The sequence below is a fragment of the Shimia litoralis genome (assembly GCF_005518135.1).
GTDB classification, from domain to species: domain Bacteria; phylum Pseudomonadota; class Alphaproteobacteria; order Rhodobacterales; family Rhodobacteraceae; genus Shimia_E; species Shimia_E litoralis.
Genome location: NZ_SULI01000004.1, coordinates 1 through 114,916, shown reverse-complemented (window position 1 = coordinate 114,916; position 114,916 = coordinate 1). Strand labels below are relative to the sequence as shown.

Sequence of the window (114,916 nt, the reverse complement as noted above, 5' to 3'; positions counted from 1 at the left end):
CGGCCCGGCGGTGTCGATTGCGTACCCGTCTTGGGCAAGATCACTTAGGATCGCGTCGGACGACGCCAACGCATCAAGCCCGACCGCATGCGCCATCTGCCATGTTTTTCCGGGATAGGTCGACAATACCAGAACGGGGCGTTTGTCACAGCTAGGTATCTGGGCAAGAGCCACCCAACCACACACATGATCGACAATCGCACGGATGCGGTCGGGATGCGGCGTATGGGCCAGTCGGGTGAACTGTAAATCAGTATCCGCTGTGCCTGCTTCTTTGAAAGAGGCCACGCCCGCAAACAAGCGCCCGTCGACTTCGGGCAATACAACGTGCATGGCCAGATCCGCGGGGGAGAGCCCGCGTTCTGCCGTCTGCCATGCGTTTGTGTCCGAGGTCGCAAGGGCCACCTGAAAGACAGGGGCGTCTGTGGCGTCAAGCGGCGAGGAGCCATCCTTGCCTTTGCCTGAAAACGATGTCGCATTCACAATCGCGGCAGGGCGCAGGTGTTCCAGCTGGGTTTTGATGAATTTGCGCGCACTCGGGGCCTTGAGCGATGGCCCAAACAGACCAATCACGTCAAATCCACGTGCACGAAACGCTGCAAACAGGGCTTCGATTGGGGCCATGTCAGCGGCAGTTAAATAGGCGCGGTAAAACGTGATCGCAATCAGCGTCAGGTCTGTGTTGCGCACCGCATCGGGATCACACACGCCGGTTTCCGGCGTCCAGCCGCCTTGATCGGGCAAGGTTTTGGCACCCGCAACCGGACTGGCATATAGACCTGCGGCCAACGACAGTTGCGCCAAAGCAGCTTGTGCGGCGATGGCCCCGCCGGTGTCACACAGATGCGATAACCGATGCAGCGTGCTGGCCGGAAGTGTCGAAACCTCATCCAATCGCGGATCAGGCCGCCCGTCAGCAGGCAAGACCGCCAGCGCGATCCCACGATCCCGACACAGCCGTTCCACCTGCTGAATGCCATAGGACCAATAGGAAATTCCGCCAATCAGGCGGATCAAAATGGCTTTGGCACCTTCAAGCGTTTGCTCGATATAAGTGTCCACCGAGAGCGGGTGTTTGAGCTGGGTCAGATTGGCAAGGCGCAACGTGGCCAATTTGCCTGTCGCGCCAGAGTTCGCCCGATGCCATCCTGCCGCGAAAGCCCCAAGATCACTGTCGGAAAACGACAACACCACAAGATCCGCTGGGCTTTGGCCCAGATCGGTCGGTGTTTCGGTCTCTTCGAGGCCATGACTTTCGCGAAAGATGACATGCATGGGGTTTAATCAACCAATGCCTTGCGGATCGCTTCTTCGTTTACGTCGTGATGCTCTGCAATCACGACCACGCGGCCCTGACGTGCCTCATCCGGCGCCCAAGGGCGGTCAAACTGGTGGCGCACGCGTGCGCCAACGGCCTGTACCAACAGGCGCATGGGTTTGCCTTGAACTGCTGCGTACCCTTTGAGACGCAAGATGTTTTGTGTTTTGGCAAGGGTTTCGATTTTGGCCGCCAGTGTCGCGGCATCCACTTGCTCGGGCAGATCAATAACGACGCTTTCGAAATCATCGTGTTCGTGATCGTCTGCACCATCATGGTGTGACGGACGGTTGTCGATATCGTCTTCGGCGGCTGCATTCAGGCCCAAGATAATGCGCGGATCGACGACACCCTCGGCGACTTCGACTACGGGGAGAGGGCGGGGGGCTTCGGCCGCAACAACGGCTTTGGCTTTGGCAACACCGTCTGGGCCAGCCAGATCAGGTTTGGTCAACAGTACAATATCGGCACAGCTGATCTGGTCTTCAAAGACTTCCGACAACGGGGTCTCGTGATCCAGACTATCGTCGGCAAGGCGCTGGGCATCCACCGCCGCTACGTTTGGCGCGAAGCGGCCATCGGCCACGGCTTCGGCATCGGCCAGCGCAATCACGCCATCGACGGTGATTTTCGAGCGAATATCAGGCCAGTCAAACGCCTTGAGCAATGGCTTGGGCAGGGCCAGACCAGAGGTTTCGATCAGAATGTGTTCGGGGCGCGGATCCAGCGCCATCAAAGCCTCGATGGTGGGAATAAAGTCGTCCGCCACGGTGCAGCAGATACAGCCATTGGCCAGCTCGAGAATGTTTTCCGCAGGGCAATCGGGGATTGCACAAGATTTCAAAATCTCGCCATCCACACCGACATCGCCGAATTCGTTCACGATCACCGCCAGACGTTTGCCCTGGGGGTTTTGCATAAGCTGACGGATCAGCGTCGTTTTGCCGGATCCCAAAAAGCCGGTGATCACGGTGACAGGGAGTTTAGACAGATCAGACATTTGGAATCTCCAGCGGCGGAATGCGCGCAATACAGTTTTTACGGAAGTGAACCGAGCGTTCGCGCCAAGGCACAAGCCCGTCATGGGTTGCGGCATATTTGGTGATGCCGTCATGAATCAATGCGGTGTCTTCAGGGCCGGTGAAATTGCCATAGACATATGTCCAGCGATCCGTGCCGCCACGTACAACAATCGAACAGCCACTGTCACAGTTTGAGAGGCATTCGACGGCTTTGACAGTTACGTTTTCAGGCCAATCTTGAGCCTGCAGCGCATTTTCAAGCAGTGTCCCCGGGCGTGGGCCCTCAATATCTGTGGATTGCCCCGCCCGACAGGTGGTACAGACCAAGAGTTCTACGGGCACAGTATTGTCGGCCATTTCATCTTCCCATATCGGGAACGGGGAAGATGACGGGGCGCAAGATGGCGCTGACCCGACACCGGAGTCACCCCGTCCGGTTTACGTCTTTTGGCGCTGGCAGGTCTCCCGGCTTGCGGATTTAGGCACAGTTGTCTGTCCCTGTGGCGACCCCGCCTTCCCGGATGAAACCAGTGGCAATGGGCAACCTCTCCGGTCACGGTCGCGGGGGCGGCTGCGCTTAAGGATACATCTGATCCCCATCGCATTCCCTATTCACCTATCATAGGATAGGCACCAGCGCGCTCAAGTGAGCCAGAGCACCATAGTTTGTCAAGCAGGAGAGGCCACGTTGGCACGCAATACAGCCGGTTTCGACCAGGTTTGGCCCAATAGCGGCATTTGGGGTGCATCTTTTCGCGTTATGTTTGCCCTTGCTGCCCTGTGGTCTGCGGTCTGTGTGGCGCTTTGGCGGTGGGGCGTGGTCGTCTGGCCGAATCTTGACCTGTCGCTCCAGTGGCACATTCACGAGATGACTTTTGGTTTCGGGGGCGCGGCAGTGGCAGGGTATTTGCTGACCGCTTGCAGCAGCTGGACCGGGCGGGCACCCGTGTCGGGATGGCCGTTGTGGGGGCTTGTGGCTTTGTGGCTGGCGACGCGTCTTGGGCTTGTGATCCCTCAGGTGCCGCCTTGGTGGGCACCGATGACCTCGCTGGGATACTTTTGGTGGATGGCGGCCTTGCTGTGCGTCGAAGCGCACAGGGGCGGCAAAAGCTGGCGTCCGGTATTCATCGTGTTTTGCCTGATGGCGGGTGTGGGCTCTGCTGTTTGGATTCTGCGGGTGACCTCTAATGTAGGCGTGCCGAGCATGGCGCCCATTCTGATGTTTGCGTTACTTGCCAGTGTTGTTGGCCTGCGCATGGTGCCCGCATTCTTGCAACAGGCGGCTGTCCGTATGGGGCACAGGGTGCGTGCCCAATCCCGATCTGAATATTTGTTTGTTATTCTGCTCATAGTGATCTCGGGGGGGCTTCTGGTCGTTGGGTACACAACTGTTGCGGGGGTGGTGTTCTTCGCATCGGGTATCGGAATGCTTCGCCAGCTAGGGTCCTGGTCCCTGCGCCCCTCTCTGAGCGATAGCCTTTTGTTCATGCTGGTGCTGGGGGTGCTGTGGTTGGCAACAGGTGCCTTGATGCTTGGTGGTTTTCTGATGGTGGGCCGCTTTTCGGGGTCCGTGGTGGCGCATGCCCTGATGATGGGGGCTATGGGCGGGCTCATTATGGGGGTGTCTGCGCGGGCCTTTGCGCGGCGTACCGATCAGGGGTTAAAGGCGCGGTATGGCACCCTCATAGCCTTTAGCCTTGTTACGGCCGCAACAGTGGCACGGCTCGCGCAGGCTCTGGATTTGGCGGCTGGCCTTTGGTGTGCAGGGTGGGGGCTGTATCTGATTGTGATCTTGCCACATCTCTTTGGGCCTGTGCCGCGTCCGGTGTTTAGCGGCGCACGCGAGACCTGAGATGTCGCAGGATGGCTTGTGCTTGGGCGAGGCCTGTGGTTTCGTGCCGAAAATTTTGCGCGAACCCGTCAGAGGCCCATCATGAGCGACAGCATCGACCAAAACACCCGTCACACTGAAAAGATGAAAAAAATCAAGGCCGCACGTGATCGTCTGATGGCGACAAAAACCGAGAAAAAGGGCCTGATCATGGTCCACACCGGGCCGGGCAAAGGCAAATCCAGCTCCGGGTTTGGGATGATTATGCGCTGTATTGCCCACGGAATGCCTGTGGCGGTTGTGCAATTCATCAAAGGCGCGATGGCCACCGGGGAACGGGCGTTTCTTGAGCAGCATTTCCAGAACGAGGTGAAATTTCACGTCTCTGGAGAAGGATTCACATGGGAGACCCAAGACCGTGCGCGTGACATTGCCAAAGCCCAAGCAGGTTGGGAGTTGGCCAAAGAATTGATCCGCGATCCCGCCAATCAGTTTGTATTTTTGGATGAGATCAATATCGCCCTGCGTAACGACTATTTGGATATTGACGAGGTCGTCGAGTTCTTGCTGACGGAGAAACCCGACATGACCCACGTTCTTTTGACGGGCCGGAATGCCAAGCCGGAACTGATCGAAGCCGCAGACCTCGTGACCGAAATGACGTTGGTCAAACATCCGTTTCGTGATGGGATCAAGGCACAGGCTGGTATTGAATTCTAGGGCCGATCAACATCTACATAATTGATTTTCAATGAAAATCGGTTCTGCAACACGCGGGTAAAAACGGGTGTCCCTGACATCCCGGCCCAACAGGAGCACGCATGTCCAAGGCAATTATGATCCAAGGCACGGGTTCGAACGTCGGCAAGTCCATGCTGGTTGCTGGATTGTGTCGTGCTGCCTTGAAACGGGGACTTTCCGTGGCACCTTTCAAGCCACAAAATATGTCGAACAATGCGGCTGTGACCTCGGACGGGGGGGAAATTGGCCGCGCCCAAGCCTTGCAGGCGCTGGCCTGCCGACTGCCAAGCGTGGTTGACATGAACCCGGTCTTGTTGAAGCCAGAGACCGATGTCGGCTCGCAGGTGATCGTGCAGGGCAAGCGCCTTTGTACGGTTAAGGCGCGCGAATATGCGGCCCTGAAACCCCAGCTTATGGCGCATGTCCTAACCAGCTTTGAGCGCTTGAAAACAGCGCATGACCTCGTGATTGTCGAAGGCGCCGGATCGCCCGCCGAAGTGAACCTGCGGCAAGGTGATATTGCCAATATGGGCTTTGCCGAGGCTGCGAATGTGCCGGTGATCCTTGCGGGGGACATCGATCGTGGTGGGGTGATCGCGCAACTTGTGGGCACCCAAGCGGTGATTTCACCCGAAGACGAAGACCGTATTGTCGGTTTCATGGTGAACAAGTTTCGTGGTGACCCAACATTGTTTGACGACGGCTATGCGTTGATTGAACAGCGAACGGGATGGCGCGGGTTTGGAGTGCTGCCGTATTTTGCCGAAGCATGGAAATTGCCAGCCGAAGATGCACTGGATATCAAGGATGCACGATCCGGCAACGGTTTGAACATTGTGTGCCTTGGATTGTCGCGCATCGCGAATTTTGACGACCTTGATCCATTGGCCCAAGAAGACAATGTGAACCTGACCATGTTGCGCGCAGGCCAGCCGATCCCCGGCAACACCGATGTGGTGATTATCCCCGGCAGCAAATCTACGCGCGGCGATCTGGCGTTTCTCAAGACACAAGGCTGGGATATTGATCTTGCGGCCCACGTGCGGCGCGGGGGGCATGTGTTGGGGATTTGCGGCGGCTATCAAATGCTTGGTGCGCGTGTATGCGATCCACAAGGTATCGAAGGCCCAGCCGGAGATACAGCTGGCCTTGGGTTGTTGGATCTCGAGACGGTGATGACCGCTGATAAAAGACTGACCGAGACCTCGGCCACGCATGTCGCCAGCGGACAGACCTTTGGCGGATACGAAATCCATATCGGGCGGACCGAAGGCCCAGATCGGGCGCGGCCCTTTGCAACCGTGGCTCATGCGGATGAAGGGGCCACAAGCCCGAATGGCCGCATTTCGGGAAGCTATCTGCATGGCATGTTTCGCGATGACGGGTTTCGCAGGGCTTGGTTGGCACAGTTCGGGGCGGTGTCTGGGTCACAGGGATACGATGAAGCAGTGGAACGCGTTCTGGACCAACTGGCAGATCACATGGAAACGCATATGGACGTCGCGGGGCTGTTGGGGTTGGCACGCTGACTTTGCGGTTGCGGCGCTGCGCGCTGCGCGCAATAGTTCGCACATGAATGTCCTGCGACAACTTTTGGGGGTGGTTTTCGGAGTGGCGGTTGGGCTTGCAAGCGCGCCGTCTCTTGCGGGGGAGGTGACCGTGTTCGCCGCCTCGAGCTTGAAAACCGCCTTGGACGAAATCGCGGTACAATGGCAAACTTCCAGCGGGCATACCATGCGCGTGTCTTATGCAGGAAGTTCGGCACTTGCGCGCCAAATTCAACAAGGGGCGCCTGCGGACATCTTTGTCTCGGCCAATGTGGATTGGATGGATGTGCTGGACCAGCAAGGCCTGCTTCGGGATAATTCACGTCGCGATCTGTTGGGCAACCGGTTGGTCTTGATCGGAACAGATCCTACACCTGCCGCCTTGGTCTCGGATGATATTCTCGACCGCCTTGATGGGGGACCGCTGGCCATGGCGATGGTGTCTGCTGTGCCCGCAGGGATATACGGTGTTCAGGCGTGGACAGCGTTGCACATATGGGATGATCTAAAGCCACATGTGGCCCAGACAGACAACGTGCGGTCTGCGCTGGCGCTGGTCGCTTTGGGCGAAGCCAATCTGGGGGTTGTATATGCCAGTGATGTGGTCGCCAGCTCGGATATTCACGTCGTGGCGTCGTTCCCTCAAACGCTGCATGATCCGATCATCTATCCTGTAGCGCGGGTCAGCGAAAATCCCCTGAACATCTCTGCGATGACGTTTCTCGCGGGGGCAGCGGCCACAGAGATTTTCCGCAAAAACGGGTTCACCGTTCTGGGGGGGCAATGAGCTGGCTGGGGCCTGATGGATGGACAGCGGTGTTGCTGTCTCTCAAGGTGTCGTTCTGGGCGGTGTTTCTAAGCTTGCCCTTTAGTATTGCCATCGCATGGATTTTGGCACGCAAAGACTTTGTCGGAAAACAGGTGGTGAACGGTCTCGTGCACCTGCCGTTGATTTTGCCACCGGTTGTGACGGGATATATCCTGTTGATGATACTGGGGCGCAATGCGCCCGTCGGGGCGTTTCTAGAGCAGTACTTGGGCATCGTGGTCGCTTTTCGCTGGACGGGCGCTGCGGTGGCGGCGGCGGTAATGGCCTTTCCCCTAACTGTGCGGGCAATTCGATTGGCAATCGAGGCTGTTAATCCCGGTCTGGAGGATGCCGCAAGCACGCTTGGGGCATCGCGTGTGCGTGTGTTCTTTACGATTACCTTGCCGCTGATTGTGCCGGGGATCATCGCAGGTGTTGTGATGGGCTTTGCCAAGGCTATGGGGGAATTTGGCGCGACCATCACGTTTGTCTCGGCGATTCCGGGGCGCACACAAACCTTGCCGTCTGCGATCTATGGACAGCTTCAGGTGCCGGGCGGCGAGGATTTGGCCCTGCGGTTGGTTCTTGTGTCTGTCGTCGTGGCGATGGCGGCTTTGGTTGTGTCCGAGGTGGTGTCGCGCCGCGTGGCACGCAGGATCGCAGGACAATGAGTTTTTCGGTTTCCATACGCCACCGAATGGGTGGGTTTTCGCTGGATGTTGCCTTTGATGCGCCAAAAGGTGTGACGGCCTTGTTTGGTCGATCCGGCACCGGCAAAACAACGGTGGTCAATGCCGTCGCAGGATTGCTCAAGCCTGATGCGGGATATGCGCGCATTGATGACGTCACATTGTTTGACCAAGCCGCAGGTATATGGTTGCCAGTGCACAAGCGCCGTTTGGGGTATGTGTTCCAAGACGCGCGATTATTTCCGCATATGACGGTAGAAGAAAACCTTGCCTATGGGGCCAAGGCGCAACGCCGTGACATGAGCAAGGCGCAAAAAGACCGTGTCATTGATTTGTTAGGGATTGGGGATTTGCTGGCGCGCAGACCCGCGCGTCTGTCAGGGGGCGAAAAACAGCGGGTGGCGATTGGGCGTGCCCTTTTGGCTGATCCCAAACTGCTTTTGCTGGATGAACCATTGGCCGCTTTGGATGAAGCGCGCAAAGCCGAGATTTTGCCATTCCTTGAGCGCCTTAGAGACGACGCGCAGATTCCGATCCTATACGTGAGCCATTCGATTGCCGAAGTGGCGCGTTTGGCGACCACCGTTGTGGTGCTTGAAGGCGGCCGTGTCGCGCGCGCCGGGGCGATGGCCGATGTGCTGTCTGATCCTGATGCGGTGTCGGCGCTGGGCGTGCGGGATGCTGGGGCCGTTCTTGCGGCCAAGCTGGTCGCACATCACGCCGACGGCCTGAGCGAGCTGACCACATGTGGCGGGGCGCTCTTGCTGCCGGGGGTTCAAGCCGAAATCGGAATCCACATGCGGGTGCGCATTCGGGCGCAAGATGTGATTCTGTCGCGATCTGCCCCCCAAGGCCTGTCCGCGTTGAATGTGCTCAAGGGCAAAATTGTATCTATGCGTCAGGGGGCGGGGCCGGGGGTGATGGTGCGTATTGCCTGCGCAGACGAACACATTCTGGCGCGGATCACGCGACGCTCGGCGGTGGCGATGGGGCTGCAAAATGGCGACGAGATTTTCGCAATTATCAAATCGGTCTCGGTCGCTCAGGGGGATGTTGGCGGCTAGGGTGCGCCAAAGTTTCGCTCTGGTGGTGCTGCGCTGCGCACAGACCTGACAGAATTTCCATGTATCCGGCGAAACGCGCGGGAAAAGCTGGTTTGTGACGAAAACCCAGTCGCAAGCGCGATCTCTTGCACGGGCATGTCGGTATCTGTCGCAAGACGCAACGCTTCGTTCAGGCGCACCCGCAGATAATAAGCATGCGGTGACATATCCAAGTGATTTGAAAATCGTTGTTCAAGGCTACGCACTGACAGGCTTACTTGGCGTGCGATTTCGCCAATCGACAGAGGCACGTCGATGGTTTGACTCATAATGTTCAAAGCCCGTGCAATTTGCGGATTGCGGCGTATCGGATCAGCCGGGGCGCTTGGGCGCTGGGGTCCTGCGGCCAGCGGGTCGTACAGAAAGGCACTGGCAACCCGATCTGCAAGGGGGCGACCAAAACGTTCGGCGATCAAAAATAGCATCATATCAAGGCCGGGGGCCGCGCCACCTGACGTTGCAAACGGGGGGCTGATGACAAATCTGTCCTTGCGGGTGTCAATTTGCGGAAACCGCGTCGCAAAAGCATCCAAATCTTCCCAATGTGTCGTCGCCACATGACCATCCAGCAATCCGGCTTGGGCAAGAAGCCACGGCGCGCCATCAATCGCTGCGATGACGGCACCTGACTTGCAAAGCCTGCGCAAGCTGGACAGCAATCGGGGGGTTGCGTGATCTTCCAATCCGAATCCGGCCACCAACAGCAAGAGATCGCACCGCGCGAGCGAGGCGATGGGGGGACCTTGAATAAGAGGACCGCTGGTAAGTTGGGCAGGGTCGCCTGACGCCGTGTAAAACGTCCAGTCAAACAATGTGCTCCCCGAACGTCGGTTGGCCGCGCGCATCGGATCGACTGCTGCCGCAAAGCTCAGCGTGTTGCACTGGTCAAAAACAAGCACCGCAGTCTCCAACGGGGTCGACTTTGGAAAAAAGCTCATTTTTGCGGTTTCTGACATATATCATTCGTAAAAGGTAAAGTTGAGTATTTCAAGAACGGGAATACTTGGGTCAACAAGAAACGAGGAATCACCCCATGCCTTTGCAAATGTCCCAAGACGTGTTCATCACCTGTGCTGTGACCGGATCTGGCAGCACCCAAGACCGCAGCCCCCATGTGCCCCGATCCCCAGAGCAAATTGCCGACAGCGCCATTGCGGCCGCCAAAGCTGGTGCCGCGATTGTGCATTGCCACGTCAGAGACCCTGAAACTGGCGTGCCAAGCCGAGATTTGGGGTTATACCGCGAGGTGACCGATCGCATACGGGCATCTGATACGGATGTGGTTCTGAACCTCACAGCGGGAATGGGGGGCGACATCGTGTTTGGGGATGTCGAACAGCCGCTTCCGGTCAAGCAAGGCACGGATATGGTGGGGGCCAGCGAACGAATGGCGCATATTGCCGAGTGCCGGCCCGAGATTTGCACGTTGGACTGTGGCACCATGAACTTTGCCGAGGCCGATTATGTCATGACCAATACGCCCGGGATGTTGCGCGCAATGGGCCAGATGATGACGGACCTTGGTGTGAAACCTGAAATCGAAGCCTTTGACACGGGGCATCTCTGGTTTGCGACGCAATTGGTCAAAGAAGGCGTTCTAACATCGCCCGCACTGGTTCAGCTGTGCATGGGCGTGCCGTGGGGCGCGCCGAACGATTTGAATACATTCATGGCCATGGTGAACAATGTGCCAAGCGACTGGGATTGGTCGGCATTTTCGCTTGGGCGGGATCAAATGGCCTATGTGGCGGCGTCGGTTCTGGCGGGTGGCAATGTGCGCGTTGGGTTGGAAGACAACTTGTGGCTGGGCAAAGGCGAGTTGGCCGAGAACTATCAATTGGTTGCGCGTGCCAGAACCATCATCGAAGCCATGGGCGCAAAGGTGATGGGGCCGGAACAGGTGCGCGAGAAACTTGGTCTGACCAAGCAATCGCCTGTCACGATGTAAGGTGATCTGACGGGCGATCCCCCGAGGCAATTTCAGTGGCCAGAGGCCGACCTCTGATCCAACCAACAAGCGAGACACGACTATGAGCAACACAGCAGCAATCATTGGCGGCGGCGTTATTGGCGGTGGATGGGCCGCGCGGTTCCTTTTGAACGGATGGGATGTGCGGGTGTTTGACCCTGATCCCGAAGCCCAGCGAAAAATCGGTGAGGTGTTGGACAACGCCCGCCGGTCCATGCCGGGGCTCAGTGACACCGCACTGCCGCAGGAAGGACGCCTCAGCTTTCACGACACGATGTCCGAAGCGGTTCAGGGCGCGGAATGGATTCAAGAGAGCGTGCCCGAGCGCCTTGAGCTGAAACATAAAGTGTATCAAACGCTTCAGGCCGATTGTTCGGAAACTGCGGTGATCGGATCATCCACATCGGGGTTCAAGCCCAGTGAATTGCAAGATTGTGCCACGCGACCCGAACAAATCGTGGTCACACACCCGTTTAATCCTGTGTATCTTTTACCGCTGATCGAGCTTGTCCCGACAGAAAAAAATAGTGCCGATCTGATCGCGCGCGCCAAAGCGACTCTCACCGCGTTGGGCATGTATCCTCTGCATGTAAAAAAGGAAATCGACGCACATATTGCGGATCGCTTTCTCGAGGCGGTCTGGCGCGAGGCGCTGTGGTTGGTCAAAGACGGAATCGCCACCACCGAAGAAATTGACGAAGCCATCCGGATGGGCTTTGGCATTCGCTGGGCGCAAATGGGGTTGTTCGAAACCTACCGCGTGGCAGGCGGCGAGGCGGGCATGAAGCACTTCATGGCCCAATTCGGCCCGTGTTTGAAATGGCCTTGGACCAAGTTGATGGATGTCCCCGAGTTTACCGACGAGTTGGTCGACCTGATCGCGGGTCAGTCAGACGCGCAATCGGGCCAGCATTCTATTCGCGAGCTCGAGCGTATTCGCGACAACAACCTTGTGTCCATGATGCGTGCCCTCAAGGCGCAAAATTGGGGCGCGGGTGCTGTGATGAATGCACATGATGTCCGGCTCTCTGCCGAGGCAGGTATGGTGCGCCATGCTTCTGACATCACAGACGCAACCCAGCCGATCACCACCGTCCGTCGCGCGGTGCCGGTGGATTGGCTTGATTACAATGGTCACATGACCGAAAGCCGCTATTTGCATGCATTTGCCGATGCGTCGGACCGGTTGATGGAAATTATCGGATGTGATCAGGACTATATCGCGACGGGGGGCAGCTTTTTTACCGCCGAAACCCATATTCGCCACATAGACGAGACACATCTGGGCGCGCGTATCGAAGTGCACACACGTGTCTTGATGGCCGAAGGTAAAAAAATGCACCTTTGGCACGAAATGTACGCGGGGGATACCTTGCTGGCCACAGCCGAACATATCTTGATCCACGTCAGCCTTGAAACCCGCCGCCCTGCGCCGTTTAGCCCAGAAATTGCGGCCAATTTGGAGATGATTTGCAAGGCGCAATCCGGCCTTGAGGCCCCCGAAGGCGTTGGGCGTTATGTTGGAGCACCTCGGTGATGCCGCGGGTTTTAATTACCGCGGGTGGCGCGGGCATCGGGCGCGCCATGGGGCACGCATTTGACGCTGCAGGTTATGATGTCTGGGTCAGTGATCTGAACGCGCAGGCCCTGTCGCAAGTTCCTTCGCATTGGCGCACCAGCCACGTGGACGTGATCAACGAAGATCAGATGGCAGCCCTGTTTGAGGACATCTCGAATGACTGGGGCGGACTTGATGTGCTTTGTGCAAATGCGGGCGTGGCAGGCCCTACAGCCGCTGTCGAAGACATCCAGCTTGAGGAGTGGCAGGCGTGTGTCAGCGTCAATCTGGATGGGGCATTTCTGGCCGTCAAATACGGGGTGCCGATGATGAAGGCGGCCAAATCCGGCGCCATTGTCATGACGTCGTCGACCGCTGGTCAGTATGGGTATCCCAATCGAGCACCTTATTGTGCGGCGAAATGGGCGGTCATCGGATTGGCCAAGACCTTGGCGATGGAATTGGGCACCTTTGATGTGCGGTGCAATGTGATCTGCCCCGGGTCTGTGATTGGCGATCGTATGGAAGGGGTGTTGCAACGCGAGGCTCAAGCCAAAGGCATGACGCGCGATCAGGTATACCAAGGCTATGCCTCGGGCACATCTTTGGGACGCTTTGTCGAGGCGTCCGAAGTCGCGGACATGGCGGTTTTCCTAAGTGGGCCAGCCTCTGGGGCTATATCCGGTCAGGTGATCGCCGTTGACGGTCATACGGTCAACCCCGATCCCAAGGCGGATTGATTTGATGGGCTGTGCCCTAAAGCACGTCCCGTAACGTGTCTACGTGGTTGGGAATTTCGCGCGCAGAAACGCTTGCTTGGCGCACCAGAGTGTCGAAATGTGTGCTAAAGCTTTGCACCCGCTCTGTGTCGCGAAAGGCCAAGTAGTTGCGGCCGGAATATAGCACCGCGAGCAGCGGACCAAAAACGGTGACAGGTGCGGAAAACAGCTGTCGTGCATCAAACAGATACACGCGCATGCGTGGATATAGCTGGGTTGTCAGGGTGCTGAGGTGATCAAGCTGTCGGCGTCGTAAGTCTTTGGGCAATCCCTCATAATACCCTGACCCCGATGCAAAGCTCTGGAGTTCGTGCAGCGGAAGCGCAATTTCATAGTCCGACTGGCTGGCGCGCATCCAGTTCAGACGATCTTCGGATGCGCCAATCGCTTGATCCGTGGTGCGCCCAAGGTGGGGGGTGTATTCCCACTCGAGGATTTCTTTGGTCTTCAGCATGTCGGGCATGCCGGCAGGGACGTGGCGAATTTTGTATCCGGCGGCTTCTAGATGCCAACCGAAAATATGTTCGTCGACCAAGGCACGCGGTGCTTCGGTTAATGTGAGGGAGTTGGCCAGAATGTCGGCGGCATTTTCGGGCCTGTCGGTCAAAGACAACAACCAGTCTGCTGAGACGCCCAAGGCCGACGCGCATTCCCCGACAACCTGTGCGTTGGGCAGGCGCGCGCCTGTGTCTTTCAAAAGCTGGGAAATCGTAGACCGATCCACCCCGATTGTCCGCGCGAGGGCACTTTGGGACATGGCGCGGTCTTGCAGCGCGACACCAAGCCTTTGGCGAAACCGATCAGCCCGCACACGTTTGTCGACTATTTTGCTCATATGGTGACAAATATCACAGATGATTGATTTTGTGAATTATTCTCTGAATTCCGAAAAAGGGAATATGCAGATAAGAAAGAAGGCGAACCTCCCATATTGCAAGGTGCAAACATTAATGGAAACGCGTCGGCGATCGCTTCTTAAGGCATTGATATGGAATGCAATTGGTTTGGCAACCATGGGGGCCGTCGGATTTATCGCGACCGGGTCGCTTGCCGTCGGGGGACAGATGGCGCTGATAAATACCGCCGTGGGGCTTTCGCTGTATCTGGTGTACGAACGCATTTGGGCCAACATCGGCTGGGGACGCAAGACCCCCTGAGGTTTTGCACGGCTGGTCCTGGTTTATGACTGACAGGGCGTAACGGGCTGGTGTTCTGAACCTGCGGTGGGCATTACAGACGTCATGGAACTCTGGATACTGGCCTCGTTTGCCGCCGCGCTGTTTCAATCAGTGCGCTTCATGTTGCAAAAACATCTGTTTCAAGGGGCATTGTCAGCGTCTGGGGCGACATTCGCGCGCTTTGTGTATTCGGCGCCCTTGGCGGTGCTGTGTCTTGGTGTGTACGGGGGGCTGACGGGCCACTTACCCTCTTTTCCCAATCTGACCTTTTGGAGCTATGGTTTTATAGGTGGTGCGGCGCAGATATTGGGGACTGTATGTACCGTGACACTCTTGGGGCGACGCAACTTTGCTGTTGGGCTGACGTTCATCAAAACCGAGGTTCTGCTGACGGTTGTCATCGGCTTTATCGTTTTGGGAGAAACCCTGTCGACAATGGGCGCGGTTGCGATCCTGTTGGGGGTGGCGGGGCTTTTGGTTCTGTCTGGGCCCGTTGAGCGTGGGCATGGTCCCATCTGGCGTCGCCTCCTAAGCCCGTCTGCGGGGCTGGGCCTCTTGGCGGGGGGGCTGTTCGGCGTTGCGGGGGTCTGTGCCCGCGCGGCATCTCTTGAAGTGGCCAGCGATCTTGCAGGGGTGCGGGCTTTGATCACGTTATCGGCCATCACCACGATGCAGATGACTGGCATGGCGATTTGGATGCAGATCCGTGACCCTCAAGAGATCAAACGCGTGTTCTGTGCATGGCGCACGGCGCTTTGGATCGGTTTGACCAGCATGGCGGGCACCTTTTGTTGGTTTACGGCATTCACGTTGCAAAAGGCCGCTTACGTCAAAGCCGTCGGACAGGTCGAGATCGTGTTCGGGATTTTGGCGACCGTGTTGATTTTCCGAGAAACAATCAGGCCGCGTGAATGGCTGGGCATTGGGCTGGTGAGCCTCAGCGTCTTGGCGTTGGTGCTGTGGGGATAAGCGAACCCCCACAGTTTTGCGAAATCTAGGACGGCACGCTAGTCTTCGCGATAATCTGGCGTGCGTCCGCGAAGCTTCAAAAACAGGCCTTCTTCGTCATCGTTGCGAAAGAATGGCACGTTCTCTGGTGGGGCAGGGTCTTCAAGACGCGCTTCCACTTCGGCCAGGACCACCTCGGTGATAAAGGGCAGATTGTATTCCCGTGCTTTTTGCAACGGAATCCACTGAAGATGAGAAAGCTCGTCACAAGCTGATGTGAAATCATCAAGGTTGCTTGCAAGCTCTGCGGCATCCAACAGGAAAAACCGTGCATCAAATCGTCTTGGTCGCCCCGGAGGGGTGATTGCACGAAACACGAACTGGAGCCCATGTGCCGAGGGCAAATGCCCCGTGGCCGCAAAGGTGGTCCAATCTGCGGGCGGTGGCGATTGCCATTCTCCGCGGGTTCCAAGGATTTGCCCGGTTTCTTCCCACAATTCGCGGACTGCAGCGACGCCCAGCGGATGCACCAACGCAGGGTCAGATTGATCAGTGAGCCGGTCGCGGCAAAGCTGGGGCATTTGGTTGGCAAGAGCGATATCTGCATCTGCGGCATCTACTGCTCCGCCCGGGAACACGAACTTGTTCGGCATAAAGGCCGCCTTGGCACCGCGTTGACCCATCAAAATATGCGGATCGGTTAACCGGTCGCGCAATACAATGACGGTCGCTGCGTTACGAATAGCTGTCTTGTCTATTGTCATGTTGTCCTCTTGCCGTTGCGGATGAACGATTATGAATCGTCAAACCCATTCATGCGCCGTGCCCATTGAAAAGCAACCACCACACCTTTTAGTCTAGGCAATAGGTATAGAGACAACGCCACACATCCAACCGAGAAAATCGTAAACAAGATCAACGGTTCTGGGCGCCAAGCCACAAACACGATGTGCAAAAGAGGCGCCATCAAGTGGCCGACAATCAAGATTGTCAAATATGCGGGGCCGTCATCGGCGCGCTGGGGCGTGAGATCTTCGCGGCACACCGGGCAGCTGTCGCGCACCTTAAGGTAACCTTTTAGCATCGGGCCATTGCCGCAATTCGGGCATTTTCGCCGCCAGCCTTTGAAAAGGGCCGGCCGCAACGGGCGGTCTTCGACCATCGCTGTTGTATCTGTCATATTGTCCTCGCAATCCACGTGCCAAGATGTGGGCATTGTCGCCATATTTGAAGGGGCAATAGCGCCTTGCGTCCCGATGTCGCAAACATGTCTTTTTGGAAAAAAACCAGGTGCGAAAGAAAAATGAAAAACTTGCGACGGAAACTCGGATATCTCGCGTTTTATACTTCGAAAGCAGATCAGAACACTGCTTTGATTGTTTGAAACAGGAGACGACACATGAAACGAGCACTCTTTATTTCTGGTATCGTGGCTGCGGCCTTGAGCGTTACAGCGGTTTCTGTTGCTGCAAAGGGCATGGGGCGCAACGGCCCAATGATGCCAAGCTTTCAGGAGTTGGATGCGGATCAGGACGGAAAGATCACCCCAGCTGAAATCGAGGCCTTTTCCAAGCTTCGCTTTGAAACTGCTGACACCAACAGCGATGGATTTCTCAGCGCGGACGAACTTGAAGCCCAAACATTGAAACGCATGCAAGAGCGGGCGAAAATGCGCAGCGCCAAAATGCTCGAGAAAAAAGACGCCAATGGTGATGGAAAGCTGAGCCTTGAGGAAATGAAGCATAACGGCAAGCGCCAAGCCAAAATGTTTGAACACATGGATGCCGATAATGATGGCGCCATCTCAGCCCAAGAATATCAAGCTGCCAAAGCCAATATGAAGCAGCGCCATAAAGGCAAGCATAAGGGTATGAAAATGGATGGGGCACCAGAGGCATCTGGCCAAAATTAAGCTCTAACGAGTATTAGGCCCGCCACGTGTTTTGGTGGCGGGTCAGATTGCCCCCCTTTGTAATACAGGCTAGGCCATCGGGAAATGACTATGCCCTATGACGCAAACGACGAGATTCCGGATGACGCCCTGTTGGTTCTATATGCCAACGGTGATCAGGCGGCTGCGCGTGTCTTGACGTTGCGATTGACGCCAAAGGTGTTTGGCCATGCGGTGCGCATGCTGGGAGATCGTGCTGAAGCCGAGGATGTGGCGCAAGAGGCGTTGATGCGCTTGTGGAAGATCGCACCGGACTGGCGTCAAGGCGAAGCCAAGGTGACCACTTGGTTGTATCGGGTCGTGGCGAATTTGTGCACTGACAGATTGAGAAAAACGCGCGGAGTGGCGCTTGATGCCATTCCCGAACCAGAAGATGACGCGATTTCAGCGCCAGAAATGCTGCAGAACCGTGCGCGCATGGATGCATTGCAATCGGCCTTGGGGGCATTGCCCACTCGGCAGCGTCAGGCAGTGATATTGCGCCACATCGAAGGGGTGTCAAACCCCGAGATCGCGGCGATCATGGAGATCGGCGTGGAAGCTGTTGAAAGTTTGACCGCGCGTGGAAAGCGTGCATTGGCCGCCGAACTGGGCAAAAGACGTAAGGAATTGGGGTACTCACATGACTAAGACCGACCGTGACATGGACATGCTTGATGATCTGTTCGATGGCGCTGTGTCTGATCCAGCGCTGGCCCCGTCACCTGATTTTATGGCACGTGTCCTAGCGGATGCTGAGACACATCAAGAAGTGATGCGCGCAGCGTCCGTGTCGCCCGACCCGACCCGCCGTTCCAAAGGCAAACTGTTCAGGCTTATGCACTCTTTGGGCGGCTGGCCGACGCTGGCTGGTTTGGCCACGGCAACCATAGCGGGCGTCTGGGTCGGCTTTAGCGCCACGTTCACCGTATTGCCCGACGCTTTGACCGACGTATTGGGAAGCACCGACGATTATTATCTGACTTATCTGGATTCCGGATACGTCTTTGGCGACGAAGAAGGGTAAGCTGATGACACCAGAAAATGTAACCCCCACCGATACTCCTGCGGGCATGCGGCCCAAGATGCGTTATCTGTTGATCGGGTCACTTGCGCTTAACCTTGTGGTCCTTGGGATGGTCGCAGGATCAATCGCGAGCCACAAACGCGGGGATTTCGGGCCACCATCCGGAACAGATTTTCGCGCGCCCCATGTGCAGGCATTGTCACACGCAGACAAACGCAAAATTGGCCGCGACATTCGAAAGTCACACAAGTCGTCAAGCCAAACGCGCAAACAGCAAGCGGCACTCTATAAACAGATGGCGGTTCTGATTGGTACGGTCCCGTTTGACAAACCCGCAGTGTTGGATTTGCGGCAGAAACTGGATGCAGTATCGCACAGCCAAAGGGCCGTGGCGTTTGACGCATGGTTAGATCGCGTCGCAGGTATGGATGACGAAGAACGTGCCGAGTATGCGGCGCGCATGCTCGAAATTTTGGCGGAAGACCGTCATCAAAAACGCAGAAAATAGCCGCGTCGCCCCACTAGATTTTGGCGTTTCGCAGCCCGTGGAACTCTGGTGGGACCGTCTGAAAAGCGGCCTGATTTCGGCCATCTGATTTTGCATCGTAGAGTGCTTTGTCAGCATATTCCAGCAGCTTGGCCGCCGCATCGTCCGAATGGACAGCACAATCATTGCCCATCACAACCCCGATGCTCACGGTCATCTGAACATGCGCTGCGGGTTCGGAAATATGAATGGGCGTGCGACTTACGTGCGCACATATTTCAGACGACACTTGGGCTGCAGCCGCTCTTGTACTTACTGGCATGACAATCAGAAACTCTTCGCCACCGATGCGTGCCAGCAGATCGACAGGGCGCAAACACTGTCTTAAACGTTTGGCCACCTCTGTCAGCACCCGATCGCCAGCCGCGTGGCCAAAGCGGTCATTCACAGACTTAAAGTGGTCGATATCAGCAATCATCACCGCGAAATCTTGACGTGTGCGTTGGGCATGCGCGGCAATTCGTGCCAGATGGGGAAGAGCATAGCGTCGGTTATAAAGGCCCGTGAGTGGATCCGTGACAGCGGCTTGCAGACCATCTTGCACATTCTGGCGCAGCCGATCAGCAAGACGTTTGCGTTGGACGATTGTGCTTAAACGCAATGCCGCTTCTTCGGGGTGAAAGCCGTCTGTCAAAACATCGTTTGCCCCGAGATCAAGGGCATCCACGATGTGGTCCTGCTGATCTTGGCCCAAAATGATAAGAACACCTGCTCGGCGTGTGGTGGCCCGCGCTCTGATCTCGGCCAATAGACGCAGTCCGCTCTCTGGTGATGCCGGATCTAAAGCAATTACAAAGGCATCAGGGGGCGGTGTCTTGGACATGCGCTGTAATGCATCGCCCAGCTTTAGATGATGCATTGCAAAGGGCACCAACGGTTTGAGCTTGGTACGCCACTGAAGACCGGTCGCCGCATCCGGAGTTGCGAAGAGGATTTGGGCCTGTTTTGCAAAGCTGTTCGATGTTTCGGCAAACCCAAAGACACGTTCGGTCTGGTCCCGTAGTCGAAGTTCTTCTGTAGCTTCTCGGTTGCGCATCAGACTGCGGATACGCGCCAAAAATATTGGATCGTTCACGGGTTTTGCGAGGGCATCATCGGCGCCCTCTGACAACGCACGCATACGCAATTCGCGCGTAAGCGCGCTACTGAGCATCATAATGGGGGTGGTTTCTGCGATGGTTGACTTGAGGCGTCTGCAAATCTCGAATCCCGCATCATCCGGCATTTCCGCGCTGAGAATGACCAGATCCGGGTTTTCTTGTTGGATCAGGGGAATGGCCTCTTGCAGAGAGGCCGCCTGAATGACCTTATAAAATGCGCTCGACAACTTCACCTTTAACACAATGCGATTGGTTGGAAGTGGATCGAGAATTAGAATAGTGCCGGGCATAGGGTAACCTGACTGCTTGCAAACGGGTTGATTCACTTTGTATTCGCATTGGTTAAGAAATTGTTTCGAAGGTAATGAAAAATGTCGATATCTCGGGAAGCATCCGAAACTCTTGGATTGCAGGCATTGACCTGGTTGGTGGGGAATGATGATCTTTTGCATGTCTTTTTGGGTGCATCAGGCGCATCGGTTGACGATCTCAAAACCCAAGCCGGAAACTCAGACTTCCTTGTGTCGGTCTTGGACTTTTTGACGATGGATGATGCGTGGGTCATGGCATTTTGCGATGAAACCGGCCGCGCGTACACCGACCCCATGATTGCGGCGCAGGTTCTTGGTGGCACCTCCAAGACACACTGGACGTAAACAAACAGAAAAGCCGACTTCGTAAAGTCTTGGCCTTGTATCGTGCACAGTTGCGCGTCACTGTGCCTTGGAAGCAGATAGGATCATACCATGCGCGTTGATGGCATTTTGTTCGATAAGGACGGAACTCTTTTTGATTTTGGCAGCTCATGGAATGTCTGGGCAGGGCGAATGATTGGTGAACTTGCCAAAGGTGACATCAAGGTTTTGCAAGCTGTCGCGCAAGAGTTGGAGTTTGATCTCGAACGTCAAGAATTTCTCCCGACAAGTTTTGTGATTGCAGGGACAAATCTTGAGGTGGCCCAAGCCATTGCCCGGGCTATTCCTGGCACGGATGTGGCCGAACTCGAAGACCTGCTGATGCGTTCTGCGGCGCAGGCACCGTTGATGCCAGTTGTCCCGCTGGGGCCGTTTCTTGATGATTTGGCAAATCGCGGTCTGCGGTTGGGGGTTATGACCAACGACACCGAGTTTTCTGCTCAGGCGCATCTTAAGAGTGCTGGCGTGGCAGAAAAATTTGATTTCATCGCAGGTTTTGACAGTGGATATGGTGCCAAGCCCGATCCAGACCCGTTGCTGGCTTTTTCAACAGCGATGGATGTACCCCCGGCCAGAGTGGCAATGGTGGGCGATAGTACGCACGATCTGATCGCTGGACGCGCTGCAGGGATGCAGACTGTCGCTGTCCTGACCGGCGTTGCGCGTGAAGAGGAACTTGCACCGTTTGCCGATGTCGTTCTGCCGGATATCGGGCATCTGGAGGTTTGGTTACAAGCCTAAAGCCATAATTCCTGACAGTGTAAATCGAGCAGTATCGGCTTGGCGGCTGATGGCAGGCGGAATGCCTGCTGAGGGAACGAGGTGCTGGGATTCGCACTACCAAGTCTTTGCAAAGGCTCTTACATTAAACGCACACATGATATCCGGAGGCACAGGATGACAAGCTCTGAAACCGAAGTGATGACGGGCCGTGCGGCAATGGCATTGATCGGCGCGCTGGCGGGGTTATCAATGTGGCTGTTGATCGACGTAATCCCGGATGTTGTGCACAATCAGACCCTTCTTGTGACTTTGACGGCTGCGGTGTGCGGGTTTTTCGGGGTGTTGCTGGCCATTTCTGGGCCCGTGCGCTTGGGGCTCGCAATGGCGGGGGCTGCGGCACTCGGTGGGTTTGCGTCTTTGATGTTGGGGCTGGCAAGCCTGCGGTTTGATACGGTCGAAAATTTGCTGGAAAATAGCTTCGCCATTCCGGCATGGGGTGTGATTTTGTTTGTCTCAACGCCCTTCGTGTCTGTCATGCTGCGGGATCGAACTGGGTGGCGCGACTATCCCAGGCTATTTGATTGCACGTGGTCTATCATCGTTCGGTATTCTGCAGCGTGGCTGTTTGTAGGGGTTTTCTGGCTGATTTTGATTCTGTCCAACGCGCTTTTGGAGATTGTTGGCATCGACATCATTGACCGGCTTATTGATGTCGATGCGGTGCCTCATATTTTTACCGGCTTGGCATTAGGGCTTGCTCTCAAGGTTGTGCATGAGATGCGGGATTATCTTTCGCCCTATATGGTTCTGCATCTTCTGCGGCTGATAGTTCCGGTGATGCTTGTTGTTGTCGCGGTTTTTGTCGGGGCCTTGCCGATGCGTGATCCCAATGAGCTCTTTGGGGGATTGTCTCCGGCGGGGACGTTGTTGTCGGTTGCGCTGGGCATGATTTTGTTGATCAGCGTAGCCATGGACAAAGATGATCAGGACGCGGTGAGCAGCAGATGGATGCGATTGGCAACAGAGGGGCTGGCGCTGTTATTGCCTGTGGTTTCTGGTGTGGCGGTCTATGCGATTTGGCTTCGCGTTGGACAATACGGCTGGAGCCCAAGTCGGCTAGCAGCGGCCACTGCTGCGGGCTTTGCTCTGTCATATGCGCTGTTGTACGCACTGGCGGTTGTGCGGCGAGGCGCGTGGATGGCAAGGTTACGCCAGTCCAATGTGTGGATGGCATTTGCCCTTGTCGTGATGGCTGTCATGTGGTTGTCGCCCATCTATAATGCTGAGAAAATTTCTACCAATAGCCAGGTTGGTCGATATTTGGATGGACGTGCGTCTGTCTCGGAAACTGCGATTTGGGAAATGACCCACGAATGGGGGAAACCCGGCATGCGTGGCGTAGCGATTTTGCGATCATTGACCGGCGAGACACATCTGGAAATGCGCGAGGCCCTAAGTGTGGCAGCATCAACCGACAGGAAATACGTGTTTGATCGTAAGATAAATGATGATGGGCGCAACGACGATCTGTCCCAGCTGGCGGCCTTGATCCGTCCGGTTTCGGGGCAGGACCCGATCACTGCCGATCAGCTTGCAGGTTTGCCGGATTACCGGATCGAGTATTGGGTTTCTGCTTGTGGGCGCTCTACAGACCACGCATGCGCCATTGTTTTCGAAGATTTCGATCCGCAAAGCGCTGGGCGGGAAGGGTTTATTTTTATCCCGTCTCGCGGCAATCAGTTTGAGGTGGTCAGCCTGCGGGTTCATGACGGCGCGTTTGTGGCCGGAAATGATCTGCGCGACCGCGAAAGTGGCGGCAACGTTTTGTTGTCTGCGGATCAAGTGCAAGGCATTCTTGATGGCGAATATCAGGTTGCCCCCAGCAGTCAAAAATCACTTTGGCTGGAAAACTTGGAGCTAATTCCAGACAATTGAACCTATTGGGGAATTTTTAAGACCTCAATCGGCATACTCGCGTCATATAGAACGGGAAAGTGCCATGCATGGTTTAATAAACAGGGCGATTCAGTGCTTTGTTCGGGATAGTTATGGTCGACAAAGATGGGTTGAGGTCACGCATCTGGCAGGCCTTGAATTCACGGATTTCGAGGCGATGTTGCATTACGATGATGACATTACCGACGCAGTACTCGATGCCACAGCTCGATCGCTTGGAGTGCCGCGGGATACGGTTCTCGAAGATATCGGGACCTATCTTGTCTCGCACCCGAACGTTGAGGCGTTGCGACGATTGCTTCGGTTCGGTGGTGTGAGTTTTGTCGAGTTTTTGCATTCTCTTGATGATCTGCCTGCGCGGGCACGTATGGCTGTAGATGACTTGAGATTGCCCGAGCTTGAGTTGTTTGAGCATGCGCAGAATACGTTTGAACTGACATGTCGCCATGATCGCAAAGGGTTCGGCCATGTAGTGATGGGAATGTTGCGGACAATGGCGGATGATTATGGGGCCCTCGTGTTTCTAGAGCACCAAGGAATGTATCAAGGAGCAGAAGTTATTGATATCACTTTGATTGAAAGTGCCTTTGCCGAGGGCCGTAGTTTTGAGTTAGGTGTGCGAACAGGGTGACGTGTGACGCAAGTGTTTGATTTTCTGGACGTGTTATGTCCGATGCATGCGGTTTTGGATCGCGATGGCGTAGTATGCCATTCCGGACCGACTTTGCAAAAAGTGTATGATAAAACTGATCTGATCGGGACAAAGTTTCTTGATCTATTCGACGTTCTGCGTCCCCGCACAATCAATGATATGGGGTCTTTGCTTGGTACAGCGGGCGCCAAGTTGCATTTGCGTAAATCCAATATGCCGCAAACAGCCCTAAAAGGTGTTTTGGTTCCATTGCCCGACACGGGTGGTGCGATTGTGAATTTGTCCTTTGGTATTTCGATTATGGAGGGCGTACGAGATTATGCGCTGACCGAGGCCGATTTTGCTGCGACGGATCTCACAATTGAGATGCTCTATTTGATCGAGGCCAAGTCGGCCGCGATGGAAGCGTCCCGCAAATTGAACCTGCGCTTGCAAGGGGCAATGATCGCAGCTGAAGAACAAGCATTTACCGATACCTTAACGGGTTTGAAAAACCGGCGGGCCGTTGACCATATTTTGCCGCGCTTGATAGAGCATGGTGCAAAGTTCTCTTGTTTCCAAATGGATTTGGATTTCTTTAAAGCTGTGAATGATACACACGGGCATCCTGCCGGTGATCACGTATTGCAACACGTCGCACGGGTGCTGGTGGAAGAAACGCGGAGCGACGATTGCGTGGCGCGTGTGGGTGGAGATGAATTTGTTCTCCTGTTCAGTGGTCCAAAATCTCGAATACAGATGTCGTCTATTGCGCGACGGATTATTGACCGCATAGAAACACCGGTCATCTTTAAAGGCGCAGAGTGTCGAATATCTGCGAGTATCGGCATTGCTGTGTCAGATGATGTTGATCCATTGTGCGCCGACGCTGTGTTGGCGGCTGCAGATTCGGCACTGTACCAGTGCAAAAATGCAGGCCGGGCGACCTATGCATTTTATGCACCTGACCATCGCTGTGATGAAATTGCTTAAGAGAAATGTGGATAGTTTCTGGTTTCGGCCCAGTCTCGTATGCGGCAAGGGGGACCATAGGTGAGCTGAAAATATGCGTGAGATAATGATCCAAATGTCGCATTTTTGTATGACGGGTCGCTGATACATCATTCATGATGACGGAGCCGATACGTGGCGCAGATACTTTTGCGAGATAACGACCATGGACACAAAACTACTTCTCATTATTCTTGATGGCGTGCCGTGGGCCAATTGGTCCCTATTTGGAAATCTTGAAGGGTGGGTGGACGCAGGCGATGCGCGCAAGTGGCGCATGCGTTCGGTGTTACCGTCTACATCAGCAAGTTGTTACGCGTCCATCCATACCGGGGTCGCGCCAGCGCGTCATGGGGTGACGGGCAATGATAACGTATTTAGGGTCGCGCAGCCTGACATTTTCGGACAGGTGCGCCAATCGGGGGGCACCACTGGCGCAGTTACGCATTCGTATTGGTCAGAATTTTTCAACCGATCGCCGTTCGATCCTGTCAGGGATCTCGAGTATGACGAGCCCAATAGCCAAACCATCAATCATGGCCGTTTTCACACGATGACGGGCTATGGATTAGACAACCAGATGACACCATCGGATGCAGACCTTTTTGCCACGCTTACGATGCTGACCGATCGGTTTGATCTTGATTATGGGATTTTGCACACGTGCACATTGGATTCTATGGGGCATCGTTTCCAACACGATTGTGCCGAAATGGACCGCGCGATTTTTCATCTGGATGAAAAGCTGGCACCTTTCATATCGCGTTGGCGCAATTCGGGGTACGAGGTCATTGTGACTGCGGATCACGGGCAAAATTCGCGTGGGCACCATGGTGGGCGTGGTCCGGACCAACAGGATTTTGCGGTCTACTATTTCGGGGCCGCGTCTGGCCCCGCCAGAAATGTGGTGCTCGACCAGAGGCAATTGGCCCCCACGATTTTGTCACGCCTCGGGGCTGACATTCCCAATACGATGCAATTGCCACCTTTTCTGACGGTGTCGGAATAGCCCCCATCACACCAAAATCGGCAATTGGGCCGTGGGTCTTGTATTCAAACGCTTGACCGCTCGTCGAAGATTTGTATTCATGCGCGGGCAATCAGAAAGGGCGCTGAGCGCGGCTCGAGCTACTCGGGCAACCGTGGCGCTGGCCCCTCGTGTTTGTTGATTGCCACATTGAGTAGGGGCCACATATTGGAGCCCCGAATGAAGACCATCTTTGAACCTTTTCGAATCAAGTCAGTTGAACCTATTCGTATGACGTCGAGAGACGAGCGCAGGCAACTGATCCAAGACTCACATTATAATCTGTTTGGCCTAAAATCTGACGATGTCATGATTGACCTGCTGACTGATAGCGGAACGGGCGCCATGAGCGCGGCTCAATGGGCGGCTGTCATGCTCGGTGACGAGAGCTATGCGGGCTCGCCATCCTATTATCGTTTTCGCGATGCAGTTCAGAATTTGATGCCGCTCAAGCACATCATCCCAACCCATCAGGGTCGTGCGGCAGAGGCCATTCTGTTCTCAATCTTTGGTGGCCCCGGGAAAAACATCCCGAACAATACGCATTTCGACACCACGCGCGGGAATATCGAGGCCAGCGGTGCCATGGGGCATGATCTGGTTATCGCGGAAGGAAAAGACACGTCATCCTTGCATCCGTTCAAGGGCAATATGGATATTGCCAAACTGGAAGCGTACCTTGAAAACCATGGCGACAGCGTGCCGTGTGTGATGCTGACGATCACCAATAATGCCGGGGGCGGACAGCCGGTCAGTCTTGAAAATATCCGCGCGGTTTCGGCCCTGGCCAAGGCACATGGTAAACCCTTTATTATTGATGGTTGCCGTTTTGCAGAAAACGCATGGTTCATCAAACAACGCGAGCCAGGTCAACAAGATCGCAGCATTCATGACATCGTGAATGACTGCTTTGCCTGTGCTGACGGGATGACCATGAGCGCCAAGAAAGATGCGTTTGGCAATATTGGCGGCTGGCTGGCGCTCAACGATGATGACCTTGCTGAAACCGCGCGGGCGTGCCTAATCCGAACCGAAGGTTTTCCGACATACGGCGGGCTTGCCGGACGGGATCTTGAGGCGCTGGCCCAAGGGCTGACGGAAATCATCGATGAAGATTACCTCCGCTATCGTATCCAAACCAATAGCTATATCTTGGACCGGCTCGATGCCTTGGGCATTCCCGTGGTCAAGCCCGCGGGCGGCCACGCCGTCTTTGTTGATGCGCGCAAGTGGCTGTCTCACATTGATCCCCTTTGCTATCCTGGACACGCGGTGGCGGTTGCCTTGTATGAACTTGGGGGCATCCGCAGTTGTGAAATCGGGACCGTGATGTTTGGTCGCCAACCTGACGGCACCGAAGTTCCTGCCGCAATGGATTTGGTGCGCCTTGCGATTCCGCGCCGTACGTACACACAGTCTCATGCGGACTATATGATCGAGGTATTTGAAGAACTTCATGCAATGAAAGACGAATTGCGCGGGTTCAAAATTGACTGGGAACCCAGCTTGATGCGGCATTTCACCTGCAAATTTTCACGTCTGTAACCACTCAGCGCAAGGGCCGCGAAAGCCCTTGCGCACCTCTGGGACAGGGAAGGCTGCACACCCGCTGTTATGCGCTTTTGACAGCGCACACGGCCAACGCACAGGAACGTCCAACATGACAAATACCGTCATGAACGGTCGATTCAGAGAAATTGTTTTGAAAAATCGGACCAGACTGCTAGCGTTGAAGTTCATTTCAGAGCTGCGACACGAAAGGAAACGTCTTGAAAATCAATAAATTTTCATTGGGTGTTTGTGTGCTGGCCATGTGTACGGCCATCGCGGCCCCGCAAATTGGGCGGGCCAATCAATCCTTGAATGCGGATCACTTACAGACCATCGAAACCGCAAGATCACTGTTGGGATACGGCGTAGAAAACCGAGACCCAGTGGCGCTCATTCAGGCGGTGCGTATGTTCAACTCTGTCGGGTTGGTCGAAGGCAAGCAAGCCAAACGGGTCGGAGGTACGGTGACGTCCTCAGAAGATTCAAAGACCAAAACCATGTCGGATGTCTTGGCAAATTCGAACCACAACTTGCTGCATCTCGCAGCAGAGTATGCTGGTGACAACCCAGAGCTTTTGGCGATGATCGCGGACGCCGAAGCCGAACAGTCACGCGGGGCAGGTGGATTGGTCTATCTGGAAACGGTGGCGGCTGGGGCAACGCAAGACTTCGTTGTCGAGTTCGATCCAAGCGAAACGGCAGCCATCTATGTCGAAAGCGACTTTGGAAGCGCCATGATGGTGTCGGTGAATGACGCCAGCGGCAACAAGGTTTGCGGCACTCCCATGGCGACGGAGTATTTTCGATGTGAATGGATGGCGGGCGATGCTGGCAGCTATACCGTGCAAATCCAGAATGCCGATGCCAAACCCCAAGAATACGTCTTTTTGACAAATTGATCGGAGCAAGCGTGATGACACATATCAAATCCCTGAAATCCAAGTTTTATCTGTTTGCTGCGGGTTGTTTGTCACTGGTGGTGGCCGCACCGCAGACGGCACAGTCCTTGGCTGTTGACGTTGATGACTCGGATGCGCGCGTGAAACAGCGTGCAAATGAACTCAAGGTCGCGTTTGCTGGAAAACATGGTGTGGTGCCAAAGGTGCTTCCCAAATCGCCTGTGCAAAAAGCGTACCATGGCGGCAAACACTGCTGTGCCGCAATGGGTGTGCGCGGATAGTCCTGCCAATTTACTGCAGGTGATTCATGCAACATGACACGCCAGAGATCGGGTTGGTGCGCTTGCCCGGTCGATTGCCAACGACCGTGGATGACATCGGTTTTTGGTATGACGATGATATGGCCACGCGGTTTTCAGTTGCGGCATGGGATGTCGCCGGAGCATGGTGGTCGGGCCTGTTTTCCCAGAACACCTTGGTGGCAATCCGATCCGTAAATGGTCGGCTGGACCACACGCGCCGCAGCTTGCGCCTTAAGGCGCAGGGGGTCGATGCAGGCGCCATGATGCGAGCCGCTGATCAGGCGTTGCAGAACCTCAAAAATCCCGCATTTTTTGACAGCGCCGAAACATATCTAGAGCAAATCGCTCATATTGAGGCGGGGTTTCAAATATTGAACACGCTTCAGGACAACGTGATTTTTGGCATCAACGGTGCGCGTGTGGCTGGGCTGAACTATGGAAGCTCGGTCGCTTTGGGTGCGTTTGCATCCGGTCAGACATTGCTGCAAAAGCTTGTCGAAAACGCGGTCGAACAGATGCCGCCACCGAATGAATTTCTGTTTCTCAAGATCAAGGACGAAGGCGAGCTTTTGTCGGCGCTGATGTTGACCGAAGTTGTGCGGCGGCGCTGGCCGAATTGTCAGATGTGTCTTGGGGATCATGGTCACGAGAATTACTCGCTGCATTCAGTGCTCAAAGAACAGGGGCGTGCCCATCCGTTGTTTGACATGTTTGACGACGTCGTCGTCGAACGTGGGGCCATTCCGGTGGTGCTTAAGTTGCGGTTTCCGGTGTGTGGCGCGGTGCCATCCAAAACGCTGGGCGATATCTATGCGCATGACTTCGAGATTTTTGCGCCGAAACGCATCCTTACCATGCGCCTAAGTGAAGGGCGGTGTTATTGGGCAAAATGCACCTATTGCACGCAAAATGCCAAATTCGGAAATGGGCGCGCACCGTCCAAGTCAGATCTGGTTCAGGCGCTGGACAGACTTTCTGGCTTTGCGCAGGCTGGCGTGTCGCATTTTCAATTCTCAGACGAAGCCTTGTCTCCGGCCTTGTTGCGTGAGTTCTCGCAGAAACTGGTGACGCTTGGGATCGATATCCATTGGGCCTGCCGCAGTAAGCTGGAGCCGGTATTTGGTAAGGTGTTGTTCGACCAATTGGCTTTGGCGGGATGTTACGAGGTGCTGTTTGGCTTGGAAACAACGGTTCCGCGCATTCAGATTGCGATGGACAAGTACGACCGCCGTTTGGACGAGCCCGCCGTCGCCGAGATATTAAATGCTGCGGATCAGGCCGGAATCGGCATTCATCTTAATCTGATCGCAGGCTTTCCGAGTGAAACCCTTGCCGAGCTTAATCAAACGGTGGATTTTCTGATTCAGGTGGGGCAGGGGAAATCGGGTTTTACCTTTTTGCTGAACGAATTTGTTCTGTTCCGTGATACACCAATGTTTGAGAATCCGCATGATTTTGGCATGGAACTGGTGCCGGTCGGCGGTGACATTTTCCCGAATGCACCGTTTGTGGTGCCGCACCCGATGCCGGATGCGGTCACGCCTGACGACGTGTTGCGCGAAATGCAGCGTGCGTTCGAGCGTCTGCACTGGGGGCGCCTTGGGGAATTTGCAGGCGGTGATCTTGCCGTGCATCTCTATTTCACCAGCGGGCATGGATCTGTGTTCAAATCTGGGTTTAACCCGTTTGATTGCGGCGACAGCCGCGCCGTGGCCTAGAGGAGGGGAACTGTGCGCGTATTGGTGACCGGAGCCAGCAGCAATTTGGGGACATTCGTTTTACCCGCTCTGTGCGAGGCGGGATATGACCCTGTTGCGGTGGTGCATTCTGGTGATGTCGATGATCGTTACGCCAGCATTCGATGCGATCTGTCGCGTCCGCTGCCCGAATCTGTGACAGCGCAAACCTGGGATGGGATTGTCCATTTGGCCAGTTCTGGTGCGCAAACGCATCAAGAGATATTAGATATCGATATCACAGCGATGCACCAGCTTTTGGCACAGTGGACACGGGGCCCGTTTGTCTATTGTTCCAGCCAAACCGTGTATGGCGTGCCGCAGGGGGTCTTGTCCGAAGAGCATCCGCTTGATCCCGTGACGCCCTATGACTGGGGCAAGGTTGCCAATGAATTTCGACTGTTGCAGCAAGCCAAGGAAACTGGGTGGCCGGCCAATGGGCTTCGGATTGGATTGTTATGTGGCCCCAACCAATCGGAGAAGACCCCACAGTATCTCGATATGATGACCGCGGCGCTCATGGAGCAACGCAGGTTTGTCTTTCCGAGTGACAAGGCCATGTATCTAGGCGGGACGTCCATTTTGGGTGGCCAAGATGCGGGGCGTGCGTTTGCAACCGCGCTTTCGCTGAAAGAGTCCGCGATGTGGAATGTTGCCGGGCCCTATTGTTGTTGGCGTGATATTCTGGATGGGATTGCCGCGCGGTTGGGTTTGGCGGTCGAAATGTGCGTGGCGGGATCCGACGCGCGTCACCAAGATGATTTTGTCCTGCCCGGATCCGTATCCAACGTCCCTGCAACCCAGTTCGCCACTGCAACGACGTGGTCATCACAAGAAACCCTTGAGACCATCTTGGATACCTATGTCGCGAGCTTGTACTAGGCCAGAACTGTCGACACCCGCCCCCCCCAACTAAGACCAAAGTCCAATATCCACATCGCACTTGCGCTCTTACGGTACCCCTCAGCACCGACTGATGGTCCCAAAACGAGGAGAGGGGCCGTTGAGGTCGATGCATTTCTTAACACTCTTTTAGGGGGGAGGAATGACATGAACATTCAATCTAAAACACAGCTCAGCAGTGCGCTGGACACATCGCATCTGGACGTCGCGTTCCCATTCAAAGCGCGCTATGGCAACTTTATCAATGGTGAATTCGTAGAGCCGCTCTCGGGGCAATATTTCGAAAACACCACACCGATCACCGGCGAAGTGATCTGTGAAATCGCGCGATCCAACGCGGATGACGTGAATCTGGCACTTGATGCGGCACATGCGGCTTTCCCGGCATGGGGCAAGACGTCGACCACCGAGCGCTCGAACGCGTTGCTGAAAATCGCCGATATCATGGAAGCCAACAGCCAAACATTGGCCGCAGCGGAAACGTTGGACAACGGCAAGCCGATCCGTGAATCTATTGCGGCGGACGTGGCGCTTTGTATCGACCATTGGAGATATTTTGCGGGCTGTATTCGCGCCGAAGAAGGCGGCATTTCTGAGATCGATGGCGATACTTATGCGTATCACATTCCCGAGCCTCTGGGCGTCGTGGGTCAGATTATCCCGTGGAACTTTCCACTATTGATGGCTGTTTGGAAACTTGCACCGGCTTTGGCGGCGGGCAACTGCGTTGTGATGAAACCTGCGGAACAAACACCAGCATCGATTTTGGTGTTGATGGAGTTGATCGCAGATGTTCTGCCTGCGGGGGTTTTGAATATTGTAAACGGGTTTGGCCTTGAGGCTGGCAAACCGCTGGCCAGCTCGAACCGGATTGCCAAAATTGCGTTTACAGGGGAAACCACGACGGGTCGCTTGATCATGCAATATGCGTCCCAGAACCTGATTCCTGTGACGCTTGAGCTTGGTGGGAAATCTCCTAACATCTTCTTTGAAGACATTATGTCGGCGGATGATGCGTATTTTGACAAATGTCTTGAAGGCTTCACCATGTTTGCCCTCAACCAAGGCGAAGTCTGTACTTGCCCAAGTCGAGCACTGATCCAAGAGTCGATTTATGACGACTTTATCGGGCGCGCAATCGAGCGGGTCAAAGCGGTCAAGCAAGGCAACCCATTGGCCATGGACACCATGATTGGCGCACAGGCCTCTGTTGAGCAAAAAGAAAAGATTGCGTCATATCTCCAGCTTGGGAAAGACGAAGGTGCCGAACTGTTGACTGGTGGCAATGTTTCCACGCTCAGCGGACTTGAAGGCGGCAACTATATCGAGCCGACGGTATTCAAGGGCGATAACAAGATGCGGATTTTCCAAGAGGAAATCTTTGGGCCAGTTCTTTCGGTGACCACCTTCAAGGACGAAGCAGAAGCGCTCGAGATTGCCAACGATACGCTGTATGGTCTTGGCGCGGGTGTTTGGACACGCGATGGCGCGCGCGCATTCCGCATGGGGCGCGAGATTCAGGCAGGCCGTGTGTGGACCAACTGTTATCACGCCTATCCTGCACACGCTGCGTTTGGTGGATACAAACAGTCGGGTATTGGCCGTGAAAACCACAAGATGATGCTGGACCACTATCGCCAAACCAAGAACCTTTTGGTGTCATATAGCCCGAACGCTCTGGGTTTCTTCTAACTACGTTTTCTGGCCCCGCCGTTTTGGTGGGGCCAGCTGTTTGATCGGGAGAGATGTGATGCAGGATGATGTGAAAATGCGCGTGACAGCGACCGATGATGCGCTGACATTGATCCAAACGCTCAAAGACAAATACGGATCTGAGCTGTTGTTTCATCAATCGGGCGGATGTTGTGACGGGTCGGCGCCAATGCTGTTTCAGCAGGATGACTATATTGTCGGCGATCAGGACGTTCTGATCGGAGAGATTGGCGCTGTGCCGTTCTATATGAACGCAGATCAATACGAGCGCTGGAAACACACCGATTTGGTGATTGATGCGATTGACGGAATAGGTGGCATGTTTTCGTTGGATAACGGGTCTGGGCGGCGTTTTTTGACACGGTCAGATGTGTGCATCCGCGAGAGCTAATCGAGTGTTTCCAAAAAAGCGCGGAGCAAGTTCGGATCAATCGGTTTGTACAGCAATGTCAAACGCTGATCGTCGCAGAGTGTCGCCAGTTCTGGCGTTCGATTGGCGGTAATCAGACATGCGCTGCAGTTCCCGTATCTGTCACGCAATTGAGAAATTGTTGTAGTGCCCAAAGCTCCGTCATCCAGTTGATAGTCAGCGATGATTGCGTCAGGCGTCATATCTATGGCTTCAAGCACGTCATTGGCCTCGTTGGGCCCAACGCATGGCAGCACATCGATGCCCCAGCCTTCAAGCGTCAAAGCGAGGGCCGCGCGCAACTCGGCATCATTCTCGATCAAGACAACGATTTTTTGCGACAAAGATGTAGCGGTTGTCTTGGCAGGGTGCTTGAATACGCTGCGTGAAACAGCTTTGGGGATCGCACGTGGGATTTCGACCGAAAAACACGTCCCTTGTCCTTCCCAAGATCGCAGATTCAGCGGGTGTTGCAGCAAATGACAGGCCCGTTCGACAATCGCCAAGCCAAGCCCCATACCATCGGACGGGCTCGCGGTGGTACTTAGGCGCTGAAACTCTTCGAAGACCTTGTCCTGCTGGCTTTCGGGGATGCCATGACCAGTATCCCAAATTTCGACACGTACGGATGTCTTGAAATGCCGTACACCGACAAGAACTTTGCCGTGATCCGTGTACCGGATGGCATTCGACGTGAGGTTCTGCAGGATGCGGCGCAGAAATGAAGCATCACTTTGGACGACGGCACCTGTGTCAACCAGACAAAACTCGAGGCCTTTTTGCACGGCCAAAGGCACCAGTTCGTCTTGCAGCTGGACCAAGATGTCTTGCAGGGAAATCGACGTGATGTCGACAGCAGCCTGACCAGAGTCCAGTTTGGAAATATCAAGCAACGCATCAAGAATGCGCTCTACGCTGACAAGGGCATTTCCAGCCTTATGCGCACGGTCCTTAATGTCTGTTTGGTTAAGATCGGCTTCCAATGATGCCACATACAGCTTGGCGGCAGACAGGGGTTGCAACAAGTCGTGGCTTGCGGCGGCGACAAATCGCGATTTTGACGCGTTGGCGCGCTCTGCTTCGGCGAGGGCGTCTTCCAATTCAAGTGTGCGCTCGGTCACGCGGCGTTCGAGCGTTTCGTTGACTTGGGAAATCGCATGGACTGCTGCGCGCTCAGCGGACACATCGGTAAAGCTGATCACAAAGCCCCGGTCAGGCATTTGTTGGGCAAACACAGCAAGAGTGCGATCATTTTCCAGACGGATTTCAAATGACAATGGCGCACGTTTGGATGTGCTTTCGACCCAGCGCGTGACCTGCTCGGTGTTCTGCAGGCTCATCGGCGCAAGCGCGCCGCGGATATGGTCGTGTAACGTCGAAAAATATGTGCCCAACCGAAATTTGTTGGCTTGAATGTCCAGCAACTCGCCTGTGCGACGGTTCCAATCAACCAATCTGTTTTGGGCATCGAAAATGCAAATTCCCTGATTGAGATGCTCAAGCGTGGCTTTGATGAGACGGGCCTGATCATCCAAGAGCCGGTCACGTTCTTGCCGCTCTAAACGCATCATGTCCGTGATGTCTGTTTGCAGGATGACCGTGCCGCGATCTGCTGTGCGGTGCTCGCTGACTTGTAACCAGCGGCTCCCGGCCATGCGCGCATTGAACACCGCGTGTTTGTCGCGGTGGCGCGCCATGCGATAGGCCGCCCATCCTTCGGGCGTTTCCCCGTCTGGCAAAGACAAAAACGGGCTGGTGCTGACCAGATGTACATACTCGTGAAAACGCAGGCCGGGTTTGAACAGGTGGTAGATGTCCAGCATATGTTTGCCAAACCTGCTGTTGCACATCACCAGTTCATCGTTCTGGTCAAAGAGGGCAAACCCCTCTTGCACAGTTTCGATGGCGTTCGCGAGATTGGCGCGTGCCGCTTCTGTTTCGGCATTGGCCAGTGCGAGCTTGGAATTCGAGGTATTCAGAAGATCCAACGCGCGCGCGAGTTCTTGTGTGCGCAGCCGCACCTCTTCCTCGAGCATGACAGCGCGTTGAAATTGCGCATAGGCAACGCCAGTGTCTTCTGTGCTTTGCTCCACGCGGCGCATCAGGGTCTCGGTGATCTTGAGAAGTTTTTCGTTCTGCCGTTCGAGACTGTCGTTGGGGTTGATAAGACTGTGTACCACGCGCCTAGTCTCCAACCGGAGGGTAAATCGCGACACCCGTCAGGGTTTGGTTCACGTGCATAGAGTTGATTTGTTCTCCATAGGTGGAAAACCCGACGGCTCTGTTTTCAACCATGATCTTGGAGAGGTGCGATGTGACCTGTTTCTGCTGGGCCTCTAGACGGCGCAAAATACAGTCGCACGCCAATATAACATCTGGCGCCTGATCTTGTGACAGAGCTTGCATCTCGCGCTCGAGATGGGTGACCATGTTCTCTGGGTCAGCTAGCGTCAGCACGACGCCTTCGTCGATGGCGGAAAAGAACACCAGATCCCCATTTTCAGCCACCTGCTGAATGGCACGCACATGATGCTGATCGCCAATCTGGACCACCACGGGATGGGCTGCAAAGGTAAATGGTGTCAATTGCTCGGGGTCTTTTCCTAGCAAACGGGCATATTCTCGGGCGGCGGGCTCGGCGTTGATTTCATGTACAATCCGCCGTGCAGGATCTGCCCCAGTAACCACCATGCGTGTTTGTGTTGGGATCAGGTGGTCGGTTTTGAAAACGCGAATGGGGCAATCTGTGCGCACTTGGATCAGCACAGCGGCATTCGAGTGGGCCGCGCCTCCATGCAGGACATATGTTTTGCCAAAATCCGTGCCATCGCCAGCGGACCCACCAAAAAAGGGCACCGGGCCCAGACCAATCGCCAGCGCCGAGGTTAGCGCGTCTTCTTGGGTTGATAACCCATCCACAAGCAGAAAGGTGAAATCCGACAGCCACTTTGGGTGCGTCCGCGCCATTTGTTCGCGGTTTTGGATCATACGTTCCACGAGCGCTTGGCGATCATAGTCGCCCAAATCATCAATCAGCACAGAGCGGCTGTCAAAATGCGCACTTGGGAAGCCAAGCGCGACGATGCCAGCTTCGCTATAGCCAAATTGGGAAATTTCACCTGCAGTGGTGCATCCGACAACTTTAGCAGGTGCAAAAACCTCTTGGGCTTTGGCAATCAGATGCGACACGTCGGTTTTGGGGGAAAGAAACAGCACGACAAGGGATAGGTCGCCAGGTTTCAAAGTGCTGGCCAGACGTGCGATGGCATCATCGCTTTGGCAATCCGCAAACCCCGTGCGAACGATCAGGGCCGATCCGGGTGGATCATGGGATTGGTTCATTCTGTTTCCTCTCCAATAGGCGCAGCCACCTTAGCCAGTGGGTCCGCCGTCTTGCAAGATATTTGCAAAGCTGGAGTTCTTCGCAATCAAAACGGCCTGGGTGCGGCTTTGAACGCCAAGTTTGCGCATGATTGCTGTGACATGTGCTTTGACGGTTGTCTCTGCAATTCCCAAATCAAATGCGATTTGTTTATTCAGTTTACCTTCGCAAATCAGCTCGAGAATACGGGCCTGTTGTGCGGTCAGCGATGCTAGGCGGTGCAGGGCGTCGTCACCGTCGCTTTGGTGTTGGGTCTCGATCAGCATATATCCAGCAGGAATGAACATCTGACCTTTCGCAATGGTGTGGATCGCCTGTTGGAAGACATCGCGCTGGCTGTGTTTGGGAATGAACCCTGCAGCACCCGCATGGATCACGGAACTGATGACGCGATTGTCTGCCATTGAAGAGACCACGACCACCGGACAGGAGACGGCGTTGCGCAATCTGAGCAATCCGTCCAGTCCGTTCACATCTGGCAAATTCAAATCCAAAACAACAAGGTCGATGTCAGCGCCACCCGCCAAAAGGTCCAGACCTTCGAGAAGGCAAGAGGCGGTGTGCATGGTGTTGATTGATGAAACGGCCTGAAGGGTCATGGACAATGCATCACAAAACAGCGGATGATCATCGATAATCAAAGCTGATTGCAGCAAGGTGTCCGAGGAATGATCAGGCATTGGCCGCATAAGACGTCCGTATAAAAGGTGGCCCATTCTAACAACGGGCGCGACATGATTGATATACGCCTAAAGTCGTAGACCGACAAACACCCCAAGAAAATGCACAATTCTTGCGAGGGTTGGTCTTGACCCTTCTGAGGGATTGAAATACTAGGTCATCTTGTTGAGCGGGCGTTGTGTAGTGGTAAGACCTTAGCCTTCCAAGCTAATGACGCGGGTTCGATTCCCGCCGCCCGCTCCAAAAAAATCCACATTTGTTTTTCCTTAAAAATATGCGGCGTCACAGCAGTTTACCTGTGGTTTCTGGGGTGTGGTTTGCGCCCTGCGTGCAGGGAAATTGGATTTTGCGACGTCTGGGCGCTTGACCCTTAGGCTTTGCAGGGCCAGTAACGTCAAAATACTGAACCAAAGAGACATCTCATGGCTAGAAAACCTGCGCAGCAACCCAACGAGATGGATCGTGAAAAGTCCAAACGTGTCGGCGCACTGCGCGGATTGGGACCTTTTCTTGCCCCGTATCGCCTGTTGGTCATTCTGGCGGGTTTGGCGCTGACGCTGACAGCGACAGTTTCGCTTGTGCTGCCGTTGGCCGTACGGCGCGTGGTCGATAATTTTGGGACAGAAAGCGATGCGTTGCTGGATCAGTACTTTCTGGCTGCGCTGGGGTTCGCAAGCCTCTTGGCGGTGGGCACTGCCTTGCGGTATTTATTGGTCACACGGTTGGGCGAGATGGTCGTCGCCGATATCCGCAAAGCGGTGTTTGATCGTGTAATTTCAATGAGTCCCTCGTTCTTTGAAAATATCCTGACGGGCGAAGTCCTGAGCCGGATCACCACTGATACAACCGTGATCCAATCGGTCATCGGATCATCCGTATCTGTCGCATTGCGCAACGTGCTCCTGTTTTTGGGTGGGCTGGTTTTGATGCTGTTCACATCCGCCAAGCTGACCGGGATGGTGTTGCTTATTGTGCCTGCTGTCATCATTCCCATTCTGGTGTTGGGGCGTCGGTTGCGTGGGCTGAGTCGTGAAAATCAGGACTGGATTGCAGAGAGTTCTGGCAACGCCTCAGAGGCCCTTAGCTCGGTGCAAACCGTTCAGGCGTTCACGCACGAATCTCAATCCCAAGCAGGCTTTGCAGACATCACGGATCTGGCTCTCAAGGCTGCCAAGCGGCGCATTGATACGCGGGCCGTGATGACGATGATAGTGATTTTCCTGATCTTCTCAGGAGTCGTTGGCGTTCTGTGGATCGGTGCGCGCGATGTCAGAGCGGGCGGCATGAGTGTCGGCGCGTTGGTTCAATTTGTGATTTATTCGGTGATGGTTGCCGGAGCTGTGGGGGCTTTGTCCGAAATATGGGGGGAACTCCAGCGGGCCGCTGGCGCAACAGAGCGCCTTGTCGAATTGCTTGAGGTCCAAGATAGCGTCAAAGATCCAGTTTCTCCGTCTGCGCTCACAGAGCCGGTGCGTGGGGAGATCACGTTTGAAAACGTTTCGTTTTCTTATCCGTCACGTAAATCAATTTCCGCGCTGTCGGGTGTCGACCTTACGATCAAACCGGGTGAAACCGTGGCTTTGGTTGGTCCGTCCGGGGCTGGAAAAACAACAATCATTCAGCTGATTCAACGATTTTATGATCCAGACAACGGGCAGATTTTGTTGGATGGGGTGCCGTTGACCGATTTAGCACGCTCAGATTTTCGTGCACATATGGCGTTGGTGCCTCAGGACCCCGTTATTTTTGCCGACACTGCGCGGGAAAATATTCGCTTTGGTCAACCGGATGCGACGGATGCACAAGTCGAAGCTGCCGCCAAGGCCGCTGCGGCGCATGACTTTATTTCGGCTTTGCCAGACGGGTACGATGCCTATGTCGGCGAGCGCGGCGTTATGCTGTCTGGCGGGCAAAAACAGCGGATTGCCATCGCGCGTGCGATCTTGCGCGACTCTCCGGTACTGCTTTTGGACGAAGCCACAAGTGCGCTTGACGCCGAAAGCGAACGTCTGGTGCAGCAGGCAGTGGATGAAATGGCGCGCACGCGGACGACCATTATTGTGGCGCACCGTTTGGCCACTGTGAAAAAGGCCGACCGCATCATCGTCATGGAAGACGGTCAAATCGCCGCCCAAGGCACACACGAAGACCTTGTGGCACAGGGCGGGCTCTATGCCAAACTGGCCAAGCTGCAGTTTACCGACGGGTCCAATACGCTCTGAATTCCCCCTATCTCTTGGCGTCAGTTCCACGCAAGGTATGTGCAACTGAAGTAAGGAGACTATGGCTATGGGTTTGTGGAATTTTTTGAAGGGCGCTGGGAAATCTCTCTCCGGAGGGGATGATACGCCAGATGCAGATGCTCTTAAGCAAGAGGTGTCTGACTTGGGGCTTGATACCGAGGGTCTCGATATCTCGGTTGAGGGCGATACCGTAAAAGTCACTGGTGCGGCCGTAAGTCAGGAAATGCGCGAAAAAGTGATCCTCGCGGTGGGGAATGTCGAAGGTGTCTCTGCTGTTGCGGATGAAACCAGTGGGCCAGAGCCCAAGTTCCACACTGTCGAAAAGGGCGATACTTTGTGGGGGGTGTCTAAGAAGGCGCTTGGGGATGGCAACCGCTATTCCGAGATTTTCGAGGCAAATCGCCCGATGCTCAGCCATCCTGACAAAATTTATCCCGGTCAGGTTCTGCGCATTCCGCAAGACGCCTAATTAGGCTCATGATCTTGAAATTAAGGGCATCCGACGCGGGTGCCCTTTTGTTTTTGGTGATCCGTCGAATTTTACGCAACGTTCCGAAACTGCTTGACCCAGCGTAGCCTGTGGCCAAACCCTTGCGAGATAGTGTTTTTGGCATCATCTTGAACAAAGAGCGTAGCGCGCGCGGCGGGCACCACGGGGAGGAGACCACCAATGACGTTTTCGTCAATTGAAGACCTGAAGAAACTTGAAACAGAAATGCCGTGGGGCGAGCGGAACTTGCCTCAGACCATGTACACGTTTCTGACACACACCAAAGACCGATTTCCAAATCGCCCAGCGGCGAGTTATCAATTGTTTTCCGGCGCGACGGACCCTGCAGAGACCCTGACGTGGTCGCAACTGCACACCAAAGCGGTGCAGGCCGCGAATATGTTCCGTGACCTTGGAATCGGCGAAACCGACACTGTGGCATTTGTGATGCCCAACTGTAACGAAACTCTTGTCGCGCTCTTGGGCGGAATGATTGCGGGCATCGTGAACCCGATCAACCCGCTTTTGGAGCCAGAACAGATTGGCGCAATTCTGCGCGAAACTGATGCCAAGGTTGTTGTGACGCTCAAGGCGTTTCCAAAAACGGATGTCGCCCAAAAGGTCGCCGAAGCCGTGCGCCACGCACCCCATGTGCACACCGTGCTTGAGGTGGATTTGAACCGCTATCTGTCACCACCCAAAAGCTGGATCGTACCGTTGGTGCGCCCCAAAAACCCCGGCAACCATCACGCCGACGTCAAAAGCTTTAACAAAGAGCTGGCCAAGCAAAATACCACGTTGGATTTTGCAGATTCTGATGGCGATCGCGTCGCGGCGTACTTCCATACTGGTGGTACAACTGGGATGCCCAAAGTGGCCCAGCACCTGTATTCAGGCATGATTTATAACGGGTGGATCGGCGACACATTGCTGTTCTCCGAGCAAGACAACATCATGTGTCCGTTGCCATTGTTTCACGTATTTGCGGTTCACGTTATTATGCAGGCCGCGATTGCGTCCGGCGCGCATGTGGTCTTTCCGACGCCTGCCGGATATCGGGGTGACGGCGTTTTTGACAACTTCTGGAAGTTGATCGAACGTTGGAAAATTTCCTTTATCATCACGGTGCCCACAGCGGTTTCGGCCTTGATGCAACGCCCTGTTGATGCCGACATCTCATCGGTTAAAACGGCATTTTCTGGATCGGCCCCGATGCCGATGGAGTTGTTTAAGAGATTTGAAAGCACCTGTGGTGTCGATATCGTTGAGGGATACGGCCTGACCGAGGCAACCTGTCTGGTCTCCTGTAACCCGCCCACCGGCGCAAAAAAGGTCGGATCGGTTGGCCTGCCGCTGCCGTACTCGGACGTGCGTATCTTCAAAAACGCCCCAGATGGCCCTGTCGAATGTGCCATGGATGAAGTGGGCGAAATCTGTGTGTCAAATCCGGGTGTCTACGACGGCAACACCTATACCGAAGCTGAAAAGAACGTGGATTTGTTCCATCATGGGAAATACCTGCGCACAGGCGATCTTGGCCGTATGGACGAGGATGGATACCTGTGGATCACAGGGCGTGCGAAAGACCTGATTATTCGCGGTGGTCACAACATCGATCCGGCAGAGATCGAAGAGGCACTGTTGGCGCACCATGATGTCGCCTTTGCAGGAGCAATCGGGCAACCCGATGCGCATGCGGGCGAAGTCCCATGTGTATATGTTGAACTCATCGAGGGCGCTTCGGCTGATCCTGCGGATTTGCTCAAGCATGCCAAGGTACACGTGCACGAGCGCGCCGCACATCCCAAGCATGTCGAGATTATGCCTGAATTGCCAAAGACGGCGGTGGGCAAAATCTTTAAGCCCGATCTTCGGAAAATGGCGATTTCGCGCATCTTTGATGCTGCACTTGCCAAAGAGGGCGTACCAGCCAAAGTCGCATTTGTTATCGACGATAAAAAACGCGGTTTGATTGCGCAGATTGCGAAAACCGGTGATGCGACGGATGAAGAAGTCGGACAGGTGCTCGGCGCGTTTGTGAATGCTTGGGAATGGGAAAAGCCCGCAGATCAAGCGTGAATTTGACAATTTGACGAAGATTGACCGGATGGCAGTACCCTGCCATCCGGTTTTCCTTTTCTTGGCGGAACCCACGCTCTAGATCGGATGAGAACAAGGTCTCTGAAATTCGAGGATGACATAGATGACAAAGGCCAAGGACATCGTGGATGTGTTCGTCATTGGCGGAGGCGTAAACGGAGCAGGGATCGCACGCGATGCCGCTGGCCGTGGCTTGTCTGTGGTGTTGGCGGAGAAGGGCGACCTTGCTTCGGGGACATCGTCTGGGTCCACCAAGCTGTTTCACGGTGGATTGAGATATCTCGAGTACTTTAAGGTGCGCCTTGTGCGCGAGTCATTGATCGAGCGCGAAGTCTTGTTGCGCGCGATGCCGCACATAAGCTGGCCCATGCGATTTGTTTTGCCGTTGCATCCCGACATGCGGTTTCCGCAAGACACGCCGGTGGCTAAGGTTCTTGGCCTGCTGATGCCTTGGGCAAAGGGACGTCGCCCCGCATGGGTGATCCGGCTGGGGTTGTTTTTCTATGACACCCTAGGAGGGCGCAAAATATTACCCGCTACGGGATCAGTGGATTTGTCCAAAGATGTCGCGGGTTTACCTTTGGTGCCAAAGATACGCCGTGCCTTTGAGTATTCTGATTGCTGGGTGGATGATGCGCGTTTGGTTCTGTTGAATGCCCGTGATGCGCAAGCACGCGGCGCGCGCATCTTGACGCGCACCAAAGTGACAAAGGCGACACGCGAAGGATCGAATTGGTGCATCACGGTGCAAGACCAAAACGGGTCGCATCAAATTCGGGCCCGCGCCCTTGTGAATGCTGCGGGGCCTTGGGTCAGTCAGATCGTCGATGATGTCGTCCAAACCAACAGTCGCGAAGGCGTCACACTGGTCAGAGGGAGCCACATCATTGTGCCGCGCCTGTATGATCATGACCGCGCCTATTTCCTGCAAGGATCTGACGGGCGGATCATTTTCACCATTCCTTACGAACAGGATTTCACGCTGATTGGGACGACCGATGAGGCCCATGAGACTGCAGACCAAGCGCCCGAGTGTAGCCCAGAAGAGCGGGACTATTTAATTGATTTTGCCGCCCAGTATTTCAAAGAACCGATTACCCCCCAAGATGTGGTCTGGACCTATTCCGGGGTGCGTCCGCTCTATGATGATGGGGCAAGTTCTGCGACGGCTGCGACGCGTGATTATGTCCTGACCCTCAAGGATGAGGGCGCACCGTTGCTGAATGTGTTCGGCGGCAAGATCACCACGTATCGCCGTTTGGCCGAGGCTGCGCTTGGCCGCCTTGGGTCTTTTTTTCCAAAGGCCGGTGCCGCGTGGACTGCTGGGGTCGCTTTGCCGGGTGGCGCGTTTGAAGTGGCGGACAAGCCTGAGCTGATCACGCGTTTGAAAGACGATTTTGAGTTCCTGACAGATGTCTGGGCCGCGCGATTGATACGCACCTATGGGCTTGAAGCATGGCAGGTGTTGGGGGCTGCAAGGTCGCATCCGGATTTGGGACAAGATTTTGGAGCCACACTGACCGAGGCCGAGTTGCGTTGGATGCACGGTCAGGAATTTGCCCAAACGGCCGAGGATGCCTTGTGGCGGCGCACCAAGCTGGGCCTGAGGTTGGATCAGACACAAAAGGAGGCTGTCCAAGAGTGGTTTGATGCGCAAAGGTGATTGGCGCGGACGCCAAATTGCGCCAATCTGGTCCCAGTTCCGCACCATAATGTGATAGAGATATGACCCATATTCTTGCGATCGACCAAGGCACCACATCTACCCGCGCGATCTTGTTTGACGCCAATATGGCGATCATCGGTCAAGCCCAGCAGGAGTTTGCGCAACATTTTCCGAAATCCGGTTGGGTGGAACATGATGCTGATGATCTTTGGGGGACGACCGTTAAAACCTGTCGCGAGGTGTTGCAAAATGCGGGCCTGAGCGCCTCTGACGTCGCAGGCATTGGCATCACCAACCAACGGGAAACGACGATTGTCTGGGACAAAGCCACCGGACATCCCGTGTATAATGCTATCGTGTGGCAGGATCGGCGCACGTCGGACATGTGCGAAACCCTCAGAGCGCAGGGTCATGAAGACACGCTCTGCCAAATATCGGGCTTGGTGGTGGACCCATATTTTTCCGGCACCAAAGTGTCGTGGATATTGGATCATGTCCAAGGTGCGCGCGCGCGGGCCGAAAACGGGGAATTGTTGTTTGGAACCGTTGATAGCTTTCTCATCTGGAAACTAACTGGCGGGGCTTCGCACGTCACCGATGCCACCAATGCGTCGCGCACAATGCTATATGATATTCATCAAGGGGCATGGAGCGCGCAGGCCTGTGCGATCTTGGATGTTCCCATGGCGATGCTGCCTGATGTCAAAGATTGCGCCGCAGAGTTCGGCCAGACCACGCCCGACATTTTTGGTGCTGCCATCCCGATCTTGGGCGTCGCGGGGGATCAACAGGCGGCGACCATAGGGCAGGCGTGTTTTGAACCGGGTATGATGAAGTCTACTTATGGGACCGGATGTTTTGCCTTGCTCAATACGGGCCAAACACCGGTGACATCGCAAAACCGTCTGTTGACCACGATTGCCTATCAGTTGGACGGGCAGCCAACCTATGCGTTGGAAGGATCGATTTTTGTGGCGGGGGCCGTGGTGCAATGGCTGCGTGATGGGTTGCAAATAATTGACAATGCGCGCGACACCCAGCCTCTGGCGCAGTCATCTGATCCCTCCCAGAATGTGATTTTTGTGCCCGCGTTCACGGGCCTTGGTGCCCCATATTGGGCGCCGGATTGCCGTGGGGCCATATACGGGTTGTCTCGTGGATCAGGCCCCGCCGAGATATCGCGCGCGGCCTTGGAAAGCGTCGGGTTCCAGACACGGGATCTGATCGAAGCCATGCAAGCCGATATCGGCCACAAGGCGGACACCGTGTTGCGGGTTGACGGGGGGATGAGCGCCAGCAATTGGACGATGCAATTCTTGTCGGATATTCTGGGCGCACCGATTGATCGCCCAAAGGTGTTGGAAAGCACGGCGACTGGGGCTGCGTGGTTGGCGGGGATGTATGCGGGGCTTTATCCGGACGCCAAAACTTTTGCGCAGACTTGGTCGCGCGATTGCAGGTTCGAGCCGGTGATGACCTCGGACATAAGCGACGAAAGATACGCAAGCTGGCAACGCGCCGTGCGTGCCACCTTGTCGGTTTAGTCTTTGATTGCCACGATAAGGTCCATGACGTTGGTGCCCGTGGGGCCGGATTTGAAAACGGCCCCTTGCTGTTCAAGGAAATGGCCACTGTCGGCCAGCCGCAGCGCACGGTGGCCTTCCTCGCGCCACGTCACGCCGCTGATCAATCCGCCAGCGGCATCCGTCGGGCCGTCCGTCCCGTCGGTGCCCGCAACCAAGACCGTTAGCCCAACCACGCCAGAGATTTCCCTGCTCAGGGCCAGTGCGAGCGCTTGATTTCTCCCGCCTTGGCCAGGGTCAGGCGGGAGCACAATTGTGGGTTCGCCGCCCCAAATATGTACACCCGCAGGCAGCTGACGCAGCTCGTGGCCGATTGTTTTGGCCAGATCAAAAACATCCGCATAGAGGGTTTCTTGGTTGGTGATCACCTTATGGCCCAAAGATGTGGCCTTGTGAGCACAGGCCGCGCGCGCAATGGCGTTCGAAGCGACAATGTAAGGGTCAAACGAATATCGGTAGCTTTCCGGAGCTTGCCCCAATCCGGACCCAATAATCGCAAGGCTGTCCCCTTCGACGTCGGAAATTGCCAACGTGGTCACCAGCTCGCCAGAGAATTCCGCCAAAAGCTTGCCACCTTTGATCATAGACAGCTCTTTGCGCCGCGCATTCATGGCGTGGATGTCCAGCCCACTGGCCAGCATCTGTGTGGTCTCGGTTTGTAAATGAGAGAGAGTCATGCCTTGGACCGGAAGTTCGGCAAGGGCGGAAGCCCCACCAGACACCAGCATCAATAGATGTGCATTGTCCGGCAACTGACGCACGGTTTTCCAGACTTCATACCCTGCGATCAGACTGTTTTCATCCGGCAGGGGGTGTGCGGCCTCGATGACTTTTGCAGCAGCGGGCAGGGGGGCGAGATGATCATATTTGGTCACCACGAGGGTAGGCACCTGTTCATCAAACACATCAAATACGGCGGCGGCCATGGCGCATGCGGCTTTGCCAACCGCGATCACTTGATCCGGGCGCGTCACTTGCGCGTTGACCAATGCCTTGGCGACGCAGGCGGTGCCTTGAACGGCTTTTACACCGTGCCACCAGATTTTTTCGACATGATCTTGGCGTGTGTTTTTCATACGAACTCTGTGGGGGTTGTGTGCGCTCAGGATGACGTAATTCCCTGTTGTGTACCAGCCCAAAGGCCAAGAGCGAATGCGCTAGACGTTGATGGGTCCACAGGTCATAAGCAAATCAAGTTTTTCAGGAGATGACCATGGCCGATATCTGCGCACTTTGTGGGGCAACAGAAGACCTCAGCACTTATACTGTCGCGCCCAAATCCGAGAACATCCTGCTTTGCCAGACATGTCTTGCGGGTGTTGACGGCCAAGTGACCGATGCGCCGCATTGGCAATGTCTGCACGACCCCATCTGGAGCACGACACCAGCAGTACAGGTGGTGGCGTATCGTGTGTTGCACGGATTAAGTGAGGCCCCATGGGCGCGAGATTTGTTAGACATCGCCTATCTGGAAGATGACGTAAAAGATTGGGCCGAGGCAGGGTTGGCAGATCCTGATGCCGTGACGCATCGCGACAGCAACGGGGCGGTTTTGGCCGCCGGTGATGCTGTTGTTTTGATCAAGGATTTGCCCGTAAAAGGCGCAGGTTTTACAGCAAAACGCGGGACGGCTGTGCGCAATATTTCTTTGGTAGCAGATAATGCCGAGCACATCGAAGGTCGTGTCGAGGGTCAGCGCATCGTGATTTTGACCAAGTTTGTCAAAAAATCCTGATCGCGTTCATACCTCAAGCCAAATTGTCACGGGACCGTCGTTTTGCAATGCCACCTGCATGTCGGCCCCAAATTGTCCGCGCTCGGTTTGAATACCCAGCGCCGCGATTTGGTCAGCAAAATATGTATACAGGCGTTCACCCGTCTCAGGTGCAGCAGCCGTTGAAAATCCCGGACGGTTGCCGCTTCGAGTGTCCGCTGCCAGCGTAAACTGGGACACCACAAGAGCAGCGCCACCGGTCTGCAGCAGCGACAGGTTCATTTTGTCCGCGTCGTCTTTGAAAATTCGCAGTTTTGCAATTTTTGCTGCAAGTTTGTCAGCCTGTTGCTCTGTGTCTCCTTGCATGGCGCAAACAAGAACAAGCAACCCCGCATCAATCTTGCCAATCAACTCGGATTGGACATGCACAGAGGCGTGGCTGACACGCTGGACCAAAGCTCTCATTGTAATTCCATGGTTGTGGGTGGATTGGCACCAGCGCGCGTGACCGAGAATGTCGCAGCGCGCATGCCATAAGCTGTGGCGCGCATGATCGGTGCGCGGGTGGCGGTTGCCAATCGTTGTGGATGCAACAGGCCATCGCGGGCCAGACTGGCAAGCAGGCCCGCCACAAAAGTATCGCCCGCTCCGACGGTATCCACAACCGACACAGGGCTTGCGGGCAAATGCTGAGATCCGTGGCGCGAGTAAACAGTTGCCCCTTGATCCCCATGTGTGTGCAAAACCAAGGATGCGCGTCCCGCCAACAGCTGCTCGGGGGGATCAGGGCGCAACCAGTCGATATCTTCGTCCGAGAGCTTGACGATATCCGCCATAGCGATCATCCGATCCAACCGTTTACGATAGGCGTCTTCGTCATCAATCAAGGTTGGGCGAATGTTGATGTCTAAAACCGTCAGGCGCTCAGGGCCCGCGATCTGCATGAGGGCCTCGAATGCGCCAGCCGCAGGACGATGGATCAAGCTGATACCGCCCAAGACAAGGGCATCAACCCCGTCAAGTATCGGAAGCTGCGCAGGTGAGACCGCGCGGCCTGCACTTTGGCTATCGTAAAAGGAATAGCTGGCGACACCGTCGTTGAGATGGGCAAATGCTAATGTGGTCGGTGCGTCGCTCATACAGGCATGCGTGGTCGACACAGATTCACGGGCCATCGTTCGCGCCAGAAGTGACCCAAAGTGATCGCGAGACAGCCCGCCAAAAAATCCGACCTGTTGATCCAATCTGGCAAGAGCAATGGCAGTGTTCACCGCCGCGCCACCAGTCACGGCCTGATATGTCGGCGCATTTTGGTCCGCCGGCACGGGCAACATATCAACGACGGCCTCGCCGCAGCACAGGATCATGATGCTGTCCTCTAGTATTGGCATCGCGCGCAGTTTTACCGAGGGTGCGATACTCTGACGTGAATGACAAGCGTCGTTCGGTCATCAACGAAAGACTGTGAGGAGTGAGCTATGGGCCTCGCAAAGTCAAAGTCTCTGCAAGGTCCACAGGCCGGATTTGAAGAAATGCTCTGGGCTAGGCAACATTTTCGAGCAGTATTTTTGGGGTCACACCAAGGGCATGACAGACATCTCGCGTCAGCTCGGGACGGTTGAGTGTGTAAAAATGCAGCGAGTCCACGCCTTCGTCCAATAAATCGGAGCAAAGTTCGGCGCAGATTGCCGTTGCCAGCAAATCGGTACGTCCGTCGCGGTCTGCTTTGGTGAAGGCCTCGTCGAGCCATGCAGGAATGTCGGTCCCACACCGCATTGCAAAGTTGCGCGCGCCTTTCCAGTTCTCAATCGGCAAAATGCCTGGAACAATCGGGGCATCAATTCCGGCTTTTACACACGCATCGCGGAACCTCAAAAACGTGTCGGCTTCAAAGAAAAATTGGGTCAGGGCCTCGGTCGCGCCAGCGTCGATTTTGCGCTTGAGCCAGTCAATGTCGGCTTGGGTGTTTTCGGCTTCTGGGTGCTTGTCGGGATAGGCGCCGACACGGATGTTGAAATTTCCTGCTTGCGCCAGCGCTTCAATCAACTCGACAGAGTTGGCGAACCCCTCGGGATGCGCTTGGAAGGACTGGCTGCCTTTTGGGGGATCACCACGCAGGGCGACAATGTCGCTGACACCGGCTGCGGCAAAGTCATTGGCGATCGCCAGTGTTTCCGCGCGGGTGGCATTCACGCAGGTCAGGTGGGCCGCAACATTCAATCCGCTGGATTTGTGCAGGGTTGCGACTGCGTCACGGGTGAGGTCGCGGGTCGTTCCACCTGCGCCATAGGTCACAGATACAAAGCGCGGGTCCAATGGGGCCAAGGTCTGGACCGTGTCCCAAAGCCGAAATGATGCTTCGAGGTTTTGGGGCGGAAAAAACTCAAATGAAATTGTTGGCTGGTTCATGTTATCAGGTCCAATCTTGTGGTTGCCCTCATGTTGCACACATGCCATTTTGAGGCAAATTCATACTTTTCAAGAAAAACATGAGGCTGACACATGAAGATGCACATTGAGTTCCGTCACTTGCGCACGGTGCGTGCGATTTACCAAGCGGGCGGGCTTGCGCGTGCTGCGGAACAGCTGAACATCACACAGTCTGCATTGAGCCATCAAATCAAAGGGCTTGAGGAACAAACTGGTGTAGAGTTGTTTGTCCGGCGCTCAAAACCCATGACGCTTTCGGCAGCGGGGATGCGGTTTTTGCGGTTGGCCAATCAGGTGCTGCCCCAGATCGAGGCGCTTGAGGCCGAATTTGATGGGCTGCGCGAAGGCAGCTCTGGCCGGTTGCATATCGCCATTGAGTGTCACGCGTGTTTCGAGTGGTTGTTCCCGGTCTTGGAAAAGTTTCGCAAGCTGTGGCCGGACGTGGATGTCGATATTCGTCCGGGATTGGCGTTTGACGCGATGCCTGCTCTGCAAAAAGAAGAGGTGGATTTGGTGGTCTCGTCTGATCCCGAAGACATGGCGGGTATCTCGTTTTCGCATCTGTTTGACTACGCCCCGGTTTTTGTCGCGTCATCTCAGCACCGGTTGGCGCAAAAACCGTATATTGACGCCGAAGACTTTCGCGGTGAAACGCTGATTACCTATCCGGTCGAGCGGTCGCGACTGGACATCTTTTCGCAACTGCTGTCGCCTGCCAAAGTCGAACCAGCGACGATCCGGCAGGCCGAGTTGACCGCAGTGATCTTGTTGCTAGTGGCGTCAAATCGTGGCGTGTCGGTGCTGCCTGATTGGGTGGTGCGCGAGGTCAAGTATTCATCTGACTATGTGACTCGCCCACTCACGTCCAAAGGGCTTACGCGGGGCCTGTTTGCTGCCACCAGAAATGATGATCTTGCCAAGCCGTATATGGTCGATCTGATCCGGCTGGCCGGAGAAGAGGCAAGGCGTTTGCAGCAGGTTTAGGTTGCAACCACAGACACCGAAATGTCGACTCGGGCTTTGGCAACAGACGCCCAGCCGACCATTCACCGGATTTTTTGCGATTATCCCTGCATTATTGGGCAAGAATGCCCCAAACGTCATGGTGACAGAGCTTACGGCCTTGGCAAATGAGCAGAGGGGGCGTATACGCGCGGCCTGACACATCCAAGGAGCCACGCCATGCCGGGCAGTGCAAATCTCAACATCATGATGAAGGCCGCCCGTAAAGCGGGGCGCTCACTGGTCAAAGACTTCCGTGAGGTCGAGAACCTGCAGGTCTCCATGAAGGGTGCCGGTGACTTTGTCAGCCGTGCCGACATTGCCGCAGAGGCTATTCTCAAGGAAGAGCTGATGACGGCCAGACCAACGTATGGTTGGTTGGCAGAAGAAGGCGGCGAAATCGCGGGCAAAGATCCAACACGTCGCTGGATTGTGGACCCGCTGGATGGCACGACCAACTTTTTGCACGGCTTGCCGCATTGGGCGATTTCGATTGCTCTGGAGCACAAGGGCGAAATTGTTGCCGGTGTGGTGTTTGATGCAGCCAAAGACGAGATGTTTTATGCTGAAAAAGGCGAAGGCGCATGGCTGAACGACAGTGTGCGTTTGCGTGTCTCTGGTCGCAATCGCATGATTGAATCGATTTTCGCCACCGGTTTGCCCTTTGCTGGGCGGGCTGACCTTCCTGAAACACTTCAGGATTTGGCACGTTTGTTGCCAGCAACTGCGGGTGTGCGCCGTTGGGGTTCGGCTGCTTTGGATATGGCTTATGTTGCTGCGGGTCGCTACGACGGGTTTTGGGAGCGTTCGCTGAAAATCTGGGATCTCGCGGCTGGTGTGATTATCGTCAAAGAAGCAGGCGGCTTTGTTGAACCGCTTGATAAAACAGGCAATGTTCTGGAAGATGGCGACGTTGTCTGTGCGAATGAACCCATTTTTGATCAGTTTGCCAAAGTTATCCGCAACAAGTGATCCCGTAAAAAATGCGATGCCCAGCATGTGCTGGGCATGCGTCAGGGGCGTGATGGTGTGAAATGCCCGCTGACTACGATGCGCTATGCATCGGATGGATGATTGACACCATCAACCCAATCGATTTGACCTAGATCACGCGGGTTTACGCCATCTATGGCCCCAAGATTGACGCCGTATTCGTTCGGGTTTGAGCGTCGTTGGTGATGCGTGTAGATGCCACACGTCTTGCAGAAATAGTGTTTCGCGGTCTTGGTGCCCCATTGATAGAGCGTCAGGTTTTCAGCGCCAGACAATACCTCAAGACCATTCAGTGGCACAGTGACGGCGGCTGCCCCACGTCGTCTGCAAAAGCTGCAATCGCATCGTGATGCGGTCTTAAGGCCATCGGCCAAGGCCACCCGCAGAACAACAGCACCACAATGACAGCTGACAGTATGGGTCATTTTTTTTTCCTTCTGACGATGGGCACAAGGCTTGTCGTCGTGGACAGCTTGGTCGCTGGATTATTCGGGCGTCCATGCGTTTTTTGCCAATACGCAGGCCCGCCGCGCCGTCGCCAAAGCGAGATAGTAAACAGAACGCCCGCAACAAATCCCCCCGCATGTGCCCAGTGCGCGACACCACTTGTAGCAGCGTCGGTCATGGTGCCATTGAACAGCTGCAGTCCGAACCAAACTCCGAGAACCACCCATGCAGGTACAGGAAAGATCTTAAAAAAGATGATAACAATCAAGATCACATCCACGCGGGCTTTGGGGAACATCAACAAATACCCGCCCATGACCCCCGCAATGGCGCCAGAGGCCCCCACCGTGGGAATTTGGGATGTCGGATCGGATATGACCTGTGCCATGCCTGCCGCAAGTCCGCAAAGCGTATAGAAGACAGCAAAGCCGACGTGGCCCATTTCGTCTTCCATATTGTCCCCGAACACCCACAAAAACAGCATGTTGCCTGCAATGTGCAAGACACCGCCATGCAGAAACATGGAAGTAAATAGCCCGAGCGGTTTGTCGCCATTGCTGACATCATAGGGGATCAGCGCCCAGTCATAGAACAAGGCGCCAATGCGTTGCGGATCATCCAGAATAGGCCATGTCAGTATGAAAATCCCGACATTGAGGATCATCAAGGCATAGACGACATAGGGCGTGCGCCCGGACGGGTTGTGGTCACGTATTGGAAACATGCGCCCAAGATGGCGAAATCGGACGGGGCGTCAAGTCACCCCGCCAAGCAATGCTGCATTTCCGCCTGCGGCAGTTGTGTCGACACAGATATGACGTTCACCCACGGCGCGAGCAGTATCCGGCAAACCGGTGATCAATGGCAGAATTGGCCCAGAACGCTGTGCCAGCGCTTGTTCATACGCCCGCCCTGTTGCTTGATCGCCCCACCAAAGCACACCTGAAATACCCTTGAGTTGACCAAGTGCATCTGGCGCCAAGGTGCCCGTGGCTTGGACGGCGATACCGCCATGTGCCTCGATCGCATCGGCTTGGGCTTGGGCGGCTGTGGCCCCGGGACCAAGGCAAAGCACAGGCGGGCGTGCAAATGTGGTCAGTCGGTTGGATTCCCCGGTCGGCCCCGGCAAAGAGATCGATGTGATGGTGTCGCGCGCAGGGGCCGTTGTTACAAGGTTCTGCATGATATCGTGGGGCATTGTGATGTCCCATGTGCCAGATGGCTGTGCCTCGGGTTTGGCAAACCGCGCAAGGTAATGTGGGCCGCCAGCCTTTGGGCCTGTACCGGACAGGCCCTCGCCTCCAAAAGGTTGGCTGCCGACGATGGCACCAATCTGATTGCGGTTCACATAGATGTTGCCGGCCTCAATGCGATCGCTGATGCTTTGCACGCGGTCATCGATACGGGTTTGTAAACCAAATGTAAGCCCGTATCCCGTGGCATTGATGGCCTCAACGACAGCGTCCAGTTCGTGGGATTTGAACGTGGCGACATGCAGGACAGGGCCGAAGATTTCGCGTTCCAGATCGGCAATACCCGTCACACGGATCAGGGTTGGCGCAATAAATGTCCCAGTTTGGGGCGCAGGGAGTTCGAACAACACGCGCCCTTCTGCTTGGGCTTGGGCGATGTGGGTCGCGATACCCGATTGGGCTTGTGCGTCAATCACGGGGCCACTGTCTGCTGCCAAATTCCAAGGGTCGCCAGTATGCAGCTCTTTCATTGCCCCTGTGAGCATTTCCAAAAGCCCGTCGGCGATATCTTCTTGAACATAAAGGCACCGCAGCGCCGAACACCGCTGGCCAGCGGATTGAAAAGCGCTTTCGACGATGGCGGTTACGGCTTGTTCTGGCAATGCGGTCGAATCCACGATCATCGCGTTCAGACCACCGGTTTCCGCAATCAACGGCGCGCCCGGTGTCAGGTTATCTGCCATTGCACTGCGAATTTTCATCGCTGTTTCGGTGGATCCGGTAAAGGCGACGCCATCAACCCGTGGATCAGACGTGAGCGCCGCACCGATGTCTCCGGCCCCTGGCAGCAATTGCAGTGCAGACCGGGGCACACCCGCTTTGTGCAGCAGCGCGACGGCTTGGTGGGCAATCAGCGGTGTTTGTTCTGCGGGCTTTGCAAGGACAGCATTACCAGCAGCCAGAGCCGCCGAAACTTGACCTGAGAAAATCGCCAGAGGGAAGTTCCACGGGCTAATGCAGGTGAAGTTGCCTGCAGGCGGGGTCGCAGGCGCATGTGTCCCGTAGTAGCGCAGGAAATCAACCGCTTCGCGCAGTTCGGCTACGGCATCCAGTTGGGTTTTACCTGCCTCGCGCGCCAATAGCGCAAACAAAAGCCCAAAGTTTTCTTCGTAGAGATCGGCGGCCTTGTTCAGGATGACACCGCGCTCTTGCGCTGGGATATCCCATGGTTTGGCGGCATCAAGTGCTGTGTTGACATCCTCGAGGGTCGCGGTTGCGACAGTGCCGACGACATCGGCTGGCAGCGCCGGATTATGCATCGTTTTGGGGGTGTGTGCGTTTACGTCACCGGCCAACAGGGGGGCAGCCTCCCATGTGTGTGCGTGAAATGGCGCGCGCGCGGCGTCTATTGTTGCCAGCGTGGGAACGTCGCGCAGGTCAAACCCGATGGAGTTCGGGCGCTCTGGTGCAAAAAGCTCGGGACCCGTGGGCAATATTGTGTGGGCATCATTGATGGTGTCAAACGGGTCGCGCACCACGTCTTCTGGTGCGACCTCTTCATCGACAATCTGGTTCACAAAAGAACTGTTTGCGCCGTTTTCCAACAGGCGTCTTACCAGATACGCCAAAAGATCGCGGTGGGCGCCAACAGGGGCATAAATCCGGCACCGTGTGTCTTGCGCCTTGTGCACGATGTCGTGCAGGCTCTCGCCCATGCCGTGCAAACGCTGGAACTCAAAGGTTTGCATGTCGGTGGCCATATCCAGAATTGCGGCAACCGTATGCGCATTGTGCGTCGCGAACTGGGGGTAAATCCGGTCTGTCATCGCCAGAAGTTTACGTGCGTTGGCGATATAAGAAATGTCCGTTGCGGATTTTGTCGTAAAGACCGGAAAACCATCAACTCCCATCACTTGGGCATTTTTGATTTCTGTATCCCAGTATGCACCCTTGACCAAACGCACCATGATCTTGCGATCCAGTTTCGTGGCAAGATCATACAGATAATCCAGCGTTGCGCCCGCCCGCTTGCCATAGGCCTGAACGACAACGCCAAACCCGTCCCATCCTGCAAGAGCCGGTTCGCCAAGCACGGTTTCGATCACATCCATCGACAGCGACAGGCGGTCGGCCTCTTCGGCATCGATGTTCAGACCCATGCCCGCCGATTTGGCCAAAAGCGCCAGCGAGCGCAGACGCGGAACAAGTTCATCCATGACGCGGACGCGCTGGGAAACCTCATACCGCGGATGCAGCGCCGACAATTTGACGGAAATTCCGGGATTTTGGCGGATGTCGGAATGTGTGCAGGCCGCAGCAATGGCGGTGATCGCACGGGAGTAGGACAGGTGATAGCGCATGGCATCGGCATCAGTTTTGGCGGCTTCTCCCAGCATGTCATAAGAATAGGTATAGCCCTGCTTCTCCATTCCTGCCGCGCGATCCATTGCGCCAACGATGGTTTCACCCAACACAAATTGGCGCCCCATTTCCTTCATGGCACGCGCAACGGCGGTGCGAATGACAGGTTCGCCAAGACGTTTGACCGCCCCGCGCAGGGACCCGATCAATCCAGGGTTTGGATCATCAAGAACTTTGCCTGTCAGCATCAACGCCCAAGTGGAGGCGTTGACCAATGATGATGTCGACGCGCCCAAATGTTTGCCCCAATCGGACGGGGCAATTTTGTCTTCGATCAGGGCATCGATGGTTTCTGCATCAGGAACCCGCAACAGGGCTTCGGCCAGACACATCAGGGCAATGCCTTCGTCTGTGGACAGGCCGTACTCTGCAAGAAACACTTCCATCATGCCCGGGTTGGTCTGTGCGCGAATGGCGCGCACCAGATCTGCGGCTTGTTCAACGATGCGCGCGCGATCCTGTTCAGAGAGGGCGGCCTCGGATGTCAGCTGTTCCAGCAACGCGGCTTGGTCGGCATATGTCGAAGTGTCAATCAACGTTCGGGAAGAATTAGACATAGGATGCTCCATCTATTTGTGTCAGTTTAGAACAAACACACAGGTCGCTTTTCCTGATTTTTAAATTTTAGCGACCCAATCGCGTTGATTTGTGGAGGATGTGCAATGCAAAATGGCCAAGTTGCGCTGGATCGGTTTGATCACGCGATTCTAGAAGTCCTGTCCGGTGAAGGGCGTATCTCGGTGACCGACCTTGCCAAGCGGATTGGTCTGTCCAAGAGCCCGACACAGGCGCGTTTGCGACGTCTCGAGGCCGAAGGTGTCATCACGGGATACTGTGCATTGATGGATCCGATCCGGCTGGGGCTTGATCACGTCGCCTTTGTCGAGGTCAAACTCTCGGATACGCGTGAAACGGCATTGCGGGCGTTTAATGCTGCTGTTTCTGCGATTGGAGAAGTCGAACAAGCACATATGATCGCGTCAAATTTTGATTATCTGCTTAAGGTCAGAACACGGGACATGGCGGCCTATCGCAGCGTCTTGGGCGAAAAGATTTCGGCGTTACCCCATGTGGCAAGCACGTCAACATATGTGGCTATGCAGGCGGTCAAAGAAACAGCTCTCGGGGATGTGACTTGATCCCTGATGAAATCGTGCAATCTTTGCAATATGAAACAGTTTGCCTTCATAATCTGCATCGCGACGCCAGCTTTTGCGCAGGCGTGTCCTCAGGCACCTGATCATTCTGCAGCCCTCGAAAGGTTGATCGCACAGGTACAGGTGGCGCCCAATGAAATGGCCGCCCAAGAGATATCAAACGAAATGTGGGCCTATTGGGCGGATGCCCCTGACGAAGTTGCTCAGCAAATATTGGATCGCGGCATGCAAAAGCGTGGCGGCTTTGATTATTTGGGCGCGCTCGAAGAGTTTGATGCGTTGGTCGAATACTGCCCTCACTATGCCGAAGGCTATAACCAGCGGGCCTTTGTGAATTTTCTCCGCCGCGACTTTGCTGCGGCGTTGCCGGATTTGGAACGGGCGCTTGAACTGTCCCCACGCCACGTCGGGGCCTTGTCAGGTCGGGCGATTACCCTGATCGGGCTTGGCCAAGACGCCGCCGCCCAAGATGCCCTTGCTGCCGCCCTTGAGGTCAACCCGTGGCTTCCGGAACGGGGTCTTCTCAGGGCCCCGCAAAAAGATAATGCGGTTGGGCAAGATTTGTAGCCATTGGGTGCTTTACAGGCAGGACAAAGCCGCTATTGTCGCGCCACCTGACCGAAAGGTCAGACTTGTGATCGCTATGTTTTCTTTGCGCCATATCTGCCTGAGTGCAGGCACGTGTATGGGTAAAGATTTATCAGCGTCATATGCGGGCGTGATGGAATGGTAGACATACCAGACTTAAAATCTGTTGGGCCTTGTGCCCGTGTGGGTTCGAGTCCCACCGCCCGCACCATTTTTTCCATTTGACCTCGAGTATTTTGTCTTACGGAAAGATTTGCATTCGGCCTTATATCTGCACAAGGCGTGCAAGAATTTGCTCAAGGTAGTGACTTCGGGACCGCACTGAAAAGTTTTCGCTGGAGCGCCCTCTGTGGTTTCCATATGAGACGCGAAAATCTGCATTGGCATTACATTTTTGTCATCCAGTCCTGATACGAAACGGTCAATATCGACGCGCCCGGTTTGATTCCTAGATCTTAGTGCGCCCGTGTCTTCATAATCGGAGCTTTTTCCTTGACGCAACCTTCCCAATCATCGCCCGAAGTTCCAGACCACGCCTATCGGCGTCTGATTGCAAAACTTAATCACGGCACTTCGCCGGTGGCCCCAGTGACCATGTTTAGCGATTGGTGGCTGCATTTGGCGACGGCTCCGGACAAACAATTGGAGCTGGCTAAATCGGCGCAGGAAAGTGTTGCAGCGTGGTTTCGATTTGTGAACGCTGGTTGTCCGGCTGAAGAGAGCGAACGCCCGATATCTCCGACCAAAAGAGATCACCGTTTTGCGCATAACGGCTGGAGTAGCCCGCCATTTGCAGCGCTGGAACAAGCCTTTTTGCTTGCAGAGGATTGGGCCGATCAGGCGACGACGAACGTGCCAGGGCTCAGTCAGGACCATGAAAAATCCATGCGGTTTATGATGCGCCAGATGCTGGATGCAGTGGCGCCGTCCAATTTCCTGCCGACGAACCCAGAAGCTCTTGAGTGCACGGTGACTGAAAAGGGGGCGAACCTGCTCCGCGGGGGGGCAACGCTGTCGCATGATTTGCGCGACAAGCTTACGGGGGCCAATCCCGAACGCCCTAACCGTGTCGGAAAAGATGTGGCCACCGCCAAGGGACAAGTGGTGTATCGCAATCATCTGATCGAGCTGATCCAATACGCGCCTACAACGGACACCGTGCATCCAGAACCCGTGCTGATCGTGCCGGCATGGATCATGAAATATTACATTCTTGATCTCAGCCCCGAGAATTCAATGGTCCAGTACCTCACAGCACAGGGATTTACCGTCTTTATGATTTCTTGGCGAAACCCGTCTGAAGAAGACGCCTCGTTGGGAATGGATGACTATCTTGAATTGGGCCCTTTGGCAGCGCTGTCCGAAATCACGACGATAACCGGATCGCCAAAAGTGCACACGGCGGGATATTGTCTTGGGGGAACGTTGTTGTCGATCGCGGCGGCGACCTTGGCGCGCAAGGCAGATACTCCGGTCGCGAGTATGACCTTGTTCGCCGCCCAGACTGATTTTACCGAAGCAGGTGAACTGACACTTTTTATCAACGAAAGTCAGGTGTCGTTTCTCGAAGATGCTATGGCCGAACAGGGGTTTCTTGAAGCAGAGCAAATGCTCGGGGCGTTCCAGATGCTGCGATCAAATGATCTGATATGGTCGCATATGGTGCGTGCCTATCTGTTGGGAAGACCGGACATGCCAATGAACGACTTGATGGCATGGAATGCGGATAGCACACGGTTGCCTGCCCGAATGCATTCGGAATATCTGCGCAAGATGTTCTTACAGAATGATCTGGCGGCGGGACGGTATCAGGTGGATGGGCACGCCGTTTCGTTGCGTGATATCCGCGTTCCGGTGTTCGGCGTGGGAACTGAAACCGATCATATCGCACCATGGACTTCGGTCTATAAGATACACAATCTCGTGCATGCCGATGTGACGTTTGTTTTGACCAACGGTGGCCACAATGCTGGTGTGATTTCCGAACCGGGACACCACCACCGTCATTATAAAATGCACACAACCCGAGACACGGACAAAGCGTTGTCTGCGGCCGACTGGCAAGACGCGGCACAGCGCCAAGAGAGCAGTTGGTGGCTCGCTTGGAGCGCTTGGCTGTCGGATCTGTCGAGTAAAAAAATATCCCCCCCAAAGATGGGTCGCAAATTAGCTGAAGCGCCCGGAACATATGTGATGATGGAGTAAACTGATGCTGATGCAATCTGATATGCTGGCCGGCAAAAAGGGTCTTGTTGTCGGGGTGGCCAATTCCCACTCGATTGCGGCAGGATGTGCGCAGGCGTTCTCTGCTGCTGGGGCCGACGTTGCGTTGACCTTTCAATCTGAAAAGGCGCAGAAACATGTGCAATCGGTCGCCGAGGCGGTGGGCGCAGAGATGCTCTTGCCGTTGGATGTGACCGACGACACTCAGATGGATGCTGTGTTTGATGCCATTACGGCCCGATGGGGCAAGCTGGACTTTCTGCTGCATTCTATTGCCTTTTGCCCCCGTGATGATTTGCACGGGCGGGTGACGGATTGTTCTCGCGAAGGGTTTGGAATGGCGATGGATATCTCGGTGCATTCGTTGATCCGAATGGTCAAGCGTGCCGAACCTTTGATGACAGAGGGCGGCACGATCCTGACAATGTCGTATCACGGATCCGAAAAAGTTGTGGACCATTACAATGTCATGGGGCCGGTCAAGGCCGCACTCGAGTCCACTGCGCGCTATCTATCGGTCGAGCTGGGGCCGAAGAATATTCGGGTTAATGTGATCTCCCCGGGGCCGTTGCAGACCCGGGCGGCGTCAGGGATCGACCACTTTGACGAATTGATAGAAGACGCAAAGGCGCGCGCGCCGCTTCACCGGCTGACAACTGTCGAAGAGATTGGCGCAATGTCTGCCTGTCTTGTCTCGGATTTTGCCCGTTCGATAAGTGGAAATACAGCCTATATTGATGGTGGCCACCACGTCGTTTGAGAACGGCCTTACATTGGATATTCGTGATACGCCGCTGCGAAAAACTTCGAAACTGAAGCCTGAATGGGCTTTGGGCGATTGCACACAATGCAATTGCCCAATCTGGTGATGTCAGGCTATGCTAGCGCAAATTTATTTTGTTGTTAGGATATTTGATGCGTTTTTTGACTGGATCGGCTGTCGCGTTCTCACTAGTTTTGACACCCCCGTTTACCGGCCCTGCGCGCGCTGACAGGGCATCCGCAATCATCGGCGGGGCGTTAGGTGTCATTATTCTGAATGAGGCCAATAAATCCCAGAAAAAACAACGCAAGAAAATGAATCCGGCCCAAGCGGGTGAACCCGCCATGGATCGTGCGACGAAACAACAAGTTCAGTCGGCGCTTAATATTCTTGGGTTTGATGCGGGGATTGCTGATGGTGTTTTCGGGAAAGGAACACGGGCGTCCATCCGCAGATATCAGTCGAAATATGGATACCTGTCGTCCGGATATTTAACAACGGCACAGCTTGAACAACTGCAACAGGCCTATTTTGAAGCCGAAGCATCTGGCAACCCCCGTCTGGATCGCCCGTTGACACGTGGTGATCTGCGTCAGTTGCAGAAATCGCTTAAAGATTTGGGGTATTATTCCGGGCGCATTGACGGCGTCGCGGGCAGGGGAACGGATCGGGCGATCTCTGGATATCTTGTGGATCGCAATATGAATCCGGCCACCACGCCCACATATGAAGTGCTTGTGATGGCGGGCGAAGAAAGCGGCGTGCGACCGCGCCAAGCCGGAGAGCCGCAACAAGGCACCGCGGCATCAAGCGGCACAGTGGTGTCTGCGTCGAATGCATCCAGCCAATCCGGCGCCAGCGCTACCCACGGCTCTGCGTTTTCGACCGAGAGTTACGATCTTGGCCGAAAGGACCCTGCGTTTGACCGAGAGTTATTCCTGAGTCGGCATTTGTTGAAAAAACGCCCTGATCTTATTGATAGCGACGGGGCTGCCCAGCATTGGATCAAAAAGGAATTCCCACAAAAACGCTATGGTCAGGGCGATGCGTTGGCGACGTCTATGACGGCTGCATATTACGACGGGTCAAGCTTTGAGCGCCAAGATGCGCTTGCTGGATTGCGGCGGCAAATCCAAAGCACAGAACCGGCCTATCCCTTGCCATACAAGATGGAGATGGGGTTTCAGATCGCTGTCGACCTTGGTGGGTTTGTCCCCGGAAAGGGCGTGCCTGTCCGATCTGCCAAAAACCGGTCTCTTAATGGGAATGCTTTGCTGAAAAGTGAACGTTTGCACTTGGATCCGTTGAACCGGTATCTTCAGTTTTACTTCGAAACCAATCTGGATGTGGACTATATCCCTCTTACCCAAGATCAGGCGCGCGCGTTGGCCAGCCGTGTTCAAGGGGAGCATTTTGTTCGGTTCCAAATGAACCGCTATGTCACTCTTACGGATATTGAAGCGCTGGAAGAGGTGTATTACGGCAGCAATACCATGTCCGTGGCCGGGGCGTCTCTGGATGCGGTCACCATTACGTTGAATGATACGCGCGACGGGCGTCTTCTGGATACGGTGCATACTTGGAATGCAAGTGACGCCAAAGCCCCGCAGGATGCGGGTGGGCTTGAAGCCTATGCAAAATGGCTTGGCTTACCCATGCACAAAGAACACCTGGTTCGGTATGCCGGACTTGGTCAGCCTTCTAATGATCCATTGCTCAAGCAGAACTTTGGCGGCTGGCAACGGTTGGGGCTGATGGCGAAAGTGGCCGCAAACCCTGCCATTCTGGATGACGACGATAACTTGGTGAATTATGCCGGATGGGTGTTGAGCGAAGCGCAAAAACGCGAAGCCGCGCAAGGTAAGCCGTTGTTTAATGCGACTGGACGCATGAACTATGGCCGTCAAGCGTTGAACCAATTCGAATTCCACGCTGCCGTGAAAAATCTTCGCGAAAACTATCTTGAAGACATCCTGAAACGTCGACCTCAGTATCCCTTGAAAGCGGTTGAGGTCACCGAATACGTTTTGGGCGAGTATGATTTTGGTGCAGAATGGTTTGCTATTTCGACCCAATATCCTCCTGGCTTCAAACGGATGCATGGGCAACTGGCCATTAATGCGAAGGTGCGTAAATATCCAACAACCCTCGAGGTCCCTCTGAGCGAAGCAGAAGGTTTTGCGGATATGCTCAAGAACGTCAATCCCGGTGCGTATTTGCCACCATTGTATCTGGCGCATTTTGTGACATTGGATAACCCGCAGGCCAACGGCCAATCGACAAGCCTTAGAGCGAACACAAGCCATTTGGCGATGTTTGCGGATCGCGCCTTGACGCAGCATCTTTTTGACATCGAAGCCTCTGATGGGTGGCGCATCGTTCCAAGTGATGCTGCACAAGTGTTGCGTGGAAAAGGCAATGTCTGGACCTCAGAATCTGCATTGATGTATCTGGCTTCTCTGCAACCGGAAAAACTTGAGGATCGCGCGTTTCTAAAGACTGTTTTGGGGAATATGCAAGCGCACCAAAATGCTGGCACGGCCTCGCCTTTTAATGGAATTTTGCCCGATCACCTGTTGGGACGACGCATCGAGATCACCGAACATGACTGGCACCAAATTCAAACTGCGCTCAAGACCGCGGTGGCTGCTCTGGATTTCGAGACGCTACAGCTTGTCTACCCGTTTGATGCCAAGCCGACGTCGGATGGGCAGCTATTGTTGAATCTGGACACACATCTTCAGCGCGCCGCGAGCGGAGCAGAAGGCGATTCAGAGCTGGAAATAGTACGCAATCTGGTGCCGGATGCGGATGGTATTTACCAAATTCCAAGCAGCAAAGAGACGCCGTTTTTTGTGGCACTTAAAAATGCCGAGGGTCTGCTGTCGGTGGGGGCTCCAATGCCGAAGTCAAGTGACGCAGGCGGCCAGTGGCCCGGCACTCTTGAGCTGAAAATCACCAAGAAACACAGAGCAAACTGGAAATCAGGACGTTCGCTTGTGGTGTTCGAAGCCGAACCTACGAAGGTTGTTCTAAAGGATGGTCCCAATCAAAAGATTGTGGACTTGCAAGATCGAGACGCCGTGGCCGCCGCCAAGCCACAAGCCGCAAAACGCAAGATTCTCGGGGTTGAGCTTGGGATGTCTTTGACCAAGGCCGAAGAGGTGATTGCAGAAAACCTGCCAGAAGGTCTGGCGCGCAAAGCCTTGGGGGGTGTTGGCGAGGGGCTGAATGCTGGCGTTGCTTACTATGATATGAATGGCCGTTCTGTTTGGTCTCATATCGCATTGTTTCAACAGGATAATACGCCGTCTTCACCGGTCACTGCTATCACGCGGTTGATGTCTTGGACCGAAGAGGACGGAGTTACTTACGAGGATGTGTTGACCGCCTTGATCGACACCTATGGCGCGCCGGATATCACAAATGACGGGCGTCTGGGCCGGTATACGTGGTTTGAATCCCCGCAAAAGACGGCAGATATCAAGCGGCAAGACCGATGGGGAAATCAGTGTAATCCCAATTCACTGGATTCTCTCAAGCTGCCCTATGCGTCTGCGGGAATGTTGATTGGCGGGTCTGATACTACGGCACGCCTTGAAGCGCGCGAAGTGACACAATCTTGCGGTGAAGTTTTGACGGTCACGATGGAGTATTCGTGGATGCTGATGTCGTTGGTGGACACAGATGCAATCATTGCCGAACGCACGTCGCAAAAAAACCTTGAGGCGGAAAAAGCCGCCGAGGATGCGGCTAAGGCCAAGAAAGCCAAGAAGCTGAAATTCTAGGTGATCAGAAGCAAGAAATCTTGGTAGCCTCCGCTCTTGTCATGAGAGCGGAGAAAAGTCTGTAGGGTCTTGTGGTTTGGCAATCTCTTAAAGAGGCACAAGATGATTGTCCCACGCAAGGTCAAAGGTGTTGAGTTCGCGTGTGCCTTTGCCTGAACTCAGGATTTGGCCTTGGCCTGTCGTGGCGATGAAACCCGCTGTGAACGGGGCCGCGCCACAGATGTCCGGCTGGGTCAGCGTCTGTATCAATGTCCGGTCCCGTGTCGAAAATATTTGCATTTGTCCACTGCGCGGGGACGTGGCCGCAACCTGTGTGCCATCGTTGGAAAAGGCGATGCTGCCGACATAGCCATCAAGCACGTCTCCGGCCCCCAAAAGGGCCATTTCGCGCCCTCGTTTGTGCAGGCCAATCAGGGCAGGTGCGCGGCTTGTGTCGCCTTGCCATTGCATGCCCACTGCCACCGTTCCATCAGAATGCACAGACAGATGCCGGATCGAAGCGTGATGCTGAGAGGGCATGATCTGGTCAAGCAACTCCCCGTTTTGGGTCACATAGCTCAAATTGGGTTGCATGGTAGCAAGGTTCAGCTTTTGACGGCCAGTTTCGGGGTGGGTATCGATCCCGCCATTGGCGATGACAAGCGTATCGTCCGGCATCAAGCGGATGTCATGTGGACCAATGCCTTGGCTCGAAAATTCGCCGATGCGTTTGTATCCTTTGGTCACATCCCACACACCGATGCGCCCTTGACCGTTTTCAAAGTCGTTTTCAGTTGTGAACAGCAGACCTCCAGAGGCGTCATATGTGCCATGGCCATAAAAATGCAGGCCAACGGGGCTGTCCAATGTGGCAAGCGTGGTGCCGTCCCGGCAATCTAGAACCACGGCAAAGCGTCCGGGCCTGCGCGCAAACGCGACTGCGTGGGGCAATCGCGGGTGGGCTGTTGCGGCATGTCCTCTGCCCGGCAAGGGCAGCCGAAAGGTTTCGGTACCTTCCATAGATACCCCGACAAGGACATATGCCCCGTCTGCAGTGCGGGCAGCAGATATATATTTTGGTGCGCCTGCATCAGCCCACGTCGGGGCTGGGAACACGCCTGCTGCAATAAGACCTGCCAGAAACCCTCGACGCGATGCCATTTAGTCACCATCCAATGCGTTAAAACCGGCGTCTACTCCCAAGAGGGGACCAAGCTGTGTTGTGATGACCTCGCGGATATGGTCGATGTCTTGTTGCAAAATCTCGACTTTCAGGCGTCCGATCGGATCGGATACCAATGACAAATCCGCACCCCCGGTCAGGGTCGAGATATTCTGTGCTCTAGAGAGCGCACGCGCAAAGGTTTCATCAACGGCCGCCTGAACATTCGTATCGCTTTGTGCCAGAATGCTGGCCAAGGTGCGCAGGCTGATCAGGGATGTTTCCAAGTTTGCGAGTGACCGTTCAGAGCGGCGCATTTCTGCCCGCTTGGGACGAGGGCGTTCAAATGTTCCCAATGGTCGGCCAAGACGCGTATCGGATGCAAACTGAAGCCCCGTCAACAGCGCCTTGTACAGTTCTTGCACAGCCTCGGCTTCGCTTTGATACGTGTCGTTGTGTCCCGCGCCACGCATCAGATCGGCATAGCGATCTTGCCAGTCCAGATTGATTTCATCTGCCGTGGTCCGTGCGTCCTCGGCCAGCGCCTTGATGACGTCACATCGGCGTGGGTCATCCACAAAGGCGGGATCATAGAGCAAAAATTCGAGAGCATACACGCCGCGCCCAGCGATAGATGCCGTGCTCACATCCAGAGGGTCTTGCTCCAGAAGGGTCCGCAAGGCCTTGGGGGGCGCACCGCGTGGATCCGGCCAAAAGGCAAGGCCAAAGGCGCGGTTGTCTGCTTCGGTTGGACCAAAGCGCAAGTGGGACACCGCGAGCCAGGCTTGGGTGACATCTTGCCATTCAGCGTGCGGCGCGCAGGTCTGTGCGTCTGCCAGCACCTTCGTCGCCATGGATAATTGTTCGAATGCCGGAAGAATATGAGTGTCCAAAGCCGCGTCCACTCTGGGGTCGGCAAACGCCAGTGTCGGCATCAAGGCTAGAATAATAGGCAGTCGCATTACAAGGACTCCAAGAATAAGATCAACGCGTTACGTTCGTCCGTCGGCAGGGCAACCACTGTGTCGCGTGCATCTTGCGCTTCGCCCCCATGCCAAAGCACCGCCTCTAGCAAAGAGCGTGCGCGGCCGTCGTGCAGAAATCTGGTATGGCCCGAGACCTGCTGGGTCAACCCAATGCCCCAAAGCGGCGGCGTGCGCCATTCTTGACCCGTGGCCACATGCTCGGGGCGGTCGTCTGCTAGGTCAGGCCCCATGTCATGCAGCAATAGATCGGTATAGGGCCATATCAACTGAAAGCTCTGTTCAGGTTGGTTGCTTAACCGATGCGTGACATAGTTCGGCTGATGGCACGCGGTGCACCCACTTTCGTAAAAGACCTGTTTGCCCTTTAGGACAGTGGCATCGCCGACGTCTCTGCGGGCGGGAACGCCAAGGTTCCGGCTGTAAAACGTGACCAAATCCAGCGCGACATCGTCAATTTCGTCCCCTCTCACGTCACCCGCGCCGTGGGGTGCGGTACGGCATTTGGTTTGCGCGCTGGTACAATCCCCCCATGGTGCGGTGAACAAGGGGTTGGAAATGCCGATATCGCCTGCAAATGCGTTGGCGGATTGCTCGCGAAGTGTTGGCAAACCTGCCTTGAGGCCAAAGCGGCCAAGCATTGCGCGATCAAACTCTTTTGACCAGACCACATTGGGACGGCCTGAAATACCGTCGCCATCGATGTCATCCGGATCGGCCAACGCCAGAATGTCGGCGGCGGGGATTGCTTCGAGCATGCCAAGCCCGATCATCTGGGGCGCGACACGTGGAGAAATCATGGCCTCTGGATGCAACGGCCCATAGCCTAGATTTGTCGCCGAGTATGTCGGGGCTTGTAACATCACCACGGTGCCATCAGCCAGCTCTACCGGGCGACGTTCATAAGCAATTTCGAGGCTGTATTCCGCATTGTGGCCGGGTAGGGCAAAATCCTGAAGCTGCCCGCCGTAATTGGGATCAGGTGACGTGCCCAAATAACCAGCGATCTCTGAAATCGCAGCATCCTGATCTGGAATGGAAATGCGCAAAAACATCGAGATCGAGGTGTCTTCGGGGCCCGTGGGCGGGTGACCGCGCCCGTCTTTGATGTGGCATCTCTGACATGAACGCGCATTGTACAGGGGGCCAAGCCCGTCAGAGGCTTTGGTAGACGACGGAGACGACACCCATATTTTTCGGAACAGCCCGTTGCCCACCTTGAAATTCAACTCGCCATCAAAGGAAATTGTTTTGGATGGCTGCGAGAAGGCTTCGGCATCTGGTGTGACGCGAACTGTGGCTGCGCCCGCGCTAAGATGTTCAAAGGCTTGCGGAGCATCAAAGGTGTCAGGACCTTGGGTGGCTTTGGAGATGCGCTTGGCTTCCTCGGCCGTGCGCGGGACGATATCCAAATGGATATCTTGCAAGTCCGCTGCAAGCCCGACCGTCGGAGCGCTCAGGCCAATCGCGAGCGCGATTGCAGATACGAGAACGCGCCGCGTGGGTAAACATGTGTGGGGCAGGGGTGTCAAAGGAACCTCATCGGCGTTACCAGCTCAGGCCAAGGCGCAATAGACTCGCGTCTCGCGCAATATATACGCCTGTCATTTCAAGATTGCCAGAGGTTCCTTACTGTTTTTGTCGGATAGGGCCATGCAAGAAATACATGGCCCAGACCTAGCGTTGTTGTTGCTTAGCCGCCCAAACCCAAAACAAGGTTTACGCCGAAGATGTTATCGCGCACGCCATTGTCGTCGTTTGTAGCAAGTGCTGCCCCGATGGTCATATTGTTTTGGAATTCATACTCGACGCCCACGGAAACACCTTCCAATACGCCACGGCTATCCAGGTCGCGGTGTACATATGTCCCCGATAGGGTGGTCGCCTGTCCGAGGGTATACGCAAGGTTCATCGTCACATAGGTGGCATCGTCCGATGTGCCTTCATAGCCATCAAATGCGGCGACCTCACCGTAAAAGTCAAAACCGCTGCCGAACGAATGGCCAAGACCGACAACTGCGCCGGTCTCATCCGATACGTTTCCAATGCCAGCCGACTGATATCTTAGACCGGCAAGAACGCGTGTATCGCCATATTCGTTGGCCCATTGCAGCGAGGCGTTATCAAGTTGCCCCGTATTGCCCGCGCCACCTGCAGCGGTCGTGTTGCGTCCGCGGTTGTGAAACGCCGACTCGCTGAGGACTGTGTCGTCAGCATAGAACAATGCGAAAGACAGGACCCCGTTTTGACCCATGTCATAGTCAACAGCGCCCCCGATTTTTTCAACCAATTCATAGTCTTCGGCGATGGTCCCACCAAAGAAACCGGCGGTTTCATCCCATGCTGCCCCAAATTGGGGGTGGAATTTACCAATGCTAAACGTTGCCGCACCTGCATTGAACCTCATGCCCAACTCGTGGAAATACATTCCCAGATCCCTCACACCGTTGCTTGGGCCTGTCATCTCTTCAAGCGTTAGGCCTCCGAAGAAGGAGACGCTGTCGGATACTGCGAATTCGCCATTCAGCTCGATGAAGAGATAGGGATCGTTCACTTCATTTGCGGCCGCGTCTGAATCATAGACGGACTCGTAGCCGAGTTCGATTTCCCCATCCCACGTGAAACGAGAAGATTCCTGTGTATAGCCTGCATTTGCATACAACAGAATTGAGGCGCTGGAGGCCAGCGCCATAGTCAGTGTCTTTTTCATGATCTTACTACTTGTTTAGAAAGTGAAAAGTCTGCTGGCTATGGGCTGGCTGCTTATCAGTTTAGAGAAGGAGGTGGCGCGTTATTCGAACACGGCACCCGGGTTATCCAGGCTGTCAGAGCCTTCGATTTCGATCTGGGATGCGCCCAGTGCTTTGACTACACGTTCGATGCTGCGGGTTTGATCAATGAGGGCATTCACACCGCCCATGACCAACTCTTCTCCCGCGGCATTGCCGGCGGCCAGCATCTGATCGTATGAAAAACCAGCCTCAGCGGATGTTTTGATTTCACCCAGTTCACGCATGGTTGTCGAAAGCTTGCTCTGCATTTCGGCATCAAGCGCAGGGTCGGTTGCGGCCACCAGCTCTGAAAGCGAGACACCGGAAACGGTCGAGCCATCTATGCGGGTATAGCTTCCGAGGTACACGTTCTGAACGCCCAATCCATCATAGTAGTGGCTGTTGTGGGTGTTGTCAGAGAAGCAGTCATGCTCTTCTTCTGGGTCATTCAACATCAGGCCAAGGCGCATTCGTTCGCCAGCTTGCTCGCCATAGGACAAACTGCCCATACCGGTGAGGATCGTGGCAATACCTGCTGTATTGTCCGCCATGACAGTGGACCGTGCGTCGCCGCCCTCGGCCCATTGTGCGCTCATCCATTCCAGATCGCTGACCAGCAATTCTGTGGCGGCTTTCAGATACGCACCGCGTCGATCACAGTGACCTCCGGTACAAGCCTCACCCATTGCGTAATCTGTCCATGGGCGGGCGCCCGCGCCATGGTCCGTGCCGTTCAAATCCTGACCCCAGAGCAAGAATTCGATGGCGTGATATCCGGTGGCAACATTTGCTTCGACACCATCTGCTTCGTGCAGAGCTCCTTCAAGAAGGGCCGGTGTGATGTCTGTTGCGTCAACGTCCTTACCCGACAGCGCAAATTTTGGCGTCGCGATGACGTTCAGAACGGCCAGTTCGTTTTCATCTGACGGGCCACCATACGAGGCGTCGACATAGTCGATCAGGCCTTCGTCGAGGGGCCAGGCGTTCACTTTGCCTTCCCAATCGTCAACGATTGCATTGCCAAAGCGGTATACTTCGGTCTGCTGATATGGCACGCGCGCGGCCAGCCACGCAGATTTTGCGGATTGCAGGTTTGCCTCTGATGGATCAGCAATCAGTGTGTCCACCGCAGATTGAAGCGTACGCGCAGTTGACAGGCTGTCGGCATATTTCGCTTCGGCGATATTCGAATAGTTTTCCAGCACATCGCTGCGAATGTCTGCCAAGGCAGATGTGCCCAACAAACAAAGGGCAGTTGTCGTCAAATAGCGGGTCATTTTTAGGGTCCTTAGTGGATGAGATGAGGAAATGGGGATGACGCACGTACCTGAGAGCGGGAACGGCTCTTGGGGAGTGATTGGGGTGAAATACGCTTGAGGGCGAGGCCAAATTCACGGGCGAGATCGGCCAGCCCGATGGCATAGTCAGCGCGGACAAGAAGCGTCGCAATCAGGGCAGCATCTTCGTGTTGACCCTCAGCTGCCGCGCTCACAAAGTTGGCAAAACAGCTTTCATCGGCCCCAAGGCATCTGCAGCTGATCTGATGACGCACAAGTGGACGGCGTCCGTGTTGTGTGCACAGCTCGCAGATCTCGGCGAGGCAATGCGTGGCACGCGTTCCATGGCCCACACCCAAAGCGAGGTGAAAATCGTGCTCCAATTGATGTTTGCCTGCCGCGCCATCGCACCAAAGCCGTAAATACCGAACCGCAAGATGTTCGATGTCGCTCAGGTTCGAAAGGTAGCCAACAGAGGCGCCGCCCCGGGAAGTGTTGTTATCGTTCACGGACTTTGCTCCGGTGGCTTAAGGTCGATGTATCGGGTGCGCATCAATTTGAACATTAGCATCCGATCATGATCGAGATACCAGCCAGACCGAGGTGCAACTGTTGCGAGGTGTTTAAAGCGACGAATTGGGTCACCCCAAACACTTCGCATAAGTTGACTTAAAGAATCAGGAAAGTCAATTCCGATTCTTTTACTAAGGTATGAAAAGTCAAAACCTGACCGTGTCTGGAATGTGCAGGCGCGGGCATCATAGCTTTGTTATTATTTGATTTTTTGAAAAAGGCGCTTGAAGCTCATAGATATGTGAGCGCTTTGGATGCGGGCTGCCGCGTCAAGGTCATGTGATCTGAGCGCGTGTTGTAGGGCCTCAAGCTCGTGATGAAAGATGCGAAACTCGCCAACCAAATCCAGCTTGGCGTTGATAGCCGCCCAAAGCCACAAGCGTTTTGTTTGATAGTACAGCCGTTCGAGTGTTTCTCTGAGTGGGGCATTCCCTGTCAGCTGCAAGAGGAATTGAAACACGTCCATGTCAAATTCTGTAAACTCGAGCGGTGTGCCGTGATCAATGATTTTGGCGCTTTGCATGATGAAGTTATCCAGTTTTTGCATAAACGCCGCGTCAGGCAATCTTGGATCAAGGCGCGCCGGAAGTGCAGTCAGTTCGACGCGCAGTTGATATACATGCTCAAGCTCGTGAATGTCGGCGTCGGTCACAAGCGTGCCAACCCCGTGCACAGATTGCACAAGCCCTTCGTCTTCCAATCTGGCCAGCACCCTGCGCAGGGGAGTTCTGCTGGTGCCGAATTCCTGTGCGAGTTCTGTTTCAGACAGGCGCGCGCCGGGAGGGTATTCCAAAAGGCAGATACGCTTGCGAATGGCGTGGTGCATTGCATCGCGGCGATCTTGGACCGACAGTTGATCCGCAGGATCACTCGGAAGAAGGGGCTTGGATGTCACGTAGGGACCTCGCGAGTGTCTCTAGGAAATTCAGGCATGTCTGCAATTGGTCAATCGCAAGGTATTCATCCGGTTTGTGCGCCTGATCAATTGAACCCGGGCCACAGACCACCACATCCATGCCAAGGGCTTGGAAAATACCGCCTTCGGTGCCAAACGCAACCAGATGTGTGTCATTTGCCCCCGTCAGTTCACCGACGATGCGCCGCGCCTCGTTCGAGGGGGTTGGGTCAAGGCCTGCGACCTCGGCGATGGTTTCAAGATTGATAGACGCGTCCGGCCACACCGCACGCATGTCTGGCAGCAGGTGTGCATCACAGAACTTCTGAAGCTCGTTTTTTACGAATTCGGCGTCCGAGGGGCGTACTGGGCGCATTTCCCAGTCAAGTTGCGCGCTCGATGCGATTACATTGTGGGCGACGCCACCATGCAGCGCCCCAACATTAATCGTGGTCCATGGGGGCGTGAATTGGCTGGATTTCGGGGTCATGGCGCGCAGCGCAGATTTGAGGTCCAGCAACTTGTTGACATAGCGCGCGGCAACTTCAACGGCATTTACCCCCATATCCGGGGCTGATCCGTGGCCAGCCAAACCGGTAAAATGTGTGGAATATTCGCAACATCCCTTGTGGCCTTCGACAATGCGCATTTCTGTGGGTTCGCCGATAATCGCGACATCGGGCCTGAGACCTTGGGCATTTAGAACTTGCGCAAGGTGTTGTGCGCCAATGCAACCGATTTCCTCGTCATAGGTCAGGGCGACATGGATCGGGCGTCGGTCGACGTGTTTGGCAAACTCTGGTGCCAGTGCAAGCACTGCCGCGATGAATCCTTTCATATCGCAGGTGCCGCGGCCAAAAAGTTTGCCATCCCGCTCTTGCATCGCAAAAGGATCACTTTGCCAAAGTTGATCGCTGACGGGCACCACATCTGAATGCCCAGACAACACGGTCCCGCCATTCACCATCGGGCCGATTGTGGCAAATAGGTTCGCCTTGGTACCACAGGGCGCATGCGCCACGTCGACATGCGCGCCGCAGTCTTCAAGAATGTTCCGCGCGTATGAAATCACTTCAAGGTTGCTGTCGGATGACACGCTTGGGATGGCCACAAGATCGCGCAGGATGTCTTTTGTACGTGTCAGGCGGTCCATGGGCCTAGTCCTTTGAAAACAATTTTCGGTCCACATTACAAAGCGTCTCGGCGGCGCCGTTGGGTTGAATCAGAATGGTTTCGGTGGTCTCAAGTCCCCATGTGTCCATCCAAAGTGCAGGCATGAAGTGAAAGGTCATGCCGGGTTCAAGGATGGTGGTGTCTTCGCTTCTGATGGATGCTGTGCGTTCGCCCCAATCTGGTGGATAACTTAGTCCGATAGGATACCCACACCGGCCTTCGCGGTGGATGCCATGTTTTTTGAGGACGTCGATAAAAGCATTTGCGATATCACAGGTGCGGTTGCCTGCGCGTGCGGCCTCAAGGCCGGCTGCGATCCCCTCAAGTTGGGCTTGCTCGGCATCGCGCATGTCCTGTGGCGGTGTTCCAAGATAAACCGTGCGGCACAGCGGGGCGTGATAGCGTCGATAACAGCCGGAAAGCTCAAAGAACGTCGCCTCGCCGGCGCGCATGGGCGCGCCGTTCCACGTCAGATGTGCCGCAGTGGCATCCAGCCCCGAAGGGGTCAATGGCACGATTGCTGGGTAGTCGCCCCAAATGTCATCCACGCCCGTTAATCCTGCGTGATAGATGTCAGCCACCAGTTCGTTCTTGCGCACACCCGGTGCTGCACGATCGATCGCGGTATGCATGACCTTTTCGGAAATGCGGGCTGCCTTGCGGATAAAGTGGATTTCTTCCTCTGATTTGATCAGCCGTTGCCAGTTCACCAATGCGGTGGCATCCACAAACCGCGCATCTGGAAGATTGCTGGTGAGAACCGAATGCGCTTTGGCGGAATAGTAATAGTTCTCCATCTCAACCCCAATACGGGCAGAGCCTTTGCCAAGGGACTTAACCAAATCCGCAAGAGGTTGCATTGGATGGCGATCTGTCGATTGCACGAATTGGTCGCCGTACCCGTGGATGCAGGTGTCGTCCATCCAGCAGGTGCGTTTGGCACCAATGCTGTCCATATATCGCCCCCACCAGATCGGATCAGAATCAAGCGAAAGCAACACCCCCTGGTGTACATAAAATGACCAACCGTCGTATCCGGTCAGCCATGCCTGGTTCGACGGGTCGGTGACGAAAAGCAGTTCAATGCCAGCTGCCTGCATTGCGTGTCGCGTTTTGGCAATGCGGCGATGATATTCTTGTGTGCTGAAGGGAATGTCTTTGTCAGTCATCGCAGCGCCTTTCAGAGAATGGGGTGTTGTGCACAACAGTCATGGGATTTGAGGTCGTGTACCGACATTTTGTCAAAATTGGGCGTTTGACAAGCAAATTTATTTGGGTTGTGTACAAATGGGGGCTTCAAGCGTCTCTGAAGTTGTTGAAGACGCCAGCTCAACGCGCCTGTCCCAGCTGGGCGGAGGAGTATCTAACCTCGTGTGGGGCGGGCTGTCGCGCAAAGATATGCGAAAAACCCATCTTTCTGACGCAGATCAAATACAGGTGCGTTCAAGACGCGGTATGGCACCTTTGAAAATGCCTAAACGAGAGACTTGATATGCTACGGCTTGCTTTTATTTTGCACCTTTTCATCGGTTCGACCTTGGCCGGGAGCGCGATGGTTTTTGCCTTGGTGGCTGGATATGACACCATGATGCCTGTGGCGATGTCTGCTTTGATCGGCTTTATCGTGTCTTTCCCAGTGACATGGATCATCGCGAAGAAGCTGTACTCGGAAGAGTAAGCAATTCCTTGGCGCGATGGGTTTTAGGCTTGGCTGCGGTCAAGCCAAGCGCCGACGGAAAGCACAAATTCTTTTGGTTTTTCGGCATGCAGCCAATGTCCGGCACCTGTGATTTTGGCAAAGCGTGCTTTCGGGAAGTGCTGTTTGATGACGGGCCGGTGGTCCGGCATCACATAATCTGACTCTGCACCTGACAAGAATAGGGTCGGGTGCTCAAAGGTTCCCTGCACATCTGGAAATCCAATGATTTTGGGCATCTCGGCTTCGAGCACATCAAGGTTGAGCCTCCAGCGCTTTTCTTTGATATCAAGAGACTGCGTGAAAAAGCTGCGCAAGGTGGGATCATCGACGTGTGCCGCAAGCTGGTCGAGGGCATGCGAACGTTTTTCGACTGTGTCCAAATTGACTTGCCGCATGGCATCGATGTGCTGGGTTTGCGAGTGGGCATAGGACACTGGCGCAATATCCGCCACAATCAGCCGATTGACCAACTCGGGGTGCTTGAGCGCGAGTACCATCGCGGCCTTGCCCCCCATTGAGTGCCCCATCACGTCCATTGGTGCGCCTTGGGCTTGGATAACTTCGGCCAGATCATTGGCCATGTCGTCGTATCCATTGGTGCTGTACCAAGGGCTTAGACCATGGTTGCGCTGATCCACCGAGACAATCCTGCGTCCTGTGGCAAGGCGTTTGGCGATAGCGCCCCAGTTGCGCCCAGAGCCATAAAGGCCATGAACAATAAGAAGATCGGGTTGGTCGGTGCGGGTGCCGTATGTAATCGAATTAAGCATGTAAGCTTGATAGCGGTCTTGAATTGTATCTGCCACCCCCGTTGAGCGAGGCGCGCGCGTAGTCTAGGGTTGGGTCAGGAGACCGCGGCATGACAAACACAAAAGACTTGGAGACCAAGATTGCACATCTGTGCGCCTTGGCACGTGAAAAGTTCGGGGTGCGATCCGATAAATTGGATGTGGTCATGCGCAAACTGGGGCGACGTGTTCCCAAACGCATCCACAAGCACGCAGAGGTGTTGTTGTCTGCCCAAGCCAGTTTGGGGCATCCGACGCTGGCAATGATGTTGGACGAGAAAAAGATCACCCAATCCTACAAGGCGATTGCAGAGCATCTAAAGTCGATCGACCCAAAGCTGCGCCGTAAGAACAAGATGCTGGATGTGTTGGCATCTATGGCCTTTAGCATTTTGGTTGTGTTCGCGCTGATGATTTTGGTGCTTGTCTGGCGTGGGCTGATCTAGTGATCATGTTGATGTGATAGAAAAAGGCCGCCGCAGTATTCTGCGACGGCCAAAGATGTCGAAATCTACGCAAAAATTACAGGTTCGGGTACATTGGGAAGCGGGCGCAAAGCTCTGCGACCTCGGCACGGACTTTCGCCTCGACGTCCGCGTTTCCGTCCTCGCCGTTTGCGGCCAGCCCATCCACAACCTGAATAATCCAGTCTGCGATTTGACGGAACTCGGCCTCGCCAAACCCACGTGTAGTCCCAGCAGGAGAGCCCAGACGAATACCAGATGTCACTGTTGGCTTTTCAGGGTCGAATGGAACGCCATTCTTGTTGCAGGTAATGTGCGCACGACCCAAGGCTTTGTCGACGATGTTGCCGGTCACGCCTTTGGGGCGCAGGTCGACCAAAACAACGTGTGTATCGGTGCCGTGGGTCACGGTGTCCAAGCCGCCTTTGATCAACTGGTCTGACAATGCTTGCGCGTTGATGATGACCTGTTGGATGTAGCTTTTGAACTCGGGACGCAATGCTTCGCCAAAGGCCACGGCCTTGGCTGCGATCACGTGCATCAAAGGACCACCTTGGATGCCCGGGAAGATGGCCGAGTTCACTTTCTTGGCGATCGCTTCGTCGTTGGTCACAATCATGCCACCACGTGGACCGCGCAGGGTTTTGTGTGTGGTGGTTGTGGCAACATGGGCGTGTGGGAAGGGGGAGGGGTGCTCACCTGCAGCAACCAAACCGGCAAAGTGCGCCATGTCGACGTGCAGATACGCGCCAACGCTGTCAGCGATTTCACGCATCTTGGCGAAATCGATCTGACGTGGAATCGCCGAGCCGCCCGCAATGATCATTTTTGGCTGGTGTTCGGTGGCCAGCGCTTGAACCTGATCATAGTCGATCCGGTTGTCTTGCTTGCGCACACCATATTGCACCGCGTTGAACCACTTGCCGGACTGGTTCGGTTTTGCACCGTGGGTCAAGTGACCGCCAGCATCCAGAGACATGCCCAAAATGGTATCGCCGGGCTGCAACAATGCTTGGAACACACCTTGGTTGGCTTGGCTGCCTGAATTGGGCTGAACGTTTGCAAAGCCACAGTTGAACAATTGTTTGGCGCGCTCGATGGCAAGGTTTTCAGCAACGTCAACGTGCTGGCATCCGCCATAGTAGCGGCGACCTGGATAGCCTTCGGCGTATTTGTTGGTCAGGACCGAACCTTGTGCTTCCATCACCGCCGCAGAAACGATGTTCTCGGATGCAATCAATTCGATCTCGTCGCGTTGGCGACCCAGTTCGTTGGTGATTGATCCAAACAGCTCGGGGTCACGGGTGGCGAGAGTTTCGGTAAAAAAACCGGGGTCACGGGTGGCAGTCATGCACTTGGCTCCAGAACAGTGTTTATTTGAGGCTTTCGTAAAGGAAACACCCCATGGTTAAAAGGTCAGAATGCGACACACCCCCTTGCCAGAGCGTCTAGTCTGGTGCAGGGGATGGAGATGTGGTTCCATCGGAAACACAATAGAGGGCATCGGAAACAAAATGCAGAATCCCGCAATGCTAGAGAGAATCGCCTTTCTCGCCAGTGATGCGCCCATCGCGCAGACGGCGCGTGCCGCTTTGATCGGTCGTTATGGCAATTGCATGCCTCAAGAGGCGGATGTGATTGTGGCCTTGGGGGGGGATGGTTTTATGCTGCAAACCCTGCACGGCACAAATGGGCTTCAGGCGCCAGTTTATGGCATGAACCGCGGGACTGTCGGTTTCCTGATGAATGAATACAGCGAAAGCGATCTGCCGCGGCGACTGGCCGCCGCCGAAGAAGAGGTCATCAACCCGCTTTCCATGCATGCGGTATGTGTGGATGGTACCGAGCATGCGGCGTTGGCGATCAACGAGGTGTCATTGCTTCGTGCGGGACCTCAGGCTGCAAAGTTGCGGATCACGGTCGACGGTCGTTTGCGCATGGAAGAACTGGTTTGCGACGGGGCTTTGCTGGCCACGCCTGCGGGATCGACGGCCTATAACTATTCGGCGCATGGGCCTATCCTGCCAATTGGTTCGGATGTGTTGGCGCTCACCGCGATGGCAGCCTTTCGCCCCCGTCGGTGGCGCGGGGCTTTGCTGCCCAAAACGGCCAATGTGCGGTTTGATGTCGTGGATCCTCAAAAGCGCCCTGTGATGGCAGATGCCGACAGCAGATCGGTGGCGGACGTCGTTTCGGTAGAAATTCGATCAGAACCGACGATTGAGCATCGCATTTTATTTGATCCCGGCCACGGATTGGAAGAGCGGCTCATTCGCGAGCAGTTCGCTTAGTCGTAGCCTGCGCATATCTCGCAACAAAAAAGGCCCCGCAAATTGCGGGGCCTTTCGTCATTCTGTCATGCGGCTCAGTCTTTGGCGTAGCCGATTGTCTGAAGTGCGACCTTGATTTCATCAAGAATGGCCGGATCATCAATCGTGGCGGGCATTTTGTATGGCGTGTTGTCCGCGATATTCACCATGGTGCCGCGCAGGATTTTACCAGAGCGCGTCTTGGGCAGGCGGTCAACCACAACGGCCAGTTTAAAGGCCGCAACCGGGCCGATTTTTTCCCGAACCAATTTGACGACTTCTTTGACCACATCCGCATTGTCGCGATCTGCACCGGCGTTCAGGCACAAGAAACCAACTGGCATTTGCCCTTTGAGCTGATCGGTGACACCGATAACGGCGCATTCCGCGACGTCGGGGTGGCCGGCAAGGACCTCTTCCATGCCGCCTGTGGACAGGCGGTGACCGGCAACGTTGATGACGTCATCCGTGCGCGCCATGATATAGAGATACCCGTCCTCGTCCTTCATGCCTGCATCACCCGTTTCATAGAACCCTGGGAAGGCTGTGAGGTAGGACTTCTTAAAGCGGTCCTCTGCATTCCAAAGGTTCGGAAGTGTTCCCGGAGGGAGTGGCAGCTTGATCGCGATGGCACCCAGTTCGCCGGGGGGCATCGGGTGGCCGCCTTCGTCGAGGATTTGCACGTCGTATCCGGGCATGGGGACAGCAGGCGAACCAAGCTTGGTCGGCAGCTCCTCGATGCCCAGCGGGTTCGCGGCAATGGCATATCCAGTTTCTGTCTGCCACCAGTGATCAACAATTGGCACGTTCAACTGGTTCTGTGCCCATGTGATTGTGTCAGGGTCGGCCCGCTCACCAGCAAGGAACACTTGCTTTAGGCACGACAGGTCATATTTTTTGACGTACTCGCCTTTTGGGTCTTCGCGTTTCACCGCGCGGAACGCAGTTGGCGCGGTAAAGAACGAGGTCACATTGTGCTCTTGGATCACGCGCCAGAAAGTGCCCGCGTCAGGCGTGCCAACGGGTTTGCCTTCAAACACGATTGTGGTGTTGCCGTGGATCAGTGGGCCATAGCAAATATACGAGTGCCCAACGACCCAACCCACATCCGAGGCTGCCCAGAAGACATCGCCTTGCTGAACATTATAGATGTTTTTCATGGTCCAGTTCAAAGCAACCAATTGACCTGCCGTGTGGCGGATCACGCCTTTTGGCTGACCGGTGGTACCCGAGGTATAAAGGATATAGGCAGGGTGGTTGCCCTCGACAGGCACGCATTCTGCTGGCTCAACACCATATTGGAAGCCGTGCCAATTATAGTCGCGGCCCTCGATCAACTGAGCCACTTCCTGTTCGCGTTGCAGAACAACGGTGAAATCGGGCTTATGGTCTGCCAGATCAATGGCGCCATCCAACAGCGGTTTATAATGGACAACACGGCCCGGCTCTAGACCGCAAGAGGCGGCAATGATGGCCTTGGGTTTTGCATCATCAATACGTACGGCCAGTTCGTTGGCTGCAAATCCGCCAAAGACAACTGAATGCACGGCACCAAGACGCGCACAGGCTAGCATGGCCTCAAGTGCTTCTGGCACCATGGGCATGTAGATGATGACGCGGTCGCCTTTTTCAATGCCTTTGGCGCGCAGTGCGCCGGCAAGCATGGCCACGCGGTTGCGCAATTCAAAGTAGCTGATTTCGCGTTTTGTGTGGGTGATTGGCGAGTCATAGATGATGGCGGTCTGGTCCCCCCGACCAGCCTCGACATGGCGATCTACGGCGTTATAGCATGTGTTGACCTTGGCATCTGCAAACCATTCATACAGATTGTCGCCTTTGTCGGTCAGGGCTTTGCTTGGGGCTTGATCCCAGTCAATCGCTTCAGCCGCGTCCATCCAGAATGCTTCTGGATCTTTCTGCCAGCTCTCATACACATCTTTATACGCCATGACGTTCTCCTCCAATACGTTAGAATTGTGTTACGGGTGGCTTGAGATTGCAGCAAGATTCTTTTAGGGCGTCGCGTCAGATTATCGCGGAGAATTTGCAGAATTACGCCTGTGAGGGCTGCAAACTTTTGCAAACTTCCGGTATTGTTGCGAAATAAAGCAATATTCTGCCATTTTGCAAAATTGCAAACCCAATGCTGCAAAAATGGTAAAAGGCGGGGAAGCCCCGCCTTTCTGAAAATAGTTGGTCTAAATCTTGATCTCGGTGCTAGCCGTAGTGGGCGACCGGCGTGCCAGCAATTGCTGCCATGTTAAGCAGGCCGCGTGGTGTAATCGACGGGCTGACAATATGGGCCTTGTTTCCCATTCCCATCAGAATGGGTCCGACCTCGAGGCCATCCGCGCGCATTTTGAGAATGTTGCGGACGCCGCTTGCTGCGTCGGCATGTGCAAATATCAACACATTTGCTTCGCCAGACAATCGGCCATTGGGGAATATTCGGTTGCGCAACTCCGGATCAAGAGCCGCATCGACGTTCATTTCGCCTTCGTACACAAAGTCGCGCGGCTCGCGGTCAAGAATGGCCATCGCCGCCCGAAGCCGTTCCCCCGTGTCACAGGCCAAGTTGCCAAACTGTGATTGCGCGCATAGGGCAATCTTTGGCTCCAGACCAAAGCGACGCACATGTCGGGCCGCGCCCAACACGGTTTCGGCAATTTGTTCAGGAGTTGGGGCGGTGTTGACTTGGGTGTCGGCGATGAACAGGGGGCCATCTTCGAGGATCATCAACGACAGCGCGCCTTGTGCCTTATACGAGTCTCCTCCGAGCATCTGTGTGACGTAATTCAGATGCCAGCGATATTCCCCAAACGTCCCACAGATCAAGCTGTCGGCCTCGCCTCGGTGTACCATAATGGCCCCGATCGCGGTGGTGTTGGTGCGCATGATGGCTTTGGCCAGATCTGGTGTGACACCGTTGCGTTGCATGATTTCGTGGTACGATGTCCAGTAGTCACGGTATCTTGGGTCGTTGTCCGGATTGACGATGCGAAAATCCTTGCCGGGGCGAATGGTCAGGCCCGCGCGTTCACAGCGTGCTTCGATCACATTGGGGCGCCCGATCAAAATGGGGGTCTCGGTGGTTTCTTCAAGAATGGCCTGTGCTGCCCGCAGCACGCGTTCGTCTTCGCCTTCGGCAAACACAATGCGCCGAGAGGCAGCGCGCGCGGCGTCAAACACTGGGCGCATCAGCAATGCGGATTTGAACACCGACTGGTTCAGTTGCTCTTTGTAGGCTTCAAGGTCGTCGATGGGGCGCGTGGCCACGCCGGTTTCCATGGCAGCTTTGGCAACGGCCGAGGACACAATACCGACAAGACGAGGATCAAAAGGTTTCGGGATCAGGTAGTCCGCCCCAAACGACATTTGTTCACCGCGATAGGCTGCGGCGGCCTCGGCGCTGGTTGTGATGCGCGCCAGTTCGGCAATACCGTCAATACAGGCCAATTGCATGGCGTCGTTTATCTCGGTGGCACCGACGTCCAGTGCACCACGGAAGATGAACGGGAAGCATAGGACGTTATTGACCTGATTGGGAAAGTCGCTGCGGCCAGTTGCGATAATGGCATCGGGCGCAACGCTGCGCACAGCATCAGGCATGATTTCCGGTGTTGGGTTGGCAAGCGCAAACACGATCGGTTGTGTAGACATCTTAGCAACCATGTCAGGCGTCAGCACGCCAGGGCCGGACAGCCCAAGGAACATGTCCGCATTTTCGATCACGTCCTCCAGTGACCGAAGTTCGCTGTCTTGGGCGTATTCCGCTTTCTGGGGGGTCATGTCTTCGGTACGGCCTTTGTAAACCAGACCGTTGATGTCGCATAGCCACACGTTTTCACGTTTTACGCCAAGTTTCAGAAGCATATTCAGGCAGGCGATACCCGCTGCTCCGCCACCTGTGGATACGATTTTGATGTCCTCAAATTTCTTGCCAGCGACCTGAAGGGCGTTTGTCGCGGCGGCTCCGACGACAATCGCTGTTCCGTGCTGGTCATCGTGAAATACCGGGATGTTCATCCGTTCGCGGCACAGTTTTTCCACGATAAAGCAATCGGGTGCTTTGATATCTTCAAGGTTGATTGCCCCAAAGGTTGGCCCCAATGCGCACACAATATCGGCCAGCTTCTCGGGGTCTTTTTCGTCAACTTCGATGTCAAAGCAGTCAATATTGGCAAACTTTTTGAATAGAACGGCTTTGCCTTCCATCACGGGCTTGGAGGCCAGTGCGCCAATATTTCCGAGCCCAAGCACCGCAGTCCCGTTTGATACGACGGCCACAAGATTGCTGCGCGCTGTGTATCGGCTGGCGTTTGCTGCATCAGCTTTGATCTCCAGACAGGCCTCGGCCACGCCGGGAGAGTAAGCGCGACTGAGATCACGACCATTCGCCAACGGCTTGGTTGCGCGAATTTCCAGTTTCCCGGGTTTGGGGTATTCATGGTAAAACAGCGCGGCTTGCCGTTGGTTTTCCTTGGACGTGTCAGACATTTTGAGGCCTCGAGATTATTTGGTTTAGCGTTAAACTACTTTTTGCATGGTGGAAATGGGACAACTTGACCTTAGGCAATCTTAGGGGCGGATCGTAGGGATGTCGCGTGAAAACTGAGGTTATCGCTGTGATGTCTGGCATGGCGGATCGTCAGATCACGATGTTGCGCGCAGACCCCCTTTACCTTTGATCGGATCGGGCACATGGTTCTTGCGGCGGGTGCGATGCACCCAAGAGATACACACAAGCCTCATCTGAGACGATTGAAGCGCAGTAAAACGGGGATTTCATGACACTTCAGAACATTGCTTTGGCGGTGCGCGAGAACGCCTATGCGCCATATTCGCACTTTAAAGTTGGTGCCGCGATTCGATCGGAAAATGGGACAGTTTTTGCAGGATGTAATGTCGAAAATGTCGCCTATCCAGAGGGGACCTGCGCGGAAGCAGGCGCGATTGCGGCCATGGTTGCCGCAGGAGAATGCCGCCTGACCGAGGTCTATGTGGTGGCCGACAGCCCCATTCCGGTTAGCCCGTGCGGAGGGTGTCGTCAAAAATTGGCGGAATTTGGCACCGGCGACGTTGTGGTTACAATGGCCAATCTCAAGGGCGTCGAAACCAAGATGACCTTGGCTGAATTGATGCCCGGTGCATTTGGTGATCATCATATGGAAACTTCATAAATCATGGACGCGCGTGCAATAATTGCGGGGCTGCGCATGGGGCGCGAACCCAGCCAGCAGGAACTGGCGTGGTTTGCCAACGGTCTTGCGGATCAATCGGTCAGTGATGCACAGGCTGGGGCGTTTGCGATGGCGGTGTGCCTGCGTGGATTAAGCGAAGAGGGCCGCGTGGCGTTGACCCTTGCGATGCGCGACAGCGGCGATTGCATGCGCTGGCAGTGTTCGGGGCCCGTTCTTGATAAGCATTCAACGGGCGGGGTTGGCGATTGTGTGTCATTGGTGTTGGCCCCTGCGTTGGCGGCATGCGGGGCGTTTGTGCCCATGATATCGGGGCGCGGACTGGGGCATACAGGCGGTACGCTTGATAAAATCGAGGCCATTCCAGGACTGCGCACGACCCTCAGTGAAACCGATTTTCGACGCGTCGTGGACACGGCGGGCTGTTCCATCGTCAGCGCGTCGGCTGAAATTGCGCCTGCTGATCGACGGCTCTATGCCATTCGCGATGTGACGGCGACGGTCGAAAGTCTTGATCTGATTACAGCTTCAATTCTGTCGAAAAAACTGGCGGCGGGGCTTCAGGGGTTGGTGCTTGATGTCAAGGTTGGCAGCGGTGCGTTCATGAAAACGGCCGCAGAAGCCAATGCCTTGGCGCAGTCGCTGGTGTCGACCGCAAATCTCGCAGGGTGTCCGACAAGCGCAGTCATTTCTGATATGAATCAGCCGCTTGCCCCGAGTTTGGGGAATGCGCTTGAAATTGCTGATGTCATGTCTGTGTTGTGCGAGGGGCGTGGCGGGGCGCTTGCCGAATTATCCGTGGCATTGGGGGGCGTGCTTTTGGCAAATGCCGCGCTTGCCAAAGATGTGGATGCAGGCTGTGCCGCGATTGCCGAGGTACTGGCAGATGGTCGCGCGGCAGAGCGCTTTGGGCGGATGATTGCCGCGATGGGCGGTCCCGTCACATTTACCGAAAACTGGCGCAGGTTCTTACCCGAGGCCACGGTTATTCGCGAGGTCGGTGCGCCAGAAACAGGTTACGTTCAGGCGATCGATGGCGAAGCTCTTGGGCTTGCGGTAGTTGCGCTTGGGGGCGGACGTCAAATCGAAAGCGATGTCGTGGATCCGTCGGTCGGGCTTTCCGATGTTGTGCGCCTTGGGGACAAAGTTCAAAAGGGGCAACCTATCTTGCGCATTCATGCCGCGCGTGAAGACGCAGCACAACATGCTGAGCGCGCGGTGCTTGCCGCGTTTGCGATTGGGTCAGAGCCGATGTCTCCGCCGCCTCTTGTTCACGAAAGGATTCGCTGATGCCGCGTGCTTTTTTGGTGGTGATGGACTCCGTTGGCTGTGGCGGGGCGCCTGATGCCGATCTTTTCTTTAATGGAACGCGCCCGGATACCGGGGCCAATACCTTGGCGCATATCGCACAGGCCTGTGCCGAGGGGCGCGCAGAAGAGGGGCGCAGTGGGCCACTGAGCCTGCCAAATCTTGATCGATTGGGGTTGGGCGAAGCCGTCCGATTGGCCAGCGGAGATTTGACGCCCGGGCTTGATGCGCAGCCCACCGGATTTTGGGGCGCAGCGCGTGAGCACTCAATGGGCAAAGACACGCCTTCTGGTCACTGGGAATTGGCTGGGGTTCCCGTACCGTGGGACTGGCATTATTTCCCTGACACAACGCCCGCGTTTCCGGCTGATTTGGTGTGTCAGGTGTGTGCCGTGGCTGGGACGGGAGCGATTTTGGGGAACTGCCATGCCTCCGGCACCCAAATTATCGCCGAGCATGCTGCCGAGCATATCCGCACAGGCCATCCCATTTGTTATACCAGCGCCGACAGCGTGTTTCAGATTGCGGCCCACGAGGAGCATTTCGGCCTGCAGCGCCTGCTGGACCTTTGCGAAACTTTGGCCCCCAGTCTTCATGCGATGAAGGTTGGCCGTGTGATTGCGCGCCCGTTTATCGGCAATGTCACCGATGGTTTTCAGCGCACCTCAAATCGCAAGGATTACGCCATCGCACCTCCGGCGCCGGTGTTAAGCAACTGGGTGCAGGATGCGGGCGGTACCGTGCATGCTGTAGGAAAAATTGGTGACATTTTCTCCATGCAGGGGTTTGATGATGTGGTGAAGGGCACGGATGCCACGTTGATGCAGGCGCTTGGCCATCTGGTGGATACGGCAGATGACGGCAGTTTGACCTTTGCCAACTTTGTGGAATTTGACAGCCTGTATGGCCATCGACGCGATATTTCAGGTTATGCCCGCGCGTTGGAATGGTTTGACGTCCAGTTGGGTCAAATTTTGCCCCGATTGCGGCAGGGAGATTTGCTTGTATTGACCGCGGATCATGGCAATGATCCCAGCTGGAGCGGCACGGATCATACTCGTGAAATGGTCCCCGTGATTTGTGCAAATGTTGGACACGGGCAGGCGGGTGTTGTTGATTTTGTCGATGTGGCCGCGACGGTGGCGGCGCATTTGGGTGTTCCTGTATGTGGGACCGGAAAGGGGTGGTTATGACCTTTCAAGAGTTGCCCAAAGTAGAGCTGCACTTGCACCACGAAGGGGCCGCCCCGCCAGAGTTGATCAAGCAACTGGCGTTTGAGAAAAAGGTCGATCTGAGTGGAATATTCACCGACGATGGTGGGTATGCGTTTCAAAATTTTACGCATTTCTTGCAGGTCTATGAGGCAGCGACCTCTGTGTTGCAAACCCCCGAAGACTTTGCGCGTTTGACCACGGCCATTCTGGAAAACAGCTCCGCGCAAGGCGTTGTGTATTGCGAGACTTTTCTGTCCCCTGATTTCTGTGGCGGGGCAGATGTTTCGGCGTGGCGAGAGTACCTTGCGGCGATACAGGAAGCCGCTGATCAGGCCGAGAGCGCACATGGTATTGTGATGCGGGGCATTGTGACCCCGATCCGCCATTTTGGGCCCGAGCGCGCAAAAGCCGCTGCGCTTTGTGCCGCAGAAACCGCTGGGGACTGGATTGTCGGGCTTGGGATGGGGGGCGATGAAACCCAAGGCCATCAAGGTGATTTTGCCTATGCATTTGACATGGCGCGCGAGGCCGGGTTGCGATTGACAACCCATGCGGGCGAGTTTGGCGGGCCGCAGTCCGTGTGGGAAGCTGTGAATGACCTGAGGGTTGAGCGGATCGGCCATGGCGTACGTGCCGTCGAAGACCCCAAGCTGGTGCAAGAGTTGATCGCACGCCAGATTACATTAGAGGTCTGCCCGGGGTCGAACGTGGCACTGGGCCTGTATCCTGCGATCACAGCCCATCCGATTGCGACGCTGAGAGATGCCGGAGTCAACGTGACGGTTTCAACGGATGATCCGCCATTCTTTCACACAAGTCTGACGCAAGAATATGAAAATCTGGCGCAAGCTTTTGCTTGGGGTGCCGATGATTTTCGCGTACTAAACAAGACCGCTGCGAATGCTGCTTTTTGCGACGAGAAGACCCGAGAGCGGGTGCTCAAAAAACTGGAGACGAACTGATGGATCATTTGACTGTTGTTGATCACCCGCTGGTGCAACATAAACTTACGCTGATGCGTAGAACTGATACGTCCACAGGAGAGTTTCGTCGCCTGTTGCGTGAAATCAGCCAGCTTTTGGCGTATGAAGTCACGCGGGAACTTCCGATGGAAATGCGGCAGATCGATACTCCGATGCAAAAAATGGACGCGCCGATGCTGGCAGGGCGCAAGCTGGCGCTGGTGTCGATTTTGCGCGCGGGCAATGGATTGCTGGATGGGATGCTGGAATTGATCCCTTCGGCACGTGTCGGATTTGTCGGGTTGTACCGTGACGAGGAAACGCTGGAACCGGTACAATATTATTTCAAAGTTCCGCCAGAAATGGATGAACGGCTGGTGATTGCGGTTGATCCCATGCTTGCGACGGGGAATTCGTCGGCTGCGGCGATTGATCTTCTCAAAGAGTCTGGTGCCAAAAATATCCTGTTTTTGTGCTTGCTTGCTGCGCCAGAAGGGGTGGCCCGCATGAAGGAAGCCCACCCCGATGTGCCAATTGTAACGGCCTCGCTGGATGAGCGTTTGAACGAAAAAGGATACATTATGCCAGGGCTCGGCGATGCCGGAGATCGCATGTTTGGGACAAAATAGATAGAATTCCCCACCTATGGACAGTTTACTCATATAGAGTTTTCCGGCTAGACTGGCCCCCATATATTGTGGGGGCACAATGAAACTGACCAGAGTCATCGCGATCGGTGTGATCGCATCATCTTTGGGATTGGGCGCTGCGGTGCACGCGCAATCCCTGAAAAATGTAGAAACGCCGTCGGAGTTTCCGCCTGCGTCCTACAAGGGCAAGCAATACGTGGACAGCAAAGGCTGTGTCTATATCCGTGCGGGTGTGGATGGAAACGTCACGTGGGTGCCGCGCATGACGCGAAATCGCAAGGTGGTTTGTGGATACAAACCCACAATTGCTGGCGCGAAACCGTCCACAGGGTCTGCTCCCAAGCTGAACAATGATGTGGTCTTTATCGAACCTGCCGCAAAGCCAAAGCCACCCACAACAATTTTCGGAACAACGGCGCCCGCAACTGCTGCGGCAACCAGCACGGCATCGACAAAGCCAAAAGCCAAGTCGACCACAAAATCGACAGCGAAAGCGGCGTCAGCTCCAAAGACAACGAGTGTCAAAAAAGCCTCAACAAGCAGCGCAAAGTCGGCTCCTAAGGCAACGCCCAAACCGCGCACCACACAGGCCACCGCTGCAAAAACCGCGACCAAGCCGGCAAGCACAACAGCCACCACAACGACTTCGGCGACATCCGCGCGCCGGTCAACAACACAGGCTCCGCGCGCTTCTGGACATTCGTCGCCTTGCCGAAGCGCCTCCGGGGCGTCCGCGATGCACGGCAAATATGCTGTACGCTGCGGCCCACAGAGCGAACTGCCCTATACACCGGGCACTGGCAAAGCCACAGCACCCGCACCCGTGATCCGCATTCAGCGCCAATGGTCCGAAGTTATCGGCAGCCAAGGCGTTGTCGTCGGACAGATCGTGAAAGAGGGCGAGGTATCGCCGAATGTTCGGGTAGTGCCGCGTCATGTGTATGAAAACCAGTTCACACATTTGCCTGCGCCTACGGTTCCTAAAGGATATCGGCGTGTGTTTGATGATGGTCGTTTGAACCCGCATCGGGCCGAACAGACCTTTGCTGGCAAGGCGGCAATGGATGCCGCATGGAGCGAGACGCTTCCAAGAACCATGATCCACCGCCGTACTGGCGAGACGATTGTAATGTCATCAAAATCGTCTTCTTATGCGACGTCCGCGCCGTTTGAAAAGACACCGCAGTTGGCGACGCAAAGCACCTCGAGAGCACCCAATGCGCCTGTTGTATCGACGCGAAGCGCCCCAGTGACAAAGTCGCTGCGCCTGTCAGGGGCCCATTATGTGCAGGCCGCCACATATCAAGACGCGCAATCCGCACAAGCTGCCGCGCAGAAGCTTAGAAAACAGGGGCTTCCGGTCAAAATTGGTCGCTATACCAAAAACGGGGAAACCCGCCGTATGGTTCTGGCTGGTCCCTTTGGGTCTGAGACAAGCGGCGAAAACGCTCTGGCCGTCGCACAGAAATCAGGATTTAGCGGGGCTTTCCTGCGCGACTAAGCGCGGGTCTTAGCCTCCGCAAATCCCCTGAAGTGCGACCCAGTCTCCATCTGATAACAGCGGCTGTGCCCCTGTTCCAAACGGATCGGCCTCGATCAGTTCAAGCGTTGTTTCGCCCGTAGCATCAAGGGCATAGGCAAATGGGGTGGACCGCACGCGCTCTGCTGTGAAACGCTCAAGCAGGGCGTCGGTGTCGATATCTGGTTCTGGCGCCGCCAGCAGGATCTCGGCATAGGTGCGCAAGGTGTCTTCTGAAACGCTGCCCGTTGTGAGCAGTCGAAAGCTTGCCGATAATCCCGAGGCTTTTAACAAAGCCCGCAGGGGATCGTTTTGCGCGGCATCTGTCTTTTGAACCACGACGTATCCCGCCGCGACGTCGGGCTCTTCAAAATCCTCGACAACGGCGCGGTTCATCAAAACGGCACCACCGGGCAATAGTTTGGCTGTGCGCACGCCCCCACGAACAATCACAAGCTGGGGCGTATCAAGACGGGCGGATAGTCGACGCAATGCTGGTGTCGCCAGAATATCTGCACAGGGTGGCCCAGTCAGCCGGAAGGTCTGTGTCAGTAAGGCCGCCCCAATTTCGGCGCGCTTTACATCGGGCACCACCGCCACCGTATGGTTAAGCAATGCTCCGGGCAGCCAGAACACTGCCAGCGCCAATACGGAAACCGCCGAAACTGCCAATGTCGCCATGCGCAGCCGACCAGGGTGGGGGCGGCGGCGATCAATTTCCGATCTCAGTTTCTCGATGGCCTTGACCATATCTTCTTCTTGCTCGCCCAGTTCGAGTGTCTCGTCAGGGTCTGCGTCGGGGCAATAGATGGCTGGGCGCTTTCCGGGATTGACCCGAGCCACAGCCGGAAGCGACCAATGTGTCAGGGCGCGATCATTCATGTCAGAGATCACCAGCGTGGCGTCACCAATCGATACAATCACCTCTCGGCGTTGTTCTTGCGGTGAGGGACGCCAAAGAGCGGTGGCCTCTAGTCGGTCATATTTCTTGAGCGCTGTCATCGGTGTGGCCTGCTCTGCCGTGGTTTTGTAGGAAATTACACGCAAACTGGGGGTTCAGCAATCCACCGATGCGATCCAGGTGACCTTGGCGGGACCTTGGAACGTAAAAGGGCGCAGGACCAAAGCCCCACGCCCAAAAGAATGGTGTGTGTTGTTGCCTAAACCAGCTTGCGCAATTCGAATTTTTGAATTTTCCCGGTCGAGGTTTTTGGAAGCTCTTGGAACACCACTTTCTTGGGGGCTTTGAACCCTGCCAAGGTTTGTCTGGAAAAGGCGATAAGCTCGGCTTCGTCCACAGTGGCACCATCCTTGAGCTCGATAAATGCACAGGGGACTTCGCCCCATTTGTCATCCGGTTTCGCAACAACTGCAGCAAGGCTTACGGCCGGATGCCCCATCAGGACGCCTTCGACTTCGACAGACGAAATATTTTCTCCGCCTGAAATGATGATGTCTTTTGCACGATCCGCGATCTGAATATACGTATCCGGGTGCTGTACCGCGATGTCGCCAGAGTGGAAATATCCGCCTTCAAAGGCCTCCTTGGTTGCCTCTGGATTTTTGAGATACCCTTTCATCACCGAGTTGCCCCGGATGGCGATTTCCCCTTGGGTTTTCCCATCCATCGGAACTTGGGTCATGTGCTCGTCCAAGACGGTGATATGCTCCATCATGGGCATGGCCACGCCTTGACGGGCTTTGATGGCGGCGGTGCCTGCTTTGTCCAAATCGCCCCAGCTGTCATTGTTCCACAGACATTCGGTGACATGCCCATAGGTTTCGGTAAGTCCGTATACTTGGGTGACGTTGAAACCGAGGTCTTCGATTTTGGCCAATGTCGCGGGGGCAGGTGGTGCACCCGCAGTAAAGACTTCGACGGTGTGGTCGAATGTCCGGCGCTCTTCGTCCAATGCGTTGACCAAAAGGTTCAGCACAATCGGCGCACCACCAAAGTGGGTCACGCCCTCGTAGTGGATCGCATTATAGATCGCTTGCGCTGTGATATCACGACAGCAAACCAGCGTACCGCCCACCAGTGGCATCATCCACGTGTGGTTCCAGCCGTTGCAGTGAAACAAGGGGACGATCGCCATAAAGACCGGGTTTAAGACCATTCTCCAGCTGACGACCGTGCCCATGGTCATCAGGTAACTGCCCCGATGATGATAGACGACGCCTTTGGGGCGGCCTGTGGTGCCAGAGGTGTAATTCAGCGCAAGGCTTTCCCATTCGTCCTGAGGCATGAGCCATTCAAACTCTGGATCACCGGTGGCCAACAGGGCCTCGTATTCCATATGCTTGCCCGTCGCGTGATACCCAGCTTGATCGTCTGCCACCTCGATCAGAATAGGTGCCTCGCCTTTCATCTGGGCGCATGCGGCCTCGGCCAAGTCAAGGAACTGTGGATCCACCAAAACAACCTTGGCACCACCGTGGTCGAAAATATAGGCCACGGTATCTACATCCAAACGGGTGTTGATCGTGTTCACAATCGCCCCGCAGGCAGGGACACCGAAATGGGCTTCGGCTTGGGCGGGTAAATTCGGAATCAGCGTGGCCACAACGTCGCCCGATTGGACACCTTGTTTGGTCAACGCAGATGCCAGTTGTGAGCAGCGTGCAAAATATTCGGCATAAGTTTTGCGATGCTTTCCATAACTCACCGCAAGATGGTCAGGGAAGACCTTTGCGGCACGTTGTAAATGTGAAAGCGGTGTCAGCGGTACAAAGTTGGCCGTACATTTGTCCAGCCCTGTTTCATCAGCCATCCAGCCCATCAGATCCCTCCCGTGATTCTCTGAGTGTAGTATTGCTTTTACGATAAATTCCCTCTCTGGTGTAAGTCTGTAGTCTTACGTATCCCCTTGAAACTCAACGCGACGGCATTCATGGCTTTTTCTGATTCAAATCGACCATTTGCCTCAGCGGTTTCGATGCTGTCGGCGATGTTTATCATCGGCTTGATTGATAACTTCATTGCCAAGTTCACTGGCCGGATCAGCGTCTGGCAGTTCATCATGATGCGCTCTGTGCTGATGGTGCCTCTACTGTTGGCGCTGCCGCTGTTGGGGTTGGGAACGTTGTGGCCAAAACGTTGGGGGGCTGTGACCGCCCGATCGGGTGCGCTTACTGGTGCCATGGTCCTGTATTTTGGGGCTTTGGGGTTTATGCCACTTGCAGAAGCCCTTGCAGGGCTTTTCACATCGCCGATTTTCGTGGTGTTGATCAACGGCTTGGTGATGAAGCAACGGATCGGTCCTTGGCGGATACTGGCCGTCGTCATTGGGTTCGTCGGCGTCCTTCTGGTCCTGCAGCCCGGCGTGCAAGGCGTAAGTATGCTGTCGATTATGCCTGTTGGTGCTGGATTTTTATATGCGGTCTCGTCGATCGCGACACGCAGTTGGTGCGCGGGAGAAAGCACCGTTGCTTTGCTGGCCAGCAACATGATGATGCTTGGGATCGTAGGTGCGGTTGGCTTGGTCATCCTATACATTATCCCCGTCGGCCCAGAGGTGGATTTTCTGACACGCCCGTTTGTCTGGCCTGTTTGGGATGTGGCCCCGTGGATTGTGCTTCAGGCTGTAGGGTCGCTTGCTGGGGTGTTTTTGATCATTCGAGCGTATCAACTGGATGTGCCAACAAATGTTGCAGTGTTTGAATATTCGGTGATGATATTTGGCCCCGCATTTGCATGGATGTTGTTCGGTCAAACGCTGGAACTCATGCAGATTCTCGGGATATTCATGATTGCTGCTGCGGGGGCAACAATTGCCCTTCGTTCTGCCTAGTGGTTAACGAAAAACAATCCATGTCGCACGGTGTCTGGTTTGATTGAGGCCACTTTCGGGGTAATGATCCAAATAAGCGCGCATTGTCCGTAACGCGGAAACATTGCCCCAAAACTTCCTTATTTCTGGCTCAGAGACACCCAACATTTTTAACCAACTATCTGGGCTGCTATCGACCTGAGATAAGGGAAAGACAATGTTCGGATTGACCAAGCTTCGCGGGCCTGACGCCAAGCCAAAGGCCCCAAAAAATAAATTGTTGGATCCTGTCTTGCTGGGGGCTGGCTGTGGCATTGTCGAAGGAACACTGGTCATGACCCACAGAGGGCTGACCCCGATGGAAGCGGTCAGCGCAGGCGACGAGTTGATGACGTTTGACGGGGGGATGCAGCCGGTGTTGGCGGTGTTGCGCGACCAACTGTGGGCTGGCGTCGGTGAGTGCCCCGAAGCGCTGTGGCCGCTGCACGTATCGGCTGGCACAATCGACAATGAAAATGAAATGCTCGTGATGCCGCATCAGGGTATCCTGATCGAAACCGATGAAATTACTGACCAATGGGGCGACCCGTTTGCGGTTGTGCCTGCTGCGGCGCTTCAGGTGTTACCGGGCGTCGAGAAACAACGCCCCTACGGAACGGTCGAGGTGATGCTGCCGATTTTTGAAGAAGATCAAATGGTGTTCGCAGAAAACGGGTCGTTGATGTTTTGTCAAAGCCATTGGGGCGTTTCGGCCGGCTTTTTGCCCAAACATGATCCGTCCAGCAACTATAATATGCTGCCTCTCAGTGTCGCGACGCGCCTGTTACAAATGGAGTTTGCGACAGACCGCCAGAGTTTTGCCGTCGCCTGATAACGGGTCTCGCAACTCTGAAAATTTCGATCCTGAGCCAAAGAAAAAGGCGCGTCCAAAGACGCGCCTTTCGTGTGTTCATGATACTGATTGCTTCGCTTATGCGGCTTTTGCGCTTTTGTCGAAACGACCATAAAATGTTTGGTTCTTTTCGGCCATTTCACGCAACAGCGGTGGGCAGGCAAAGTGATCGCCAAATTTCGCCTGAAGCTCGTCGCATTTTTCTGCGGCCCAAGGTGCCCCAACGATATCCAGCCAGCTGAACGGGCCACCGGACCAAGGCATAAAGCCCCAACCAAGGATGGCACCCACGTCGCCTTCGCGAATGTCCTCGAGAACATCGGCTTCCAGCGCGCGTACAGCTTCCAGAACTTGTGCGAAAATCAAGCGGTGCTGGACTTCGGTCACATCTGGTTGTTCGTCCAACTGTGGGAACTTGTCGGCAAAGCCCTTCCAGTAGCCCAAGCGCTTGCCGTTTTCATCATAGTCAAAAAAGCCCGCGTTTGCTTTGCGGCCAAAACGACCTTCTTCGACCATCCAGAACGTCACATCGTCGGCAACAGACTTGGGATAGGCATTGCCCATCGCCGCCATGGTGGCTTTGGCAATCTTGGCGCCAAGATCCAACGAGGTCTCGTCCACAAGCTGAATGGGTCCAACAGGGAAGCCCAGCAATTGCGCCGCGTGGTCCAACAGCTGAGGTGCCACACCTTCGCCAGCCATTTTCACACCTTCGTTGATATAAGGGATGATACAGCGGTTGGCATAAAAGAAGCGTTCGTCGTTCACAACGATGGGCGTCTTTTTGATCTGGCGCACGTAATCAAGAGCTTTGGCAACGGCACGCGGGCCGGTTTCTTTGCCCTTGATGATTTCCACCAAGGCCATCTTTTCCACTGGTGAGAAGAAGTGGATGCCGATGAACTGGTCCTTGCGCACGGATGCTTCGGCCAAGCCGGTGATCGGCAAAGTCGAGGTGTTCGAGGCAAAGATTGCGTCTTCTGGAATGATCGCTTCGACCTTTTTGGTCATCTCGGCTTTGACACCGGGATCTTCAAATACGGCTTCGATAATCAGGTCGACGTCAGACAATGCTGCCAGATCGGTGGTAGCATTGATTTTCGCCAACAGCGCGTCTTTTTGCTCGGCGGTCGCTTTTCTGCGCTTGATGCCCTTGTCCATGAAGGTTTCAGAGTAGGCTTTGCCTCGGTCCGCTGCTTCTTGGTTCTGGTCAATCAGGACCACATCCATACCTGCTTTGGCAGAGACCAGCGCAATGCCTGCGCCCATCATGCCTGCGCCCAATACGCCAACCTTTTTGACGCGTTGATCTGGCACGTCAGGACGGTTCGCGCCTTTTTCCAAGGCTTCTTTGTTGATGAACAAGCTGCGGATCATCGCCGACGACGACGGGTTCATCAGAACGTTGGTGAACCAGCGTGCTTCGATCTTGATGGCCGTGTCAAACGGCACCATCGCACCTTCGTACACGGCTGACAGCAGAGCTTTGGCAGCAGGGTAAACGCCCCATGTGTTGCCGTTGACCATCGCGGATGCCCCCACAAAGGTCATAAAGCCAGCAGGGTGATAAGGTTCACCGCCGGGCATTTTATACCCTTTGGCATCCCATGGTTTCACAATGTTCGGCTCTGACAGAACCCATGCTTTGGCGTCGGCCATCGGATCTTCGCAGACCTCGTCAATGATGCCAGCCGCTTTGGCCTTTTTGGGGTCAACCATTTTGCCCTGAAGCAGGAAGGGCGAGGCAGCCATGGCCCCCATTTTGCGAGTCAGACGTGTTGTCCCGCCCGCGCCTGGGAAAATGCCGACCATGATTTCTGGCAGGCCAATTTTGGCCTTTGGGTTGTCCGCAGCAAAGATACGGTGGCATGACAATGGCAGCTCGAGGCCGATCCCCAACGCGGTTCCCGGAAGAACGCAGGCAATTGGCTTGCCGCCTTTGTTGGTTTTCGGGTCCATGCCCGCACGTTCGATTTTGCGCAGGATGCCGTGCATGTTCATGACGCCATCAAACAGGCCTTTGGCCGGGTTGTCGCCTGCACCATCGCGCATTTTGGCAATGACATTCAGATCCATACCGCCAGCAAAAGATCCAGCTTTGCCAGATGTGACAATCGCGCCTTTGATGGCATCGTCTGCTAGAACCTTGTCAACAATGTCGTTCAGGTCGGAAAACGCCTGTTCGGACATGACGTTCATAGATTTTCCAATGGTATCCCAAGTGATGATACCAACGCCATCGGCGTCTACGGAGAGGTTGAAATCGCTCATTTGTTTCGCTCCTTACACGCGTTCGATGATTGTGGCTGCGCCCATGCCCGAGGCAATGCACAGCGTGGCCAGACCGACTTCTTTGTCAGAGCGTTCCAGCTCGTCCAGAAGGGTGCCAATGATGATCGCACCTGTCGCGCCCAACGGATGACCCATTGCAATGGACCCACCGTTTACGTTGACCAAGGCTGGGTCGACGTCAAAGGCCTGCTGGAAGCGCAGAACCACCGACGCAAAGGCTTCGTTGACTTCGAACAGATCGATGTCGCTGATCGACATGCCGCTGTCGGCCAGAATTTTCTGGGTGGCTGGTACGGGACCCGTCAGCATGATCGTGGGATCGGTGCCAATTTTACAGGTCTGGCGAATGCGTGCGCGTGGCTTAAGGCCGTATTTGATGCCGAACTCTTTGTTGCCGATCAAAACGCCAGCTGACCCATCTACGATGCCCGACGAGTTGCCAGCATGGTGAATGTGGTTGATGCCTTCAAGATGAGGGTATTTCATCAGCGCGATTTTATCAAAACCGGGCATAACTTGACCCATTTCGGCGAATGATGCTTTGAGACCACCCAGCGACTGCATGTTGGTCTGAGGGCGCATGTACTCATCATTGTCCAAAATTGTCAGACCGTTTTGGTCAGTGACGGAAATGACGGATTTTGCAAAGCGGTTATCATCCCAAGCGGCCTTGGCGCGGCGCTGTGACTCGACGGCCAGTGCGTCGGCTTGCTCGCGGCTAAACCCGTATTCGGTCGCGATGATGTCTGCGGAAATCCCTTGGGGTACAAAATATGTGCTCATTGCCACTGAGGGGTCGACTGCGATGGCTGCGCCGTCGCTTCCCATGGCCACGCGGCCCATCATTTCGACACCACCTGCGATGTATGCATCACCAGCGCCACCTTTGACTTGGTTTGCCGCAAGGTTCACGGCTTCCATGCCGGATGCGCAGAACCGGTTGATCGCCAGACCAGGGATCGATTCATCCAGATCAGACGCCAACACAGCGGTACGTGCCAGACAACCGCCTTGTTCTTTCACTTGGGTGACATTGCCCCAAATCACGTCCTCGACAGCGTGACCATCAAGGCCATTACGATCTTTTAGTGCGTCCAGCACATTTGCGGACAGGCGCACCGAGGTGACTTCGTGCAAGGCGCCGTCCTTGCGGCCCTTGCCGCGCGGTGTGCGCACAGCGTCATAAATATAAGCTTCGGTCATCATTGTCTCCTATTCAAGCGCGATCCGCGGGGGAACCGGGCATCAGGTCGTAAGGGTGTTTCCAGCCGGGGGTGTTTTCGATGTTTGAAAGCCACCGGTCGATGTTGGGCCAAGCCGCGCGGTCAAATCCGAACGGTTCGGGGTAATACAGGTAGCCACAGCAAGACAGGTCGGCATTGGTCATGCTGTCGCCGACAATCCAGTCTCGGCCCGCAAGTTGGGTCTCGAGCGTTTGAAATGCAGCTTTGAGACGGCCTTGGTTAAAGGCAATCACATCCGCGTTGCGATGCTGTTCAGGCAAGAAGTTCATCAGAAAACGGGTCATGCCCGCCTGTGAACTCAGCTTGTGATTGTCCCACAGAACCCAGCGCAGAATTTCGTAATTCTCGTCGCGGGTTTTTCCGCCGAATTTGCCGGATTTTTCTGTGACATAAGCTTGGATGGCACCGGATTGCGACGTGCGAAAATCGCCGTCGACAAGCACGGGGGCTTCGCCCATTTCATTGACGGTCTCACGGTATTCCGGCGTGCGGGTTTCACCAGCGAAAAAGTCGACTTTGACGGGCTCCCACTCAAGACCGGAGAGCTCTAAGGCCAGAGCGGCCTTATAGGCGTTTCCGCTTTCACCAAAACAATGAAGCTTGATTGTCATTCTCTTGTCCTCCCAAACAAAATCAAAGGCTGCGCGAAATCAGTTCTTTCATGATTTCATTCGTACCGCCGTAGATACGCTGTACACGGGCATCTGCCCACATTTCGCCAATTGCGTATTCCTGCATATAGCCATAGCCGCCAAACAGCTGCAGACATTCATCCAGAACTTCGCCTTGGGTGTCGGTGATCCAGTATTTGGCCATTGCAGCCTTTTCGACGGTCAACTCACCTGCGATCAGTTCACTGATGCATTCGTCCAAAAACGCCCGGGCCACTTTGGCCTTGGTTTGACATTCTGCCAACTTAAACCGTGTGTTCTGAAATTGCAGGATCGGGCCACCAAAAGCCTCGCGCTCCTTGCAATAGGCGATGGTGCGCTCGACGGCTCCCTCGATTGATCCCATGGCGATGCACGCAATGACCAGACGCTCTTGGCCTAGCTGCTTCATCATTTGGTAAAAGCCTTGGCCTTCTTCGCCCCCAAGAATGTTCTCGGGTGGAATTTCGACGTTATCGAAAAACAGCTCGGACGTATCCGCCGCGTGGCACCCGATTTTCTCGAGGTTGCGACCACGCGAGAAACCTTCGGCATTCTCGGTTTCGACGATCACCAGCGATGTGCCTTTGGCGCCTGCCTTGGGGTCTGTTTTCGCGGCAACAATCACGAGATTTGCGTGTTGGCCATTGGTGATAAAGGTTTTTGACCCTGACAGACGGTAGGAATTGCCCTCTTTCACAGCACGGGTTTTGATCGCCTGAACATCAGACCCACCCGAGGGTTCAGTCATGGCCAACGCGCCGACAATCTCGCCCGAAACCATTTTGGGCAACCAGCGTTGTTTCTGCTCTTCCGAACCGTATTCCAGAATGTAGTGCGCCACGATCCCAGAGTGGATGCCATGGCCCCAGCTTGCCAGATTTGCGCGGTTGGCTTCCATCAGGATCACGGCCTCGTGGCCGAAATCACCCCCAACGCCGCCGTATTCTTCTGGAATGGATGGGCAAAGCAATCCCAGCTCGCCTGCTTCTTGCCACGTTTCGCGATCCATCTCGCCCTGTTTGCGCCATTTCTCAAAGCGCGGTGACCATTCATCGTTGATGAATTTTGCGGTCATATCAGAAAGCATCTGGTGCTCGTCGGTCATCCAGCTTGAAGCCATAGTGTCCCCCAGGGTCGCAGTCAGCGCTTGCGCGCGTCGAGATCGGAATTGAACGCCCGAAGGCGATGGGCCAAACCATCGGCATCGGTCACTGAGTCAAAGTTTTCAAAGAGAAAGGACAGCGCCTCGCCTTCGTCCAGACCGGCTTGGGCTGCGAAACTGCGCAGCTTGCGATATCCGTCTTCTGTCATTGCGACAGGGAAACGGCGGGTCAAACGGAAACGTTTTGGCATCTGTCCTCCTCAAAATTTGTGGGTGGGCGGGGAACCCCCGCCGCGCCCTTAGAATGCCTGTGCGTCCAGAGCCATAACAGTGTCTGCGCCAGATTGAATGCGCGACAGATGCAGGGCGGTGGCCGGCAAGCGACGAGCCATATAGTAGCGTCCGGTCGTGAGCTTGGTCTCGTAGAACGCAGCGTCAGAAGTCCCGGCTGCGAGAGCTGACGTTGCGGCCTTTGCCATACGTGCCCACATCAACCCAAGGCAGACGTGCCCAAACATGTGCATAAAGTCATAAGACCCTGACAGAGCATTGTTTGGATTCTTCATGCCATTTTGCATGAAATACATACCTGCGGCCTGAAGGTCCTTGGAGGCTGCCTTCAACGGCTCGATGAAGTCCTTCAGAGCTTCGTCATCGCCATTTTCTTTGCAGAAGGTTTTCACCAGATCAAAGAACGCCATGACATGTTTGCCGCCATCTTGGGCCAGCTTACGACCCACAAGGTCCAGCGCCTGAACGCCGTTGGCACCTTCATAGATCATCGCGATACGGGCATCGCGAGTGAACTGGCTCATGCCGTGCTCTTCGATATAGCCGTGGCCGCCGTAGACCTGTTGCGCTTGAACGGTCATGTCATAGCCTTCGTCGGTCAGGAAACCTTTGATGACTGGTGTCATGAGCGATACAAGGCCGTCCGCATCCTTGTCCTGTGCACGGTGGGCTTGGTCGATCAAGCTGGCACCCCAAAGGATAAATGCGCGCGCCCCTTCGATGAAGGATTTTTGATCCATCAGCGAACGACGGATGTCAGGATGCACAATCAGCGGATCCGCAGGACCGTCAGGGTTCTTAACTCCGGTGACATCACGGCCCTGAAGGCGGTCCTTGGCGTATTCAACCGCATTCTGATACGCCGCTTCTGCAGCAGACAACCCTTGCATGCCGACGCCTAGACGGGCTTCGTTCATCATAGTGAACATGGCACGCATGCCTTTGTGTTCTTCGCCCAACAAATACCCGGTGGCATCGTCATAATTCAGCACACAGGTCGAGTTGCCGTGGATACCCATCTTTTTCTCGATGGCGCCGACGCTCACGCCGTTGCGCGCCCCAAGCGAGCCGTCTTCGTTGACGTTGAATTTTGGCACGATGAACAGTGAGACACCTTTGATGCCGTCAGGCCCGCCAGGGATTTTGGCCAACACAAGGTGGATCACGTTGTCCGCCATGTCGTGGTCACCCGCCGAGATGAAAATCTTTTGGCCCGTCACCTTATAGCTGCCGTCCGCTTGTGGCTCTGCTTTGGTGCGCATCAGGCCCAGATCCGTGCCGCAATGAGGCTCGGTCAGGTTCATGGTGCCTGTCCATTCGCAGGAGACCATGTTTGGCAGATATGTGTTTTTCTGGTCGTCAGTCCCGTGGGCCAAAATTGCAGCAGCAGCCCCGTGTGTCAGGCCTTGATACATTGTGAAGGCTTGGTTTGATCCGGAAAACATCTCGCCGACAGCGGTCCCAAGAACGTACGGCATGTTTTGGCCACCGTATTCTTCGGGCATATCCAGACCTGTCCAGCCGCCTTCTTTGACCTGCTCAAATGCTTCTTTGAACCCAGTAGGTGTATAGACGATGCCATTTTCCAAACGACAGCCCTCTTGGTCCCCCACAACGTTCAGCGGAGCCAGAACTTCGCTGGTTAATTTTCCAGCTTCTTCCAGCACGGCGTTGGTGAAGTCCATTTCCAGATCGGCATATCCGGGGATGTCTGATTCAGAAACATTCAGCACATCGTGCAGAACGAATTGCATGTCTTTGACGGGGGCGTTGTATACGGGCATCTGTGTCTTCCCTGTGTTATTCTGCGGCTTTTTGGGTTTGCTCAGCTGTGGCGACCATTTTCTCGCCCCACTTGAGTTGTTCTTTGAGATCGTCGATGGCCTCGTTCAGCTCATCGCGTTGTTCTTCCATGTCTTTTAGACGTTGCTTGGCAACTTCATACGTGGCCTTAAGCTGTGTCGCTTGCTGGTCGCCCATATCGTAGAGGTCCAGCAGTTGTCTGATTTCCTCGAGGGAAAAGCCAAAGCGCTTGCCGCGCAAAATCAATTTGAGACGGGCGCGGTCACGTTTGGTGAACAGGCGCTTTTGACCTTCCCGAATAGGAAGCAAAAGCTCTTTGGCTTCGTAGAAACGCAGAGTGCGGGGCGTCACATCATAGGCGTCGCACATCTCGCGAATGGTCATTGTTTGATCGATCATGTCGTCAACCTCGTATCTGTCTTGCTCTGGACAAAATGGGATCGTGAGCAAGAGTTACAATACAGGTTGACGTTTACGTAAGTGAAACGTTACGTCACAAATAAGTTGACGTAGTGTTCGCTAAGGTAAAGCAATATTTTTGGCAAAAAGATGCCATCTCCTGTCGGAACTAGCCTTTGGTCAGCGCAGCGGCGGTCTCGTCGCGCAGCGCCATCAGCTCGTCCATGGCCTGTTCAAGTTGTGCCTTTTGCTCTTGCAACTCTGCGTATTGGCGATCTGCCATATTTACAAAGGCCTGCATTTGCGCCGATGTGCCATGGTTCTCATAGATCAAAAGCCATTGGCGGATGTCTTCCAGTTTAATGCCGAAACGACGCCCGCGCATGATCAAGGTCATGCGTGCCAATTCACGTGGCCCGAAAAATCGCGAACGACCTTCGCGCACGGGCTGAAGCAATTCGATATATTCATAGTAACGCAACGTTCTGGGCGTGACGTCGAAACGGGAACACATTTCTTTGAAAGACAGACGAATATCAGACATTTGGCACTTCTCCACTGGGGGAAAACTTAGGGTGCCTTTGAATGAAGAGCAACAGCCCCTCTTGCTCAATCTGAAAATTGCGGCTCATAAAGGGATCAGATTTAGCCGGAGTCCCACATGAAGCCTGAAAAAGCCAAAATGGCCGAACAGTTTATCGGAGCGATCCCTCACTGCAAAGCACTTGGGATGAAGTTGACCTCGATCGGGGAAGGGGTGGCGGAAATGGAGCTTCCCTATGATCTGCGCATTGTGGGGGATCCGCAGAACGGAGTTATTCATGGTGGGGCCGTCTCAGCCTTGATGGACACATGTTGTGGCGCTGCCGCAATGAGCCATCCTTCATCTCCGGCGGGAACTGCCACGATTGATTTGCGTATCGATTACATGCGCGTGGCCACACCCGGACAGAATATCAGAACCCGCGCAGAATGTTATCATATCACGCGGTCGGTCGCCTTTGTCAGAGCGACAGCAACGGATGACGACGATCAGCGGCCTGTGGCGACCGCCACTGGTGCATTTACTGTGGAGTTGAAATGATGGCGCGTACACGTCCTGAACCCGTTCAAGTGGTCAAACATCGCCGCGACGCCGCGCTGAGTTCTCTCGTGCATGGCGTGCCGTACATTCAGTTTCTGGGGATCGAGTTTGATCGCCGGGGCGACGAGTTGACCGCAGTCATGGCGTATGACGAAAAACTGATTGGCAATCCGATGCTGCCAGCGTTGCATGGGGGGGCAATTGCCGGTTTCCTTGAGATCACGGCAATCATCGGGCTGGCGTGGACCGTGTTGTGGGACGATATTGAAACCGGCCGGATGGACGCTGAGGAATTGGCGATTGGTCATTTGCCGCGTTTGCCAAAGACGATTGATTTTACCGTGGACTATCTTCGGTCCGGATTGCCGCGTGATGCGTATGCACGCGCACGGGTAAACCGATCGGGACGACGCTATGCCAGCGTGCATGTCGAAGCATGGCAGGATCAACGCAGCAAATTGTTCGCGCAGGCCACAGGTCATTTTGTAATGCCCAAAACGGATGCCTGACATCGGGCCGATCACGCATCGGCGGGTCCTGCGCGGGGCTTTGCCGATTGTTGTGGCAAACGCAACGGTGCCAATTCTTGGCGCGGTTGATACGGGCGTCGTCGGCCAGTTGGGTACAGCGGCTCCGATTGGGGCTGTCGGGCTTGGCGCAATTATCCTGACGGGCATTTATTGGATTTTTGGGTTCCTGCGGATGGGAACTACGGGGCTCACGTCCCAAGCATATGGGGCAGGGCGTTCTGGCGAAGTCTCGGCGATGCTGACCCGCGCGCTTATGTTGGGGATCGCGGCCGGTGTCTGTATTGTGCTGTTGCAAGTTCCGCTCTATTGGGCTGCGTTTCAAATCGCACCCGCCAGCCCCGAAGTCGAAACGCTGGCCCAACAGTATCTGTGCATTCGCGTCTATAGTGCACCAGCTGCGATTGCGATGTATGGCCTGACTGGGTGGTTGATCGCGCTTGAACGCACTAAGGCGGTGCTTGTGGTTCAGGTATGGATGAATTGCTTGAACATTGGTTTGGATCTTTGGTTCGTGTTGGGGCTTGGGTGGGGCGTGCAAGGCGTCGCGCTTGCCACGTTTCTTGCGGAATGGAGTGGGCTGGCGCTTGGGCTTTGGCTGTGTCGGGGCGCGTTCTTGCAACCTGCGTGGCGGGACTGGACCCGCATTTTTGACAAGGCACGGCTGCGCGAAATTATGGCGGTGAATACCGACATTATGCTGCGATCCCTGATGCTTCAGGCAATATTCATGTCGTTCCTGTTTCTTGGTGCGCGCTTTGGTGATGTCACATTGGCAGCCAATCAGGTGTTGCTGCAGTTTCTGAATATCACCGCATACGCGCTGGACGGGTTCGCATTTGCAGCCGAGGCGCTGGTGGGGCAAGCCATCGGCGGACGCAACGTGCAAGCGTTGCGCCAAAGTGTTGTTCTAAGCAGTCTCTGGGGGCGGGTGATCACAGCGTCGTTGGCGGTGCTGTTTGCTGGAATCGGCGCACCGCTGATTGATTTCATGGCCAAGGCCCCCGACGTTCAGATCGAAGCCCGCCAGTATCTGCCGTATATGGTCGCCGCGCCGTTGGTTGGGGTCGCGGCATGGATGTTGGACGGGGTTTTCATTGGCGCGACGCAAAGCCGAGACATGCGCAATATGATGGCGATTTCGCTCGGGGTATATGTGTTGGCTGCGGCCAGCCTTTTGCCGTTGCTGGGCAATCACGGCCTGTGGCTGGCGCTGTTGGTGTCTTTCATTGCGCGCGGGGTGACATTGGGTTTGAAATACCCGTCATTGGAACGCAAAGCATCCGTGTCGACCTAGGGTCTTGGCCCTAGGGGTTTTACAAGATGTCCAGTACGCTCTCTGGTGGGCGCCCTATGGCCGCTTTGCCATTTGCGAACACGATGGGGCGTTCGATCAGTTTTGGGGCCTTTGCCATGGCCTCTAACAGGCGCGCGTCGTCGTCGGTCTTGCTTAGCCCAAGGTCTTTGAACTCTGCTTCGGTGGGGCGCATCATGTCTATGGCGCGCACACCCAAAAGGTCACGCGCGGCGCGAACATCTTCAAGGCTGGGGCCATCAGTGAGATACAGGCGTACGGTGACGTCGCCCTTATCTTCAATCAAGGCAAGGGTTTGACGCGACTTTGAACATCGCGGATTGTGCCAAATTGTGATCATAGCCATGCCTCGCGTTTAGAGCCAACCGCATCGGCGACCGTGTCGAACCCGTCTTTGGCCAGCAATTCATCCAACCCATGCACGATGTCTTCGGTCAACGACAGACCATCATAGACAAGAGCCGTATACAGTTGGACAGCAGACGCACCCGCACAGATTTTGTCATAGGCATCTTGGGCGTTACAAATGCCGCCAACGCCAATCAGCGGAATTTGCCCATCCAGCATTTGGGAAAGCCGCGCCAGAACGCGCGTGGATTTTGTGAACAGCGGGGCACCAGAAAGCCCGCCCATTTCGTCACGATGTGAACTGGTCAATGCCTTGCGATCCAACGTGGTGTTGGTGGTAATCACTGCATCAAGCTTGGCTTCAAGGGCGACCTCTGCGATTTCTGCCAGTTCGGCGTCGCTGAGGTCAGGCGCAATCTTGAGGAAAATCGGAATAGGGCGTGCCAACGCATCGCGTGTCTCCATGACACCCGCCAGCAGAGCAGACAGCGCCGCTTTGCCCTGTAAATCTCGCAGCTTTTCCGTGTTCGGAGAGCTGACATTCACAGTGGCGAAATCCAGCGACGCACCACAATGTGCAAGCACCCGTGCAAAATCTGCGGCACGGTCTTCGCTGTCTTTGTTGGCCCCAAGGTTAAGCCCGATCACCGCGTCTTTTGGGCGGGATGTCAGACGTGTCGCAATGGCGTCCATCCCGTCATTGTTAAACCCAAAGCGATTGATCGCAGCATAGTCTTCGGTCAGCCGGAATAGACGCGGTTTTGGGTTCCCTGGTTGAGGACGCGGAGTTGCCGCACCAACTTCGAAAAATCCAAAGCCGGCACGTGACAGGCCCTCAAGGGCGGTCGCGTTTTTATCAAATCCGGCTGCCAAACCAACTGGGTTGGGCAAGTGCAGTCCCGCAACGGTGGTTTTAAGGCGGGGCGATGTCAAAATGCCGGGCGCCGGAGCCAAGCCAGCCTGAAGCGCTTTGATCGCCCAACCATGCGCGGCTTCTGGATCCATGAGGTGCAGCGCCCGCATGCCGATTTTTTCAAGTACCTTCATATCCCTAGTCCTGCTGGAAATTGGTGTGTGCCGTCGACAAGTGGCAAAGGTTGTGCCCATGCCACATCTTTCAGATCAAGATGTCGATACAAATGTGGAAACAGCGCCCCGCCTCGGGAGGGTTCCCACTTGAGCGCATCGCCAAGCGTGTCGGTTTCAAGGCCCAAAAGAAACAGGTCCTGTTCGCCAGCAAAGTGTTTCCCTGCGGTTTCCGCAGCCTGTTCAGCCGTGGAAAAATGGACATAGCCGTCGGAAACATCGATTGGCGCGCCTGCGGTGTTCCCGTTTGCGCGCAACTCCGCCCACTCGGGGGCGCGGAAAATCTTGAAAATCAGCATAGCGCTGACATGCAACGCCACGACGGCTACGTCAAGCAAGAGAAGTTTTGACTCAGAGGCAACAACAGAGTCACCATCGACGGGAATGAACGAGTCGAGGGGACACTTTATGAAACATCATTTGCTCGCAGGGGCCGCCTTTGTGGGGTTGAGCGCTGGCATGGCTGCTGCTGACTATTCGTTGACCGTGCTGCACACCAACGATTTCCACGCGCGGTTCGAACCAATCAGCAAATACGATTCCGGCTGTTCAGAAGAAAAGAACGCCGAAGGGAAATGTTTTGGCGGTACCGCGCGTCTTGTCACAGCGATTGCCGAGGCACGTGCGCGGGCCACGAACAGTATTCTTGTGGATGGCGGGGACCAATTCCAAGGCACGCTCTTTTACACCTATTACAAAGGCAAAGTCGCCGCCGAGATGATGAACAAGCTTGGCTATGATGGTATGACCGTCGGCAACCATGAATTTGATGATGGCCCCGAAGTCTTGCGCGGGTTTATGGACGCAGTGTCTTTTCCGGTGCTGATGTCGAACGCAGACGTTAGCCAAGAGCCACATCTTGCAGGCAAGTTGGCCAAATCCGCAGTGATTGAACGTGGTGGTGAAAAACTGGGCCTGATTGGCCTGACGCCGCAAGATACGGATGAACTTGCCAGCCCGGGGCCGAATGTGACGTTTTCTGATCCGGTGGCGGCTGTTCAGGCCGAAGTGGATGCCATGAGCGCACAAGGGATCAACAAGATTATTGTCTTGTCGCATTCTGGTTATCATGTTGACCAAGCTGTTGCAGCGGGGACAACGGGCGTCGATGTGATCGTCGGTGGCCATGACAACACATATCTGTCGAACGTGTCGGATCGCGCCAAAGGCCCGTATCCCACGATGGTCGGTGATACGGCGATTGTCCAAGCCTATGCCTATGGTAAATTTCTCGGCGAGCTGAATGTGACCTTTGATGATGCAGGGAACATCATTCAGGCCAGCGGCGAGCCCATTTCCATGGATGCAACCGTGTCAGAGGATGGCGGCACCAAGTCGCGTATTGCTGAATTGGCGCTGCCGCTGGAAGAAATCCGTCAGAAAGTCGTCGCGGAATCCGGCGCGGTGATCGAGGGAGACCGCAGCGTCTGTCGGGTGATGGAATGTGCCATGGGCAATCTGGTTGCCGATGCCATGCTGGATCGTGTCAAAGATCAAGGTGTGTCGATCGCCATTGCCAACTCAGGTGGATTGCGCGCCAGCATTGATGCAGGTGAGGTCACCATGGGCGAGGTGTTGACCGTGTTGCCCTTCCAAAACACGCTGTCGACGTTTCAGGTGACGGGCCAAACCGTCATTGATGCGCTTGAGAATGGCGTCAGTCAGGTCGAAGAGGTCAAAGGTCGCTTTCCGCAAGTTGCGGGGCTCAAATTTTCCTGGACTGCAGATGTCGCCCCGAACGAAGGCCGGATCAGCGACGTGATGGTGATGCAGGATGGTGCTTGGGCGCCGATTGATCCATCCGCGACCTACGGGCTGGTCTCCAACAATTACGTGCGCGGGGGCGGTGACGGATACAAAATGTTCCGCAGCGCGATGAATGCCTATGATTTTGGGCCTGACCTGGCGGATGTTCTGGCGGAATACATGGCACAAAACGCCCCGTATCAACCCTATACCGATGGGCGTATTCAGAAAAAATAGCGAACTGGTGTGTTTCCGGTTTGGGTTCAGAGGGCACCGTGTTCGGTGCCCTCTTTTTTGTGGGTCTTATTTGAGGTCAGGCCAAAGCGCGGGGTCAAGACCGTCAATAAAGGGCTGCAACGTGTGTTCCATCACACGCCAACCGCCAAGGGATTTCTTGTGCACACCTTCGCGCACCTGAACCACGGATGCAGTGCGCACCGTTGCGGTGTTTCTCTCGGGGGATGCCATGTCAGCTTGCCACTCCAAGTCACAAAACGCTGCCATCTTGCGGCTTGCGGCCTCCACGTCGTTGACAATATCCTGATAGGCCATCGTCAAGATCCGGTCGCCATACACCTCCGACCAATGCGCCATATACCTGCGATACAGGTTGGCGTTTTCGGCCATGGCTTTCAGGTCATAGCTGAAGTTCATCCAGCCGCTTGGAAAATTGACTCGCCACATCGAAAGCGCCACATCACGCGGGTCACGATCAATGTGAATGATTTTCGCATTTGGGAATGCCTGTAGCAAAAAACCGACATACCTATAATTGGCGGGCATCTTGTCCACAAAGGCGGTCGTGCCCTGTGGCAATTCTGGCAGAGCTTCACGAAACTCTGTCGCAAAGCCAGCAGGATCAAATGTGTTCGTATCAAGCGCCGCAGAGGCCAGACGCCCCACGAATGGCAATTCCCCAAGGCTCTCAACAGAGGCATGTGCGGACAAGATCATCTCGGACAAGGTGGTGCCAGATCGCGGTTGTCCAATCACAAAAATCGGGCGCGGGTCCAGATGTGAGCTGTTTTCCGGCTGGTCTGAGCCCACTGGAAACAGGGCTTTGATATGCTCGTATTCTGCAATCGCAGCCTCAAGGTCATAGGGGCGGCGGGGGGCTTCCAGCTTGTTTGATGTCTTTAGATACGCCGCAGCTTTATCATGCTCTTTTTGTTGAAACAAAAGATTGCCCATCGCAAGGTTCAGGAAAACCTGTGCGGGTGCTTTTTTCGGAACCTTGGCCAGCGCAGATTTTAGCGCGGGCATCAGTTTTAGATTTTCTTCTGCAGATTGGGTTTTCACCAGCTCGCTAAAGCCTTCGCCATGCAACGGATCGACCTGTAACAGGCGGTGATAGGCAGCAATGGCCTCTGGCATACGGCCAGATTCGGTCAGTTGTACGGCATACCGATGCAGCGCATTGGCGTGGTTTGGTCGCATCGCAAGCGCCTTTTCAACCGCCAACATTGCATCATCATGACGGCCCATCCGCGACAGGGGCAGACCCATATTGGCCAATGGATCAGGGTCGTTCGGGGCCAGTTTGTGCGCCGTTTCGAAATCGGCAACCGCGTCGGCATCTTGCCCCAAATCTGTGTATGATATGCCTCGCAAGGTATAGGCCAAGGCCATTTTGGGGTTGGCTTTGATGACGTCCGAACTTGCTTGGATGGCTTCGTGGGGCATGCCGCGCCGCACAAAAGAGATTGCTCTGAGTTGCAATAGAGGGGATGGATCACTGCGCTTTGGCACCAATTTGTCAATCAGTTCATTGGCTTTGGGATGTTGATCCGACATGACCAACGCCTGAATCAGGTTGTTCTGCATATCCTGATCCGAGGGGCGCATCTTGAGGGCTTTGGAAAAATACGAAATGGCATCTCGCGGGTTGCCGCCTTGGGCCGTGGCCATTCCGACCATATTGGCAAAATTGGCCTCGGCGGGAAATTTGCGCATTGCGGCTTTGGCTGCTTTGGCGGCCGCAGAAAACTGACCGCTGTTCATATATCCCATGACTTTTTGGATATTCTGTTGAAGCGTGACTGCCATGTCGAGCCTTTCCAAGGGGCGACCGCGGGCCGCAAATGAGTTTTCTGAACTGACGTTCCTTGGGGGACAGGGTGTACTGATGTGCAGAAGATTTGCAATCACATTGCCAAATGCAGCACCGCACGGGGGATGGCGTGTTCGTGGACATAGTGTCTTGGTGTGATGCGTGCGGGCCTGACGCAAACGTCTGTTTACTGGCGATCCGGTGCTATGTGCATTCGGTTTCATGGTGACGCGTTGCGCTCTCCGGATGAATGATCGACCGTTGAGCCTATCCCGTTGCCATGCCGGTCACCATGGCACCGAACGCCACAATGTGGATCAGCATAATGGCTCTGTCGTTCCAGAGCACACCGACGGCAAACCAGCCAAGGACGCCGATAAGAAACAGGTACAGGTTCCACGGCGTCCAGCCGACCGCCGTAGCGGTATAGCCCAGTATTTGAATCATCGAGGCCGCCCATTTGACCACAAATGCGATGCGGCCTGTTTGGGGGCGACTCTCGATGACATCAGACGGCACGTGTGAGCCCACCGTCTATTCTCAGGTTCTGACCGGTCATGTAACTTCCATCTGCGGACGCCAGCAGTGAAATCAGAGATGAGACTTCGTGTGCATGACCATATCGCCCCAAAGGAATGCGCGCCTTCCGGTCTTCGGTTTCCGGCAAGCTGTCGATAAACCCCGGCAAGACATTGTTCATGCGAATATTGTCTGGCGCATATTTGTCGGAATAAAGCTTGGTGAATGCGGCCAATCCGGCGCGAAACACGCCAGATGTTGGAAACAGAGGATCTGGTTCGAACGCGGCAAAGGTCGAGATATTGATGATCGCACCGCCACCTTGAGCCTGCATCAACGGTGTCACAAGGCGTGTCGGGCGAATGACATTCAGCAGATATACGTCCATTCCGGTGTGCCACGCGTCGTCTGAAATCTCTAGGACCGGTCCCTTGGGGCCGTGCCCGGCAGAGTTGACCAGCACGTCAACGCGCCCCCAACGCTCTTGTGCGCCGTTCACAAGGGACATCAGATCATCCCCCACGAGATTGGACCCGGTGATGCCAAAACCACCGAGTTCATTTGCCAACGCTTCACCTTTTCCTGAGGAAGACAGAATGCCGACTTTGAAGCCATCTGCCGCCAATCGCCGTGCCGCATCAGCCCCGAGTCCGCTGCCGCCCGCTGTGATAAGTGCAACTTTTCCTACAGACATATTGATCTCCATTGTAAACTTACGGCACTTATATGGGGTTTTGACTGATGATACGTTCAAGAATTGATGTTCCGAGGGTGTAGGAATACTATTGCCATATGACACATCTTCCACCTCTCAACTGGTTGCGCGCATTTGAAGCTGCGGGCCGCCGACTAACCTTTCGCGCCGCTGCGGATGAGTTGGGCGTCACACAAAGCGCCGTGGCACAGCAGGTGCGCCAGCTTGAAACGCATCTGGAGTTGCCGCTGTTTGAGAGATTGCCTCAGGGGCTGGCGTTTACGTCGTCGGGGCGCGGCTATCATGTGGCCGTAGCGGCAGCGTTTGAAAATTTGCGCACCGCAACCGACAATCTCAAGCCCGAGCCCGGCAGGGTGCTGATCAGTGTGACACCGACGTTCGCCGCAAAGTGGCTTATTCCGAACCTGCCGGATTTTGCCAAAGAACACCCCGATGTCGATCTGCGTATTCTGGCGACAGAAAAAATCTCGAGCTTTCATGGCGACAATATTGATTTGGCGATTAGGCAAGGCAAGCCACCTTTTGGTGCGGCCATAGACGCGCGATGTCTCTTTCGACAGGAGATTATCGCTGTCGCTGCGCCGACGTTGATTGCGGGGCAATCGCTGCCGCTGCCCGCCAAAGCCGTGTCGGAGCTTCCAAAATTACATGATGCACACGATCTTTGGCCTGAATTCTTGCGAGTTTTGGACGTCAGGGATCAAGGAGGGCATGGCGTGCGCTTGAACCAGACAGCCTTGGCTGTAGATGCGGCGCTGGCAGGGCAGGGCGTTGCCCTTGTCAGTCGCTTCATGGTGACGCGCGATCTCGCTGCAGGTCATCTTGTGCAGGTCACGCCAGAGAGCATTTCCGGAAAGCAGGATTTTTATCTGTTGGCAGAGCGCAAGCCGCGAGCGGACAAGGCAATCGCAGGTGTGATCAACTGGTTTGTCTCTCAGGCGAAATTGATGGAGTGACCTCAGAGAGGTAAGAAAAGTGCTCGGGGCGCGGATTCGGCGAAGTCCAATCGCCTCGGATATCGTGGACAAATGCGCCATGAGGGTTGCGCCATGAGGTGCATTCTCTTAGCTCTCGTTCTGCTAGACCAATAGGAGAGTTTGCATTGTTTCAGTTGCCCGTCTTGTTCATGCTGATCTCCATTTTCCTCTATAGCCTATTTCCGTTGGTCGGGGTGTTTGGTACGGGTGAAATCTCGGGCTTTGCATTTGCCGGACTCAGTCACATGTTGTCGGCTGCGGTGTCTTTGCTGGGCGCATTGATGTTGTCTGGCACATCGACCGAATATGGATTTCGTAGACTTTTCCATGATCTTAGGGAAGATCGATCCGCCCTGCGCTTTTGTTTGTATCCTTTGTATATATTTCCAAGGCATCCGCGACGATTGTGTTTGATGTTTGGCCAATCCTTGCGATCTTCTTTTTTGTCGCCTTGGCGCGGCCATTAGGTGACGTCGCCTTGGGGACAAAACCTGCGACAATTGGCAAAAGAGTATACTTCCTGTCTCTGGTCGCGTTTCTGGGCATGGTTGTCATCATGCTTGGCGACCTAAACCTGTATGACTTGTTGAATGATGTTCGAGGTATGTCGTCGCTTTTTGATGCCAAGATCGGCCTTGTACTTGCAATTTTGTCGGCCGTTTTGATGGCATATTCGGTGGCCTTGGGGCGCAATACGCGGCTTTTTGTACAAGACAAATATGGGGCCTGCGAGAGCCACAGCGCGCAACTGCATCTCGCGTTGTTGGCGAGTGCCGCCACCAAGATTTTTGGCGCGTTGGGCTTTTTGCTTACGATACCGTTTTTGCCCAATTTTTTTCCGGCGGTTACATCGATGAGCGCAATTGCCTGGGGGTGGGTGGTCTTTAATGGTGCGGTGATTGTGACCCTCGGATCGTTGACCTATCGCGAGGCCTTGGCGCGCACCGATCGCGTTGAGCTGGCGGTTCTATGGTACACAACGCCTGTATTTGCGTTGTTCTGGTTGTGGATCGCTGGGGTCGAGAGTTTGACCGTGGCCGTCGGTCTGGGGGCCCTTTTGATCGTAAGTGCGAATGCGCTTTTGCATTTGCGATCCGATACGACGCCGGCGTTTGTAGGGGTTTTCCTGAGCTTGAGTATCACGAGCGTGATTGTTCTTATGACGCCTCCGGTCGTACTCGTACAATACATGCCGAACACATCTCTTGTTGATTTGGTGGCGCTCCCCATTGGGTTGATCAGTATTCTCGGAGGTTTCCTTTTGGAGCGGATAAGCTCCTTGCATGCCGAAGCACGTTTAGGGGTTATGCATCTGACCGACTATCTGGAAGGCCGCGGCGAAGCGGTGACATCGCCTGCAATATTGGGCTTGGTCGAGAGGCGCGACCTGCCAGAAAACCTTCAGGAGCAGGTTCGGCATCTGCGCCTTGGGCAATACCCGATTATTCGGCCCGGTGAGCTGTTGGTGATGTGGACGCTTGGGCTGTTTTCCGTGATCTGTGTGACCGTGTTTCGGGTCGAAAACGTTGTCGGGGATGCGCTGGCTGTGCTGACAAGTTCTGCGATTTGCTACATCGTGCTGCATTTGACGTTTGATGCACGAATTCGAGTAGACGCGGTGATCCGAATTGTACGTCGTGACGATCAAAGCCAATTGGCCCGCTCACAACGGACGTTGTCTTTGCTGATCTTCTGTATCATGTGCGCAGCAGTCTTGGTTTTAAGCCATATCGCACACCTTGGATCCTGAGCGAACAGTTACGCACGCTGTGGGGCAGGTGGTACGTTTGTGCTCATAAGAAACGTGACCCAGAAGCGGGCGCCCACGACCGACCGCACGGCTGTAATATTCGCGCAAGCCGTTTGGAAGTAGGCATCTACGATCACTTGGATCGTGCGGTGTTTTTTCCGGTATCGGCTATTTCATGCAACGCCTTAATGGGATTGCGGCCCGACAAAATTCGAAATCTGATTGTGGTCTCAGACGAACGCGCGCTTTATTGACGTATGCGTATAGTATAAAAAGTATTGTTAAATATCAAAATGATGAGTTGATATTCATATGAAGTTACTCATGAAATATCGTGTCGCTACAGTTTCACCACCGGGTCCTGTACCTGCTGCATTGCGATCCAAAACTCATGGAAAACACTCTTACAATATATGCTGCGAAAATTTCGAAAAAAGCTGTCAAAAGTTTCGATTCAGGGCTTGCACACGTCAACAACTCACAGTAATTACCAGCGCAGAGTTGGGATGTGGCCTAGCGGTAGGGCAACTGTTTTTGGTACAGTAGATCGTAGGTTCGAATCCTACCATCCCAGCCAACTCTCTCCGGATCAGTGGAATAAGCAGTCAGGCACCCCAAGGGTCCCGAATAATGCCCCTGTTTATGCCCCACTGTTGTGGGCCCTCTTACGGGTCCTCTGGGGCAGGGTAACCTTAGGGGATATTATTCAGATATTATAGGGGGTTAGGTGGGAGGATATACCTACTGATTAATAGGTATAAGTAATGGATAAGAAGAGAAGATAATGGGAGAAGAGGACCCTAATAGGTAACCTTAATAAGTCCCCCCTACGTAAGTCCCCAGTAGGTATGGACCTGTCACGGTTTGATGCCGCTCCTTTGATAGCATTTACTGCAACAAAGGAGATGAACTAT

105 protein-coding genes, 3 tRNA genes and 1 riboswitch (1 of these 109 cut by a window edge) are annotated in these 114,916 nt (G+C 55.1%); of the genes, 61 read left to right on the top strand and 47 right to left on the bottom strand.

Annotated elements, in window-relative coordinates; genetic code table 11:
- The 3 genes in view from cobN to FAP39_RS05485 are tightly spaced (at most 5 nt apart) and all read right to left on the bottom strand, a layout consistent with a single transcriptional unit that may run on beyond the window.
- Positions 1-1,275, bottom strand: partial view of a cobaltochelatase subunit CobN gene (gene cobN, locus FAP39_RS05495; RefSeq protein ID WP_138015385.1) — the beginning only. It extends 2,022 nt beyond the left edge of the window; the window shows 1,275 of its 3,297 coding nt (coding positions 1-1,275); the start codon lies at positions 1,273-1,275; its stop codon lies off the left edge, out of view.
- A 5-nt stretch (positions 1,276-1,280) separates the two neighbouring features.
- The gene (gene cobW / locus FAP39_RS05490) at positions 1,281-2,318 is read right to left on the bottom strand and encodes a cobalamin biosynthesis protein CobW (RefSeq protein ID WP_138015384.1); all 1,038 of its coding nucleotides are present in this window, start codon (positions 2,316-2,318) and stop codon (positions 1,281-1,283) included.
- On the bottom strand, positions 2,311-2,697 hold the full coding sequence (locus FAP39_RS05485; RefSeq protein WP_138015383.1) for a DUF1636 family protein: 387 nt from the start codon (positions 2,695-2,697) through the stop codon (positions 2,311-2,313). Before FAP39_RS05485 ends, cobW begins: the two co-directional genes overlap by 8 nt.
- 81 nt (positions 2,698-2,778) lie before the next feature.
- Positions 2,779-2,993, bottom strand: a riboswitch (cobalamin riboswitch).
- Between the two features lie 35 nt (positions 2,994-3,028).
- On the opposite strand from FAP39_RS05485, the gene FAP39_RS05480 reads away from it, so the two are divergent.
- From FAP39_RS05480 to modC, 6 genes are all read left to right on the top strand, one after another.
- Positions 3,029-4,192 (top strand): NnrS family protein, encoded by a 1,164-nt coding sequence (locus FAP39_RS05480; RefSeq protein ID WP_138015382.1) that lies wholly within the window; start codon positions 3,029-3,031, stop codon positions 4,190-4,192.
- Positions 4,193-4,273: 81 nt separating this feature from the next.
- Positions 4,274-4,891, top strand: a complete 618-nt coding sequence (gene cobO, locus FAP39_RS05475) for a cob(I)yrinic acid a,c-diamide adenosyltransferase (RefSeq protein ID WP_138015381.1) — start codon at positions 4,274-4,276, stop codon at positions 4,889-4,891.
- A 101-nt stretch (positions 4,892-4,992) separates the two neighbouring features.
- Positions 4,993-6,441, top strand: a complete 1,449-nt coding sequence (locus FAP39_RS05470; RefSeq protein ID WP_138015380.1) for a cobyric acid synthase — start codon at positions 4,993-4,995, stop codon at positions 6,439-6,441.
- Entirely contained in the window at positions 6,353-7,246 is an 894-nt protein-coding gene (gene modA, locus FAP39_RS05465) for a molybdate ABC transporter substrate-binding protein (protein WP_246058954.1), read from the top strand. Before FAP39_RS05470 ends, modA begins: the two co-directional genes overlap by 89 nt.
- A complete protein-coding gene (gene modB / locus FAP39_RS05460; protein WP_138015379.1) occupies positions 7,243-7,938 on the top strand; it encodes a molybdate ABC transporter permease subunit in 696 nt (231 codons plus the stop codon). The genes modA and modB overlap by 4 nt, the downstream gene beginning before the upstream one ends.
- Positions 7,935-9,020, top strand: coding sequence for a molybdenum ABC transporter ATP-binding protein (gene modC / locus FAP39_RS05455; RefSeq protein ID WP_138015378.1), 1,086 nt, complete (start codon positions 7,935-7,937; stop codon positions 9,018-9,020). Before modB ends, modC begins: the two co-directional genes overlap by 4 nt.
- Here modC and FAP39_RS05450 read toward each other — a convergent pair.
- Positions 9,017-9,997, bottom strand: a complete 981-nt coding sequence (locus FAP39_RS05450) for a GlxA family transcriptional regulator (RefSeq protein WP_246058951.1) — start codon at positions 9,995-9,997, stop codon at positions 9,017-9,019. The genes modC and FAP39_RS05450 overlap by 4 nt on opposite strands.
- A 95-nt stretch (positions 9,998-10,092) precedes the next feature.
- Between FAP39_RS05450 and bcoG the strand changes: the two genes are divergently transcribed.
- The 3 genes from bcoG to FAP39_RS05435 all read left to right on the top strand — a co-directional run bounded on the left by bcoG (position 10,093) and on the right by FAP39_RS05435 (position 13,326).
- A complete protein-coding gene (gene bcoG, locus FAP39_RS05445) occupies positions 10,093-11,007 on the top strand; it encodes a 3-dehydrocarnitine:acetyl-CoA trimethylamine transferase BcoG (protein ID WP_138015376.1) in 915 nt (304 codons plus the stop codon).
- 82 nt (positions 11,008-11,089) lie between these two features.
- Positions 11,090-12,565: a carnitine 3-dehydrogenase gene (locus tag FAP39_RS05440; RefSeq protein WP_138015375.1), complete on the top strand. Its 1,476-nt coding sequence runs from the start codon at positions 11,090-11,092 to the stop codon at positions 12,563-12,565.
- A complete protein-coding gene (locus FAP39_RS05435) occupies positions 12,565-13,326 on the top strand; it encodes an SDR family oxidoreductase (RefSeq protein WP_138015374.1) in 762 nt (253 codons plus the stop codon). Before FAP39_RS05440 ends, FAP39_RS05435 begins: the two co-directional genes overlap by 1 nt.
- Before the next feature lie 16 nt (positions 13,327-13,342).
- On the opposite strand, the gene FAP39_RS05430 is transcribed toward FAP39_RS05435, so the two are convergent.
- Positions 13,343-14,200, bottom strand: coding sequence for a helix-turn-helix domain-containing protein (locus FAP39_RS05430; protein ID WP_138015373.1), 858 nt, complete (start codon positions 14,198-14,200; stop codon positions 13,343-13,345).
- A 115-nt stretch (positions 14,201-14,315) separates the two neighbouring features.
- On the opposite strand from FAP39_RS05430, the gene FAP39_RS05425 reads away from it, so the two are divergent.
- Both FAP39_RS05425 and FAP39_RS05420 read left to right on the top strand, forming a co-directional pair.
- Complete coding sequence (locus tag FAP39_RS05425; protein ID WP_138015372.1) at positions 14,316-14,522, top strand: DUF2061 domain-containing protein; 207 nt, start codon at positions 14,316-14,318, stop codon at positions 14,520-14,522.
- A gap of 84 nt (positions 14,523-14,606) precedes the next feature.
- On the top strand, positions 14,607-15,512 hold the full coding sequence (locus tag FAP39_RS05420) for a DMT family transporter (RefSeq protein WP_138015484.1): 906 nt from the start codon (positions 14,607-14,609) through the stop codon (positions 15,510-15,512).
- Between the two features lie 38 nt (positions 15,513-15,550).
- Here FAP39_RS05420 and FAP39_RS05415 read toward each other — a convergent pair whose 3' ends face one another.
- Both FAP39_RS05415 and FAP39_RS05410 read right to left on the bottom strand, forming a co-directional pair.
- Positions 15,551-16,255 (bottom strand): NUDIX hydrolase, encoded by a 705-nt coding sequence (locus FAP39_RS05415; protein ID WP_138015371.1) that lies wholly within the window; start codon positions 16,253-16,255, stop codon positions 15,551-15,553.
- A gap of 29 nt (positions 16,256-16,284) precedes the next feature.
- Positions 16,285-16,671 carry a DUF983 domain-containing protein gene (locus tag FAP39_RS05410; protein ID WP_138015370.1) on the bottom strand — a complete coding sequence of 129 codons (387 nt, stop codon included), beginning with the start codon at positions 16,669-16,671 and terminating at the stop codon, positions 16,285-16,287.
- Positions 16,672-16,890: 219 nt separating this feature from the next.
- On the opposite strand from FAP39_RS05410, the gene FAP39_RS05405 reads away from it, so the two are divergent.
- The 4 genes from FAP39_RS05405 to FAP39_RS05390 all read left to right on the top strand — a co-directional run bounded on the left by FAP39_RS05405 (position 16,891) and on the right by FAP39_RS05390 (position 18,956).
- Positions 16,891-17,403, top strand: a complete 513-nt coding sequence (locus tag FAP39_RS05405; RefSeq protein WP_138015369.1) for an EF-hand domain-containing protein — start codon at positions 16,891-16,893, stop codon at positions 17,401-17,403.
- Between the two features lie 84 nt (positions 17,404-17,487).
- Positions 17,488-18,072: an RNA polymerase sigma factor gene (locus FAP39_RS05400; RefSeq protein WP_138015368.1), complete on the top strand. Its 585-nt coding sequence runs from the start codon at positions 17,488-17,490 to the stop codon at positions 18,070-18,072.
- Positions 18,065-18,448, top strand: a complete 384-nt coding sequence (locus tag FAP39_RS05395) for a hypothetical protein (protein ID WP_138015367.1) — start codon at positions 18,065-18,067, stop codon at positions 18,446-18,448. Before FAP39_RS05400 ends, FAP39_RS05395 begins: the two co-directional genes overlap by 8 nt.
- 4 nt (positions 18,449-18,452) lie before the next feature.
- A complete protein-coding gene (locus FAP39_RS05390; RefSeq protein ID WP_138015366.1) occupies positions 18,453-18,956 on the top strand; it encodes a periplasmic heavy metal sensor in 504 nt (167 codons plus the stop codon).
- 13 nt (positions 18,957-18,969) lie between these two features.
- On the opposite strand, the gene FAP39_RS05385 is transcribed toward FAP39_RS05390, so the two are convergent.
- Positions 18,970-20,385, bottom strand: coding sequence for a diguanylate cyclase (locus tag FAP39_RS05385; RefSeq protein ID WP_171006782.1), 1,416 nt, complete (start codon positions 20,383-20,385; stop codon positions 18,970-18,972).
- 81 nt (positions 20,386-20,466) lie between these two features.
- Here FAP39_RS05385 and FAP39_RS05380 point away from each other — a divergent pair, with 81 nt between their 5' ends.
- The 13 genes from FAP39_RS05380 to FAP39_RS05320 all read left to right on the top strand — a co-directional run bounded on the left by FAP39_RS05380 (position 20,467) and on the right by FAP39_RS05320 (position 33,633).
- Entirely contained in the window at positions 20,467-20,751 is a 285-nt protein-coding gene (locus FAP39_RS05380) for a DUF3572 domain-containing protein (RefSeq protein ID WP_138015364.1), read from the top strand.
- Positions 20,752-20,841: 90 nt separating this feature from the next.
- The gene (locus FAP39_RS05375) at positions 20,842-21,531 is read left to right on the top strand and encodes an HAD family hydrolase (protein ID WP_138015363.1); all 690 of its coding nucleotides are present in this window, start codon (positions 20,842-20,844) and stop codon (positions 21,529-21,531) included.
- Between the two features lie 156 nt (positions 21,532-21,687).
- Positions 21,688-23,448, top strand: coding sequence for a DUF4153 domain-containing protein (locus tag FAP39_RS05370; protein WP_138015362.1), 1,761 nt, complete (start codon positions 21,688-21,690; stop codon positions 23,446-23,448).
- Positions 23,449-23,512: 64 nt separating this feature from the next.
- On the top strand, positions 23,513-24,100 hold the full coding sequence (locus FAP39_RS05365; protein ID WP_138015361.1) for a heme NO-binding domain-containing protein: 588 nt from the start codon (positions 23,513-23,515) through the stop codon (positions 24,098-24,100).
- A 3-nt stretch (positions 24,101-24,103) separates the two neighbouring features.
- Positions 24,104-25,093 (top strand): diguanylate cyclase, encoded by a 990-nt coding sequence (locus tag FAP39_RS05360; protein ID WP_342777176.1) that lies wholly within the window; start codon positions 24,104-24,106, stop codon positions 25,091-25,093.
- Positions 25,094-25,277: 184 nt separating this feature from the next.
- Positions 25,278-26,120 carry an alkaline phosphatase family protein gene (locus FAP39_RS05355; RefSeq protein WP_138015360.1) on the top strand — a complete coding sequence of 281 codons (843 nt, stop codon included), beginning with the start codon at positions 25,278-25,280 and terminating at the stop codon, positions 26,118-26,120.
- A 198-nt stretch (positions 26,121-26,318) separates the two neighbouring features.
- Positions 26,319-27,683, top strand: coding sequence for a tryptophanase (locus FAP39_RS05350; RefSeq protein ID WP_138015359.1), 1,365 nt, complete (start codon positions 26,319-26,321; stop codon positions 27,681-27,683).
- 224 nt (positions 27,684-27,907) lie between these two features.
- Entirely contained in the window at positions 27,908-28,588 is a 681-nt protein-coding gene (locus tag FAP39_RS05345; RefSeq protein ID WP_138015358.1) for a hypothetical protein, read from the top strand.
- Between the two features lie 14 nt (positions 28,589-28,602).
- The gene (locus FAP39_RS05340; protein ID WP_138015357.1) at positions 28,603-28,869 is read left to right on the top strand and encodes a hypothetical protein; all 267 of its coding nucleotides are present in this window, start codon (positions 28,603-28,605) and stop codon (positions 28,867-28,869) included.
- A gap of 26 nt (positions 28,870-28,895) precedes the next feature.
- Positions 28,896-30,608: a radical SAM protein gene (locus FAP39_RS05335; protein WP_138015356.1), complete on the top strand. Its 1,713-nt coding sequence runs from the start codon at positions 28,896-28,898 to the stop codon at positions 30,606-30,608.
- A gap of 12 nt (positions 30,609-30,620) precedes the next feature.
- The gene (locus FAP39_RS05330; RefSeq protein WP_138015355.1) at positions 30,621-31,508 is read left to right on the top strand and encodes an NAD-dependent epimerase/dehydratase family protein; all 888 of its coding nucleotides are present in this window, start codon (positions 30,621-30,623) and stop codon (positions 31,506-31,508) included.
- A gap of 168 nt (positions 31,509-31,676) precedes the next feature.
- Positions 31,677-33,221, top strand: a complete 1,545-nt coding sequence (gene adh / locus FAP39_RS05325) for an aldehyde dehydrogenase (protein ID WP_138015354.1) — start codon at positions 31,677-31,679, stop codon at positions 33,219-33,221.
- A 58-nt stretch (positions 33,222-33,279) separates the two neighbouring features.
- Entirely contained in the window at positions 33,280-33,633 is a 354-nt protein-coding gene (locus FAP39_RS05320; protein ID WP_212743406.1) for a DUF779 domain-containing protein, read from the top strand.
- On the opposite strand, the gene FAP39_RS05315 is transcribed toward FAP39_RS05320, so the two are convergent.
- From FAP39_RS05315 to FAP39_RS05305, 3 genes are read right to left on the bottom strand one after another with little or no spacing between them, the layout of a single operon-like run.
- Positions 33,630-35,831 carry a hybrid sensor histidine kinase/response regulator gene (locus tag FAP39_RS05315; protein WP_138015353.1) on the bottom strand — a complete coding sequence of 734 codons (2,202 nt, stop codon included), beginning with the start codon at positions 35,829-35,831 and terminating at the stop codon, positions 33,630-33,632. The genes FAP39_RS05320 and FAP39_RS05315 overlap by 4 nt on opposite strands.
- Before the next feature lie 4 nt (positions 35,832-35,835).
- Positions 35,836-36,993: an FIST N-terminal domain-containing protein gene (locus FAP39_RS05310; RefSeq protein ID WP_138015352.1), complete on the bottom strand. Its 1,158-nt coding sequence runs from the start codon at positions 36,991-36,993 to the stop codon at positions 35,836-35,838.
- Positions 36,994-37,023: 30 nt separating this feature from the next.
- On the bottom strand, positions 37,024-37,713 hold the full coding sequence (locus tag FAP39_RS05305) for a LuxR C-terminal-related transcriptional regulator (protein WP_246058948.1): 690 nt from the start codon (positions 37,711-37,713) through the stop codon (positions 37,024-37,026).
- Positions 37,714-37,883: 170 nt separating this feature from the next.
- On the opposite strand from FAP39_RS05305, the gene FAP39_RS05300 reads away from it, so the two are divergent.
- From FAP39_RS05300 to glpK, 6 genes are all read left to right on the top strand, one after another.
- Positions 37,884-37,957: transfer RNA gene (locus FAP39_RS05300), tRNA-Gly, on the top strand.
- Between the two features lie 179 nt (positions 37,958-38,136).
- The gene (locus tag FAP39_RS05295) at positions 38,137-39,936 is read left to right on the top strand and encodes an ABC transporter transmembrane domain-containing protein (protein WP_138015350.1); all 1,800 of its coding nucleotides are present in this window, start codon (positions 38,137-38,139) and stop codon (positions 39,934-39,936) included.
- A gap of 67 nt (positions 39,937-40,003) precedes the next feature.
- Complete coding sequence (gene lysM / locus FAP39_RS05290) at positions 40,004-40,426, top strand: peptidoglycan-binding protein LysM (RefSeq protein WP_138015349.1); 423 nt, start codon at positions 40,004-40,006, stop codon at positions 40,424-40,426.
- 201 nt (positions 40,427-40,627) lie between these two features.
- A complete protein-coding gene (locus FAP39_RS05285; RefSeq protein WP_138015348.1) occupies positions 40,628-42,526 on the top strand; it encodes an acyl-CoA synthetase in 1,899 nt (632 codons plus the stop codon).
- 124 nt (positions 42,527-42,650) lie between these two features.
- Positions 42,651-44,210 carry a glycerol-3-phosphate dehydrogenase gene (glpD, locus tag FAP39_RS05280; protein ID WP_138015347.1) on the top strand — a complete coding sequence of 520 codons (1,560 nt, stop codon included), beginning with the start codon at positions 42,651-42,653 and terminating at the stop codon, positions 44,208-44,210.
- 62 nt (positions 44,211-44,272) lie between these two features.
- On the top strand, positions 44,273-45,757 hold the full coding sequence (gene glpK, locus FAP39_RS05275; RefSeq protein WP_138015346.1) for a glycerol kinase GlpK: 1,485 nt from the start codon (positions 44,273-44,275) through the stop codon (positions 45,755-45,757).
- Here the strand turns inward: glpK and FAP39_RS05270 are convergent.
- The gene (locus FAP39_RS05270) at positions 45,754-46,872 is read right to left on the bottom strand and encodes a glycerate kinase type-2 family protein (protein ID WP_138015345.1); all 1,119 of its coding nucleotides are present in this window, start codon (positions 46,870-46,872) and stop codon (positions 45,754-45,756) included. The genes glpK and FAP39_RS05270 overlap by 4 nt on opposite strands.
- A 137-nt stretch (positions 46,873-47,009) precedes the next feature.
- Here FAP39_RS05270 and FAP39_RS05265 point away from each other — a divergent pair, with 137 nt between their 5' ends.
- Positions 47,010-47,531 (top strand): PhnA domain-containing protein, encoded by a 522-nt coding sequence (locus FAP39_RS05265; RefSeq protein ID WP_212743405.1) that lies wholly within the window; start codon positions 47,010-47,012, stop codon positions 47,529-47,531.
- A 6-nt stretch (positions 47,532-47,537) separates the two neighbouring features.
- Here FAP39_RS05265 and dtd read toward each other — a convergent pair whose 3' ends face one another.
- The 3 genes from dtd to metF form a co-directional block, all read right to left on the bottom strand.
- Entirely contained in the window at positions 47,538-47,975 is a 438-nt protein-coding gene (gene dtd, locus FAP39_RS05260; protein WP_138015343.1) for a D-aminoacyl-tRNA deacylase, read from the bottom strand.
- Positions 47,972-48,877 carry a carbohydrate kinase family protein gene (locus FAP39_RS05255; protein WP_138015342.1) on the bottom strand — a complete coding sequence of 302 codons (906 nt, stop codon included), beginning with the start codon at positions 48,875-48,877 and terminating at the stop codon, positions 47,972-47,974. Before FAP39_RS05255 ends, dtd begins: the two co-directional genes overlap by 4 nt.
- 175 nt (positions 48,878-49,052) lie before the next feature.
- On the bottom strand, positions 49,053-49,919 hold the full coding sequence (gene metF, locus FAP39_RS05250; protein ID WP_138015341.1) for a methylenetetrahydrofolate reductase [NAD(P)H]: 867 nt from the start codon (positions 49,917-49,919) through the stop codon (positions 49,053-49,055).
- Positions 49,920-50,018: 99 nt separating this feature from the next.
- Here metF and FAP39_RS05245 point away from each other — a divergent pair, with 99 nt between their 5' ends.
- Positions 50,019-50,924 (top strand): LysR family transcriptional regulator, encoded by a 906-nt coding sequence (locus tag FAP39_RS05245; RefSeq protein ID WP_138015481.1) that lies wholly within the window; start codon positions 50,019-50,021, stop codon positions 50,922-50,924.
- Positions 50,925-51,122: 198 nt separating this feature from the next.
- Positions 51,123-51,914 carry an inositol monophosphatase family protein gene (locus FAP39_RS05240; protein WP_138015340.1) on the top strand — a complete coding sequence of 264 codons (792 nt, stop codon included), beginning with the start codon at positions 51,123-51,125 and terminating at the stop codon, positions 51,912-51,914.
- Positions 51,915-51,997: 83 nt separating this feature from the next.
- Here FAP39_RS05240 and FAP39_RS05235 read toward each other — a convergent pair whose 3' ends face one another.
- From FAP39_RS05235 to putA, 3 genes are read right to left on the bottom strand one after another with little or no spacing between them, the layout of a single operon-like run.
- Entirely contained in the window at positions 51,998-52,360 is a 363-nt protein-coding gene (locus FAP39_RS05235; RefSeq protein WP_138015339.1) for a GFA family protein, read from the bottom strand.
- Positions 52,357-53,106 (bottom strand): rhomboid family intramembrane serine protease, encoded by a 750-nt coding sequence (locus tag FAP39_RS05230; protein ID WP_138015338.1) that lies wholly within the window; start codon positions 53,104-53,106, stop codon positions 52,357-52,359. The genes FAP39_RS05235 and FAP39_RS05230 overlap by 4 nt, the downstream gene beginning before the upstream one ends.
- A 30-nt stretch (positions 53,107-53,136) precedes the next feature.
- A complete protein-coding gene (gene putA / locus FAP39_RS05225; RefSeq protein WP_138015337.1) occupies positions 53,137-56,553 on the bottom strand; it encodes a bifunctional proline dehydrogenase/L-glutamate gamma-semialdehyde dehydrogenase PutA in 3,417 nt (1,138 codons plus the stop codon).
- Positions 56,554-56,658: 105 nt separating this feature from the next.
- Between putA and FAP39_RS05220 the strand changes: the two genes are divergently transcribed.
- The 6 genes from FAP39_RS05220 to FAP39_RS05195 all read left to right on the top strand — a co-directional run bounded on the left by FAP39_RS05220 (position 56,659) and on the right by FAP39_RS05195 (position 64,515).
- On the top strand, positions 56,659-57,135 hold the full coding sequence (locus FAP39_RS05220; RefSeq protein WP_138015336.1) for an Lrp/AsnC family transcriptional regulator: 477 nt from the start codon (positions 56,659-56,661) through the stop codon (positions 57,133-57,135).
- Between the two features lie 30 nt (positions 57,136-57,165).
- The gene (locus tag FAP39_RS05215) at positions 57,166-57,720 is read left to right on the top strand and encodes a tetratricopeptide repeat protein (protein WP_138015335.1); all 555 of its coding nucleotides are present in this window, start codon (positions 57,166-57,168) and stop codon (positions 57,718-57,720) included.
- Positions 57,721-57,865: 145 nt separating this feature from the next.
- Positions 57,866-57,952, top strand: a tRNA-Leu gene (locus FAP39_RS05210).
- Positions 57,953-58,233: 281 nt separating this feature from the next.
- Positions 58,234-59,946, top strand: coding sequence for a PHA/PHB synthase family protein (locus FAP39_RS05205; protein WP_138015334.1), 1,713 nt, complete (start codon positions 58,234-58,236; stop codon positions 59,944-59,946).
- A 22-nt stretch (positions 59,947-59,968) separates the two neighbouring features.
- Positions 59,969-60,724 (top strand): enoyl-ACP reductase FabI, encoded by a 756-nt coding sequence (gene fabI / locus FAP39_RS05200; RefSeq protein ID WP_138015480.1) that lies wholly within the window; start codon positions 59,969-59,971, stop codon positions 60,722-60,724.
- 155 nt (positions 60,725-60,879) lie between these two features.
- Positions 60,880-64,515: a peptidoglycan-binding domain-containing protein gene (locus FAP39_RS05195; RefSeq protein ID WP_138015333.1), complete on the top strand. Its 3,636-nt coding sequence runs from the start codon at positions 60,880-60,882 to the stop codon at positions 64,513-64,515.
- 87 nt (positions 64,516-64,602) lie between these two features.
- Here FAP39_RS05195 and FAP39_RS05190 read toward each other — a convergent pair whose 3' ends face one another.
- From FAP39_RS05190 to FAP39_RS05150, 9 genes are all read right to left on the bottom strand, one after another.
- The gene (locus tag FAP39_RS05190; RefSeq protein ID WP_138015332.1) at positions 64,603-65,655 is read right to left on the bottom strand and encodes a DUF1513 domain-containing protein; all 1,053 of its coding nucleotides are present in this window, start codon (positions 65,653-65,655) and stop codon (positions 64,603-64,605) included.
- Positions 65,656-66,618 carry an imelysin family protein gene (locus FAP39_RS05185; protein WP_138015331.1) on the bottom strand — a complete coding sequence of 321 codons (963 nt, stop codon included), beginning with the start codon at positions 66,616-66,618 and terminating at the stop codon, positions 65,656-65,658.
- Positions 66,618-68,117, bottom strand: a complete 1,500-nt coding sequence (locus tag FAP39_RS05180) for a di-heme oxidoreductase family protein (protein WP_138015479.1) — start codon at positions 68,115-68,117, stop codon at positions 66,618-66,620. The genes FAP39_RS05185 and FAP39_RS05180 overlap by 1 nt, the downstream gene beginning before the upstream one ends.
- Before the next feature lie 215 nt (positions 68,118-68,332).
- Positions 68,333-69,349, bottom strand: a complete 1,017-nt coding sequence (locus FAP39_RS05175; RefSeq protein ID WP_138015330.1) for a porin family protein — start codon at positions 69,347-69,349, stop codon at positions 68,333-68,335.
- A gap of 81 nt (positions 69,350-69,430) precedes the next feature.
- Positions 69,431-70,687: an imelysin family protein gene (locus FAP39_RS05170; protein WP_138015329.1), complete on the bottom strand. Its 1,257-nt coding sequence runs from the start codon at positions 70,685-70,687 to the stop codon at positions 69,431-69,433.
- 11 nt (positions 70,688-70,698) lie between these two features.
- The gene (locus FAP39_RS05165; RefSeq protein ID WP_138015328.1) at positions 70,699-71,196 is read right to left on the bottom strand and encodes a hypothetical protein; all 498 of its coding nucleotides are present in this window, start codon (positions 71,194-71,196) and stop codon (positions 70,699-70,701) included.
- 263 nt (positions 71,197-71,459) lie between these two features.
- The gene (locus tag FAP39_RS05160) at positions 71,460-72,155 is read right to left on the bottom strand and encodes a GntR family transcriptional regulator (protein ID WP_246058947.1); all 696 of its coding nucleotides are present in this window, start codon (positions 72,153-72,155) and stop codon (positions 71,460-71,462) included.
- A complete protein-coding gene (gene argE, locus FAP39_RS05155; protein WP_138015327.1) occupies positions 72,127-73,308 on the bottom strand; it encodes an acetylornithine deacetylase in 1,182 nt (393 codons plus the stop codon). Before argE ends, FAP39_RS05160 begins: the two co-directional genes overlap by 29 nt.
- 4 nt (positions 73,309-73,312) lie before the next feature.
- The gene (locus tag FAP39_RS05150) at positions 73,313-74,497 is read right to left on the bottom strand and encodes a M24 family metallopeptidase (RefSeq protein WP_138015326.1); all 1,185 of its coding nucleotides are present in this window, start codon (positions 74,495-74,497) and stop codon (positions 73,313-73,315) included.
- A gap of 323 nt (positions 74,498-74,820) precedes the next feature.
- Between FAP39_RS05150 and FAP39_RS05145 the strand changes: the two genes are divergently transcribed.
- Positions 74,821-75,006 (top strand): CTP synthetase, encoded by a 186-nt coding sequence (locus FAP39_RS05145; protein ID WP_138015325.1) that lies wholly within the window; start codon positions 74,821-74,823, stop codon positions 75,004-75,006.
- 23 nt (positions 75,007-75,029) lie between these two features.
- Here the strand turns inward: FAP39_RS05145 and FAP39_RS05140 are convergent, their stop codons facing one another.
- Entirely contained in the window at positions 75,030-75,797 is a 768-nt protein-coding gene (locus tag FAP39_RS05140; protein WP_138015324.1) for an alpha/beta fold hydrolase, read from the bottom strand.
- Between the two features lie 89 nt (positions 75,798-75,886).
- On the opposite strand from FAP39_RS05140, the gene FAP39_RS05135 reads away from it, so the two are divergent.
- Positions 75,887-76,261 (top strand): hypothetical protein, encoded by a 375-nt coding sequence (locus FAP39_RS05135; RefSeq protein ID WP_138015323.1) that lies wholly within the window; start codon positions 75,887-75,889, stop codon positions 76,259-76,261.
- A 76-nt stretch (positions 76,262-76,337) separates the two neighbouring features.
- Here the strand turns inward: FAP39_RS05135 and glyA are convergent, their stop codons facing one another.
- Entirely contained in the window at positions 76,338-77,630 is a 1,293-nt protein-coding gene (glyA, locus tag FAP39_RS05130) for a serine hydroxymethyltransferase (protein ID WP_138015322.1), read from the bottom strand.
- A 178-nt stretch (positions 77,631-77,808) separates the two neighbouring features.
- Here glyA and FAP39_RS05125 point away from each other — a divergent pair, with 178 nt between their 5' ends.
- On the top strand, positions 77,809-78,570 hold the full coding sequence (locus tag FAP39_RS05125; protein ID WP_138015477.1) for an NAD kinase: 762 nt from the start codon (positions 77,809-77,811) through the stop codon (positions 78,568-78,570).
- A gap of 74 nt (positions 78,571-78,644) precedes the next feature.
- Here the strand turns inward: FAP39_RS05125 and prpE are convergent, their stop codons facing one another.
- Together prpE and FAP39_RS05115 are read right to left on the bottom strand one after the other, a co-directional pair.
- Complete coding sequence (gene prpE, locus FAP39_RS05120) at positions 78,645-80,537, bottom strand: propionate-CoA ligase PrpE (protein WP_138015321.1); 1,893 nt, start codon at positions 80,535-80,537, stop codon at positions 78,645-78,647.
- Between the two features lie 268 nt (positions 80,538-80,805).
- The gene (locus tag FAP39_RS05115) at positions 80,806-83,085 is read right to left on the bottom strand and encodes an NADP-dependent malic enzyme (RefSeq protein ID WP_138015320.1); all 2,280 of its coding nucleotides are present in this window, start codon (positions 83,083-83,085) and stop codon (positions 80,806-80,808) included.
- 290 nt (positions 83,086-83,375) lie between these two features.
- Between FAP39_RS05115 and FAP39_RS05110 the strand changes: the two genes are divergently transcribed.
- From FAP39_RS05110 to FAP39_RS05085, 6 genes are all read left to right on the top strand, one after another.
- Entirely contained in the window at positions 83,376-83,768 is a 393-nt protein-coding gene (locus tag FAP39_RS05110; RefSeq protein WP_138015319.1) for a cytidine deaminase, read from the top strand.
- A 3-nt stretch (positions 83,769-83,771) separates the two neighbouring features.
- Positions 83,772-85,076, top strand: a complete 1,305-nt coding sequence (locus FAP39_RS05105) for a thymidine phosphorylase (RefSeq protein ID WP_138015318.1) — start codon at positions 83,772-83,774, stop codon at positions 85,074-85,076.
- Positions 85,076-86,287, top strand: coding sequence for a phosphopentomutase (locus FAP39_RS05100; RefSeq protein WP_138015317.1), 1,212 nt, complete (start codon positions 85,076-85,078; stop codon positions 86,285-86,287). Before FAP39_RS05105 ends, FAP39_RS05100 begins: the two co-directional genes overlap by 1 nt.
- Entirely contained in the window at positions 86,284-87,270 is a 987-nt protein-coding gene (locus FAP39_RS05095; RefSeq protein ID WP_138015316.1) for an adenosine deaminase, read from the top strand. The genes FAP39_RS05100 and FAP39_RS05095 overlap by 4 nt, the downstream gene beginning before the upstream one ends.
- Positions 87,267-87,899, top strand: coding sequence for a uracil phosphoribosyltransferase (upp, locus tag FAP39_RS05090; RefSeq protein ID WP_138015476.1), 633 nt, complete (start codon positions 87,267-87,269; stop codon positions 87,897-87,899). The genes FAP39_RS05095 and upp overlap by 4 nt, the downstream gene beginning before the upstream one ends.
- A gap of 79 nt (positions 87,900-87,978) precedes the next feature.
- Positions 87,979-89,421: an SPOR domain-containing protein gene (locus FAP39_RS05085; protein ID WP_138015315.1), complete on the top strand. Its 1,443-nt coding sequence runs from the start codon at positions 87,979-87,981 to the stop codon at positions 89,419-89,421.
- 9 nt (positions 89,422-89,430) lie between these two features.
- Here the strand turns inward: FAP39_RS05085 and FAP39_RS05080 are convergent, their stop codons facing one another.
- A complete protein-coding gene (locus tag FAP39_RS05080; RefSeq protein ID WP_138015314.1) occupies positions 89,431-90,441 on the bottom strand; it encodes a hypothetical protein in 1,011 nt (336 codons plus the stop codon).
- Positions 90,442-90,599: 158 nt separating this feature from the next.
- Positions 90,600-92,219: an AMP-binding protein gene (locus FAP39_RS05075; protein WP_138015313.1), complete on the bottom strand. Its 1,620-nt coding sequence runs from the start codon at positions 92,217-92,219 to the stop codon at positions 90,600-90,602.
- Positions 92,220-92,330: 111 nt separating this feature from the next.
- On the opposite strand from FAP39_RS05075, the gene FAP39_RS05070 reads away from it, so the two are divergent.
- Complete coding sequence (locus FAP39_RS05070; RefSeq protein ID WP_138015312.1) at positions 92,331-93,230, top strand: DMT family transporter; 900 nt, start codon at positions 92,331-92,333, stop codon at positions 93,228-93,230.
- Positions 93,231-93,426: 196 nt separating this feature from the next.
- Positions 93,427-94,080 carry a Hint domain-containing protein gene (locus FAP39_RS05065; RefSeq protein ID WP_138015311.1) on the top strand — a complete coding sequence of 218 codons (654 nt, stop codon included), beginning with the start codon at positions 93,427-93,429 and terminating at the stop codon, positions 94,078-94,080.
- Positions 94,081-94,179: 99 nt separating this feature from the next.
- Here the strand turns inward: FAP39_RS05065 and FAP39_RS05060 are convergent, their stop codons facing one another.
- The 8 genes from FAP39_RS05060 to FAP39_RS05025 form a co-directional block, all read right to left on the bottom strand.
- Positions 94,180-96,372: a 3-hydroxyacyl-CoA dehydrogenase NAD-binding domain-containing protein gene (locus FAP39_RS05060; protein ID WP_138015310.1), complete on the bottom strand. Its 2,193-nt coding sequence runs from the start codon at positions 96,370-96,372 to the stop codon at positions 94,180-94,182.
- A gap of 12 nt (positions 96,373-96,384) precedes the next feature.
- Entirely contained in the window at positions 96,385-97,596 is a 1,212-nt protein-coding gene (locus FAP39_RS05055; RefSeq protein WP_138015309.1) for an acetyl-CoA C-acetyltransferase, read from the bottom strand.
- 13 nt (positions 97,597-97,609) lie between these two features.
- Entirely contained in the window at positions 97,610-98,248 is a 639-nt protein-coding gene (locus FAP39_RS05050; protein ID WP_138015308.1) for a glutathione S-transferase family protein, read from the bottom strand.
- Positions 98,249-98,270: 22 nt separating this feature from the next.
- Positions 98,271-99,410, bottom strand: a complete 1,140-nt coding sequence (locus FAP39_RS05045) for an acyl-CoA dehydrogenase family protein (RefSeq protein ID WP_138015307.1) — start codon at positions 99,408-99,410, stop codon at positions 98,271-98,273.
- A gap of 20 nt (positions 99,411-99,430) precedes the next feature.
- The gene (locus tag FAP39_RS05040; RefSeq protein ID WP_138015306.1) at positions 99,431-99,643 is read right to left on the bottom strand and encodes a hypothetical protein; all 213 of its coding nucleotides are present in this window, start codon (positions 99,641-99,643) and stop codon (positions 99,431-99,433) included.
- A 48-nt stretch (positions 99,644-99,691) separates the two neighbouring features.
- On the bottom strand, positions 99,692-101,467 hold the full coding sequence (locus tag FAP39_RS05035; RefSeq protein WP_138015305.1) for an acyl-CoA dehydrogenase C-terminal domain-containing protein: 1,776 nt from the start codon (positions 101,465-101,467) through the stop codon (positions 99,692-99,694).
- 16 nt (positions 101,468-101,483) lie between these two features.
- A complete protein-coding gene (locus tag FAP39_RS05030) occupies positions 101,484-101,885 on the bottom strand; it encodes a MerR family transcriptional regulator (protein WP_138015304.1) in 402 nt (133 codons plus the stop codon).
- A 169-nt stretch (positions 101,886-102,054) separates the two neighbouring features.
- Positions 102,055-102,429: a MerR family transcriptional regulator gene (locus tag FAP39_RS05025; RefSeq protein ID WP_138015303.1), complete on the bottom strand. Its 375-nt coding sequence runs from the start codon at positions 102,427-102,429 to the stop codon at positions 102,055-102,057.
- A gap of 117 nt (positions 102,430-102,546) precedes the next feature.
- Between FAP39_RS05025 and FAP39_RS05020 the strand changes: the two genes are divergently transcribed.
- The 3 genes from FAP39_RS05020 to FAP39_RS05010 are packed head-to-tail and all read left to right on the top strand — an operon-like array spanning position 102,547 to position 104,793.
- On the top strand, positions 102,547-102,969 hold the full coding sequence (locus tag FAP39_RS05020; protein ID WP_138015302.1) for a PaaI family thioesterase: 423 nt from the start codon (positions 102,547-102,549) through the stop codon (positions 102,967-102,969).
- Positions 102,969-103,478 (top strand): PaaI family thioesterase, encoded by a 510-nt coding sequence (locus FAP39_RS05015; protein ID WP_138015475.1) that lies wholly within the window; start codon positions 102,969-102,971, stop codon positions 103,476-103,478. The genes FAP39_RS05020 and FAP39_RS05015 overlap by 1 nt, the downstream gene beginning before the upstream one ends.
- Positions 103,471-104,793: an MATE family efflux transporter gene (locus FAP39_RS05010; RefSeq protein WP_138015301.1), complete on the top strand. Its 1,323-nt coding sequence runs from the start codon at positions 103,471-103,473 to the stop codon at positions 104,791-104,793. Before FAP39_RS05015 ends, FAP39_RS05010 begins: the two co-directional genes overlap by 8 nt.
- 19 nt (positions 104,794-104,812) lie before the next feature.
- On the opposite strand, the gene arsC is transcribed toward FAP39_RS05010, so the two are convergent.
- From arsC to FAP39_RS04995, 3 genes are read right to left on the bottom strand one after another with little or no spacing between them, the layout of a single operon-like run.
- Entirely contained in the window at positions 104,813-105,151 is a 339-nt protein-coding gene (arsC, locus tag FAP39_RS05005) for an arsenate reductase (glutaredoxin) (protein WP_138015300.1), read from the bottom strand.
- A complete protein-coding gene (locus tag FAP39_RS05000; protein ID WP_138015299.1) occupies positions 105,148-106,206 on the bottom strand; it encodes a quinone-dependent dihydroorotate dehydrogenase in 1,059 nt (352 codons plus the stop codon). Before FAP39_RS05000 ends, arsC begins: the two co-directional genes overlap by 4 nt.
- Positions 106,203-106,544 (bottom strand): DUF952 domain-containing protein, encoded by a 342-nt coding sequence (locus FAP39_RS04995; protein ID WP_138015298.1) that lies wholly within the window; start codon positions 106,542-106,544, stop codon positions 106,203-106,205. Before FAP39_RS04995 ends, FAP39_RS05000 begins: the two co-directional genes overlap by 4 nt.
- A 109-nt stretch (positions 106,545-106,653) precedes the next feature.
- On the opposite strand from FAP39_RS04995, the gene FAP39_RS04990 reads away from it, so the two are divergent.
- A complete protein-coding gene (locus FAP39_RS04990) occupies positions 106,654-108,228 on the top strand; it encodes a bifunctional metallophosphatase/5'-nucleotidase (protein WP_138015297.1) in 1,575 nt (524 codons plus the stop codon).
- A gap of 66 nt (positions 108,229-108,294) precedes the next feature.
- Here FAP39_RS04990 and FAP39_RS04985 read toward each other — a convergent pair whose 3' ends face one another.
- The 3 genes from FAP39_RS04985 to FAP39_RS04975 form a co-directional block, all read right to left on the bottom strand.
- Positions 108,295-110,037, bottom strand: coding sequence for a tetratricopeptide repeat-containing sulfotransferase family protein (locus FAP39_RS04985; protein ID WP_171006780.1), 1,743 nt, complete (start codon positions 110,035-110,037; stop codon positions 108,295-108,297).
- A gap of 271 nt (positions 110,038-110,308) precedes the next feature.
- On the bottom strand, positions 110,309-110,560 hold the full coding sequence (locus FAP39_RS04980; RefSeq protein ID WP_138015295.1) for a DUF6552 family protein: 252 nt from the start codon (positions 110,558-110,560) through the stop codon (positions 110,309-110,311).
- Positions 110,550-111,254 carry an SDR family oxidoreductase gene (locus tag FAP39_RS04975; RefSeq protein ID WP_138015294.1) on the bottom strand — a complete coding sequence of 235 codons (705 nt, stop codon included), beginning with the start codon at positions 111,252-111,254 and terminating at the stop codon, positions 110,550-110,552. Before FAP39_RS04975 ends, FAP39_RS04980 begins: the two co-directional genes overlap by 11 nt.
- A gap of 98 nt (positions 111,255-111,352) precedes the next feature.
- Here FAP39_RS04975 and FAP39_RS04970 point away from each other — a divergent pair, with 98 nt between their 5' ends.
- The 3 genes from FAP39_RS04970 to FAP39_RS04960 all read left to right on the top strand — a co-directional run bounded on the left by FAP39_RS04970 (position 111,353) and on the right by FAP39_RS04960 (position 114,579).
- Positions 111,353-112,231, top strand: a complete 879-nt coding sequence (locus FAP39_RS04970) for a LysR substrate-binding domain-containing protein (protein ID WP_138015293.1) — start codon at positions 111,353-111,355, stop codon at positions 112,229-112,231.
- A 382-nt stretch (positions 112,232-112,613) separates the two neighbouring features.
- Complete coding sequence (locus FAP39_RS04965; RefSeq protein WP_138015292.1) at positions 112,614-114,002, top strand: hypothetical protein; 1,389 nt, start codon at positions 112,614-112,616, stop codon at positions 114,000-114,002.
- 502 nt (positions 114,003-114,504) lie between these two features.
- Positions 114,505-114,579: transfer RNA gene (locus FAP39_RS04960), tRNA-Gln, on the top strand.
- Positions 114,580-114,916 lie beyond the last annotated feature (337 nt).

What these genes read in the sequence shown, in the direction of transcription:
- cobW (WP_138015384.1), bottom strand. Translation starts at nt 2,318, where the DNA reads ATGTCTGATCTGTCTAAACTCCCTGTCACCGTGATCACCGGCTTTTTG.
- FAP39_RS05485 (WP_138015383.1), bottom strand. Translation starts at nt 2,697, where the DNA reads ATGGCCGACAATACTGTGCCCGTAGAACTCTTGGTCTGTACCACCTGT.
- cobO (WP_138015381.1), top strand. Translation starts at nt 4,274, where the DNA reads ATGAGCGACAGCATCGACCAAAACACCCGTCACACTGAAAAGATGAAA.
- FAP39_RS05470 (WP_138015380.1), top strand. Translation starts at nt 4,993, where the DNA reads ATGTCCAAGGCAATTATGATCCAAGGCACGGGTTCGAACGTCGGCAAG.
- modA (WP_246058954.1), top strand. Translation starts at nt 6,353, where the DNA reads ATGAAGCAGTGGAACGCGTTCTGGACCAACTGGCAGATCACATGGAAA.
- modB (WP_138015379.1), top strand. Translation starts at nt 7,243, where the DNA reads ATGAGCTGGCTGGGGCCTGATGGATGGACAGCGGTGTTGCTGTCTCTC.
- modC (WP_138015378.1), top strand. Translation starts at nt 7,935, where the DNA reads ATGAGTTTTTCGGTTTCCATACGCCACCGAATGGGTGGGTTTTCGCTG.
- FAP39_RS05450 (WP_246058951.1), bottom strand. Translation starts at nt 9,997, where the DNA reads ATGAGCTTTTTTCCAAAGTCGACCCCGTTGGAGACTGCGGTGCTTGTT.
- bcoG (WP_138015376.1), top strand. Translation starts at nt 10,093, where the DNA reads ATGCCTTTGCAAATGTCCCAAGACGTGTTCATCACCTGTGCTGTGACC.
- FAP39_RS05440 (WP_138015375.1), top strand. Translation starts at nt 11,090, where the DNA reads ATGAGCAACACAGCAGCAATCATTGGCGGCGGCGTTATTGGCGGTGGA.
- FAP39_RS05435 (WP_138015374.1), top strand. Translation starts at nt 12,565, where the DNA reads ATGCCGCGGGTTTTAATTACCGCGGGTGGCGCGGGCATCGGGCGCGCC.
- FAP39_RS05430 (WP_138015373.1), bottom strand. Translation starts at nt 14,200, where the DNA reads ATGAGCAAAATAGTCGACAAACGTGTGCGGGCTGATCGGTTTCGCCAA.
- FAP39_RS05425 (WP_138015372.1), top strand. Translation starts at nt 14,316, where the DNA reads ATGGAAACGCGTCGGCGATCGCTTCTTAAGGCATTGATATGGAATGCA.
- FAP39_RS05420 (WP_138015484.1), top strand. Translation starts at nt 14,607, where the DNA reads ATGGAACTCTGGATACTGGCCTCGTTTGCCGCCGCGCTGTTTCAATCA.
- FAP39_RS05415 (WP_138015371.1), bottom strand. Translation starts at nt 16,255, where the DNA reads ATGACAATAGACAAGACAGCTATTCGTAACGCAGCGACCGTCATTGTA.
- FAP39_RS05410 (WP_138015370.1), bottom strand. Translation starts at nt 16,671, where the DNA reads ATGACAGATACAACAGCGATGGTCGAAGACCGCCCGTTGCGGCCGGCC.
- FAP39_RS05405 (WP_138015369.1), top strand. Translation starts at nt 16,891, where the DNA reads ATGAAACGAGCACTCTTTATTTCTGGTATCGTGGCTGCGGCCTTGAGC.
- FAP39_RS05400 (WP_138015368.1), top strand. Translation starts at nt 17,488, where the DNA reads ATGACTATGCCCTATGACGCAAACGACGAGATTCCGGATGACGCCCTG.
- FAP39_RS05395 (WP_138015367.1), top strand. Translation starts at nt 18,065, where the DNA reads ATGACTAAGACCGACCGTGACATGGACATGCTTGATGATCTGTTCGAT.
- FAP39_RS05390 (WP_138015366.1), top strand. Translation starts at nt 18,453, where the DNA reads ATGACACCAGAAAATGTAACCCCCACCGATACTCCTGCGGGCATGCGG.
- FAP39_RS05385 (WP_171006782.1), bottom strand. Translation starts at nt 20,385, where the DNA reads ATGCCCGGCACTATTCTAATTCTCGATCCACTTCCAACCAATCGCATT.
- FAP39_RS05380 (WP_138015364.1), top strand. Translation starts at nt 20,467, where the DNA reads ATGTCGATATCTCGGGAAGCATCCGAAACTCTTGGATTGCAGGCATTG.
- FAP39_RS05375 (WP_138015363.1), top strand. Translation starts at nt 20,842, where the DNA reads ATGCGCGTTGATGGCATTTTGTTCGATAAGGACGGAACTCTTTTTGAT.
- FAP39_RS05370 (WP_138015362.1), top strand. Translation starts at nt 21,688, where the DNA reads ATGACAAGCTCTGAAACCGAAGTGATGACGGGCCGTGCGGCAATGGCA.
- FAP39_RS05365 (WP_138015361.1), top strand. Translation starts at nt 23,513, where the DNA reads ATGCATGGTTTAATAAACAGGGCGATTCAGTGCTTTGTTCGGGATAGT.
- FAP39_RS05355 (WP_138015360.1), top strand. Translation starts at nt 25,278, where the DNA reads ATGGACACAAAACTACTTCTCATTATTCTTGATGGCGTGCCGTGGGCC.
- FAP39_RS05350 (WP_138015359.1), top strand. Translation starts at nt 26,319, where the DNA reads ATGAAGACCATCTTTGAACCTTTTCGAATCAAGTCAGTTGAACCTATT.
- FAP39_RS05340 (WP_138015357.1), top strand. Translation starts at nt 28,603, where the DNA reads ATGACACATATCAAATCCCTGAAATCCAAGTTTTATCTGTTTGCTGCG.
- FAP39_RS05335 (WP_138015356.1), top strand. Translation starts at nt 28,896, where the DNA reads ATGCAACATGACACGCCAGAGATCGGGTTGGTGCGCTTGCCCGGTCGA.
- adh (WP_138015354.1), top strand. Translation starts at nt 31,677, where the DNA reads ATGAACATTCAATCTAAAACACAGCTCAGCAGTGCGCTGGACACATCG.
- FAP39_RS05320 (WP_212743406.1), top strand. Translation starts at nt 33,280, where the DNA reads ATGCAGGATGATGTGAAAATGCGCGTGACAGCGACCGATGATGCGCTG.
- FAP39_RS05310 (WP_138015352.1), bottom strand. Translation starts at nt 36,993, where the DNA reads ATGAACCAATCCCATGATCCACCCGGATCGGCCCTGATCGTTCGCACG.
- FAP39_RS05305 (WP_246058948.1), bottom strand. Translation starts at nt 37,713, where the DNA reads ATGCCTGATCATTCCTCGGACACCTTGCTGCAATCAGCTTTGATTATC.
- FAP39_RS05295 (WP_138015350.1), top strand. Translation starts at nt 38,137, where the DNA reads ATGGCTAGAAAACCTGCGCAGCAACCCAACGAGATGGATCGTGAAAAG.
- lysM (WP_138015349.1), top strand. Translation starts at nt 40,004, where the DNA reads ATGGGTTTGTGGAATTTTTTGAAGGGCGCTGGGAAATCTCTCTCCGGA.
- FAP39_RS05285 (WP_138015348.1), top strand. Translation starts at nt 40,628, where the DNA reads ATGACGTTTTCGTCAATTGAAGACCTGAAGAAACTTGAAACAGAAATG.
- glpD (WP_138015347.1), top strand. Translation starts at nt 42,651, where the DNA reads ATGACAAAGGCCAAGGACATCGTGGATGTGTTCGTCATTGGCGGAGGC.
- glpK (WP_138015346.1), top strand. Translation starts at nt 44,273, where the DNA reads ATGACCCATATTCTTGCGATCGACCAAGGCACCACATCTACCCGCGCG.
- FAP39_RS05270 (WP_138015345.1), bottom strand. Translation starts at nt 46,872, where the DNA reads ATGAAAAACACACGCCAAGATCATGTCGAAAAAATCTGGTGGCACGGT.
- FAP39_RS05265 (WP_212743405.1), top strand. Translation starts at nt 47,010, where the DNA reads ATGGCCGATATCTGCGCACTTTGTGGGGCAACAGAAGACCTCAGCACT.
- dtd (WP_138015343.1), bottom strand. Translation starts at nt 47,975, where the DNA reads ATGAGAGCTTTGGTCCAGCGTGTCAGCCACGCCTCTGTGCATGTCCAA.
- FAP39_RS05255 (WP_138015342.1), bottom strand. Translation starts at nt 48,877, where the DNA reads ATGATCCTGTGCTGCGGCGAGGCCGTCGTTGATATGTTGCCCGTGCCG.
- metF (WP_138015341.1), bottom strand. Translation starts at nt 49,919, where the DNA reads ATGAACCAGCCAACAATTTCATTTGAGTTTTTTCCGCCCCAAAACCTC.
- FAP39_RS05245 (WP_138015481.1), top strand. Translation starts at nt 50,019, where the DNA reads ATGCACATTGAGTTCCGTCACTTGCGCACGGTGCGTGCGATTTACCAA.
- FAP39_RS05240 (WP_138015340.1), top strand. Translation starts at nt 51,123, where the DNA reads ATGCCGGGCAGTGCAAATCTCAACATCATGATGAAGGCCGCCCGTAAA.
- FAP39_RS05235 (WP_138015339.1), bottom strand. Translation starts at nt 52,360, where the DNA reads ATGACCCATACTGTCAGCTGTCATTGTGGTGCTGTTGTTCTGCGGGTG.
- FAP39_RS05230 (WP_138015338.1), bottom strand. Translation starts at nt 53,106, where the DNA reads ATGTTTCCAATACGTGACCACAACCCGTCCGGGCGCACGCCCTATGTC.
- putA (WP_138015337.1), bottom strand. Translation starts at nt 56,553, where the DNA reads ATGTCTAATTCTTCCCGAACGTTGATTGACACTTCGACATATGCCGAC.
- FAP39_RS05220 (WP_138015336.1), top strand. Translation starts at nt 56,659, where the DNA reads ATGCAAAATGGCCAAGTTGCGCTGGATCGGTTTGATCACGCGATTCTA.
- FAP39_RS05215 (WP_138015335.1), top strand. Translation starts at nt 57,166, where the DNA reads ATGAAACAGTTTGCCTTCATAATCTGCATCGCGACGCCAGCTTTTGCG.
- fabI (WP_138015480.1), top strand. Translation starts at nt 59,969, where the DNA reads ATGCTGGCCGGCAAAAAGGGTCTTGTTGTCGGGGTGGCCAATTCCCAC.
- FAP39_RS05195 (WP_138015333.1), top strand. Translation starts at nt 60,880, where the DNA reads ATGCGTTTTTTGACTGGATCGGCTGTCGCGTTCTCACTAGTTTTGACA.
- FAP39_RS05190 (WP_138015332.1), bottom strand. Translation starts at nt 65,655, where the DNA reads ATGGCATCGCGTCGAGGGTTTCTGGCAGGTCTTATTGCAGCAGGCGTG.
- FAP39_RS05185 (WP_138015331.1), bottom strand. Translation starts at nt 66,618, where the DNA reads ATGCGACTGCCTATTATTCTAGCCTTGATGCCGACACTGGCGTTTGCC.
- FAP39_RS05175 (WP_138015330.1), bottom strand. Translation starts at nt 69,349, where the DNA reads ATGAAAAAGACACTGACTATGGCGCTGGCCTCCAGCGCCTCAATTCTG.
- FAP39_RS05170 (WP_138015329.1), bottom strand. Translation starts at nt 70,687, where the DNA reads ATGACCCGCTATTTGACGACAACTGCCCTTTGTTTGTTGGGCACATCT.
- argE (WP_138015327.1), bottom strand. Translation starts at nt 73,308, where the DNA reads ATGGACCGCCTGACACGTACAAAAGACATCCTGCGCGATCTTGTGGCC.
- FAP39_RS05150 (WP_138015326.1), bottom strand. Translation starts at nt 74,497, where the DNA reads ATGACTGACAAAGACATTCCCTTCAGCACACAAGAATATCATCGCCGC.
- FAP39_RS05145 (WP_138015325.1), top strand. Translation starts at nt 74,821, where the DNA reads ATGCTACGGCTTGCTTTTATTTTGCACCTTTTCATCGGTTCGACCTTG.
- FAP39_RS05140 (WP_138015324.1), bottom strand. Translation starts at nt 75,797, where the DNA reads ATGCTTAATTCGATTACATACGGCACCCGCACCGACCAACCCGATCTT.
- FAP39_RS05135 (WP_138015323.1), top strand. Translation starts at nt 75,887, where the DNA reads ATGACAAACACAAAAGACTTGGAGACCAAGATTGCACATCTGTGCGCC.
- glyA (WP_138015322.1), bottom strand. Translation starts at nt 77,630, where the DNA reads ATGACTGCCACCCGTGACCCCGGTTTTTTTACCGAAACTCTCGCCACC.
- FAP39_RS05125 (WP_138015477.1), top strand. Translation starts at nt 77,809, where the DNA reads ATGCTAGAGAGAATCGCCTTTCTCGCCAGTGATGCGCCCATCGCGCAG.
- prpE (WP_138015321.1), bottom strand. Translation starts at nt 80,537, where the DNA reads ATGGCGTATAAAGATGTGTATGAGAGCTGGCAGAAAGATCCAGAAGCA.
- FAP39_RS05115 (WP_138015320.1), bottom strand. Translation starts at nt 83,085, where the DNA reads ATGTCTGACACGTCCAAGGAAAACCAACGGCAAGCCGCGCTGTTTTAC.
- FAP39_RS05110 (WP_138015319.1), top strand. Translation starts at nt 83,376, where the DNA reads ATGACACTTCAGAACATTGCTTTGGCGGTGCGCGAGAACGCCTATGCG.
- FAP39_RS05105 (WP_138015318.1), top strand. Translation starts at nt 83,772, where the DNA reads ATGGACGCGCGTGCAATAATTGCGGGGCTGCGCATGGGGCGCGAACCC.
- FAP39_RS05100 (WP_138015317.1), top strand. Translation starts at nt 85,076, where the DNA reads ATGCCGCGTGCTTTTTTGGTGGTGATGGACTCCGTTGGCTGTGGCGGG.
- FAP39_RS05095 (WP_138015316.1), top strand. Translation starts at nt 86,284, where the DNA reads ATGACCTTTCAAGAGTTGCCCAAAGTAGAGCTGCACTTGCACCACGAA.
- FAP39_RS05085 (WP_138015315.1), top strand. Translation starts at nt 87,979, where the DNA reads ATGAAACTGACCAGAGTCATCGCGATCGGTGTGATCGCATCATCTTTG.
- FAP39_RS05080 (WP_138015314.1), bottom strand. Translation starts at nt 90,441, where the DNA reads ATGACAGCGCTCAAGAAATATGACCGACTAGAGGCCACCGCTCTTTGG.
- FAP39_RS05075 (WP_138015313.1), bottom strand. Translation starts at nt 92,219, where the DNA reads ATGGGCTGGATGGCTGATGAAACAGGGCTGGACAAATGTACGGCCAAC.
- FAP39_RS05070 (WP_138015312.1), top strand. Translation starts at nt 92,331, where the DNA reads ATGGCTTTTTCTGATTCAAATCGACCATTTGCCTCAGCGGTTTCGATG.
- FAP39_RS05065 (WP_138015311.1), top strand. Translation starts at nt 93,427, where the DNA reads ATGTTCGGATTGACCAAGCTTCGCGGGCCTGACGCCAAGCCAAAGGCC.
- FAP39_RS05060 (WP_138015310.1), bottom strand. Translation starts at nt 96,372, where the DNA reads ATGAGCGATTTCAACCTCTCCGTAGACGCCGATGGCGTTGGTATCATC.
- FAP39_RS05055 (WP_138015309.1), bottom strand. Translation starts at nt 97,596, where the DNA reads ATGACCGAAGCTTATATTTATGACGCTGTGCGCACACCGCGCGGCAAG.
- FAP39_RS05050 (WP_138015308.1), bottom strand. Translation starts at nt 98,248, where the DNA reads ATGACAATCAAGCTTCATTGTTTTGGTGAAAGCGGAAACGCCTATAAG.
- FAP39_RS05045 (WP_138015307.1), bottom strand. Translation starts at nt 99,410, where the DNA reads ATGGCTTCAAGCTGGATGACCGACGAGCACCAGATGCTTTCTGATATG.
- FAP39_RS05040 (WP_138015306.1), bottom strand. Translation starts at nt 99,643, where the DNA reads ATGCCAAAACGTTTCCGTTTGACCCGCCGTTTCCCTGTCGCAATGACA.
- FAP39_RS05035 (WP_138015305.1), bottom strand. Translation starts at nt 101,467, where the DNA reads ATGCCCGTATACAACGCCCCCGTCAAAGACATGCAATTCGTTCTGCAC.
- FAP39_RS05030 (WP_138015304.1), bottom strand. Translation starts at nt 101,885, where the DNA reads ATGATCGATCAAACAATGACCATTCGCGAGATGTGCGACGCCTATGAT.
- FAP39_RS05025 (WP_138015303.1), bottom strand. Translation starts at nt 102,429, where the DNA reads ATGTCTGATATTCGTCTGTCTTTCAAAGAAATGTGTTCCCGTTTCGAC.
- FAP39_RS05020 (WP_138015302.1), top strand. Translation starts at nt 102,547, where the DNA reads ATGAAGCCTGAAAAAGCCAAAATGGCCGAACAGTTTATCGGAGCGATC.
- FAP39_RS05015 (WP_138015475.1), top strand. Translation starts at nt 102,969, where the DNA reads ATGGCGCGTACACGTCCTGAACCCGTTCAAGTGGTCAAACATCGCCGC.
- FAP39_RS05010 (WP_138015301.1), top strand. Translation starts at nt 103,471, where the DNA reads ATGCCTGACATCGGGCCGATCACGCATCGGCGGGTCCTGCGCGGGGCT.
- arsC (WP_138015300.1), bottom strand. Translation starts at nt 105,151, where the DNA reads ATGATCACAATTTGGCACAATCCGCGATGTTCAAAGTCGCGTCAAACC.
- FAP39_RS05000 (WP_138015299.1), bottom strand. Translation starts at nt 106,206, where the DNA reads ATGAAGGTACTTGAAAAAATCGGCATGCGGGCGCTGCACCTCATGGAT.
- FAP39_RS04995 (WP_138015298.1), bottom strand. Translation starts at nt 106,544, where the DNA reads ATGCTGATTTTCAAGATTTTCCGCGCCCCCGAGTGGGCGGAGTTGCGC.
- FAP39_RS04990 (WP_138015297.1), top strand. Translation starts at nt 106,654, where the DNA reads ATGAAACATCATTTGCTCGCAGGGGCCGCCTTTGTGGGGTTGAGCGCT.
- FAP39_RS04985 (WP_171006780.1), bottom strand. Translation starts at nt 110,037, where the DNA reads ATGGCAGTCACGCTTCAACAGAATATCCAAAAAGTCATGGGATATATG.
- FAP39_RS04975 (WP_138015294.1), bottom strand. Translation starts at nt 111,254, where the DNA reads ATGTCTGTAGGAAAAGTTGCACTTATCACAGCGGGCGGCAGCGGACTC.
- FAP39_RS04970 (WP_138015293.1), top strand. Translation starts at nt 111,353, where the DNA reads ATGACACATCTTCCACCTCTCAACTGGTTGCGCGCATTTGAAGCTGCG.